We start from the raw sequence: 97,979 nt of genomic DNA, 5'->3' as shown, positions 1-97,979 counted from the left end.
GGACGCTGCTGGACTTCGCGATCTGGAGCGCGGGCGCGATCACCGTGCCGGTGTACGAGACCAGCTCGCCGGAGCAGGTGCAGTGGATCCTCAGCGACTCGGGCGCGACCGCCTGCATCGTGGAGCTGGACAACCACGCGGCCGCCGTGGGGTCGGTGCGCGAGACGCTGCCCGCCCTCAAGAACGTCTGGCAGATCGAGGCCGGCGGGATCGAGGAACTGGGCCGGGCCGGCCAGGACATCAGCGACGCGGCGGTCGAGGAGCGCAGCTCGCTGGCGAAGGCCGACGACCCTGCGACCATCGTCTACACCTCCGGTACGACCGGCCGGCCCAAGGGCTGTGTCCTCACCCACCGCAACTTCTTCGCCGAGTGCGGGAACATCGTGGAGCGGCTGCGTCCGCTCTTCCGCACCGGCGAGTGCTCCGTCCTGCTCTTCCTGCCGCTTGCCCACGTCTTCGGCCGCCTGGTGCAGATCGCGCCGATGATGGCGCCGATCAAGCTGGGCTGCGTCCCGGACATCAAGCAGCTCACCGCCGAACTCGCCGCCTTCCGGCCGACGCTGGTCCTCGGTGTGCCGCGCGTCTTCGAGAAGGTCTACAACACCGCGCGCGCCAAGGCGCAGGCGGACGGCAAGGGCAAGATCTTCGACAAGGCCGCGGACACGGCGATCGCGTACAGCAAGGCGCTGGACACCCCCTCGGGCCCGTCCCTCGGCCTGAAGATCAAGCACAAGACCTTCGACAAGCTCGTCTACAGCAAGCTGCGCGCGGTCCTCGGCGGCCGCGGCGAGTACGCCATCTCCGGCGGCGCCCCGCTCGGCGAGCGTCTGGGGCACTTCTTCCGCGGCATCGGCTTCACGGTCCTGGAGGGCTACGGCCTGACCGAGTCCTGCGCGGCCACCGCCTTCAACCCCTGGGACCGGCAGAAGATCGGCACGGTCGGCCAGCCGCTGCCCGGCTCGGTGATCCGCATCGCGGACGACGGGGAGGTGCTGCTGCACGGCGAGCACCTGTTCAAGGAGTACTGGAACAACCCCGGCGCGACCGCGGAGGCGCTGGCCGACGGCTGGTTCCACACCGGTGACATCGGCACCCTCGACGAGGACGGCTACCTCAGGATCACCGGCCGCAAGAAGGAGATCATCGTCACCGCGGGCGGCAAGAACGTCGCCCCGGCCGTGATCGAGGACCGCATCCGGGCGCACGCGCTGGTCGCGGAGTGCATGGTGGTGGGCGACGGGCGGCCGTTCGTGGGCGCGCTGGTCACCATCGACGAGGAGTTCCTGGGCCGCTGGGCCGCCGAGCACGGCAAGCCCGCGGGTTCCACCGCGGCGTCGCTGCGCGAGGACCCGGATCTGATCGCGGCGATCCAGGCGGCGGTCGACGACGGCAACGCCGCGGTGTCGAAGGCGGAATCGGTACGGAAGTTCCGCATTCTGTCCTCCCAGTTCACGGAGGAGTCCGGCCACCTCACGCCGTCCCTGAAGCTCAAGCGGAACGTGGTGGCGAAGGACTACGCCGACGAGATCGAGGCGATCTACGCGAAGTAGCGGCGCCTCCGACGGAGCGTCATGGCGCGGTGTCCTCGGCGAGGACCCGCGCCATCGTGCGTTCGGCGAGCGCGGTGATCGTCACGAACGGGTTCACCCCGATCGACCCGGGCACGAGCGAGCCGTCGGTGACGTAGAGCCTCGAACAGCCCTTCACCCGGCCGTGGTCGTCGGTCGCCCGGCCCAGCACGCAGCCGCCCAGCGGGTGGTACGTGAAGTCGTCGGCGAAGACCTTGCCGGCGGAGCCGAACAGGTCGTACCGGTAGATCGTGGCGTTGGCCGAGTTGATCCGGTCGAACAGCTTCCTGGCCATGCCGGCCGAGACGGCGCTCTGGGCGGCGGTCCGGCCGAGCTTCACGTCACCGCTCGCAAAGTCGTAGGTGAACGACGCCCGCTCCGGGTTCTTGGTGATCGCCAGAGAGAGGCTGACCCAGTGCTCGAATCCCATGGGCAGCGGGGCGATCTCCGCGAAGACGGGATTGTCGGCGTTGGCCCAGTCGTCGATGCCCAGCACGGGCATGGTGGCCTGGTGGGCGCCGACGGTGTCCCAGACGTGGTTGGCGCGCCCGAGCATCGTGTTGCCGTTGGCGCCCCAGCCGGCGCCCACGTCGGCGTTCAGCGCGGGCAGGGTGCCGGTGTCCCGGGCGCGGACCAGGAGTTCGGTGGTGCCGAGGCTGCCGCCGCCGAGGAAGAGGTACGTACAGCTGTACTGCTTGGTCTCGACGACCGCGCCGGTGGTGTCGATGCGGTCGGCGGTCAGCAGGTACGTCCCGTCGCCGGCCCGGCTGAGGGTCTTCATTTTCTCCAGCGTGTGGATGGTGACGTTGCCGGTGCCGAGCGCGGACGCGAGGTACGTCTTGTCGAGGCTGCGCTTGCCGTGGTTGTTGCCGTAGATGACCTCGCCGGCGAGCGCGGACCTGGTGGCCGTACCGGCCGCCTCGCGCTGCATGTGGCCGAAGTCGTAGACGTTCGGCACGAAGGTGGTTTTCAGGCCGGCATTGGCGGCGGCCTTCCGGGAGGTCCGGGCGAACCGGTATCACTCCGTCGACTCGAACCATGCCGGGTCGACGGTGTTGACGCCGAGCATGGAACGGGCGCGCGGGAAGTACGTGGTGTACATCTCGTTCACGTCCACGGCCGGGAACTGCTCGGCGAAGTACGACGGGAGCGGGGTCACCGCCATGCCGCCGTTGACCAGGGAGCCGCCGCCGACGCCCCGGCCGACGTAGACGGACATGTGGTCGAAGTGCACGCGGTCCAGGACCCCGGGGTAGGGGCTGATGTCCTGGTTGACCACGTCCAGCCACAGGAAGGTGGCCAGCGGCGCCTCGGTGCGCGTCCGGAACCACGTCGAGCGCTCGTCCGGGGCGCTGGTGGAGCAGAAGACCTTGCCGTCGGAGCCGGGGGTGTTCCACAGCCGGCCCATCTCGATCACCAGGGTGCGGATGCCCGCCTGGCCGAGGCGGAGGGCGGCGACGGCACCGCCGTAGCCGGAGCCGACGACGATGGCGGGGGCGGATTCGACGGCCGCGGGCTCGGCGGCCCGGGCCGACTGGAGGCCGACGCGGATGAAGCCGAGCGCGGCGGCGGTCCGGAGGGCGGCCACACCGAGGATCTCGTCAGCTGACGCTGCATCAGTTTTGCTGTCATGCGCGCAGCATGTGCGGATTTTCCCCTTCCGCCTAGAGCCACGGCAGGGTCTGGGGCAACCCCGCGGAGCAACTTCTTACAAAAGATCCTCGAGCCGCTTCGCCAGCAGGTCCCACCGCCACTTCTCCTCGACCCACTGCCGCCCCCGCTCCCCCATCCGGCGGCGCAGCCCGGCGTCGCCGAGGAGCGTGACAATGCGGTCGGCGGCCTCCTCGGGGGAGCCGCCGCGCACGACCCAGCCGGTCTCGCCGTCGAGCACGGCATCGGGCGCGCCGCCCGAGTCGCCCGCGACGACGGGCAGCCCGGTCGCGGAGGCCTCCAGGTAGACGATGCCGAGCCCCTCGACGTCGAGCCCGCCGCGCCGGGTGCGGCAGGGCATGGCGAAGACGTCACCTGCGCCGTAGTGCGCGGGCAGCTCCGCCCAGGGCACCGCGCCGGTGAAGCGCACCGCGTCGGCGACCCCGGTCTCGTGCGCCAGCCTGCGCAGGTCCTTCTCGTACGGCCCGCCGCCCACGATCAGCAGCACCGCGTCCGGCTCGGCGGCCAGAATCCGGGGCATGGCCTGGATCAGGGTGTCCTGCCCCTTGCGCCGCACCAGTCGCGAGACACACACGACGACCGGCCGGTCGGTGAGCCCGAGCCGGGCCCGGACCTCGTCGCCACCGGATGCGGGATGGAAGATCTTCTCGTCGACCCCGGGCGGCAGCTGCACCATCCGCCCGGCCGCCCGAGCCGTCAGCGCCGCGGCGATCCGCGAGCGGGTGTACTCGCCGAGGTAGGTGAGGGTGTCCGTCGACTCCCCTATCCGGCGCAGCAGTTGGCGGGCCGCGGGCAGCTGTGCCCACCCCGCCTCGTGGCCGTGGGTGGTGGCCACCAGCCGCTTCGCGCCCGCCTTCCTGAGGGCCGGCGCCATCAGCCCGAGCGGCGCCGCCGCCCCGAACCACACCGACGTGCAGCCGTGTTCCCGCAGCAGCCCGACCGCACGCCGGGTCGCCCCGGGCGTCGGCAACAGCATCGTCGTACGGTCGCGTACGACCGTGAAGGGCTGCTCCGCGTCGAAGGCGGCCGTGGCCTCGATCCCCTCCCGGCTGCGCTTCCAGGTGGAGGCGTAGACGACCAGCCGCTCCGGGTCCAGCCGCAGCGCCATGTTGTGCAGGAACGCCTGGATGCCGCCCGGCCGGGGCGGGAAGTCGTTGGTCACGATGAGGGTCTTGTGCATCGCCGCCGACCCTACCCAACCTGGACACGCGGTCGTGCTCCCACCTGGACGTGGGCCGGGTACGGTCGTGGTTCACGGCCCGCGCACAGCCCACCGGGAGATCATGTGGCCCTCGGCACGGGAAGCGGACGGACAGGGGCGCAGGTGGACATGGCGGGCACGAGGCGAGGCCTGGCGGGGCTCCTGGGAAGCTGGGGCGCGACCCGGACGGTGCTGCTGCTCTTCGTCTTCAAGGTGTTCGTCTTCCCTGGCCCGGACGTCACGAGCGACGTGTCGGTGATCTACCAGGGCTGGTACGAGGTGCTGCGGCACGGCACCTTCCCGCTGGACGACGCCGCCTGGCAGTACCCGCCCGCCGCCGCGCTCGCGATCCTCTCCCCCGCCGCCCTGCCCTTCCTCGACTACGCCACGGCCTTCTTCGCCCTGGCCGTCCTGGCCGACCTGGCGGTGCTGTGCCTGCTGCTGCACGCCGGCCGGCGTCCCGGCCGGTCGCTGCGCGGCGCCTGGGTGTGGGTGGTGGGCGTCGCGCTGCTCGGCCCCACCGTGTACGCGCGCTACGACGTCATGGTGACCGCGGTGGCGGTGGCCGCGCTGCTCGTGGGGGCCCGGCATCCGCGGGTGATGGGGGCGCTGGCCGGCTTCGGGGTGTTGCTCAAGGTGTGGCCGGTGCTGCTGCTCGCGGGCCCGGTCCGGCGCCGGGCGTGGGCCGCGGCGGCGGTGACCGTGGCCGCGGTGGGCTCGCTGTGCGCGCTCGCCGTGCCCGGTGCCCTGTCCTTCCTCACCTTCCAGCGGAACCGGGGCACCGAGGTGGAGTCGCTGGGCGCGCTCGTCTTCCACGTGGCCCGGCACCTCGGCTGGAGCGGGGAGGTGCTGTTCACCTACGGCTCACTGGAGTTCCTCGGTCCGCATGTCGACATGGTGAGCACGGCCGCGATGGCGCTCACCGGCGCCGCCTTCGGCTGGCTGCTGCTGTGGCGGCTGAGGGCGTGGCGGTTTCTGCCGCACACGCTCGCGGACGCGGCGTTCACGGCGGTGCTGCTGTTCACCACCACGAGCCGGGTGATCAGCCCGCAGTACATCGTGTGGCTGGTCGGCCTCGCGGCCGTCTGCCTGTGCTTCCGGGGCAGCGGGATGCCGCTGCCCGTCGGGCTGGTGCTGGCGGCGGCCCTTGTGACGGTGCTGGAGTTCCCGGTCTTCTTCGCCGACGTCGTCGCCAGCGACCGGCTCGGTGTCATCCTCATGCTCGTCCGCAACGGCCTGCTGGTGGCCGCCACCGTGACCGCGGCCCGCGAGCTGTGGCGCTCCGCGGTCGCTTCGGCGGCCCCGGCACCCCTGCCCGGTCAGGCCGCCCGCACCAATGAGACCTCCGCCTCCTCCTGACTCCCCTGCCGCCGCAACAGCAGCAGCACCGCCGCACACTGCACCGCCATGGCGAGCGCCAGCGCCAGGCACACGCCGGGCAGGCCGAGCCCGGACAGGACGTGGGCGAGCGGCAGTTGGACCGCCGTGCCGAGCACGGTCACCCGCAGCAGCACCGGCGCTCCGCCACTGCCCTCGAAGACCCCGCCGAGCGCGATGAAGCAGGCCATCAGCAGCAGGTAGGGCCCCACGCAGCGCAGGAACAGCACCCCGTCGTGGGCGACGGCGGGTCCCGCGCCGAAGGCGGCCATCACCCAGGGGGCGGTGACGCCCAGCAGGGCCGCCGCGGCCAGGCCCACCGCGCCGGAGACGACCACCGCCTGCCGTCCGATGGCCCACCGTGCGTCGTGGCCGGCGCCGCGGGTGTGTGCGGTGTGGATGGATGCGGCCTGCCGGACGGCGTAGAAGGCCATGGTGGCGACGTACATGACCTTGTACGCGATGGAGTACGCGGCCACCGCCGTCACCCCGAGCCGGGCCACGATCGCCACCAGCACCAGGGCGCCGGTCTGCCGGACGGTGAAGTCGGCGGACATGGGCAGCCCGGTCGTCAGGGTCCGGCGCAGCGCCGCGCCGGTGCCCTCCGCGGGACGGGCCCGCCCGGCCGTCTTCAGCAGCGCGTTCCGGCGCAGGGCGCACAGCCCGGCAGCCAGCGCCGCGCACCGGCACAGCACGGTCGAGGCGGCGGCACCCCGGACGCCGTACAGGTGGATCAGGAACGGGTCGCAGACCAGGATCAGGCCGTTGGCCAAGCGCGAGCCGCATCGGCGTCCTCGTGTCGCCGGTGCCCTTGATAATGTCGTCGACGAGCTGCTGGGCGAAGAAGACGGCGATGCCCGGCAGGGAGATCGCGAAGTAGGGGACCGCGAGCGGCAGCGCGGCGCCCTCGCCGCCGCCGAGCACCAGCCCGGCCAGCGGCTCCCGCAGCAGGAACCCGCCGGTCACCACGACCGGTGTGACCAGCGCGCACAGGGCCCAGCCCCCGCGTACGGCCGACCGCACCGCGCCCGGATCGCGCGCTCCCCCTGGCGTGCGCGACCAGCACGGTCGTACCGGAGGCGAAGACCAGGGCGACGCCCAGCAGCACGTTCTCGGTGTTGGTGGCGACGGCGACGGAGGCCACGGCCGGGCCGCCGAGCCGGGAGACCCAGACGGTGTTGATGATCCCGGCGGCGACGGAGGCAAGCAGGGAGAAGTAGACGGGGTGGGCGAGCGCGACGAGCTGCTTGCGGTGGGCGTTCACGGCACGGGTCTCCCTTGATCCGAGCTACCTCGTTTAGGGGTAGCTCGATGAGAGGTATCATGTGCGGACGACACCCGCAAGGAGGGACCGAGCCGGATGCTGGAGCTGTCGATCCTGGGTTTTCTGGCCGAACAGCCGCTGCACGGCTACGAGTTGAAGGAACGGATCAAGGCGCTGAGCGGCCACGTCCGACCGGTCAGCGACGGGGCGCTCTACCCGGCGATCACCCGGCTGGTGACCGCGGGCAAGCTGAACCAGCACATGGAGGAGGGCGCCGGCGCCGCCCCGCGCCGGGTGCTGTCCCTCACCGACAAGGGGCGTGAGGACCTGCTGGAACGGCTGCGGCACCCCCGGCAGGCCGAGATCACCGACCACGTCCGCTTCAACACGCTGCTCGCGTTCCTGCGGCATCTGCCGGACCGGCGGGAGCAGGCCGCGGTGCTGCGGCGGCGGCTGGAGTTCCTCGAAACCCCGGCGAGCTTCTTCTACCGGGACGGCAGGCCCGTACGCGCCGAGGAGGCCGACGACCTGTTCCGGCAGGGCATGCTGCGGGTCGCGCGAGCGACGGGTGAGGCGGAGCGGGCGTGGCTCACGGAGGCGATCGCGCGGCTCGATCAGCCGAGTTGAGCCCTGAGGTACTCCCGCCACTGCTCGGTGAACTTCTCCGGTGTCGTCCCCAGCACCTTCTTCATCGCGTCCTCGACCGCGCCGGCCCGCTTGTCGTGCGTGCCCACGGCCCGGTAGAACTCGCCCAGCCGGACCTCGCCGAAGTGGTCGGCGATCAGCCGGCAGGCCATCCAGCCGCCCTCGTACGCCTGGGCGAGCCGGGCCGCGTCCGTGGTGAAGCCGAAGTCCCTGTCGGCCGGCAGCGCCGCGGGCACGTGCCCCTCCGACACGGCGCGCTGCAGCTCCGGCGCAGCCTGGGCCGCGGTACGCCCGGTGCCGCGGTAGCCGACCCAGTCGGCGTACCCCTCGGACAGCCACAGGGGCGTGGCAGGGTTGGTGTGGGCGCGGGTGGCGACGTGGGTCGTCTCGTGGGTGAGCACGACCTGTCTGCCGGGGGAGCCGAGCATGCCGTACGCGTCGGGGTTGACGATGATCCGGTCGGCGGGTGCCTGGCCCGAGCCTCCCCCAGCCTCCGGCCGGGGGGACCCCCCTTTCGCTTCGCTCACCTCGCCCATGGTGACGGCGGCGATCCCGCGGTAGTTGGCGGCGGGCGAGCCGAGCAGCCCGGCCATCCCCTCCAGGGACTTCGGGACGAGGACGACGACGTGCCGGCTCCAGTCCGTGCCCCACGCGTCCGACACCGCCGGCACCGCACGGTCCGCGAGGTCCGCGTAGCCGTGCAGCGTCTCGCCGCTCTGCCCGACCCCGAGGACGAGGCTGCGCCGTCCCCGGACCACCGACACCGCGCCCTGGTCCCACAGCTGCTGGGCGGACTGCTTCGCCGGCCGGTCGGAGTCGACGTACCACTTCCCGTCGGCACCGGTGGACAGGGTGAGCGTGCGGCCGACGGTGACGGGCGCCTTGTCGTACCCCGTCACGCGGTAGCGCAGCTCCGCGTCGGCGGTGGCGGTGTCGCCGCTGCGGTGCAGTCGGGTCAGGCGGTAGGACCAGTCCGCGAACGGCACGGCCCGCAGGTTCGCGTACGACGCCCGGGTGCCGGTGGCGGCGTACGCCGGCTCGTCGTGGCGGAGGACCGCCTCCGCCCGCCGGTCGAGCAACCGTTGCACCTCGGCCCCGGCGGTGTCGGTCGCGGAGCGCCCGCCGCACGCCACCAACGACACGAGCAGCAGGCACAGCGCCACGACCGCGGATCCCGATGCGTGCCTACGACCAGCCACTTGCCGATCGTACGGCGCTTCGAAGCCGCCGTCAGACCCTGGTGACCGACGAGACCGGCATCATGTCGACCCGGTCGTAGCGCACGGGCGCGCCGGGGTAGGGGGCGTGGATCACCCGGCCGTTGCCCGCGTACATCGCGACATGGCCGGCGTCGGACCGGTAGACGACGAGGTCGCCGGGCCGGGCCTGGGAGAGCGGGATCCGCCGGCCGACGTACCGCTGCTCCTGCGAGGTGCGCGGCAGATGGACTCCGGCCTGCGCGTACGACCACTGCATCAGGCCCGAACAGTCGAAGCCCAAGGGCCCGTTGGCGCCCCACACGTAGGGGCGGCCGAGGGCGGAGTGGGCGGCTGCGACGGCGGCGGCCGCGCGGGCCGAGGCGGCCGGGCCGCCGCCGAGGAGACCGGGGATGTCGTCGCGGCCGGAGCGGGAGGCCCGGTCGTAGGCCTCGCGCTCGGCGGGGGACAGGGAGTTGAGCAACCGTCGGGCCTTGGCGAGCTTCTGCTCGACGGTGCGCTTGTGGGAGACGACGGCCTTGCGCCTCTTCTCCAGCTCGGCGAGGGTATGGGAGGCCTCGGCGCGCTCCTGGGCGAGTTCGCGCAGGGCCTTCTGCAGATCCTTGAGCTCGCCGGCCTGGTGGGTGGTGATCCGGTCCAGTACGGAGGCCTTGTCGAGGTAGTCGGCCGGGTCGTCGGAGAACAGCAGGGCGAGGGACGGGTCGATGCCGCCGGAGCGGTACTGGGCGCCCGCGAGCGAACCGAGCGACTCCCGCAGGGTGTTGATGCGCTGCTGCTGCCGGGCGATGCGGTCCTGGGAGCCGCGCACCTGCCGGCGCAGCGTGCCGGCCCGCTCGTCGGCCTTGTTGTAGGCCTCGGTCGCCTTCTCGGCCTCCTGGTAGAGCCGGTCCGCCTCGGCCCGGGCGTCGGCGTGCGGTGTGGCGATGGCCGGTACGGCGCCGAGAGCCGCGGCCGCGGCGGACAGAACACAGAGGGCGGCACTGGCGCCCCGGTCGAACCCGGACGGTGCAAGGCGGCGATGAGACCCCACGGGAAGCCGTAGTCCTTCCGCTGGCGGACATGACTGCTCCCCCGGTGCCGGGGCGGACAACCGCCCGTGGTGGGGGAAACGCGCCAGACAGTAGCCGCGTGGACACGCAGCGACCAAAGTCCTCGGCGGCCGCACAACGCGGCGCCCCGCCTCTGACGCAGGTCATCGGCGGGGCGCGGGGTCAGCGTGCGTTCTCGTGATTCGCCCGTTCGGGCGGCACGGTGCGTTGATCTTGGCGTCGGGTCAGACCCGGACGCCGAACTGGAAGGGCATGTTGCCGATCGACTCGTAGCGCACCACGGCACCGGTGTGCGGGGCGTGCAGCACCTGGCCGTTGCCGGCGTAGAGGCCGACGTGGTGCAGGTCGCCGTAGAAGAAGACGAGGTCGCCGACCTGGAGCTGGCTCTGCGAGTAGATGCGGGTGCCTATGTTGGCCTGCGCCTCGGAGGTGCGCGGGATGGAGACGCCGGCCTGCGCGTACGCCCAGGAGGTCAGGCCCGAGCAGTCGAAGGAGGACGGGCCGGAGGCGCCGTAGACGTAAGGGGAGCCGATCTTGCTCTGGGCGGCGGAGTACGCGGCGCCGGCCCGCCCGGAGGCGGCGCTGTTGGCGCCGAGGACGTCGCGCGCGCTGGCGCGGCTGGCCCGGTTCTGCTCCGCGGCGAGCGCCGCCTTCTCCTTCGCCGTCAGGGAGTTGAGGAGCTTCTGCGCCTCGGCGAGCTTGGCCTGGACTTCCTTCTTCTTCTTGCCCAGCTCGGTGCGGGTGGCGGCGAGGTCCTTGAGCTTCGCCGTGGCCTCGGCGCGCTCCTGGGCGAGTTCACGCTGTTTGTCCTGGATCTTCTTGAGCGCCTCGACCTGCTGGCTGCTCAACTGGTCGAGCGTGGAGGCCTTGTCCAGATAGTCGTCCGGGTTGGAGGAGAGGAACAGCTGAACGGACGGGTCGATGCCTCCGGAGCGGTACTGGCCGGCGGCCATCGAACCGAGGCCGTCGCGCAGCTTGTTGAGCTCCTCCTGGCCGCGGGCGACGTTGTCCTGGATCGTGGAGATCTCCTTCTGGAGCTTCTGCTGCTTCTCCTTGGCCCCGTTGTACTTCTCGGTGGCCTGCTCCGCCTCCTGGTAGAGCTTGTCGACCTTGGACTTGACCTCGTCCTTGCTCGGCTTGGCGCTCGGCGCCGCATTGGCGGCCTGCGCACTCAGGGCGACAGCAGCGGCGGCTGCGGTGGTCAGCACGGTCACACGTGCGCGGCTCGGCTGCTTGGGTCGACGGTGGGACGCCACGGGGGCGAGCTCCTTCTTCCTTCAGCCGCCTACCGACACGCCGGTGGGCGGTGCCCCTCCGCCGTCACTCACCCCTTGTGAGTGATCACCCGTGCGGAGGTTCGAGGCCAGACCCTAGTGACCCAGCTGTGATCAGTTCAAATCCTCGGCGGGAAAATCTCCTCACGCAATGCATTCTTTGCACTCAACTCACATGCAGTGATGCAGGGTTGACGCTACGTTGCGTGACGGTTCCGTCAATTCGGGCATACAGCCTCTAGGTTGCGGTTGGGGCGTACGCGACCCATGGGGTGTTACCTCGCAACACCCGGGCCGCGCACGGGAGTCCGTTATGCCCGGGAAAGTCGCTTGAGGAGCACCGCGGACGCCACCGGCCGCGCCCCCGCCCTGGCAACCCCGTCGGCCACCTCACGGTCGGTCGAGGCGACGATGACGGGCCGGCCCGGCGGCTCGGCGCGCACCAGCTGGCGGATCAACTCGTCGGCGGTGACGCCCGGTTTGGAGAACAGCACCCGCACGCCGCGCGGCGGCGCGAGCAGCACCGGCGCCACCAGTTCGGCCCCGTCGAAGACACAGGTGACCTCGGCGCCGGTCTGCGCGGCGAGCTGCGAGAGCTGGCCGAGGAGTCTCAACCGCTGCTTCTCCAGCGGCATCTGCGGATAGCCGGTCTTGGTGACGTTGTAGCCGTCGACCACCAGATGCACCTGCGGCAGCGCGAGCAGCTGGTCGAGGATCGCGGGGTCGTTCTCGGACAGCGCGCGGGCGGCGATGTCCTTCGGGGTCATCCGTCCCGGTTCGACCGCGTCCACCGTCTCCGCGGGACGTACGGACACCGGCGGCAGCGCCAGCTCCCGGCGCAGCCCCTGGGCCGCGTCCAGCACGGTGTCGAGCAGCAGCCGCGCCCGCATGTCCTCGACGCTGCGTCCCTCGCGGGCCGCCCGACGAGCGGCCTCCAGGGCTGCCTCCGTCTCGCCGAGGCGCGCCTTGAGCCGCCGGGTCTCGCTCTCGGCGGCCGACACCTGCGCCTGTCCCTCGGCGCGCACGGCCTCGACCTCGCCCAGCGCCTTGCGCAGCGCGGCCTCGCCGCGCTTGACGTCGCTGAGCGCGGCCCGCAGTTTGCGGTGCAGCGACTCGGCCTCTTTCTTGGCCTGATCCAGTTCGGCGCGCAGCCGCTCGGTCTCGGTCCGGGTCTGCTCGCGGGCCGCCGCCAGCTCGGCGCGCAGACGCTCCAGCTCGGCCCGGTTCTCCTCGTTGGCGCGCTCGGCGTCCGCCCGCTGGACCTCATCGCCCGCGGCGGCCACCAGCTTCACCCAGCCCGCCGGCCGCAGCACGTAGGCCGCGGCCGCCACGTCGAGCGGGTCCGCGGCCAACGGCGGCGAGCCGGAGTCGAGGGCGCCGGACAGCTCCGGCTGGGCCTCTCTGAGCTTCTCGCCGATGCGCTGCCGGAACAGCGGATCGGTCTCCAGCGCCACCGCCATGGCATTGCCCGCGAACTTGGCCCGGCGGTTCGGGGCGAACCGGGCGTACTGCCTCAGCTGCGCGGGCAGCTCTCCGATCGTCAGCCCGCCGAACCCGTCGGACACGATCTGGACGACCCTGCGGCGCACGCCGTCGGGCAGCGGACGGTCGAGCACCTCAGCGGCGCCGTCGTCCGGCCCCCCGCCTTGTGTCTCCACCATCCGTCACCCCAATGCCTGTGCGGGATCCCCCTCAGGGATCACCTGTGCGGGACCGCTCCGCTCAGGAGCCGGCTCCCGGCCTGTCCACGAGTTCCACCTGGTCCACGGCGTTGCACCAGCGGCAACGCACCGACTCGATCGTCTCACTGACCACCTCGCGCTCCTCGACCGCCGGCTCGCCGGCCAGGTCGAGGTGGACGTACTCGACGACCTTCGACGAGCGCGTCACGTCGAAGCGGGTCAGGTTGCCGCAGAGGGTGCAGCGCCACCGCGTCGTGGCGGTCGGCAGGGGAACCGTCATCGTGACTGTTCGCCTTCCTTCTAGTTTCCGTGATGCGCCAGCTTCCCTGGTGCGTGTGGCTCGTAACCCTACGGTGTGGCGGCAACTCGCCGCCCGTCCGTCCACGGCGGCGAGGCGGTCTGCGCGGTTGCATCCCGTTACGCCATGCTCTGTGTCCGTGATCAACAACTGGAATGCGGCGGCCGTCAGGGCGGTCCGGGCGGTGCGGGGCCTGCCGGCGCCGATGACGTACGCCCTGATCGTCCTGTGCTGCCTGGTCTTCCTGATCGGCCCGGCGGCGGGGCTCGACCCGGCGTACGGCTTGGGCGACGGGCTGCTCGTCGCCCAGCGGGCCTACTTCCGGCGCTGGGGCGTGATCCCCGCCGAGCTGTTCGAGGGCTCCCCACGGGCCGCCCTCAGCCCCGCGACGGCCCTGTTCGTACACGGCAGCTGGGTGCATCTGCTCGGCAACATGCTCTTCCTCTACGTCTTCGGGGCGATGACAGAGGAACGGATGGGCCGCGTCCAGTTCACGCTGTTCTACGTCGGCTGCGGCTATCTGGCCCTGCTGGGCTACGCGGCCGCCAACGCCGCCTCGGAACAGACCCTGGTGGGGGCGTCCGGGGCGATCTCGGCGGTCCTCGGCGCGTTTCTGTACCTGTTCCCCCGGGCCCGGGTGACCAGTCTCTTCCCGTTCCTGTTCTTCCTGCCGCTGCGCCTGCCCGCATGGATCGTCCTGCCCTTCTGGGCGGCCCTGCAGTGGCTGGCGGCCGGACGGGCCGCCCAGGGGCCGGGGGTGGCCTATCTGGCCCACCTGGTGGGGTTCGGGCTGGGCTTCGCCTACGCGTGGGTCCGATTCGGCCGGACGACTAGAGTGAAGGCCGTCCCTGCTCCGGCCCCCGAGGGAGAAAACCAGCCGTGATCACCGCGATCGTCCTCATCAAGACCAGCGTCGACCGGATCCCCGAGATCGCGGAGCAGATCGCCGCGCTGGACTCCGTCAGCGAGGTCTTCTCCGTCACCGGGACCTACGACCTGATCGCCATGGTGCGGGTGAAGGAGCACGAGGCGCTCGCGGAGGTCATCCCCGGGCGGATCAGCAAGATTCCGGGCGTGGAGGCGACGGACACGCATGTCGCTTTCCGTACGTACTCGCAGCACGACCTGGAGGCGGCGTTCGCGATCGGGCTGGACTCGTGAGCACCGCCTCCTGGGCCTCCCCGCTCACACCGCCGGCACGCAGCGGCCGTCCTCCGTCCGGTACTGCCACTTCGCGCCGTCCCGGACCAGTTCCCGCACCGCGTTGACGAAGCGGTCGACGTGTTCGTCGGGGGTGCCGGCGCCGAAGCTGACGCGGATGGCGTTGAGGGACTTCTCGCCGGGCGCCACCTCGGGGGCGCCGCACTCGCCCTGGCTCTGCGGGTCGCTGCCGAGCAGCGTGCGGACCAGGGGGTGGGCGCAGAAGAGGCCGTCGCGGACGCCGATGCCGTACTCGGCGGAGAGTGCGGCGGCGAAGTGGGAGCTGTTCCAGCCCTCGACAACGAAGGAGATCACGCCGACGCGGGGCGCGTCGGCGCCGAAGAGGGAGAGGACCCTGACCTCGGGCACCTCGGCGAGACCTGCCCTGACCTTGCGGATCAGGTACTGCTCGCGGGCGACCAGCGTGTCGAAGCCGGTCTCGGTGAGGGCCCTGCAGGCGGAGGCGATGGAGTAGGCGCCGATGACGTTGGGCGAGCCGGCCTCGTGGCGGGCGGCCGTGTCGTGCCACTCCACGTCCACTCCCCCGTCCGTCCGCCGCGTGACCTTGCGGCTGGCGCCGCCGCCGGCGAGGTACGGCTCGGCCTCGCGCAGCCAGTCGGCGCGGCCCGCCAGGACGCCGGAGCCGAAGGGGGCGTACAGCTTGTGGCCGGAGAAGGCGACCCAGTCGACGTCGAGGTCCTCGACCGACACCGGGTGGTGCGGGGCGAGCTGGGCGGCGTCCAGGACGATGCGGGCGCCATGCGCGTGGGCGGCGGCGGCCAGCTCCCGCACCGGCCACAGCTCGCCGGTGACGTTGGAGGCGCCGGTGACGCAGACCAGGGCCGGGCCATGGGGGTCGCGGTCTGCGAGGGCCTGCTCCAGGGTCCGGACGGCCTGCTGCGGCGTGCGCGGGGCGTTGAGGTAGGTGACCTGCGCGTCCTTCCACGGCAGCAGCGAAGCGTGGTGCTCGGTCTCGAAGACGAAGACCTGGCAGTCGGCGGGGATCGCGCGGGCGAGGAGGTTGAGGGAGTCGGTGGTGGACCGGGTGAAGATCACCTGGTCGGACTCACGGCAGTCGAGGAACTGCGCGACGGTCCTCCGGGCGTTCTCGAACAGGTCGGTCGACAGCTGGGAGAGGTAGCCGGCGCCACGGTGGACGCTGCCGTAGTACGGCGCGTACGCCGCCACGTCGTCCCAGACGCGCTGGAGCGCCGGGGCGCTGGCCGCGTAGTCGAGCGCGGCGTAGGTGACCTCGCCACCGGTGACGAGCGGGACAGTGACATCTCGGCCGAGAACGGGCAGCGGGGCACAAACGGACTGGTCGGCGGCGACGGTGAAGACAGACATGGGTGAACTCCCGTGGAGGCAGGCGGAATCGCCGTGCCGGACGCGCGGAGCATGACGAAAAGGGCGTCTACGGCACAGGACAAGGTGAAAGGGGTATGGCGGAGGCGGGGCTCTGCGGCGCTATCGCATTCGCTTGCTCACGGAAGACTCCCTCGAACGACCAGGACCCCTGGTTTTCGCGAGGGGTCCGCGCTTGCCGCAGACCTCGCTGCCTGCGGCCTGGTCCTCACCCGGGGCACCCCGCCACGGACGGAGGGTTGCCGGACAGCCGGCCGGGGCCGAATGGCTGTCGCTCATGACCTGGTTCAACATCCTGCCACACGATCTTCGGTGTGCAAGGCGAAGTCCGGATCGTGGACTGCGCCTTGCGTCACACCGTGCACCGGTCAGGCGTTGCTGGCCGCCACCCAGCGGTCCAGCGTCCGCTTGGCCGCCCCCGAGTCGATCGACTCCGCGGCCTTCTCCATCCCGGCGCGGATCTGCTCGGCCAGCGTCCCGGAGCCCGGCTCCAGGGCCACCAGCGCCGCCGCCGAGTTCAGCAGTACGGCATCCCGCACCGGGCCGGTCTCGCCGTCCAGCAGGCGCCGGGCGACCTCGGCGTTGTACGACGCGTCCGCCCCTCGCAGGGCCTCCACGGGCACGAGCTCGATGCCGACGTCCCGCGGGTCGAAACGCTCCTCGGTCACCTTGCCGTCCCGGACGATCCACACCCGCGAGGTGGAGGTGATCGTCAGCTCGTCGAGACCGTCGTCACCGCGGAAGACCAGGGACGAGTTGCCGCGCTCGGCGAAGACGCCCGCGACGATCGGCGCCACGCGCGGGTCGGCGACGCCCACCGCCTGCGCCTTCACCTTCGCCGGGTTGGTCAGCGGGCCGAGGAAGTTGAACGTGGTGCGGATGCCCAACTGGCTGCGGGCGGCGGCCACATGTCGTAGCGCCGGGTGGAACTTCACCGCGAAGCAGAAGGTGATCCCCGCCTCCTCGGCGACCTCGGCCACCCGCTGCGGCGTCAGCTCCAGATTGACGCCGAGCTTCTCCAGGACATCGGACGCCCCGGACGCCGACGACGCGGCGCGGTTGCCGTGCTTGACCACCTTGACGCCCGTGCCGGCGACGACGATCGACGACATCGTGGAGATGTTCACCGTCTTCGCACCGTCCCCGCCCGTACCGACGATGTCGACGGTGGCGCCCGGCACCTCGATGAGGTTCGCGTGCTCGTACATCGCCCGGACCAGGCCGGTGATCTCCTCCACCGTCTCGCCCTTGGCCCGCAGCGCCACCGCGAACCCGGCGATCTGGGCGTCCGTCGCCTCGCCGCGCATGATCCGGTCCATCGCCCAGGCGGTGTCGTCCGCGCTCTGGTCGCGGCCCTCCAGCAGACCGTTCAGCACCTCGGGCCAGGAGCGGCCCGCCGCGGTGTCGCCTCCAGCGGGGGTCACAGCGCTCATCAGCAGCTCCTGGGTCGATGTCCCGGACTACGGGACGCGGGTCTCGAACAGTTCCACCCTATCCAGCCCGCGGCACGGCGAAGGGCCCCGTCCGGTGTTCGGACGGGGCCCTTCGCCGTGGCGTGGCGTGCGCAGCGATCAGTGGTGGCCGTGGCCGCTCGTGATCTCCTTGTACTCCTCGACAGTCGGCTTCGGGACCTGGGAGTCCTCGCCGTAGAAGGCGTTGCTGAGCTTGGCGCGCAGCTTCTGCGAACCCTTCACCTTGCGCTCGACGCCGTTCTCGTCGACCGTCGGGCCGATCGCGACCGGCTGGTACTGCTCGTGCGCCGTGAGGGTGTACAGCTGCTCCTGGCTGAGCGGCTCGTGGACCTCGATGAACTCACCGTGCGGCAGGCGCTTGATGATGCCCGTCTCGCGGCCGTGCAGCACCTTGTCCCGGTCCCGGCGCTGGAGGCCGAGGCAGATCCGCTTGGTGACGAGGAACGCGATGACCGGGCCGAGGAAGAAGCCGATCCGGACGAACCACGTGACCGCGTTGATCGACAGGTTGAAGTGCGTGGCGATCAGGTCGTTGCCGCCGCCGACCAGGGTGATCATGTAGATGGTGATCCAGGCGACACCGAAGGCGGTACGCGTCGGGGCGTTGCGCGGACGGTCCAGGATGTGGTGTTCGCGCTTGTCGCCGGTGATCCAGGCCTCGATGAACGGGTAGACCGCGATCGCAGCCAGGACCAGCGGGAAGAGCACCAGCGGGATGAACACGCCGAGGACGAGCGTGTGGCCCCAGAAGTTGACCTCCCAGCCCGGCATGTAGCGGATCAGACCCTCGGCGAAGCCCATGTACCAGTCGGGCTGGGCGCCGGTGGACACCTGGTCCGGACGGTAGGGGCCCATGGCCCAGATCGGGTTGATCTGGGTGATCGCCGCGATGGCCGCGATGACACCGAAGACCAGGAAGAAGAAGCCTCCGGCCTTGGCCATGTAGACCGGCAGCAGCGGCATGCCGACGACGTTGTTGTTGGTCCTTCCGGGGCCCGCGAACTGCGTGTGCTTGTGGTAGATGACCAGGATCAGGTGGCCGACGACCAGGCCGAGCATGATGCCCGGCAGCAGCAGGATGTGGATCGAGTAGAACCGCGCCACGAAGTCGTGACCGGGGAACTCGCCGCCGAAGAGGAAGAACGACAGGTACGTGCCGACGATCGGCACGGACAGGATCGCGCCCTCCATGAAGCGGACACCGGTGCCGGAGAGCAGGTCGTCCGGGAGCGAGTAACCGGTGAAGCCGGTGAACATGCCCAGGACGAACAGCAGGAAGCCGAACAGCCAGTTGATCTCACGCGGCTTGCGGAACGCGCCGGTGAAGAACACGCGCATCATGTGCACGAACATGCCGGCGAGGAAGATCAGCGCGGCCCAGTGGTGGATCTGCCGGATGAGCAGACCACCGCGCACGTCGAAGGAGATGTGCAGGGTCGAGTTGAACGCCTCGGACATCAGCTGTCCCTGGAGCGGGACGTAGCTTCCGTGATACTCCACCTCGTTCATCGACGGGTGGAAGAACAGCGTCAGATACACACCCGTGAGGATGATGATCAGGAAGCTGTAGAGGCAGACCTCACCCAACATGAACGACCAGTGGTCGGGGAAGATCTTGCGCATGTTGGCCTTGGCCAGGGAGTAGATCCCGAGCCGGCCGTCGGCCCAGTCGGCGAGGCGCTCGCCGGCCGGTGCCTGCCCGCGAGAGCGGGACTCGTTGCTGGCTGTAGTGCTCATCCGCGCTCCCAGAATGCAGGACCGACGGGTTCCTCGAAGTCGCCGAGCGCCTGGAGGTAACCCTCGCTGTCCACGCCGATGCGCAGCTGCGGCAGGGCGTGACCGGCGGGGCCGAAGATCACTCGGGCACCGTCGGAGAGGTCGAAGGTGGACTGGTGGCACGGGCACAGCACGTGGTGCGTCTGCTGCTCGTACAGGGAGATCGGGCAGCCCACGTGGGTGCAGATCTTGGAGAAGGCGACGATGCCCTCGTGCCCCCAGTCGAGTTCGCGCTTGTCCTTGATGTTCTCCGGCTGGAGCCGGACGATCATCAGGGCCGCCTTGGCGATCTGGTCCTGGAAGTCCTCGTCCGCCTCCTCCAGGCCGTCGGGCTTGGCGAACGTGAGCGAGCCGACGGTGACGTCCTCGGGACGGAGCGGCTCGTTCGTGTTCATGTTGACGAGGCGCTTGCCCTTGGCCCACAGCGTGTGGCGGAGCTTGGACTCGGGCAGCGGGCCCAGGTCGCGCAGCAGCACGACGCTGGACAGCGGCACCAGCGTGAGCGCGCCGAGCATCGTGTTGCGGATCAGCTTGCGGCGGCCGAGCTGCGACTCCTTGGCGCCCTGCTTGAAGTCCGCGTGGACCTTCGCGCGGTCGTCGGGGGCCGCCTCGATCGGGTGACGCTCGTCAGCGATCTCCACGTCGGACATCAGGGTGCGGGCCCAGTGGACCGCGCCCGCGCCGATGGCGAACAGCGCCGTACCCAGGGTCAGGCCCAGCGCGAAGTTGAGCGCGCTGATGTGACCGATCGGGAAGACGAAGATCGATCTGTCGGCCGGGATCGCCACGTACGAGGCGATGAAGCCGATGGTGGCCAGCATCGACACCGTGAACAGCAGGGCGACCACGCGCTCGGACCGCTTGGCGGCCCGCTCGTCGACGTCCTGGATCCGGTGCTCGTGGGGCGGCAGGCCCGGGTCCACGAACGGGTTCTTCTCGTCCGCGACGGAGACCGCGCCGTGGCCGTACTCGTTGGCGGCCTGCTCAGCGGGCAGGTTCTCTTCTGGAATGTCTTGGCTACTCATGACTTCTTGGCCTTTGCGGTCCGAGCGGCGACCCAGACGGCTACCGCGATCAGCGCGCCGAGCCCGAAGATCCAGGCGAACAGACCCTCACTGACCGGCCCGAGGCCGCCCAGCTCCATACCGCCGGGGTTCGTGGTCTCGCTGCTGTCGACCGCGTGCAGGTACGCGATGATGTCCTTCTTGTTCTTCTCCGACATCGTGGTGTCGGGGAAGGAGGGCATGTTCTGCGGGCCCGTCTGCATGGCCTCGTAGATGTGCTTGGGGTCGACGCCCTCGAGGCTCGGCGCGTACTTGCCGTGCGTCAGCGCACCGCCCTTGCCCGTGAAGTTGTGGCACTGGGCGCAGTTGGTGCGGAACAGCTCGCCACCCTTGGCGATGTCCGCGCCCTCCGGGCTGTACTGGTTCTTCGTGGGCACGGCCGGACCGGCACCCAGGGAGGCGATGTACGCCGCGAGCTGGTCGATCTCGGCCTGCGAGTAGATGACCTTCTTGCGCGGGATCTGCGCACCCGGCTGCTGGGCCGGCATGCGGCCGGTTCCGACCTGGAAGTCGACGGCCGCGGCACCCACGCCCACCAGGCTCGGACCGTCAGTGGTGCCCTGGCCACCGGTGCCGTGGCAGCTGGCGCAGCCGACCTCGTAGAGCTTCTTGCCCTCCTCGATGGTGAGGGACTGGGCGGAGTCGTCGGCCTTCGCCTTGCTCGCGGGCGCGAACGCGGTGTACAGCCCCCCAGTGGCCGCCAGCGCGAGGAGTAGGACGACGACCGCCGCCAGCGGATGGCGTCGTCGTGCGGAGAGCTTTTTCACGGATTACCCCGGTGTCAGGATCTTCTGCGTCGATGCTTCTGGGATGGATCGGGTGGCCGTTTCCGGCCCGCCGATTACCTGATCATGTAGATCGTGGCGAAGAGGCCGATCCAGACGACATCGACGAAGTGCCAGTAGTAGGACACGACGATGGCGGCGGTCGCCTGCTCATGGGTGAACCTCCGGGCCGCGTAGGTACGGCCGAGGACCAGCAGGAAGGCGATGAGACCGCCCGTCACGTGCAGGCCGTGGAAGCCGGTGGTCAGGTAGAACACCGAGCCGTAGGGGTCGGAGGAGAGCGAGAGGCCGTCCTTCTTCACCAGCTCGGTGTACTCGAAGATCTGACCGCCGACAAAGATCGCACCCATGATGAAGGTGACGATGAACCAGCCCCGGAGCTTCTTCACGTCACCGCGCTCGGCGGCGAAGACGCCGAGCTGGCAGGTGAGGGAGGAGAGCACCAGGATCGTGGTGTTGGTCGCCGAGAACGGGAAGTTGAGATGGCTCGCCATCTCCTTCCAGTGCGTCGGACCGGTCACCGATCGCAGGGTGAAGTACATCGCGAAGAGGGCCGCGAAGAACATCAGCTCGGAACTCAGCCAGATGATGGTTCCGACGCTGGTGAGGTTCGGCCGGTTGACCGACGGGTGCGCGTGCCCGGTATCTACTGTCGTTGCTGTCGCCACGACCGCCATTATGTCGGTCGCTTATCCCGCCCTCACCCCGGGGGGTGCCGTTCGAGGTGTCCGTGGGGTGTGTCCAGCCCGTATGGCCCACCGAAGGGCTGTTCCAAGCGCTGTTGACCAGGAGTTGAAGGGAGTAGCATCCGCGCCATCGGTACCCGGAAGTTCCCGACCAATGACGCGGAGGAACAATGCAGGCGACCGCCACGGTGCTGGTCTACAGCAACAACGCCAACACCCGGGAACAGGTGCGGCTGGCCTCCGGCCGACGGCCGGCTGCGGACGTTCCCCTCGTGGAGTTCGTGGAGTGCGCTACGCCTGCCGCGGTCCTCAAGGAGCTGGACAGGGGCGGGATCGACGTCTGCGTCCTGGACGGCGAGGCCGTACCCATGGGGGGCATGGGGCTGTGCCGGCAGATCAAGGACGAGATCTTCAACTGCCCGCCGGTGCTGTTGCTGATCGGGCGGCCTCAGGATGCCTGGCTGGCCACGTGGAGCCGGGCGGATGCGGCGGTGACGTTGCCGGTGGATCCCGTGGAGTTCGCGTCCGCGTTGGCTTCTCTGTTGCGGCAGAGGGCGGCTTTGAGCGCCTAGGAACTCGGGACGGCCCGTAGTCGTGCGGCTGCGCGCCGTCCGGGGCTGGTCGCGCCCACGCGGCGGAACCGCATGCCGACACAGCCCCGTGCCCGTGTTCGCTCACGTCCGTTCAAAGGCTCTGGTCAGGTCCGTTCATAGGTTCTGGGGCCGCAAGCGGGCCTGGTCCGTCTGGTTCGTGTCGGCCTGGCCGCCGGAGGTCAGCGCGCTGCCCTTGACCCACTTCTTCCAGGGCACGTTCCAGTCGCCGAAGCCGTTGCCGAAAGGCTCCATCTCGTCGCCGGCGGAGTTGACGACCTTGACGAGGTCGCCCTCGTGGACGATGTTGAAGAACCACTCGGCGTTGCTGGTGCTCATGCCGGTGCAGCCGTGGCTGACGTTGGCGTACCCCTGGGAGCCGACGGACCAGGGCGCGGCGTGTACGTACTCGCCGCTCCAGGTCACGCGGGTGGCGTAGTAGACGGGCAGGTCGTACGACTCCGAGGTGTCGTCGGCGATGCCGACCGTCGAGCTGCGCATCCGTACAAAGTATTGCTTGCCCAGGACGACCTTGACACCGTTGCGGGTGTCGAAGCCGGGCTTGCCGGTGGTGATGGGGATCTGCTTGATCTCCTGCCCGTTCTTGTACACCGTCATCTGGTGCGCGGAGGCGTCCGTGACGGCGGTGATCTGCTCGCCGATGGTGAGCTTCAGCGGCTTGGCGGCGCCGCCCCACAGCCGGTCGCTGATCTTGATGTTCTCCAGGTTGCTGTGCACCTGGATGGTGGCGTGGGCGGGCCAGTACTCCTCGGGGCGGTAGTGGAGCTCCTTGTCGTTCACCCAGTACCAGGAGCCCTTCGCGACGGGCATCGAGTCGACCTTGAGGGCACGCTCCACGACGGCGCGCTGGGCCTTGTCCTTGACGGGCTGGTCCAGCTTGGCCGTGATGGGCTGGCCGACGCCGTACGTGCCCGCGTCCGGCCCGAACGTCATGTTCAGGCGCTTCTTGCTGAGGGGCTTGCTGGTGACGAAGGTGAGGACCTTGCGGCCGGGCGAGCCGTCCTCGTCCTCCGTGCTCACCCGGACCGTGTAGTGGGCGTTGGCGGCCAGCGGTGAGGTGCTGTGCCAGCGGCTGCCGTCGGCGGAGAGTTCGCCCGACACATAGCGGCCCGTGGTGTCCACGGCAGTGACGTCCGTGATGCGCCCGTCCGAGCCCTCGGCGGTGACCTCCAGGGGCTTGTTTGGGTCTGCCTTCTTCCCGGCGTCCGTGGGGCCGCTGAAGGAGACCTGGTCCGCCGCGTCGTACGGGTTGGCGGCCAGCGGGTTGCCGTCCGAGCCGCAGGCGGTGACGCCCGCACCGAGGGCGGCCACCAGCAGCGTGCAGCTGACGACGGTGCGGGTGTGCGGAGTGTTGCTCATGGCCTCACGCTAGGGAGCTCCGTCAACCCCGGCACCCTGGGTCACCCGTACGAGGGAGGAGCGACGTGGCAAAGGCAGGAGCCCGGACCCTCCTGGTGGAGTGTCCGGGCTCCCGGTGCGCTCACTCAGCACGCGCTACTGGGTGCGGTTCTCACCGCGGTAGTACTCGAAGACCCAGCCCCACAGGCCGATCAGGATGATCGGCGCCGCGAAGTACAGCAGCCACCAGCCCACCGCGACACCGAGGAAGGCGATCGCGCCGCCGATGCCCAGCGCGAGCGGCTGCCAGCTGTGCGGGCTGAAGAACCCGAGCTCGCCGGCGTCGTCCGCGACGTCGGCCTCCTTGTTGTCCTGGGCACCCGCGTCGACCCGCCGGGCCGTGAAGCCCAGGTAGAAGCCGATCATGATGCACAGGCCGAAGGCCAGGAAGAGGGCCGTGGTACCGGCCGGCTCCTTCGACCACACGCCATAGACGATCGCCATGACGAGGACGAAGACGCTCAGCCACATGAACATCTTGCCCTGGATCTTCACTTGCCGGCCTCCTTGCCACCAGCGAGGGCAGGACCGTGGCCGAAGTTATCCAACTGGTCCAGCGCTGAGATGTCCGGGTGGTGCAGGTCGAACGCCGGGGATTCACTGCGGATCCGCGGCAGGGTGAGGAAGTTGTGCCGCGGCGGCGGGCAGGAGGTCGCCCACTCCAGCGACCGGCCGTAGCCCCACGGGTCGTCCACGCCGACCGGCTTGCCGTACTTGGCCGTCTTCCAGACGTTGTAGAGGAACGGCAGGATCGACATGCCAAGCAGGAACGAGCAGATCGTCGACACCGTGTTGAGGGCGGTGAAGCCGTCGGCCGCGAGGTAGTCGGCGTACCGGCGCGGCATGCCCTCGGCGCCCAGCCAGTGCTGGACCAGGAAGGTGCCGTGGAAGCCCACGAACAGGGTCCAGAAGCTGATCTTGCCGAGACGTTCGTCGAGCATTTTGCCGGTGAACTTCGGCCACCAGAAGTGGAAGCCGGCGAACATCGCGAACACCACGGTGCCGAAGACGACGTAGTGGAAGTGCGCCACCACGAAGTACGAGTCGGTGACGTGGAAGTCCAACGGTGGAGAGGCCAGGATGACACCCGTCAGACCGCCCAAGAGGAAGGTCACCAGGAACCCGGCGGTCCACAGCATGGGGGTCTCGAAGGAGAGACTGCCGTGCCACATGGTGCCGATCCAGTTGAAGAACTTCACGCCGGTCGGGACGGCGATCAGGAACGTCATGAAGGAGAAGAACGGCAGCAGCACACCACCCGTGGCGAACATGTGGTGCGCCCACACCGTCACCGAGAGACCGGCGATCGCGATGGTCGCGCCGATCAGGCCCATGTAGCCGAAGATCGGCTTGCGGGAGAACACGGGGATGACCTCTGAGGCGATACCGAAGAACGGCAGCGCGATGATGTACACCTCGGGGTGTCCGAAGAACCAGAACAGGTGCTGCCACAGCAACGCTCCGCCGTTGGCGGCGTCGAAGACGTGGGCGCCGAACTTGCGGTCCACCTCCAGGGCGAACAGCGCAGCGGCAAGGACCGGGAAGGCCAGCAGCACCAGCACACCGGTGAGCAGCACGTTCCAGGTGAAGATCGGCATCCGGAACATGGTCATGCCCGGCGCGCGCATACAGATGATCGTGGTGATGAAGTTGACCGAGCCGAGGATGGTGCCGAAGCCGGAGAACACCAGACCCATGATCCACAGGTCACCGCCGAGGCCCGGGGAGTGCACCGCGTCCGACAGCGGCGCGTAGGCGAACCAGCCGAAGTCGGCCGCGCCCTGCGGGGTGAGGAAGCCGCCGAGCGCGATCGTCGAGCCGAACAGGTACAGCCAGTAGGCGAACATGTTCAGCCGCGGGAAGGCCACGTCCGGGGCGCCGATCTGCAGCGGCATGATCCAGTTCGCGAAGCCGGCGAACAGCGGCGTCGCGAACATCAGCAGCATGACCGTGCCGTGCATCGTGAACGCCTGGTTGAACTGCTCGTTCGACATGATCTGCAGGCCCGGGCGGGCCAGCTCGGCGCGCATGAGCAAGGCCATCACGCCACCGATGAGGAAGAACGCGAACGACGTCGTCAGATACAGCGTTCCGATGGTCTTGTGGTCGGTGGTCGTCAGCCACTTCACCACGACGTTGCCGGGCTGCTTGCGCCGGACCGGCAGCTCGCTCTCGTAAGAGCCCCCAGCTGCCGCGGCACCCTGAGGTTCGTTGAGGATGCTCACAGCTTGTTCGTCTCCCGGTTCTTCTCGTGGCTCGTCTGCGCGATGCCGGCGGGAACGTAACCGGTCTGCCCCTTCTTAGCGAGGTCCTTGAGGTGCTGCTCGTAGCGCTCCGGAGAGACGACCTTCACGTTGAACAGCATCCGGGAGTGGTCCTGGCCGCAGAGCTCGGCGCACTTGCCCCGGAAGGTGCCCTCCTTGTTGGGGGTCACCTGGAAGGAGTTGGTGTGGCCCGGGATGACGTCCTGCTTCATCAGGAACGGCAGCACCCAGAAGGAGTGGATGACGTCCCGCGAGGTGAGGATGAAGCGGACCGTCTTGCCCTTGGGCAGCCACAGGGTCGGACCCGGGTTGCCGTTCTGCGGGTTCCGCTCGCCCGGCACGCCGGCGTCGTAGACGCCACCGGCGTTCGCCGGGAAGTCGTTCTTGAACCGGTCCGGGATGGCGACCAGGTTCTTGTCCGTCTTGGCGTCACCGGTGGAGCCGTCGACGGGCGCGATGTAGTTGAAGGCCCAGCTCCACTGGTAGCCGACGACGTTGACGGTGACGTCCGGCTTCTTGGAGAGGTCGAGGAGCTTCGACTCGTCGCGGGCCGTGAAGTAGAAGAGCACCGAGACGATGATCAGCGGAGCGACCGTGTACAGCGCCTCGATCGGCATGTTGTACCGGGTCTGCGGAGGGACCTCGACCTTGGTGCGGCTGCGCCGGTGGAAGATGGCACTCCACAGGATCAGACCCCACACCAGGCAGCCGACGGCGAGCGCGGCCGCCCAGGAACCCTGCCACAGGGAGAGGATCCGCGGAGCCTCTTCCGTGGTCGGGGTGGGCATACCCAGCCGGGGGAAGTCCTTGTATGTGCAACCGGTTGCGGTCGCCAGGACCAGGCCCGCAGTCAGTGCCTGCAGCAGCTTCCGCCGCATCGGGCGCCGCGGCGAGCGGTCGGAGCCGTTGGGACTCACGTAGCGCCTTCCCGAGAGTCTCGCCCGCGCTGTTCGGCTGCGGCCTTCTCACTGGTCGGTCGCCGCCCTGCGTCGGGCAGGGGTTTGGATGTTTATGCGGACCAAACCCTACTGGACGCCATTTGGGGTCGCGCGGGGAGGGTGCCCAACGCGCCGCCCCGCTCCCCGAAGAGGTGGACGCAGGGGTTCCGCCTGCACCGGTGCACGCCCGAATGACCGTTTTGACCTGCCGCCTGACGGGGCTTCGATGTCCGGCAGGCCGACGGCAAGCACTGGCTCCGGTACGGCTACGACGGCCTCGCCACCCCGGCCGACGGCTCCGGCGCGGTACCTCAAGGACCAGATGCAGAACACCACGCCCAACCAGTCGGTGAAGCTGCCATCCCAGGGTTTAGCGTGGCGGCGTGTCCTACTTCGACGCCGCCTCCGCCGCCCCGCTCCACCCGGTCGCCCGCCAGGCCCTCCAGGCCTCCCTCGACGAGGGCTGGGCCGACCCCGCACGCCTGTACCGGGAGGGCAGACGGGCGAGGATGCTGCTGGACGCGGCGCGCGAGGCGACCGCGGAGGCGGTGGGCTGCCGGCCCGACGAGCTGACCTTCACCTCGTCCGGTACGCGTGCCGTGCACACCGGGATCGCGGGCGCGCTGGCGGGGCGCCGTCGTGTCGGACGCCACATGATCGTGTCAGCGGTCGAACACTCCTCGGTGCTCCATTCGGCCGAGGTGCACGAGGCGGACGGCGGGACGGTCACACAGGTCCCGGTCGACCGCGGGGGTGCGGTGGCCGCCGCGTCGTACGAAGCCGCGCTGCGCCCGGACACCGCGCTGGCCTGTCTGCAGTCGGCCAACCACGAGGTGGGCACCGAGCAGCCGGTGGCCGAGGTGGCCGAGGTGTGCCGGGCGGCGGGCGTTCCCCTGCTGGTGGACGCGGCCCAGTCGCTGGGCTGGCGCCGGGTGGAGGGCGAGTGGTCGCTGCTGGCGGCGAGCGCCCACAAGTGGGGCGGGCCGTCGGGGGTGGGACTGCTCGTCGTACGGAAAGGGGTGCGGTTCGCGCCCCAGGGGCCGGTGGACGAGCGGGAGTCGGGCCGGGCGGCCGGGTTCGAGAACATCCCGGCGATCGTGGCCGCGGCGGCATCACTGCGAGCGGTGCGGGCGGAGGCGGCCGCTCAGGCCGTACGGCTGCGGGAGCTGACGGAGCGGATCCGTGTGCGGGTGCCGCAGCTGGTACCGGACGTGGAGGTGGTGGGCGACCCGGTCCGCCGGCTGCCGGGCGTCGTCACCTTCTCCTGTCTCTATGTCGATGGAGAGACCCTCCTGCACGAGCTGGACCGCGAGGGGTTCTCGGTCTCGTCCGGTTCGTCCTGCACGAGCAGCACGCTGACGCCGAGCCATGTGCTGAAGGCGATGGGGGTGCTGAGCGGGGGCAACGTGCGGGTGTCGCTGCCGCTCGGCACGCCGGAGGAGGAGGTCGAGCGGTTTCTGTCGGTCCTGCCGGGGGCGGTGGCCGCGGTCCGGGAGAAGCTGGGGGCGCCGACTCCGGCGGCAGCGGCCGTCCGGGACGCCCTGGTCGTCGACGCCCTCGGCAAGCGCTGCCCGCTGCCGGTGATCGAGCTGGCGAAGGTCATCGGGGACGTTCCCGTGGGCGGCACGGTCCGCGTCCTCGCGGACGACGAGGCGGCGCGGCTGGACATCCCGGCGTGGTGCGAGATGCGGGGGCAGGAGTACGTGGGTGAGGAGCCGGCGGACAAGGGCTCGGCCTACGTGGTCCGCCGGGTCTCCTAGCGCGTCGTACCTGCCCGGGCGAGGCGGGCGCGGACCCGGCCCCAGGCGAGGCGGGCGCGGACCCGGCCCCAGGCGAGGCGGGCGCGGACCCGGCTCAGGCGAGATGGGCGCGGACCTCGTCGGCCGCCTCGTCGCCGTACGCCTTGGTGAAGCGGTCCATGAAATGTGCGCGGCGCAGCTGGTACTCCTGGGTACCGACCGTCTCGATGACCAGCGTGGCGAGCATGCAGCCGACCTGGGCGGCGCGCTCCAGGGAGACGCCCCAGGCCAGGCCGGAGAGGAAACCGGCGCGGAAGGCGTCGCCGACGCCCGTCGGGTCGGCCTTGCGCTCCTCGTCGGGGCAGCCGACCTCGATCGGGTCCTCGCCCGCCCGCTCGATGCGCACGCCCCGCGAGCCGAGGGTGGTGACCCGGTGGCCGACCCGGGAGAGGATCTCGGCGTCGCTCCAGCCCGTCTTGGACTCGATGAGCCCCTTCTCGTACTCGTTGGAGAAGAGGTACGTCGCCCCGTCCAGCAGTATCCGGATCTCGTCGCCGTCCATCCGGGCGATCTGCTGGGAGAAGTCGGCGGCGAACGGGATGGACCGGGAGCGGCACTCCTCGGTGTGCCGGAGCATCGCCTCGGGGTCGTCGGCGCCGATCAGCACCAGGTCCAGGCCGCCGACGCGGTCGGCGACGGTCTTGAGCTCGATGAGGCGGGCCTCGCTCATCGCGCCGGTGTAGAAGGAGCCGATCTGGTTGTGGTCGGCGTCGGTGGTGCACACGAAGCGGGCGGTGTGCAGCGTGTCGGAGATGCGGACGGAGGCGGTGTCGACGCCGTGGCGGTCCAGCCACGCGCGGTACTCGTCGAAGTCCGGGCCCGCCGCGCCGACCAGGATCGGCCGGGTGCCGAGCTGGCCCATGCCGAAGGCGATGTTGGCGCCGACTCCGCCGCGCCGGACGTCCAGCTGGTCGACCAGGAAGGAGAGCGAGACCGTGTGCAGCTGGTCCGCGACGAACTGATCGGCGAAGCGGCCGGGGAAGGTCATGAGGTGGTCGGTGGCGATGGAGCCGGTGACTGCGATGCGCACGGCGTGGACTCTCCTGGAGGGAAGGGGATTGACAGTTCACGCTACCCGGTCGGGGCGGGGCACTGAAGCAGGCAAAACTACCCGATAGTAGATCTTTCTCCTTGAGCCCCGGCGTGCTTACGGTTCCGTCATGACGAACCTCAAGGTGCAAGCTGCCCCCGACCCGGCCGACCTGGACGGCGACCTCGCGTCGCTGCGCGGCGACTGCGCCCGGATGGTCCCCCATTGGGCGGCTCCCGACCGGGCCGCCTCCCTGCCGGTGCCGCCGTCCCACATCCACGGCGTGAGCGTTCCGGCCTCCTCCGCGCGACTGCTGGACGCGATGTCGGACTACGGCGACTGAGCCGGCGCTCTTCGGGAACCGTGCGCTCCCCCGCTGCGTCCCATCGCTGTCCCCCGTCTGGGGGATGCGGGATACGACCCACCGGCCGGCCGCTTTGACAGGGCCGGGTCAGGGTCACAGGGACAGCTGTGCTGCCGAAGGAGCGATGCGGTGAACACCGAGCGACCCGACCACGACGACGCCGCCGAGCCCGGTGCCGCCGACGCCGCCGGCACAGCGCGGGGCACCGATGACACCGCGGGCGAGGTCGAGCAGACGAGCGCGCCCGCCGAGCGGGAGCAGGACGCAACCGACACCGGGGTGCAGGCCGCTCCCCAGGAACCGGACACGTCCGGCACCGAGGCGCGAGCCGCCACGGACGAACCGGACACGTCCGGCACCGCGCAAGCCGCTACGCAGGAACCGGACACGTCCGACACCGAAGCGCGAGCGGCCGCTATGGACGAACTGGACACGTCCGGCACGGACGTGTCGGCCGCTACGGGGGAGAAGGGTGTCGTCGGCGACCGGGAGACCGTTGACGTGCGTCCGGCCCGGCGGCGCTCCCCCCTGGTCGCCGCCTCGGTTGCCGCCGCGGTGCTGCTCGTCGGGGGCGGTGGGGCGTATCTCGCCGCGAGCGCGTCCGGTGGCTCGGGCGGAGGTACGGGCCCGGCGGCGTCCGGCGGCCACGGCACTCCCCCGCCGCTCGCCCTCGACGGCTACTCCTCCGGCGGTACGAACGGTATCGCGCCCGGTGAGCCCAACCCGTACGGCGCGACGTACCGGGTCGGCGGCACGCTGCCCGGCGGACCCGGCTCGGCATCCGTGTACGCGGCGAAGGGCGAGGTCACCCAGGACGAGGTGGCCCGCCTGGCGAAGGCGCTCGGCGTCGACGGGACGCCGGTGGCCGACGCGCAGGCCTGGAGGGTCGGGCCCGGGAAGGACGGTTCGGGTCCGAGTCTGCAGGTGAGCAGGCAGGCACCGGGGACCTGGACGTTCAGCCGGTACGCACCGGGCACCGACGACTGCAAGGGCGTGCTGTGCACGCACGACCCCGCGGCCCCGGCCGTCCACCCGGTGAGCGTGGCGGCCGCGGAGAAGGCCGCGGCGCCGGTGCTGAAGGCGTTGGGTCAGGACGACGCGAAGGTGGACGCGAGCCAGATCATGGGCGCCCAGCGGGTCGTCAACGCCGACCCGGTGGTCGGCGGGTTGCCCACGTACGGCTGGACGACCGGCCTGAGCGTCAGCCGGCAGGGCGAGGTGGTCAGCGGCAGCGGGCAGTTGAAGGCGCCGACTAAGGGCGACACATATCCCGTCCTGAACGCGCGGAAGACGCTGGACCTGATGAACGCGGCCCCCAGGACCGACCACCGCATGGGCATCGGCGGCTGCGCCAGCCCCGAACCGCTGAAGGACCGCCTCGAGGCCCCGTGCGGATCGCCGACCATCGCCCAGGAGGTCCTCACCGTGGACAAGGCCGTCTTCGGTCTGGCGTCGCACTCCTCGAACGGGCGGCAGACGCTGGTGCCGTCCTGGCTGTTCGAGGTGCGGGGGCCGGGCGCGCAGGACCGCTTCACGGTGACGTATCCGGCGGTCGACCCGAAGTACCTGGCCTCGCCGACCACGCCGTCCGGGCAGCCGAGTGCGCAGCCGAGCGGCTCCGGCAGCGCCCCGGCGACGCACGACGTGAAGGTGACGGGCTACAGCACCGAGGGCGACGACCTGACCGTCGGCTTCGAAGGCGGGGTGTGCGCCGACTACAAGACGTCGGCGAAGGAGAGCTCCGGCAAGGTGACCGTCACGGTGACCGAGACCCCGTGGCGGAACAAGGTCTGCATCATGATCGCCAAGATGTACCACCAGACCCTGCACCTGGACCGGCCGCTCGGCGACCGGACCGTGGTCGGGTCGGACGGGCGGGAGATCCCGAAGGAGAAGGGGGCGCGGCTGCCGGAGTCGTCGTCGGCCCGGTGAGCCCTGGTGGAAGCAGGAAGGCGGCGGCCCCGTCGAACGGGGCCGCCGCCTTTTCCGTCATGTCGTGGCCGGCTCAGCTGAAGGAGTCGCCGCAGGCGCAGGAACCCGTCGCGTTCGGGTTGTCGATCGTGAAGCCCTGCTTCTCGATCGTGTCCACGAAGTCGATGGTGGCGCCGCCCAGGTACGGAGCGCTCATCCGGTCGGTGACGACCTTCACCCCGCCGAAGTCCTTCTCCACGTCGCCGTCGAGGGAGCGCTCGTCGAAGAAGAGCTGGTAGCGCAGGCCGGAGCAGCCACCGGGCTGGACGGCGACGCGCAGGGCGAGGTCGTCGCGGCCTTCCTGGTCGAGCAGGGCCTTGACCTTGGACGCGGCGGCGTCGGTCAGGATGATGCCGTCGGTGACGGTGGTGGTCTCGTCCGATACGGACATCTACATCTCTCCCGGGTTGTACGGAGACTGCTTGGCGACGTGTGCAACCGGCAAGGCCGCGGATTCATTCCGGGCCGATGCACATGCTTTTTGTCTTCTTCGTGCTCGTCTTCTTCATGCTCGCACAGGCGCGGTGCGGCGGACAGCGACCTGCGGACGGCGCGACGAACGCGACAGCACCACCTGACGGTGGGGTGTCAGGATTCACGTCACATCGACGCAATGGCCTTCGTCAAAGTGGCGTGAAACGGTTATGATAGATAGCGTCAGTTCGACGAAAAGTAGAAAGGGTGCGTGTCGTGACCACCGCCCAAGCCCAGGAGCTCGACGTACAGCCGACGCCCCTCGCCCTGCTGCTTCTCGGCCGTGAGGCCGACCCGAAGAGCGAGCGGGGTGTCGAGTGTCCCGGCGACCTGCCCTCGCCGTCCGACCCGGACCTGGTGGAGCGCGCCCGCGCGGCCAGGGAGAAGCTCGGCGACAAGGTCTTCGTGCTCGGCCACCACTACCAGCGCGACGAGGTCATCCAGTTCGCCGACGTCACGGGCGACTCCTTCAAGCTGGCCCGGGACGCGGCGGCGCGGCCGGAGGCCGAGTACATCGTGTTCTGCGGCGTGCACTTCATGGCCGAGTCCGCGGACATCCTGACCAGCGACCAGCAGAAGGTGGTCCTGCCGGACCTGGCGGCCGGCTGCTCCATGGCCGACATGGCGACGGCCGAACAGGTCGCCGAGTGCTGGGACGTGCTGAGCGATGCCGGCATCGCCGAGCAGGTCGTGCCGGTGTCGTACATGAACTCGTCCGCCGACATCAAGGCGTTCACGGGCAAGCACGGTGGCACGATCTGCACCTCGTCCAATGCCAGGCGGGCCCTGGAGTGGGCCTTCCAGCAGGGCGAGAAGGTGCTGTTCCTGCCCGACCAGCACCTGGGCCGCAACACGGCGGTGCGGGACATGGGGATGTCGCTGGACGACTGCGTCGTCTACAACCCGCACAAGCCCAACGGCGGACTGACCACCGCGGAGCTGCGCGCCGCGAAGATGATCCTGTGGCGGGGCCACTGCTCCGTGCACGGCCGCTTCAACCTCGACTCGGTGAACGACGTGCGGCAGCGAATGCCCGGCGTGAACGTGCTCGTCCACCCCGAGTGCAAGCACGAGGTCGTGGCCGCGGCGGACTACGTCGGGTCGACCGAGTACATCATCAAGACGCTGGAGGCCGCTCCGGCCGGCTCGAAGTGGGCCATCGGTACGGAGCTGAACCTCGTACGGCGGCTGGCGAACCGTTTCGCGCCCGAGGGCAAGGAGGTCGTGTTCCTGGACCGGACGGTGTGCTTCTGCTCCACGATGAACCGGATCGACCTGCCCCACCTGGTGTGGGCCCTGGAGTCCCTGGCCGAGGACAACCTGGTCAACCGCATCGAGGTGGACAAGGAGACGGAGGCGTTCGCGAAGCTGGCGCTGGAGCGGATGCTCGCCCTGCCCTAGCCTCCCCAGCCCCGGGCCGGGCGGCTGCCCGGCCCGGTCGTCATCAGGGGTGCCCGCAGAAGGGCGCCGAGATGCTGAGCCCGCCGTCGACGACCAGGGCGGACCAGGAAGCCCCGGACGCGAACAACGGCACGGGGCGCCCGTCCCGTGGACGAGCGCCCCGTGCGGCAGGCGGATCAGCCCCGCGTGAGCTGCGGCTCCTCGGCGTCGGCCGCGCGGTCCGTCGGACCGGACGCCGGCGCCCTCTTCGCCGCCCGCTTCTTCGCCCGGCGCTCCTTGCGGAGCTCCAGCATCGCGTACAGCGTCGGGACGAGGAGCAGGGTCAGCAGGGTCGACGTGACCAGGCCGCCGATGACGACCACCGCCAACGGCTGTGCGATGAAGCCGCCCTCGCCCGTGACGCCCAGGGCCATCGGCAGCAGGGCGAAGATCGTGGCCAGGGCCGTCATCAGGATCGGGCGCAGACGGTGGCGGCCGCCTTCCACCACGGCCTCGACGACGCCGTAACCCTGCCTGCGGTACTGGTTGATGAGGTCGATCAGCACGATCGCGTTCGTGACCACGATGCCGATCAGCATCAGCATGCCGATCATCGCAGGGACACCCATCGGCGTACCGGTGGCGATGAGCAGGCCGAGCGCGCCGGTCGCGGCGAAGGGGATGGACACCAGCAGGATCAGCGGCTGGGCCAGCGAGCGGAAGGTCGCGACCAGCAGCATGAAGACGATGGCGATGGCCGCCAGCATGGCCAGGCCGAGGTTCTTGAACGCGTCGCTCTGGTCCTGCGAGACACCGCCGATCTCCGCCGTCGCGCCCGCCGGGAGCTTCAGGGCCTTGATCTTCGACTGGAGGTCGGCGCTGACCGCGCCGGTGTTGTCGCCCGTCGGCTTGGCCGTGATCGTGGCGGCGCGCTGCCCGTCGATGCGGGTCATCGACACGGGGCCGTCCACCAGTTGCACCGTCGCGATGTCGCCCAGCTTCACCGCACCGAGGCGGAGGTTCTTCAACTGGCCCAGCGTCTTTGCCGGCTTCGCCGACCGGATGACGACGTCGCGCTCGGTGTCGTCCAGGATCGCCTTCGCGGCCGTGGTGCCCTTCACCGCCTGGGCGACGGCCATGCCGAGGGTCTGGTCGGTGAAGCCCGCGGCGGCCGCCTTGGCGTTGGCCTTCACCGAGATGCGCGGCACGCTCTGCGACAGGTCGCTCGTGACGTCGGTGACGTCGTCCAGCTGCGCAACCGTCTTGCGGACCTGCTCCGCCGCCCTGCGCAGCACGTCCCCGTCGGCCGCCTTGACGACCACCTTCAGGTCCTGGTCGCCGAAGCCGTCACCGGCCGCGACCGTGGTGGTGCCGATGCCGGAGAGCCGGTGCAGGCCGTCCTCGATACGGCTGCGCACGTCGTCGGCGGACGCCGAGTCCTCCAGCATCACCTGGTACGAGGCCTGGTTGGTGTCCGTGCCGCCGCCGAAGGCGGCCATGAAGCCGGACGAGCCGACCGTCACCTGGTAGTCCTTGACGCCCTTCACCCCGGCGAGCAGCTTCTCGACCTTCTTCGCCTGCGCGTTGGTCGCCGCCAGGCTGGTGCCCGGCTTCAGCGCCTGCTTGACGGTGAGGACCTTCTGGTCGCCCTGGTCGAAGAAGTTCGTCTTCAGCAGCGGGGTCATGCCGAAGGTGCCGACCAGCACGACGACCGCGATCAGCACGCTGGTGAGGCGGCGGCGGGTGGCGAAGCGCAGGACGGGGACGTAGCAGCGCTGGAGCCGGCTCCTCGCCTCCTTCTCCTCGGCCAGGCGGCGGGCCTCCGCCGCCTCCGCGGGCGTGCCCTTCGGGGCGCGCAGGAACCAGTACGACAGGACCGGTACGACCGTCAGCGACACCAGCAGCGAGGCCAGCAGCGCCGCGGTGACCGTGATGCTGAACGGGCCGAACAGCTCGCCCACCATGCCGCCGACCAGGCCGATCGGCAGGAACACGGCGACTGTGGTGAGCGTGGAGGAGGTCACCGCGCCGGCCACCTCGCGGACGGCGTCGAGGATGGCCTCGCGGCGCTCCTCGCCGTAGCCGAGGTGACGCTTGATGTTCTCCAGGACCACGATCGAGTCGTCGACGACGCGGCCGATGGCGATCGTCAGCGCGCCCAGCGTCAGCATGTTCAGCGACAGGTCGCGGGTCCACAGGACGATCAGGGCCAGGACGACGGAGAGCGGGATGCTCACCGCCGTGACCAGCGTCGAGCGGACCGACGCGAGGAAGACCAGGATGACGAGGACCGCGAACAGCAGGCCCAGCGCGCCCTCGGTGGTCAGGCCGTCGATGGACTTGGCCACCGCCGGGCCCTGGTCGCTGACGACGGTGATCGTCGAGCCGGAACCGAGGTTTTTGCGCAGGCCGGGCAGTTTGTCCTTGACCGCGTGGGAGATCGCGACCGCGCTGCCGTCGTGGTCCATGGTGACGGCGACGGCGAGGCTGGGCCTGCCGTCGGTGCGGGTGATGGAGTCGGCCTTGGCCGGCTCCTGCCTGACGGTGGCGACGTCGCCGAGGCGGACCGGCTTCTTCGCGGCGGCGCCCTCCCCGGTGACCATCAGGTCCTCGATCTGCTTGAGCGAGGTGAAGCCGCCGCCGACCTGGACGGTGCGGTTGGCGCCACCCTCGTCGAAGGAGCCCGCGGGGACGGTGGCGCCGCCCGCCTGCAGGGCCTGGCCCAGGGCGGCGGTGGTGAGTCCCGCCCGGGCGAGCTTCCTGTCATCGGGAGTGACGGTGACCTGCAGGTCCCGTACGCCGTCGACGGTGACCCGGCTGACGCCGCCGATGTTCTTCAGCTCCGGTACGACCGTCCTGTTGAGCTGGTCGGCGAGGGCCTGCTGGTCCTTGTCGGAGGTGACGGCGAGGACGACCGTCGGGATGTCGTCCGTGGAACCGGCCACGACCTGCGGGTCGACGTCGTTCGGGAGCTGGGCACGGGCCCGGTTGACGGCCTGCTGGACGTCGGCGACGAGCTGCTTGGTGTCGTTGCCGTAGTCGAAGGAGGCCATGATCACGGCGTTGCCCTCGCTCGCCGTGGAGGTGACGCCGGTGATGCCGTCGACGGCCTGCAGGTTGTCCTCGATCGGTTCGACGACCTGCTTCTCGACCACGTCCGGGGACGCGCCCTGGTAGGGCGCCAGCACGGACACCATGGGAAGTTCGATACTGGGCAGCAGCTGCTGCTTGAGCTGGGGGATCGCGATCGCCCCGAAGACGAGCGCGATGATCGACATCAGCCCTATGAGGGCCCGTTGCGCGAGGCTGAATCTGGACAGCCAGGACATGGGTCAGGGTCTCTCTTCTGTGAGCGGCAGAAGCGGCGAGGGGCACAGGTGAGCGCCCACCCCTACACCCTGAGCCATCCATGGACGGCGATCCGTAGGCCCCTGGTCCATTTCCTTGTCCGGGCCGTACTCCGGGCGCAGTACGCCCGGGCCGAGGGTGCTCCACCCTTGGACGTACCGGCCTGGACCCGGCTCACTCCACCCTGGGACGCACCAGCCCCGACTCGTACGCAATCACCACGAGCTGCGCCCGGTCGCGGGCGCCCAGCTTCGCCATGGCCCGGTTGACGTGCGTCTTCACCGTCAGCGGGCTGACCTCGAGCCGCTCGGCTATCTCGTCGTTGGAGTGCCCGCCTGCGACCTGGACCAGCACCTCGCGCTCCCGCACGGTGAGCGCGGCGAGCCGCTCGGAGCGGGCGGGGTCACGGCCGTCGTCTCCCGCGTCGCCCTGCGCGAGGAAGCGGGCGATCAGGCCCTTGGTGGCCGCGGGGGACAGCAGCGCCTCGCCGCCCGCCGCGACGCGGATGGCGTTGAGCAGTTCCTCGGGTTCGCTGCCCTTGCCGAGGAAACCGGAGGCGCCCGCGCGCAGGGACTGCACGACGTAGTCGTCGACCTCGAAGGTGGTGAGGATGACCACGCGGACGTGCGCGAGGGCGGGGTCGGCGCTGATCATGCGGGTGGCCGCGAGGCCGTCCGTGCCGGGCATCCGGATGTCCATCAGCACGACGTCGGCCCGCTGCTCCTTGGCCAGCCGCACCGCCTCCGCGCCGTCGGACGCCTCGCCGACCACCTCCATGTCGGGCTCGGAGTCGACGAGCACGCGGAAGGCGCTGCGCAGCAGCGCCTGGTCGTCGGCGAGCAGGACACGGATCGTCATGCGGTCTCCCCCGTGGCGGTGGTCATGCGGTCTGCCCCGTGGCGGTGGTCATGCACTCTCCCCCGTGGCGGTGGTCATGCACTCTCCCCCGTGGCGCGTGTGCGGTTCTTGACCGGCAGGATGGCATGGACCCGGAAGCCGCCTCCGTGGCGGGGACCGGTGGTGAGGGTGCCGCCGAGGGCCGTGACCCGCTCGCGCATGCCGAGCAGACCGTGCCCGCCGCCCGTCTCGGGGCCGTCGTCCTCGTCGGCGCCGTCGTCGAGGACGGTGATCTCGACGTTCGGCCCCACGCGTACGACGCTGACCTCCGCCTTCGCCTGGGTACCGGCGTGCTTCTGCACGTTGGTGAGGGCCTCCTGGATCACGCGGTAGGCGGCCAGGTCGACGGCGGCGGGCAGGGTGGTGCCCTGGTCGGCGCGGGCGACCTCGACGTGCAGGCCGGCGCTGCGGAAGGTGCCGGCCAGCTCGTCGAGGCGGTCGAGGCCGGGGGCCGGTTCGGTGGGGGCCTCGGGGTCGCCGGACTGCCTGAGCAGCCCGACGGTGGCGCGCAGTTCGTTCAGCGCGGAGCGGCTGGCCTCACGTACGTGGGCGAGGGCCTCCTTGGCCTGGTCGGGCCGCTTGTCCATCACGTGGGCGGCGACGCCGGCCTGGACGTTGACGAGGGCGATGTGGTGGGCGACGACGTCGTGCAGGTCGCGGGCGATGCGGAGGCGTTCCTCGGCGACACGTCGGCGGGCCTCCTCCTCGCGGGTGCGTTCGGCTCGTTCGGCGCGCTCCCTGATGGCCTGTACGAAGGCGCGGCGGCTGCGGACGGCGTCGCCGACCGCTGCGGCCATGCCGGTCCAGGCGAAGATGCCGAGGTTCTCCTGCGCGTACCAGGGCAGGGGGCCGGCCAGCATGGCGGCGCCGGTCAGCACGGTCATGGTGAGCAGGCCGACGCGCCAGGTGGTGGGGCGGTCGGTGGTGGCGGCGACGGTGTAGAGGGCGACGACGGCCGACATGGCGACCGGGGCGCGGGGGTCGCCGGTGACGCACTCGACGAGGGAGACGGTGCCGGTGACGGCGAGGACCGTCATGGGGGCACGGCGGCGGAAGACGAGCGCAGCGGCGCCGATCACGATGAGGACGAGGCTGAGGGAGTCGGGGGTGCGCACGCCCCAGCTGACACCGTTCTCCCCGTGGGGGTCCACGAAGGACCCGGCCACCATGCATATCAGGACGGCCGCCGCCAACGCCGCGTCCAGCGCCAGGGGGTGCGCTTTGAGTTGGCATCTGGCGCGGTCGAGGGTGGTCACGTCTGTGTACGGTACGGCGTCCCTGCTGGGCTTGGAACGGGGGTCGAGGGTGCGCAGCTGTTCGGGACGGTCGGCGTCGGCGTGGCCGTCAGCCCGGGATCAAGCCGTCGTCGCTCAGCAGGTCCCGTACCTCCTCCAGGGTCGCGTCCGGGGACGGAAGGATCAGTTCCGACGGTTCCAGGAAGTCGTCCGGCAGGGGCTCGCCCAGTTCGCAAACCTTGGACAGGAGCGCCTGGAGGGTGCGGCGGAAGCCGGGACCGTCGCCCCTCTCCATCTCGGCCAGGAGTTCGTCGTCCAGCTTGTTCAGCTCGGTGAGGTGGCTGTCGGCCAGCCTCACCTGCCCCTCCCCCATGATCCGTACGATCATGTCGCCCTCCTCGGCGTGGGCCCCGGCTGTCGTGACGTGACTACTGCTTGTCGAAGCGGGGGGTGTCCTGCGGCTGCTGCTGGGACTGCGACTGGTCCGTGCCGCCCTCGATCGCCTGCTGCGGCGAACCGCCGGCCAGCTCCGCCTTCATGCGCTGCAGCTCCAGCTCTACATCCGTACCACCGGAGAGCCGGTCCAGCTCGGCCTGGATCTCGTCCTTGGCCATGCCGGAGTGGTCGTCCAGGGCGCCGGAGGCGAGGAGCTCGTCGATCGCGCCGGCGCGGGCCTGCAGCTGCGCCGTCTTGTCCTCGGCGCGCTGGATCGCCAGGCCGACGTCGCCCATCTCCTCGGAGATGCCGGAGAAGGCCTCGCCGATCCGGGTCTGCGCCTGCGCCGCCGTGTACGTCGCCTTGATGGTCTCCTTCCTCGTACGGAAGGCGTCGACCTTGGCCTGGAGCCGCTGGGCCGCCAGGGTGAGCTTCTCCTCCTCGCCCTGGAGCGTCGCGTGCTGCGTCTCGAGGTCCGTCACCTGCTGCTGGAGCGCGGCGCGGCGGGAGAGCGCCTCGCGGGCCAGGTCCTCCCGGCCCAGCGCGAGCGCCTTGCGGCCCTGGTCCTCCAGCTTGGTGGACTGCTGCTGCAGCTGGTTCAGCTGGAGTTCGAGGCGCTTGCGGGAGGTCGCGACGTCCGCGACGCCGCGGCGGACCTTCTGCAACAGCTCCAGCTGCTTCTGGTACGAGTAATCGAGGGTCTCGCGCGGGTCCTCGGCCCGGTCAAGGGCCTTGTTCGCCTTCGCGCGGAAGATCATCCCCATACGCTTCATGACACCGCTCATGGGCTTCGCGCGCCCCCTTCTGACGGACTCCAGCTCCAGCTCTGCGTGCAGAACCCACAGTACGGGCCCTGCATCCATTACCGCACTGTCCGGGGACGGATGCGGTCATCCCCAAGGACGACTGCGTACGCTCACGCTCCGGCGTAGGGAGTAGGTGACCCCCGGGGTACCGTCGGGCGGCTGCGTGCACAACGTCCGCTCTGTCCCCTTACAGACGACTGGTGTTGCCGGATCGTTCCCCGCCGGCTGGGGTCCATGCCGGTCAAGCCCTTACCCTTGGGTTTTGTGTTCCGTAGCCGTGCCAAGGAAGAGAAGGCCCCGGCCGCCGACAAGGCGCCGGTGAACCTCTCCAAGCAGCCCCGTGACCCGCAGGCCCCGAAGGGCCGGCCCACTCCCAAGCGGAGTGAGGCCCAGGCCCAGCGCCGCAGCGTCGCCAACACGCCGATGACGCGCAAGGAGGCCGCCAAGCGTCAGCGCGAGGAGCGCCGTGCCGCGCTGGAGCGGCAGCGCCAGGCGCTGGCCAGCGGCGACGAGCGCTACCTTCCGGCGCGCGACAAGGGCCCGGTCCGCAGGTTCGCGCGCGACTTCGTCGACTCGCGCTTCAACGTCGCGGAGTTCTTCCTGCCGATGGCCGTGGTCATCCTCGTGCTGAGCATGGTGCGGGTGGCCTCGCTGCAGAACATCGCGCTGCTGCTGTGGCTCGTGGTGATCGTCCTGATCGTGCTGGACTCGGCCGTCAGCGCCTTCCGGCTGAAGAAGCAGCTGAACGAGCGCTTCCCGGACCAGAACAAGAAGGGCGCGATCGCCTACGCCCTGATGCGCTCCCTCCAGATGCGCCGGCTTCGGCTGCCGAAGCCGCAGGTCAAGCGCGGAGAGCGGCCCTGAGTACGACCGCTTTCTCCGGGGGTGCGGCGGATGCCTGGCTGAACAAGCTGGGCGGCTTGCGTGATGTCGTACGGCAGGAACTGGTCGCCCGGCAGCTCGACGAGCAGATAGCCGGGCGGTTCCCGGTCGGGCAGCGGCTGCGGGTGCTCGACGTGGGGATGGGCCAGGGCACGCAGGCGCTTCGGCTGGCGCGGGCCGGGCACCAGGTGACCGGGCTCGAACAGGACCCCGGGATGATCTCCGTGGCGCGGGAGGCGCTCGCCGCCGAGCCGGAGGGCGTCCGGGAACGGATGCGGATCGTCGAGGGCGACGGCCGGGACACCGGGGTGCACTTCCTGCCGGGCAGTTTCGACGTGGTGCTGTGCCACGGCGTGCTCATGTACGTCGAGGAGCCGGATCCGCTGCTGGCGGGGCTGGCACGGATGCTCGCGCCGGGCGGACTGCTGTCGCTGCTCGTGCGGAACGGGGACGCGCTCGCGATGCGTCCGGGGCTGTCCGGGGACTGGGCCGGGGCACTGGCCGGGTTCGACACGACGGCGTACCGGAACCGGCTGGGGCTCGACGGACGGGCGGACCGTCGTGCCGAGCTGACGGCGACGCTCGCGGGGATCGGGGCGCCGCTGCACGCCTGGTACGGGGTGCGGGTCTTCACGGACACGGCGCCGGACGGCGCGGAGTCCCCGGCCGACCTGGAGACGCTGCTGGCGGTCGAGGAGCGGGCCGGGCGGACGGATCCGTACCGCTCGGTCGCGGCGCTGCTGCACCTGTGCGGCGTGCGCGGCTGAGGCGGAGCCCGTGGCCGCCGCGAAGGGCGCGCCGAGACGGAGCCGCCGGCTCCGGCGTGGCTCGTCGTTCGGGTGAACTGCCCAAGCCAGACATTCACCCCAAAGAGACACTCGGGTCATGGACGTTTCCCGTACCCGTACCCTTCGGCCGACCGGTTTCGTCGCCGCCCTCGCCTGCTGCGTCGCTCTGCTGTCCGGGTGCAACGGCTCGGCTTCCCCGGAGGAGGCCGCCGCCACGAAGGGCGCCTCCGACACCGGGCAGGCCGCCGTCCCGAGGGCGGCCAACGACCTGCAGAGCGACTACCTGAGGGTGATCAAGGACGTTCTGCCGTCGGTGGTGCAGATCCAGGCCAGCCAAGATCTGGGGTCCGGAGTGGTGTACGACGACAAGGGCCACATCGTCACCAACGCGCACGTCGTCGGGAACGAGAAGACCTTCCAGGTGACCACCGCCAACAGCGAGGACGCACTCACCGCCAGCCTCGTCTACTCGTACCCGGAGCAGGACCTCGCCGTCATCAAGCTGGACAAGGTCCCCGGCGGGCTGAAGGCCGCGACCCTCGCCGACTCCGAGAAGGTCGAGGTCGGGCAGATCGTGCTGGCCATGGGCTCGCCGCTGGGGCTGGCGTCGAGCGTGACCCAGGGCATCGTCTCGGCGACCGGACGCACCGTCAGCGAGGGCCGGACCGGCGGCGGTACGGGGGCCACCATCGGCAACATGGTGCAGACGTCGGCCGCGATCAACCCCGGCAACAGCGGGGGCGCGCTGGTGAACCTCGACGGTCAGGTCATCGGCATCCCGACGCTCGCCGCCACCGACCCCGAGCTCGGGGGCGGCGCGGCGCCCGGCATCGGCTTCGCGATCCCCGCCTCGATGGTGAAGACGGTCGCCGACCAGATCGTCAACAAGGGCAAGGTCACCGACTCGGGCCGGGCCGCGCTCGGCATCACGGGCCGTACCTTCGTCGACGCCCACTTCCAGGCCGCCGGGGTCGCCGTCGTCGAGGTCGAGCCGGGCGGCGCGGCCGACAAGGCGGGCCTGCAGTCCGGGGACATCATCACCAAGGTGGACGACACGGACATCACCTCCATGACCACGCTGGCCGAGGCGCTGGCCTCCGACAGGCCGGGGCAGAGGACCACAGTGACGTTCACGCGCAACGGCCGTGAGAAGACGGTGGAGATGACACTGGGTGAGCAGTGAGGAGGGGCGGTCCGACGGCGATCACCCCCTCCCCCGCGCGACGCCTAGGACTCGTCGGCGTGCAGGCTCATCGGCCCGTAGATCTCCGTGGCGTCCTCGAACAGCCGCACCTGGTCCGCGCCGCCGTCCAGCAGGGCCTTCCAGTTCTCCCCGATCCAGGACTCGGCGTCGCCCTGCGTGGTGAACTCCTCGGGCTGCACCGCGGGCTGGACCTCCGTCCCGTCGGCCGTCTCGAACCGCCACGTCCATGCCGCCATGTACGCCTCCCAGGTGTGAGCACACTGCACAGCGGGAGCCGGATCCTGGTCCGGCTTCCGCCCAGAGCCTATGTGCTGAGCGGGGTGTGCCGTCAGGAGGCCCGGGAGTGATCGGCGCAACTGCGGGCCGTCCGGGCCCGTCGGGACCACCGCGGACCGCACGACGTCCGGGCCCGTCGGGACCACCGCGGACCGCACGACGTCCGCGTCCGCGCGCTTCTTGGGACCTCGGACGCGCAAGACCCGCGGCGAGACGGGAAAATCGGGTCCGTGGACGTGACTCTTCTCGGCACCGGTGCCCCCGCGGGACTCCCCCGCCCCGACTGTCCCTGCGCGGCCTGTGCGACGGCGCTCGGCGCCGACGCGCGGGCGGCGACCGCGCTGCTCGTGGACGAGGCGCTGCTGCTGGACCTGACCCCCGGTGCGGCGTTCGCGGCCGCCCGCGCCGGGCATTCGCTGGGCGGCGTACGACAGGTGCTGCTGTCGCACCCGCACAACGGGCCCGCGGTGGAAGTGCCGGCCGGACTGCCGCAGCCCGGGCGGGTGCCGGACGGGCGGGAGTTGGCGCTGCTGACGGGACATCGGGTGCGGGCGGTGGCGATGGACGCGCCGGGCACCGGGTACGCGGTGACCGGGCCGGACGGGCAGCGGCTGCTGTATCTGCCGCCGGGCGGCGCTCCGGCAGGGCTGGAGGAGGGGTCCGCGGAGACGTACGACATGGTCCTCGCGGACGTCGTGGGGCGGCCGGACGCCCTGGCCAAGCTGCGGGCGGTGGGTTCGGTGGGGCCGACCACGGACGTCGTCGCCGTGCACCTCGACCACGACGTGCCGCCGGGGGCGGAGCTGCGCCGGCGGCTCGCGGCGGCGGGGGCGCGGGCCGTGCCGGACGGCACGACGCTGGTGGTCGGGGCGTACGAGGACGTGCCGGACGTGCCGCGGCGGACGCTGGTGCTGGGCGGGGCGCGGTCGGGCAAGTCGGTGGAGGCCGAGCGGCGGCTGGAGTCCTTCCCCGGTGTGCTGTACGTCGCCACGGGCGGATCCCGCAACGGGGACACCGAGTGGGCGGGCCGGGTCGCCGCGCACCGGGAGCGGCGGCCGGGGTCGTGGCGGACGGCGGAGACGTGCGACCTGGTGCCGCTGCTGGAGCAGGACGGGCCGCCGCTGCTGATCGACTGCCTGTCCTTGTGGCTGACAGACGCGATGGACTCCGTCGGCGCCTGGGACGATGCCGAGTGGGCGGACGGCGGGGAGCGGGCGCTGCGGGAGCGGGTGGCGCAGCTGACGGCGGCGGTGCGGGCGACCCGGCGGACGGTGGTCGCGGTGTCCAACGAGGTGGGCTCGGGCATCGTGCCGGCCACCGCGCCGGGACGGCGGTACCGGGACGAACTCGGGCGCCTGAACGCGGCGTTCGCACAGGAGTGCGAGCATGTGCTGCTGGTGGTGGCGGGGCAGGCGGTCGTGCTGCGCGGCTGACGGGCCAGGCGCCCCGGTGGGCGGCTAGGAGTCCCGGCGGGCGACGATGCGGTAGGCGTTCGAGAAGGGGGCGCGGCGGAACAGGGGGGCCGGCGCGTGGTCCGCGACTGCCGCCGCGGCCACGAGCGGACTGGTCGCCGCGGCCAGGACCGCACGCAGCAGGCGCTTCAGGTCGGTCGGAGGGACCTTGCGCCAGGGGGCGTCGGCCGCGGGCAAGACGTGGGTGAGGGCCAGGGCGACCGCCGCCGACAGGTCGTTCGGCGTGTGGGGGGTGCGTCGGTCGGTGACGAGGATCGTGCAGCCCCGGGACTCCAGTTCCGCGCGGAGGTTGCGCAGCGGCATCAGGTGCAGGTGGCGCGGCTGACCGTACGGCAGCCACCACTTGCCCAGCAGCAGGGCGGACACGCAGCGCGGGTCGGGGGCTTCGATGAGCAGGTGGCCGCCGGGGCGCAGGACGGTGAGGGCCCCCCGCAGTTCCGCACGGGGGTCGGGGGCGTGTGCCAGGTGGTGGAACATGCTGACCACGTCGTAGCGGCCGCGCAGGCGGTCCGCGATGCGGGGGTCGGCCAGGTGGCCGATGTGGGCCTCCTCGATCCGCCCGGCCGCGCGGGCCTGCTCCACGCGCGGGGTCGGGTCGAGACCGTCGAAGGAGGTGTACGGGAAGACCTCCTGCGCCGCTTGCGGGAAGTGGGCGTGGCCCGTGCCGACGTCCAGCCAGCTCTCCGGTTCCCCCACGTTCCGCATCAGGTGCGCGACGGCCCGGTGGCGGCGGTGGCTGCGGCGGGCCGCCAGGACGCGTTCGGCGAGGCCCTCCGGTTCCCCCTCGTCGAAGTCCCGGTGGTAGAAGGCCAGGCCCTCCACGGTGAGCCGGGGGTTCTGGAAGGCGTGTCGGCAGTCCCGGCACTGGTCGACCACGAACGTGCCGGGCTTGTGCTGCAGCAAATCGGGGGCGCGCAGCCGGGTGCGCAGGCGTCCAGAACCGCACCAGGGGCAGTCGTCGCGGCGCGGCTCGTGGAAACGGTCGACGCCGTGGGCGAGTTCGGCGGCGTACGCGATGCGGCGCGGGTCGTAGACATGCGGGGCGTACGGCAGGGGCGGCATGGGCGGCTCCCGTGGGGGGCGAGAGGGGCGTACGGCAGGGACGTGCGACAATCCGCTACAAAAGGAACGTATGGGATCGGGATCTTGGGTGCAATCACGTCGTGGGGGTGTGGTGGCGATGTGGCGCGGCTCTGTTCGATCAGGGCCGGTACTGTTCGGCGAATGAGCTCGCTTAATCTCGACGACTTCACCGATCTGATCGAGCGTCCCGACGGCGGTGTGCGCCGTGATGCCGAGGCGCGCCGGGAGCGTCAGATCGTGCCGCCCGGGTCGCTGGGCCGCCTCGACGACCTGGGTGAGTGGCTGGCCGCGGCGCAGGGCGCCGTGCCGGTGCGGCCGGTGGAACGGCCGCGAGCGGTGTTGTTCGCCGGTGACCACGGGGTGGCCGAACTCGGCGTCTCGAAGCGTCCCGCGGGCGGTGCCGAGCAGCTGGTGCGGGCGGTTCTGGAAGGCGGCCGGCCCGTGTCCGTGCTGGCCCGGCGGCTCGGCGTGCCGGTGCGGGTGGTCGACATGGCGCTGGACTGCGCGCCGGACGCGCTGCCCGAGGACGTCGTACGGCACCGGGTGCGGCGCGGCAGCGGGCGCATCGACGTCGAGGACGCGCTGACCCTTCAGGAGGCGGAGGCCGCGTTCAGGGCCGGGGTCGCGGTGGCCGACGAGGAGGCCGACTCCGGTACGGATCTGGTGGTGCTCGGCGATGTGAGCGTGGGCGGAACCACGCCGGCGGCCGTGCTGATCGCCGCGCTGTGCGGGACGGACGCGTCCGTGGTGACCGGGCGCGGGGGTGAGGCGATCGACGACCTGGCGTGGATGCGCAAGTGCGGGGCGATCCGGGACGCGCTGCGGCGGGCCCGGCCCGTGCTCGGGGACCAGTTGCAGCTGCTGGCGACGGTGGGCGGGGCCGACCTCGCCGCGATCACCGGCTTCCTGCTGCAGTGTGCGGTGCGGAAGCTGCCGGTGATCCTGGACGGGGTCGTGTCGGCCGCGTGTGCTCTGGTGGGGCAGCGGGTGGCGTTCCGGGCGCCGGACTGGTGGCTGGCCGGGCAGAACAGCGGCGAGCCGGGGCAGGCGAAGGCGCTGGACCGGATGGCGCTGGAACCGCTGCTCGACCAGGGGGTGACCGTCGGGGAGGGGGCGGGGGCGCTGTTGGCGTTGCCGCTGGTGCAGGCCGCTGCCGCGTTGGCCGCCGAGCTTCCCGAGCGGGCGGAGGATTCGATGGAGCCGGAGGTGAAGGAGCCGGAGGAGCAGGAGGAGGAGTAGGAGGAGGAGCCGGAGGAGTACCGGAGGAGTAGGAGGAGGAGTCGGGGGACGGCCGGTTCGGCACCTCCCCCACTGCCTTCAGGGCGTGGGGGGGACCCCCAGCCGCGCCGTCCCGGTTGCCCGCCGTCGCGGCGGAACCAGCCGACCGGCGGAAAAGTCCGGTCGGCGGACCAGGAAGACAGGTGGAGTAGGCGGGCAGGCGAAAAGAGCGATTCGCCGGGGTGGCGCCCATATGATCCCCTCTTATGAGAGATGCCCGAATTGCCGCGGAACAGGAAGCGCCTCCGGCCCGGCCGGGCAGCACGCGCAGGCGGTGCACCACCGTTTCGCGGCGGGCGGCCACGTTCGCCGTCTGGTATCTGCGGGCCGTCGCGTTCGTCAACTTCCTCAGCGCGGTGTGGGTCTCCCTGGGGCAGGACGTGCGCCGGCACAACCAGGAGAACCTCTTCACGCCGTACCTGCTGACCGCCGGCTTCGCCTCCGGTGTGTTCACGGCGTTCCTGGCCATCACCATGCGGCGCCGCAAGCGGGCGGCGTGGATCCTCAACCTCGGGCTCAGCGGACCGTTCCTGGCGCTGTTCGCCTTCGCGATGACGTTCCCGGAGATCCGCCAGTCCGCGCAGAACTGGATCTCCCTGGTCCTCACCGCCGCCTTCATCGCCGCGCTGCTCCTCGGGCGGCGCGCCTTCTACGCCAAGGGCGACCGGTCCAACCCCAGGCTCGCCGCCGCCGTCGCGGTGGGCGGGCTGCTGGTCTCCTCGCTGCTCGCCGCGCTGCTGGTGACGGTCACCAACCAGGCGCCGGACGCGGCGCGTTCGACATTCGGGGAGCGCTGGCACTACGGCACGCTGCGGCTGGTCTCGGTCGCCGGCGCGGAGTCCCGCTTCCCCGGCGTCGAGACGCCGAACTGGGCCAACGTCGCGATCAACGTGCTCTCCACCGCCCTGGTGCTCGCCGTCGTGTACGCCGCCTTCCGCTCCCGACGCGCCGTCGATGCGCTCACCGAGGACGACGAGAAGCGGCTGCGGGCCCTGCTGGAGCGGCACGGCGAGCGGGACTCGCTCGGCTACTTCGCGCTGCGGCGGGAGAAGAGCGTGTGCTGGTCGCCGACCGGCAAGGCGGCCGTCGCCTATCGCGTGGTGGGCGGGGTGTCCCTGGCCTCCGGGGATCCGATGGGCGACCCCGAGGCCTGGCCCGGCGCCATCGAGCCGTGGCTGGCCGAGGCGCGTGCGCACGGGTGGATTCCGGCCGTGATGGGGGCGGGCGCGGAGGCCGGGACGGTGTACGCGCGGCACGGGCTGGACGCCCTCGAACTCGGCGACGAGGCCCTGGTGGAGGTCGCCGAGTTCACGCTGGAGGGCCGGGCCATGCGGACCGTGCGGCAGGCCTGCAACCGCGTGAAGCGGGCCGGGTACACCGTGCGCATCCGGCGCCACGAGGACATCCCGGCCGACGAGATGGCGTACCTGGTCGAGCGGGCGGACGATTGGCGGGACGGGGCCACCGAGCGCGGGTTCAGCATGGCGCTGGGCCGGCTCGGGGATCCGGAGGACGGCCGGTGCGTGATGCTGGAGTGCCACGACGCGCGGGGCGACCTGCGGGCCCTGCTCTCCTTCGTGCCGTGGGGGCCGCACGGGCTGTCCCTGGACCTGATGCGGCGCGACCGCCACGCCGAGAACGGGCTGGTGGAGTTCATGGTGCTCGAACTCCTGCGCCGTGCCCGAGAGATCGAGATCACCCAGGTTTCCCTCAACTTCGCCATGTTCCGGTCGGTCTTCGAACGTGGCGCACGCCTCGGCGCCGGGCCGGTTCTGAGGCTGTGGCGGTCGCTCCTCAGCTTCTTCTCGCGCTGGTGGCAGATCGAGTCGCTGTACCGCGCCAACGCCAAGTACCGGCCCATCTGGGAACCGAGGTTCCTGCTCTTCGAAAAGAGCGCGGACCTGCTGCGCATCGGCCTCGCGTCGGCGCGCGCGGAGGGGTTCCTGGAGGCTCCGGGACTGCCGAAGTGGCTGCACCGCAAGCACCTGGAGACGCACAGATGACCAGGCTCGCCCGCTGGGCCCGCGCCGAATGGGGGCTTCTGTACGTCACCGTGCGCGAGCCGCTGCTGAAGCTGGGTCCGCGGGCGATCCCGATGACGATCGGGGCGGTGTGTCTGACGGCGGTGCTGCAGTTCGTGCAGAACCAGTCCTGGGGCTATGGGTTCGTGCAGGACATCGGGTCCGTACGGGCCGAGGAACCGCTGTGGCTCGCCCTGCTGCGCACCCCGCTGTCGCTGTTCATGCCGGCGCTGGACCTGCCGGTGTGGGGCGCGCTGGCGCAGATCCTGTTCGTCCTCGGGATCGCCGAGATCTGCCTGGGCTGGTGGCAGACGCTCGCCATCGCCTACGTCGCCACGCTCGCCGGCACGCTCTACGCGCGCATCGGCATCGCACTCGGGCCGCACCACCCGTTGGGGCTGCCCGGCACGGACGCGCAGGTCGTGGACACCGGTCCGTCGGCGGCCGTAGTGGGTCTCGCGGTGTACCTCGGCTGGCGCTACGGGGCGTACGTCACGGCGGGCGCGGTGGTCGCGGCGATGGCGATCGAGGTGGGGGTGAAGGAGAACCTGGCCGGCAAGGAGCACCTGGCGGCGATCGCAGGCGTGGCGCTGGTGTGCCTGCTCTCGGCGGTACGTCACCGGGGGCCGGGCAGACGGGCCCGCTCCGCGTCCGGCTTTCCGCCGATCCAGTCCTGAAACGCGCGGCGGGGCCCCGACCAGCGGCGGTCGTGGTGGTAGGCGCGCAGGCTGGAGCGGGCGCGGGCGCGCGGGCGGCGGCGGTAGAAGCGCTTGGCCCACGGGGAGCCGGGGCGGGCCAGGCGGACGGCGCCGAGGAGGGCGACGACGGGGACGATCACGCCGAAGACCGCGAGGCGGACCTTGCCCTTGCCGAGGGCGACGAGGGAGAAGAGGAAGTTCACGGCGACAATGGCGATGACCGTGCCGCGGTCCTGGAGCTCACCCGTGGACAGGTCGTTGACGCCGAACGGGGAGAACCCGGCGAGGACCAGGCCGACCAGGGCCGCGGTGAGGACGACGACCTCGACGCTCTGCCGGCCCGCCTCGCTCCAGTAGACGTCGTCCAGGTGCAGGATCAGCGCGAACTCGTCCAGGACGAGGCCCGCGCCCATGCCGAAGACGACCGCGAAGGCGGCCGAGCCGAAGCTGTGGTGGCTGCTGGCGACCGCGCCGAAGCCGCCGACGACGGTGAGGACGACGCCGGGGACGACGTGGTGGATGTGCAGGCCGCCTGCCTTGACATTGCCGAAGGGGCCCTTGCCGGCGCGGATGAGGCGGGTGATGGTCCGGGTGATCACGAAGGTGAGGACGAAGGCGGTGAGGGCGAGGAGCAGGGGCAGTTTGCCGGGTTCGATGATGTTCCGCTCCAGCCAGTGCCCCATGCATCTAGTTTGCCGGTTTTATCGGTACGCTGCCTGCCCGCTGCCGACGGGCGGCGGTCCCGTAGTCTGCCCGCGTGTCCAAGATCCCGCCCCTGCACGGTCTCCGGTTCGCCTTCGGCACCCTCACCGTCCTCCCGGTCAAGGTGAGTCGCTGGGACCGTGAGGCCGCGCGCGGGGGAATGCTCTGCGCGCCGGTCGTCGGGCTCGTGGCCGGGGCGGTCGCCGCCGCCGTCGGCCTGCTGCTGCTGTTCCTCGGGGCGAGCCCTCTGCTCGCCGCCGTCGCCACCGCCGCCGTACCCGCCGTGCTGACCCGCGGTCTGCATCTCGACGGGCTCGCCGACACCGCGGACGGGCTCGGCAGCGGCAAGCCCGCCGAGGACGCGTTGCGGATCATGAAGCAGTCGGACATCGGCCCGTTCGGGGTGATCACGCTGGTGTTCGTGCTGCTGGCTCAGGTGGGCGCCCTGACGCAGGCCTACGACGGCTCGTGGGCCCGGGGCGCGCTCGCCGCCGTCGTCTCGGCGACCGCCGCCCGCCTCGCGCTCACCCTGGCCGCGCGCGCCGGGGTGCCGGCCGCCCGGCCGGAGGGGCTGGGGGCCGCCGTCGCGGGGGTGGTTCCGGGGCGCGGGGCGCTGGGCGCGGCCCTGCTGGTCACCGGGGCGGCGGCCGCCGGGGGTGCGTTCTTCGGGGCGTACGGCAGCGTCCGTACCGCAGGGGCCGTCGTCCTCTCCGCCGCCGTCGCCGAGCTCCTGCTCCGCCACTGCACGCGTCGCTTCGGGGGCGTGACCGGTGACGTCTTCGGCGGCCTCGCCGAGACCGCGGCGACCGCGGCGCTGGTCGTTCTGTCACTGGGGTGAAACGAAACGATCCCCCATCGGCCCCTCCGGGCGCCCCCGTCCCGCCGCTACGCTGATCCGCCGAACAGACACAATCATGATCGGGGGACGTCTGTGCCGAAACTGCGCCGTGCCGTGGCCTGGTTCATCGACTTCGCGCTGGTGGTCGCGGCGGCCTCGGCGCTCGCCGTGCTCACCTTCCACCGGATGTCCGCGCTCGTCACCGACGTGCCCGAGCTCGCCACCCGGAGCGGCTTCGACCTGATCACCTCGCGCGGCGACGTGATCAGCGCCTCGGAGCACCTCGGGCTGTCGCTGTGGGACAAGGCGGTGCTGTACGTGGAGGAGGCCTTCGGGCTGCTGACCCTGGTCACCTTCCTCTACCAGTGGGCCTGCCTCGCCCTCGTCGGCCGCACTCTCGGCCAGGGGCTGCTCGGTCTGAAGGTCACCCCGAGTCTCCCGCGCCGGGCCGCCCTGCGGGCCGCGGTCACCACGACGGCCGACGTCGCCGTGTACGCCGTGGCCCGCGTCCTGCTGATCGAGGGCCAGTTCCTGCTGTCGGTGCTGGTGTGGGCGGTGGCCGTGGCCGTCTTCTTCCTCAACGCCCTGCCGGTCCTCTTCCCCGGCCGACGGTCGCTGGCCGACCGGCTGGCGGACACGGCGGTCACCGGGCTCGGGCTCAGCACGCCCGGCGCCACGCCCCCAGTTCGTACTTCTTGAGCAGTGAGCTCAGCTTCAGGCGGCGGGACTGCGGGCAGAAGCGGCTCGTCGGCAGTTCGTACTCGACGTGGAACACCGCCTTGCCGGCCGCGACGAAGGGCTTCAGGGCCGCGCATGCGCCGTACTGGGCGCACTGTTCTTCGACCGCGTCGAAGTCCCGTACCAGCTGCGGGATTTGGCCGAGGTCGTTCTTCAGTCCGACCGACCTGCCCCGGTCGTGCGCCAGTTGGGCGATGAGGCGGTTGTAGCGGAGCTGGTCGGAGGCCGTCAGCGGGAAGCCGGTGCGGTTGCGGTAGCCGTCCACGTTGTCCGGCTCCACCGCGTCGAAGCCCTTCCTGCGGCACATGTCGAGGCGGGCCGCCATCAGCGGCTCCAGTACGTCGGTGCGGCGGATGTCGAGCCAGCGCTCGCCCTTCCAGCCGTTGCCGCGCCCAGGACCGACTTGGGGACTTCTTCGCGTCGGGGGGAACTCCTCCCAGGCGCCGGTCGAGACGTAGCAGATGACCTTGCGGCCCTTGCGGTGCAGCGCGGCGACCGTCGCCCCGGAGTGGTCGAAGCCGTCGATGTCGTACACCGCCGCGTCGACGGAGGTGTCGAGGCCGCTGAGCTGCCACTGCCGGCTGGCCCCGGGACGGACGCGGCCGCCGGCGCTCGGCGCCCGGCTTGCCGTCGGGGTGCCCGGTGCAGCCCGCGAGCAGCAGAAGCGAGGCGCTCAGCAGGAGGGGGCGCAGGATCGGGCGTCTCACCGGGCGGGCTCCAGGATGCGTGTGCGGCGGTGTACCCAAGGATGATCGCCGATGGTCCGGCACGAGCGGGCCGCTCGTCGGAACCCGGCGTAAGTGGCTCGGGTCACCGGGTGCGAGGATCGGGATGTGGCGACGACGCCATCGGTCAGGTGAACGCCCGCGGGACGGACCGCGGACGCACCGCGCGTAGGCTCGTGCCGGGTGTTTACCTGCCCAGGTAAAGACCGCACCGCAGGAGGGATCTAGGGTCGGTTGTCGGGCCCGGTCGACCCACCCGCATTCGGCCACACCATCTTTCATAGGGAAGCGAGATTTCACCACCGTGACTGCTCTCACTCTCAGCACCGCCGCGGCGCCCGGCCTGCGGGCCGACGCGATCGTGATCGGTGTCGCCAAGGGCACCAAGGGCCCGGTCGTCGCACCGGGCGCCGAGGCCGTCGACAAGGCGTACGACGGCAAGCTCGCCGACGTCCTGGAGACCCTCGGTGCCTCCGGTGCCGAGGGCGAGGTGACGAAGCTGCCCGCGCCGTCCGGTTTCAAGGCCCCGCTTGTGGTGGCGGTGGGCCTCGGCGCGCAGCCGGAGAAGGACGCCGAGTACGGCGCCGAGGCACTGCGGCGGGCCGCCGGCGTGGCCGCCCGCACCCTCGTCGGCGCGAAGAAGGCCGCCTTCGCCCTGCCGCTCGCGGACGCCGCCGACGCCGGTGCGATCGCTGAGGGTGCGCTGCTCGGTGCGTACTCCTTCGACGCGTACAAGGTCAACGGCAAGGACCCGAAGGCGAAGAACGGCAAGGCCCCGCTCGCCGAGGTCGCCGTGCTCGGCGGCAAGCCCCGCGACAAGGCGTACAAGGCGGCGGTCGAGCGCGCCAAGGCCGTCTCCGAGGAGCTCAACCGCGCCCGCGACCTGATCAACACCCCGCCGAACGACCTCAACCCGCAGGCGTTCGCCGCGATCGCGCAGGCCGCGGCCAAGGAGCACGGCCTGAAGGTGCAGGTGCTCGACGAGAAGGCGCTCGCCATGGGCGGCTACGGCGGAATCCTCGGCGTCGGCGCCGGCTCGGCGTCGGCGCCGAGGCTGGTGAAGCTGTCGTACACCAACTCCAGGGCGAAGAAGCACCTGGCCCTCGTCGGCAAGGGCATCACCTACGACTCGGGCGGCATCTCGCTCAAGCCGGCCGGCCACAACGAGACGATGAAGTGCGACATGAGCGGCGCGGCCGCCGTGTTCGCCGCCGTCGTCGCGGCCGCCCGCCTCGGCCTGGAGGTCAACATCACCGGCTGGCTGGCGCTGGCCGAGAACATGCCCTCCGGCTCCGCCACCCGTCCGGGCGACGTGCTGCGCATGTACAGCGGCAAGACGGTGGAGGTGCTCAACACCGACGCCGAGGGCCGGCTCGTCCTGGCGGACGCGCTGTGGGCCGCGTCCGAGGAGAAGCCGGACGCGATCGTGGACGTGGCGACCCTGACCGGCGCGATGGTGCTGGCGCTCGGCAACCGCACCTTCGGGATCATGGCGAACGACGACGCGTTCCGCACCGCGATCCACGAGGCCGCCGAGGAGGTCGGCGAGGAGGCCTGGCCGATGCCGCTGCCGGAGCACCTGCGCAAGGGCATGGACTCCCCCACCGCCGACCTCGCCAACATGGGCGAGCGGATGGGCGGCGGCCTGGTCGCCGGTCTGTTCCTGCGCGAGTTCGTCGGCGAGGGCATCACCTGGGCGCACCTCGACATCGCCGGCCCGGCCTTCAACGAGCAGGGTCCCTTCGGCTACACCCCGAAGGGCGGCACGGGCAGCGGAGTGCGCACGCTGGTGCGTCTCGCCGAGCTCACGGCCGCGGGTGACCTGGGCTGAGGTTCATTCCTATGCCGTAACGGCCCCGGGTGCCTTTCGCACCCGGGGCCGTTTTGTCCTGTTGCGATCACTGGGTGGTATGTCTCACACCGCGGCCCCGCGTCTCGTCCACTCCCGACAAGTGCGAAGATGGGTTCTCGGCAGGACAGGGCCCCCACCGAAGGGCCGAAGCAACAGCGGCCGGACACCAGCCGCCTGCCGGTCATCGGAGACCGGCGCACGGCGCACATGCATGGAGGACGTGACGTGGCGAACGACGCCAGCACCGTTTTCGACCTAGTGATCCTCGGCGGTGGTAGCGGTGGTTACGCCGCGGCCCTGCGCGGGGCGCAGCTGGGCCTGGACGTCGCCCTGATCGAGAAGGACAAGGTCGGCGGCACCTGCCTGCACCGGGGATGCATTCCCACCAAGGCCCTGCTGCACGCGGGCGAGATCGCCGACCAGGCCCGCGAGAGCGAGCAGTTCGGCGTCAAGGCCAGCTTCGAGGGCATCGACGTACCGGCCGTGCACAAGTACAAGGACGAGGTCGTCTCGGGCCTGTACAAGGGCCTGCAGGGTCTGATCGCCTCCCGCAAGGTGACCTACATCGAGGGTGAGGGCCGGCTGTCCTCCCCGACCTCCGTGGATGTCAACGGCCAGCGGATCCAGGGCCGTCACATCCTCCTGGCGACCGGCTCCGTGCCGAAGTCGCTGCCGGGCCTGGAGATCGACGGCGACCGCATCATCTCCTCCGACCACGCCCTCGTCCTGGACCGCGTGCCGAAGTCCGCGATCATCCTGGGCGGCGGCGTCATCGGCGTCGAGTTCGCCTCCGCGTGGAAGTCCTTCGGTGCCGACGTCACCATCATCGAGGGCCTGAAGCACCTCCTCCCGGTCGAGGACGAGAACAGCTCGAAGCTTCTTGAGCGCGCCTTCCGCAAGCGCGGCATCAAGTTCAGCCTGGGCACCTTCTTCGAGAAGGCCGAGTACACCCAGGACGGGGTCAAGGTCACCCTCGCCGACGGCAAGCAGTTCGAGGCCGAGGTCCTCCTCGTCGCCGTCGGCCGCGGCCCGGTCTCCCAGGGCCTGGGCTACGAGGAGGCCGGGGTCGCCATGGACCGCGGCTACGTCCTCGTCGACGAGTACATGCGGACCAACGTCCCGACCATCTCCGCCGTCGGTGACCTCGTCCCGACGCTCCAGCTCGCGCACGTCGGCTTCGCCGAGGGCATCCTGGTGGCGGAGCGTCTGGCGGGTCTGAAGGTCGTTCCGATCGACTACGACGGTGTCCCGCGGGTGACCTACTGCCACCCCGAGGTCGCCTCCGTCGGCATCACCGAGGCCAAGGCCAAGGAGATCTACGGCGCGGACAAGGTCGTCACTCTGAAGTACAACCTGGCGGGCAACGGAAAGAGCAAGATCCTCAAGACCGCGGGCGAGATCAAGCTCGTCCGAGTCAAGGACGGTGCCGTCGTCGGCGTCCACATGGTCGGCGACCGCATGGGCGAGCAGGTCGGCGAGGCCCAGCTGATCTACAACTGGGAGGCGCTGCCGGCCGAGGTCGCCCAGCTCATCCACGCCCACCCGACGCAGAACGAGGCGCTCGGCGAGGCCCACCTGGCCCTGGCCGGCAAGCCCCTCCACTCCCACGACTGACGCCTTCAGTCATCGGGCGCGACGACACAGACTTCCGCAATTCGTTAGGAGCAACCGAAACCATGGCGGTTTCCGTAACCCTTCCGGCGCTCGGTGAGAGCGTCACCGAGGGCACTGTCACCCGCTGGCTGAAGGCCGAGGGCGAACGCGTCGAGGCCGATGAGCCGCTGCTCGAGGTATCGACCGACAAGGTCGACACCGAGATCCCCTCGCCCGCGGCCGGTGTGCTGGCCTCCATCAAGGTCGCCGAGGACGAGACCGTCGAGGTCGGCGCCGAGCTGGCCGTCATCGACGACGGCTCCGGCGCCCCCGCGGCTGCCCCGGCCCCCGCCGCCGAGTCCGCTCCGGCCGCCGAGCAGGCGCCGGCCCCGACGGCCGCCCCGGCCGCCCCCGCCGCCGAGCAGGCCGCCCCCGCTCCGGCTCCGACCGCCGAGGCCGCCTTCGGCGGCGGTTCCGCCGAGGGCACGGACGTGGTCCTGCCCGCGCTCGGCGAGTCCGTCACCGAGGGCACCGTCACCCGCTGGCTGAAGTCGGTCGGCGACACCGTCGAGGCCGACGAGCCGCTGCTCGAGGTCTCCACCGACAAGGTCGACACCGAGATCCCGGCGCCCGCCTCCGGCGTGCTGCTCGAGATCGTGGTCGGCGAGGACGAGACCGCCGAGGTCGGCGCCAAGCTCGCCGTCATCGGCCAGCCGGGTGCCGCTCCCGCGGCCGCTCCGGCCCCGGCCGCCCCGGCTCCGGCTCCCGCCGCCGAGGCCCCGGCCCCGGCTGCCGCCCCGGCCCCCGCTGCTCCGGCCGCCCCGGCTCCGGCTCCCGCCGCCCCGGCTCCGCAGGCGCCCACGGCTCCGGCCCCGCAGCAGCAGACCGCCCCGGCCCCCCAGCCGGTGCCGTCCGCTCCGGCGCCCGCCCCCGCCCCGGTCACACCGGCCGCCCCGGTCACACCGGCCGCCCCGGCTGCCCCGGCCGCCGCCCAGGCGACCGACGAGGGCGCGTACGTGACCCCGCTGGTGCGCAAGCTCGCCGCCGAGAACGGCGTCGACCTGTCCACCGTCAAGGGCACCGGCGTTGGCGGCCGCATCCGCAAGCAGGACGTCCTCGCCGCGGCCGAGGCCGCGAAGGCCGCCGCCGCTGCTGCTGCTCCGGCCGCGGCCGCTCCTTCCGCCGCCAGGAAGGCGCCGGTCCTGGAGGCCTCCCCGCTGCGCGGCCAGACCGTCAAAATGCCGCGGATCCGCAAGGTCATCGGCGACAACATGGTCAAGGCCCTGCACGAGCAGGCCCAGCTGTCCTCGGTGGTCGAGGTCGACGTGACCCGCCTGATGCGCCTGCGCGCCCAGGCCAAGGACGCGTTCGCGGCGCGCGAGGGCGTCAAGCTCTCCCCGATGCCGTTCTTCGTCAAGGCCGCCGCCCAGGCGCTGAAGGCCCACCCGGTCATCAACGCCAGGATCAACGAGGCCGAGGGGACCATCACCTACTTCGACACCGAGAACATCGGTATCGCGGTGGACTCCGAGAAGGGCCTGATGACCCCGGTCATCAAGCACGCGGGCGACCTCAACATCGCCGGCATCGCCAAGGCCACGGCCGAGCTGGCGGGCAAGGTCCGGGCCAACAAGATCACCCCGGACGAGCTGTCCGGCGCGACCTTCACCATCAGCAACACCGGTTCGCGCGGCGCGCTGTTCGACACGATCATCGTGCCGCCGGGCCAGGTCGCGATCCTCGGCATCGGCGCCACGGTCAAGCGCCCGGCCGTCATCGAGACGGAGGAGGGCACGGTCATCGGCGTCCGCGACATGGCCTACCTGACTCTCTCCTACGACCACCGCCTGGTGGACGGCGCCGACGCGGCCCGTTACCTGACGGCGGTCAAGGCGATCCTGGAGGCGGGCGAGTTCGAGGTCGAGCTCGGGCTCTGAGCCACCGGCAGGTGACCGGCTTTCACGGCGCCCCCGCCCCGGAGCTTTCCGGGGCGGGGGCGCCGTCCGTCGTGTAAGCCTCGTCTCACCTGCAGGAAAGCGGCCGTATGCGCCCTTCCTCGGGGGGCTACCGGCCGTATTGTCTAATCGTCAAACGCCCCCCGGGGTCCCCGCCCGCCGCCCGACCGCCACCCCTCGACGAGGCCCTTCGGGCCGCTGCACTGGACTCTGAGCCCCTCCCTAAGGAGCCCTCAATGACCGCGCCCGTCGTCCACTCGCTGCGCGAGCAGATCCGCGAGCACATCGTGGAGGGGATCGTCAGCGGGCGCTGGAAGCCGGGTGAGCGGATCGTCGAGCGACGGATCGCGACCGAGCTGGAGGTCAGCCAGACGCCGGTGCGGGAGGCGCTGCGCGAGCTGGAGTCGCTGCGGCTGATCGAGTCGGCGCCGAACAAGGGCGTGCGGGTACGGAATCTGACGGCCGCCGACCTGGAAGAGAGCTACCCCGTCCGGGCCGGCCTGGAGGCCATCGCGGCGGAGCTGGCGGCCGAGAAGCTGGCGGAGGACTGCTCGGCCCTGGAGCCGCATGTCGCCGCGCTGTACGAGGCCGACCGCAGGTCCGACGGCACGGCGCAGGTCCGGCACACGGTGGCCTTCCACCGCGAGCTGGTCCGCGCGGCCGGCAACTCGGTGCTGCTGCACACCTGGGAGGGCCTGGGCATCGAGGTCTTCACGGCGCTGTCGATCCGCTGGCTGGGGACGGTCCAGCAGTCGTACGCCGAGGAGCACGAGGAGCTGGTGGCCGCCTTCAGCAGGCGGGACCCGCGCATCGCGGACATCGTGAAGGCCCACGTCCTCGGCTGCGCCCCACGAGCCTGAACACCTTGCTCCGCCGCAAACAAGGCGCCGAACACCGGAGCACACCGCCGCTCAAGCGCGGCCTCACCTGCGAAAACCCCCGAAACGAGCGGCACCCGGTGTCCCTGTCGGAGGCACCGGGTGCCTACTTTCTCGGGATCAAGAGGTTTTGCCCCTCAACCCTTTGATCGATCATCGATCAGGGGGTTAAAGTCGCCGACGGGCTTCCCCAGAGCCTCACGCCCTGTCCTGCCAAAGACCAAGGGCACCCCCGATCCCTTACCGATGAGGGAACCCCCTTCGACTGAGGAAGGCGGCGACATGACCGACCCCAACGCCATCCAGCCGAGCGAGCTCGACCAGCTCCCGGACCGCGACCCGGAGGAGACCGCCGAATGGCAGGCCTCCCTGGACGCCGTCGCCAAGGCGGCCGGGCCGCACCGTGCCGCGTACCTGATGCGCCGCACGCTGGAGCGCGCCGAGGGCACCGGCGTCGCCCTGCCCAAGCTCCTCGAGACCGACTACGTCAACTCCATCCCCACCGCTGCCGAGCCGGCCGTACCCGGTGACGAGGAGATGGAGCGCCGCATCACCGCGTGGAACCGCTGGAACGCGGCCGCGATGGTGACCCGTGGCTCGAAATACGGCGTCGGCGGCCACATCGCCACCTTCGCCTCCGCGGCCTGGCTGTACGAGACCGGCTTCAACCACTTCTTCAAGGGCAAGGACTCCCCTGACGCCCCCGGCTCGGGCGACCAGCTCTACATCCAGGGCCACGCCTCCCCCGGCATCTACGCCCGTGCCTTCCTCGACGGCCGCCTGAACGAGCAGCACCTCGACAACTTCCGCCGGGAGGCGGGCGGAGGCGGCCTGCCCTCCTACCCGCACCCGCGCCGCCTGCCCTGGCTGTGGGAGTTCCCGACGGTGTCGATGGGCCTCGGCCCGCTCTCCGCGATCTACCAGGCGCGGTTCAACCGCTACCTCACCAACCGCGGCATCAAGGACGTCTCCGCGTCCCACGTCTGGGCCTTCCTCGGCGACGGCGAGATGGACGAGCCGGAGTCGACGGCGGCCCTCGCGCTCGCCGCCCGTGAGGAGCTGGACAACCTCACCTTCGTCATCAACTGCAACCTGCAACGGCTCGACGGCCCGGTCCGCGCCAACTTCAAGATCGTGCAGGAGCTGGAGGCCCAGTTCCGCGGCGCCGGCTGGAACGTCATCAAGACGCTGTGGGGCTCGGCCTGGGACGAGCTGTTCGCCCTCGATACCACGGGCGCGCTGGTACGCCGGCTGCGCGAGGTGCCGGACGCGCAGGTCCAGACGTACCAGACCCGCGACGCCGCCTACATCCGCGAGGACTTCTTCGGCAAGGACCCGGCGCTCGTCGAGATGGCGAAGCTGCTGAGCGACGACAAGATCCTCGAGTGCTTCCACTTCTCGCGCGGCGGTCACGAGCCGCGCAAGGTGTACGCCGCGTACAAGGCCGCCCTGGAGCACAAGGGCGCCCCGACGGTGATCCTGGCCCAGACGGTCAAGGGCCACACCCTCGGCAAGGGCTTCGCGTCGAAGAACGCCAACCACCAGATGAAGAAGCTGTCGGTGGACGAGTTCAAGCAGCTGCGTGACCTGCTGGAGCTGCCCATCTCGGACAGCCAGTTCGTCGACGGCGTGGTGCCCTACGGCCACCCGGGCGCCGACTCCCCCGAGGTCCGCTACCTCCAGGAGCGCCGCGCGGCCCTCGGCGGCCCGGCCCCGGCCCGCCGCGTGCACCCGGTCGCGCCGCTGCCCGCGCCCGCCGAGAAGGCCTTCGCCTCCTTCGACAAGGGCTCCGGCTCGCAGAACGTGGCGACCACCATGGCCTTCGTGCGCCTGGTCAAGGACCTGGTCCGCGACAAGGAGACGGGCAGGCGCTGGGTGCCGATCGTCCCCGACGAGGCGCGCACCTTCGGCATGGAGTCGCTGTTCCCGTCCCTCGGCATCTACTCGCCCAAGGGCCAGACGTACGAGCCGGTCGACCGCGACCAGCTGATGTACTACAAGGAGGCCAGGAACGGCCAGATCCTCAACGAGGGGATCACCGAGGCCGGTTCGATGGCCGACTTCATCGCCGCCTCGACGTCGTACGCGACGCACGGCGAGCCGATGATCCCGTTCTACATCTTCTACTCGATGTTCGGCTGGCAGCGCACCGCCGACCAGATGTGGCAGCTCGGCGACCAGCTCGGCCGCGGCTTCCTCGTCGGCGCCACCGCCGGCCGTACGACACTGACGGGCGAGGGCCTGCAGCACGCGGACGGCCACTCGCCGGTGATCGCGGCGACGAACCCCGCCGCGCTGACGTACGACCCGGCGTTCGCGTACGAGATCGCGGTCATCGTCAAGGACGGTCTGCGCCGCATGTACGGCGAGGCGGCGCCGGGTGAGGACCCGAACGTCTTCTACTACCTGACCGTCTACAACGAGCCGCTGCCGCAGCCCGCGAAGCCGTCGGGCCTCGGCATCGACGAGGGCATCGTCAAGGGCCTGTACCGCTTCAACACGGCCGAGTCGGCGGGGCTTTCGGTCACCGCGAACGCCCCGCGGATCCAGCTGCTGGGCTCCGGGACGGCGATCCACTGGGCGCTTCAGGCCCAGAAGCTGCTCGCCGAGGAATGGGGCGTGGCCGCGGACGTGTGGTCCGCGACGTCCTGGAGCGAGCTGCGCCGGGACGCCATGGAGGCCGACGCGGCGCTGCTGCGGGGCGAGGAGCGCGTGCCGTACGTCCGCCAGGCGCTCCAGGGCGCCGAGGGCCCGGTCCTCGCGGTCTCGGACTACATGCGCCAGGTCCCGGACCAGATCGCGCAGTGGGTCGAGCAGGACTACTCCTCCCTGGGCGCCGACGGCTTCGGCCTGTCGGACACCCGCGAGGCCGCCCGCCGCCACTTCGGCGTCGACGCCCAGTCGATCGTCGTCGCCGCCCTGGCCCAGCTCGCCCGGCGCGGCGAGGTGAAGGCCTCGGCGGTCAAGGAGGCGCGGGAGAAGTACGGCCTGTAAGACACGAGGTCCGGTGAAGGGGTACGGCTGCTGCCGTACCCCTTCGTTGTCGGCGCCTCCCGGCATCATGAACCCATGCGCGCTGCCCGGCTCATCAAGATGGTGCTGCTGCTTCAGTCCCGGCCCTCCATGACCGCCGCCGAACTCGCCCGCGAGCTGGAGGTGTCGGAGCGGACCGTGACACGGGACGCGCAGGCGTTGTCGGATGCGGGGGTGCCGGTGTACGCCGACCGGGGGCGGGCCGGGGGGTACCGGCTCGTCGGCGGGTACCGGACGCGGCTGACCGGGCTCGCCCGCAGCGAGGCCGAGGCGCTGTTCCTCAGCGGCGTACCGGGGGCGCTCAGGGAGATGGGGCTGGAGGACGCCGCCTCCGCCGCCCGGCTGAAGGTGTCCGCGGCGCTGCTGCCCTCCCTGCGCGACGCGTCCCGCACCGCGGCGCAGCGGTTCCATCTGGACGCGCCCAACTGGTTCCGGGAGCCGAAGACGCCCGAGTTGCTGCCGGCGGTCGCGGACGCGGTGTGGGACGACCGGCGGATCACCGCGCGCTACCGGCGCGGGGAGGACGAGGTCGAGCGGCGGCTGGAGCCGTACGGGCTCGTGCTGAAGGCGGGCGTGTGGTACCTGTGCGCCCGGGTCGCGGGGCACGGCTCCTTCCGGGTGTACCGGATCGACCGCTTCACCGCCGTCGACGCCTGCGAAGAACGCTTCGAGCGGGATGGGGAGTTCGACCTGCCCGCCTTCTGGGAGGAGCGGGCCGAGCAGTTCGCGCGGTCCATCCTGCGGGCCGAGGTCGTGGTGCGGCTGTCCGAGGAGGGCGTGCGGAGACTGCCGTACGCCGTCGACGCGCTGTCGGCCGGGGAGGCGCTGAAGACCGCCGGTCCCCCCGACGAGCGGGGGCGGGTGACGGTGACCTTGCCAGTGGAGTCCGAGGAGGTGGCCCACACCCAGCTCACGGCGCTCGGGCCGGAGGTGGAGGTGCTGGCCCCCGAGTCGCTGCGGGCGCGTTTCGCGCGCGACGCGACACGGCTCGCCGCGCTGTACCGCCCATAAGCCGTACCGCCCATAACAATCCGCCTCACTCCACGTGCGCCCCTTGGCCCGAGGCCCGATGCTTGACCCGTGATGGACGAGACGGAGTTCTGGGAGCTGATCGACGCCACCCGCGAGGCCGCCGGGGGCGACCCCGAGGAGCAGGCCGACCTACTCGTCGAGCGGCTGCTCGCGCTGGACCCGGAGCAGGTCCTGGACTTCGCCCGTCACTTCGAGTCCCGCTACAACCGCGCCTACCGCTGGGATCTGTGGGGCGCCGCCTGGGTGCTGCTCGACGGGGCGAGCGACGACGCCTTCGACTTCTTCCGGTGCTGGCTGATCGGCCAGGGCCGGGAGGTCTTCGAGGGCGCCCTGCACGACCCGGACACGCTCGCCGACCTGCTGGACGACTTCGACGAGGAGATCGACGGCGACGGCGAGGAGCTCGGCTACGCGGCGGACGAGGCCTACGAACAGCTCACCGGCACCGTCGCCCCCGACCTCGGCATCCCGCCCGCCCCGGCGGAGCCGGAGGGCACGCCGGTCGACTTCGAGGACGACGGGGTGCTCGCCCAGCGGTACCCCAAGCTGTGGGACCGCTTCCGGGAGTAGGGAGTGGGCCGGAGGCTCACGGGCGCGTCACGCCGCCGCCCGGCGCCGGCCCGTGTCCGACGGGATGTACGCCTGCGTCCGGTCGGCCTTCACCGCCTGGTGGAGCGGTGCCGCGTTGGCCTGGCCGAGGGCGGACGCCGTGACCGCGGCCGGGCCGAGGACGACCGTCGCGACCGCGCGGACCACCGTCCAGGGGCTGCGCACGGCCGCGGTCCATCCGGCCGTCTTCTCCCTGCTCCGGGTACGACTGCTGCTCATCTTCCCCACCTCCAGTCGGCTTGTGCGGTACCCGACCGTAGGGCGCCGGGATCTGAAAACCCTGCGCGACGGCTGTGCCGTTCCTGTGGATCGCTCGGGGCAGGACGTCGTCCGCCGGGCTCACCTCCGCCCCTGCAGCCGCGCCGCGGCCTGTCTGACCGCCGGGAGACGTGCCGTCAGGGCTGCTCCCGGGCAACTGGTCCTGTAGCCGTCCCGGTGGCCGGCGAGGGCGGGGAGCGTCGCCGTGGTGCCGGCCCTGTATCGGCTGAGGTCGCTGGTGGAGACCAGGCGGGCACTGGAGCGCGGGTCGATGTCGGCCAGGCCCAGCTTCCAGGCGGCCAGCGCGGCGATCGCGTCGGTCATGCTCCGCGGCACCGGGGCCCCGGCCGTGAACGTGCCGATGGCCGCGATGCCCACGGTGCGGTGGTTGAAGCCCTGGGTGTGGGCGCCGGTGACGGGACGGTCGACGCCGCCCGCGCGGCCCTCGTAGATCGTGCCGCAGCGGTCGACGAGGAAGTTGTAGCCGATGTCGTCCCACCGCTCGGCGCCGGTCTGGCCCGCGTACAGGTGGCGGATGATGCTCGGGGCGTCGGCGCACGCGTACCCGTTGGGCGATTCGGTGTGGTGGACGAAGACGGCGACGACCTTGTCGTCGTAGTCCGGGGGCGGCTGCGGGTGCGCGCTGGCGCCCAGCCAGGCGGACCGCGGCACGATGCGCGGCTTCGGCGCGCCGTGCTCGGGGGAGCGGACCTCGACCGTCTGCGCGGGCTCGGTCACCGTGAGGTCGTCGCCGCGCGCGTACAGCAGCATCGCGCCGACGGCGGCGGCCGCCGGCAGGCAGCCGAGCAGTACCACGGCGCCGCGGCTCAGCCGTCCCGGACGCCGTGCCCTTGCCTGCCGGGCTCCTCCCACACCACGCATGACCTCACTGTCGGCCCGATCCGGTCCGCCCGCGATGTGTGCTGTGCCACCCGGTGGAACCATCGTCCTGGTCCAGGACGTTTCTGGGGATACACGCACACGTGGCCGGTTCCCGCTCCTGCGCACGTGTGGCTGATCACCGGGCACGTCCCACGCGTACTTAGGGGTCCGAGAGAAAGGCGGCTTGGGTGGACCTGCTCGATGTCCTGCTGATGCTGGTGATCCTCGTCTACGCGGCGTCCGGCTACCGGCGCGGACTGGTGGCCGGCTGCGTCTCGCTGGCCGGGTTCGTGGGCGGCGCGGTCGTCGGCGTGTGGATCCTGCCGTGGGTGATGGACTTCGTGGCCCGCGGGACGACCGCGGCGACGGTGACCGCCGTGCTCACGGTGCTGGTCCCGGCGGTGGTGGGACACGAGCTGGCAGGGCGCCTCGCGGTCAGGCTGCGGCGCGAGCTGGACCGTGCCGGTCGGGGTCCGCTCAGGGCTGCCGACGGGATCGGCGGGGCCGCCGCCAACTCGGTCGCCGTGCTGATCGTGGCGTGGGTGGCCGCGAGCGTCCTGGGCGCCTCCTCCTCCCCACTGGTGACGACGGCGATACGCGACTCGACGCTGCTCGGCGCCGTGCAGAACGCGATGCCGGACACCACGCCCGCCTGGTTCTCGCGGGCCACCTCCGCGCTCACCGAGGCGGGCTTCCCGCAGGTCTTCAACCCGTTCGAGAACGAGCCGACGGCGGGCGTCGCCAAGCCCTCCGGCGACAGCGTGACGGCGAGCGCCACGAACGCCGCCGAGCTCAGCACGGTCAAGATCGAGGGCGCCTCGGGCAGCCAGGGCCGCGAGGGCAGCGGCTTCGTGTACGCGGCGCGGCACGTGATGACCAACGCGCACGTGGTGGCGGGCATCGACCACCCGACCGTGCGGGTCGGGGGCCTCGGGCGGTCGTACCAGGCGCGGGTGGTGCTCTTCGACCCGGACAGGGACGTGGCCGTGCTCTACGTCCCCGGCCTGAACGCCCCCGTCCTGCGCTTCGACGCCGTCGCCGCGCGCGGCGACTCGGCCGTGGTCGCGGGCTATCCGCAGGACGGCGACCTGAACCTCCAGGCGGCGACGGTCGCGAACCGGATGCGGGCGACGGGCCAGAACATCTACAACGACGCCGCGGTCACCCGCGAGATCTACTCGATCCGCTCCACCGTCCGCCCCGGCAACTCCGGCGGACCGCTGCTGACCACCGACGGCCGCGTCTTCGGCGTCGTCTTCGCCCGCTCCACCTCGGACAACGAGACGGGGTACGTCCTGACGGCCGCCGAGGTCGCCCCGGACGCGCAGCGCGCGGCGAGGGCGACGGCGCCGGTGGACACGGGCGAGCTGGTCACGTCCTGACTGTCACAGGGGGCGCCCCATGAGCACGTCGTCGACGTACACGCCGTCCAGGTAGAACTCCTCGGGCTGTACGCCCTCGACGACGAAGCCCTCGGACTCGTAGAGCTTGCGGGCCGCGGTGTTGTGGCCCAGCACCCGCAGGCTGATGCGGCGGGCGCCCTGACGGCGGACCTCCTCGACGGCGGCGCGCAGCAGAGCGCGGCCGACGCCCTTGCCGCGGGCCTCCTCGGCCACGGCCAGTCCGCGGATCTGCCGTACGTGCCGGTTCGACGCCAGCTCGGTGGCGAAGCCGAGACGGATGTAGCCCACGAGGCGGTCGTCGAATTCGGCGACCAGGTGGTCGCGGGGCACGGAACGCTCCCTGAAAAAGGGCTCGTACGGCTGCTGCGGCGGCGGTGTGACCTCGTGCAGGTAGGACCAGGTCGCGCGGTCGAGTCGGCCGAGAGCGTCCTCGTCGTCGAGCGCGGCGTTGCGTATGTACGGAGCCGGCATGGGGGTCACCCTACGTCGGAAATGCGAGCGCCCCGTCGGGTTTTTCGCGCCGTCGCCCGGCAGGATGGTGGCATGCAACGTTTGCGAATCGCGGTGGCCGGCGCATCCGGTCTCATCGGCAGCGCACTGGTGCGGTCCCTGGCCGCGGACGGGCACGAGGTGGTGCGACTGGTGCGCCGCTCGGCCCGGAGCGAGGACGAGGTCTGCTGGGACCCCCGGAGACAGTACGTGGACGCGGCCGGGCTCGCCGGCTGCGCCGCCGTGGTCAATCTCGCGGGCGCCGGGATCGGCGACCACCGCTGGACGGACGCCTACAAGAGAACGATCCGCGACAGCCGGGTGCTCGGCACGGCCGCGCTCGCCGAGGCGATCGCCTCCCTCGATCAGCCGCCGCGGGTCTTCGTCAGCGGCAGCGCGATCGGCTTCTACGGCGACACCGGCGACCGGACCGTCGACGAGGACGCGCCGCCCGGGGAGGGTTTCCTGCCCGCGCTGTGCGTGGAGTGGGAGGAGGCCACGGCCGCCGCGCAGGAGGCGGGCGTGCGGACGGTGTTCGCGCGCACCGGGCTGGTCGTGGCCCGCGAGGGCGGGGCGTGGGGGCGGCTGTTCCCGCTGTTCCGGGCCGGGGTCGGCGGGCGGATGGGCGACGGCCGGCAGTACTGGTCGTTCATCGCGCTGCACGACGAGGTGGCCGCGCTCCGTCACCTCATCGACACCGAGGACCTGTCGGGGCCATTCAACCTGACCGCTCCCACCCCGCTGACGAACCGTGAGATCACCGCGGCGATGGGGCGGGTGCTGCACCGGGCGACACCCTTCACTGTGCCTGCGCCCGCGCTGCGGCTGGCGCTCGGCGAGATGGCCGAGGACGTGCTGGGCAGCCAACGGGTGGTGCCGAAGCGCCTGTTGGAGTCGGGGTTCTCGTTCGCGTTCCCGGAGATCGAGGGGGCGATCCGGGCGGCGCTGTGACGCCTGCGACCTCACTCGCGGCACCTTGCGACCGTATGCGACCGCCGTGCGACCGTGCCCTGTCGATGCGCGACTGCCGTTGACCGATCACAGCCCTAACCTCGACCCGAACTCGGGTATTTCTCAAGCCGGTTGGGGGCATCACTGCTCCACCGGCCGCGCAACCTCGAGGAGGGGCACGTGCTTGAGCCCGCGTACCAGGCGGACGTCGTCGTGGTGGGAGCCGGGGTCGCCGGACTCTCGGCGGCGCATCGGCTGACCAGCGCAGGAGTAACGACCGCAGTCCTGGAGGCCGCCCCTTACGTGGGCGGCCGTATGTCGACGGAGAAGGTCGACGGGTTCCGGCTCGACCGGATCGGACAGTTGCTGTCCACGTCGTATCCCGAACTGGATCTGAGCCCGGGGCTCGACGCGCTCGTGCTGCGCCCCTTCGCGCCGGGGGTCCTGCTGCACAGCGACGGACGGCACCACCGCGCGGGCGCCCCGGCGGGCGCCCGGAGCGCAAGGAGCGCACTCCACGTCGTGCGCGCCCTCGCGAGCGCCCCCCTGCCGTCGGCCCCGCCCAGGGCCCGGGCCCGGGTCCTGCGTGCGGCCCCTGCCGTCAGGATCCGGACGGGCGCCCCGCTGGGCACCGCCGTGGACCAGGCCCGGCTCGGCTCGGCGCTCGCCCGGATCGCCACCACGCCGGTCGAACGGCTCCTGTCCCGCGACGAGTTGCCCGCCGCCCAGGCACTGGCGGCCCGCGGTCTGCCCGCCCGCACCGTCGACGGCTTCCTCCGTCCGCTGCTGGCCGCCCTGCTGTGCGACCCCGACCTCACCACATCCAGCCGCTGCGCGGACCTCGCGCTGCGCGCCTTCGCAAGCGGCCGGCTGTGTCTGCCGGAGGGCGGCGCCGAGGTGCTGCCGGAGCTGCTCGCCCGCGCGCTGCCGTTCGGCACCGTGCACACCGGCGTCCGCGTCACCTCGGTCTCCACCACGTCGGTGACCACCGCCGAGCACGGCGAGATCCGTTGCCGCGCCGTCCTGCTCGCGACCGACGCGCGCGCCGCCGCCGAGCTGCTGCCCGGGCTGCGGGTGCCCGGCTTCCACCCGGTGACGGTGGTGCACCACACGACGGACGAGCCGCCGGCGACCGGCGCGTTCCTGCTGCTCGACGCGGACCGCGGCGGGCCGGTCGCACACACGGCGGTGGTCAGCCGGGTCGACCCATCCCGCGCACCGGCGGGCCGGACCCTCGTGTCGTCCACGGTCCTGGGCGCGCCCCCGGCCGAGGTCGACACCGCCGTACGCATCCACCTCTCCCGCCTCTACGGCACCTCGACCTCGCGGTGGGAGACGCTCGCCGTGCACCAGACCGCCGAGGCCGTGCCCGCGATGCGGCCGCCGCACGACCTGCTGCGGTCGGTGCGGCTGCTGGCGGGCCTGTACGTGTGCGGCGATCATCGGGACACCAGTACGGTCCAGGGGGCGCTGCACTCGGCGCGCCGGGCGTCGGCCGCGATCCTGGCGGATCTGGGGGTCGGCAGGTCGATGCACGTCGCGGACCCGCTGCCGACGGCACGGGCGGCCTGAGCCGTTTCACCGGGGCGGCTTTGCGTCACGGGGGTACGACCGCTCGGGCACTGCCGCACTCGGCCGTCGTGCGGACGCGCCATTGTGCGGACTCGGCCGTCGTGCGGACTCGGCCGTCGTGGGTGCGCACCGGTGCGGCGGTCGGGGGTGACCGCTCACAGGAGCGCTGCGATCTTGTCGCGGTAGCTCCGCACCGGTGCCGCGTCCTTGTACGGCTCCAGGCGGCGCTCGAAGTCCCTGACGTACTCGATCGCCCGGACCGACCGCATCTCGGCCGCCTGTCCCGCCGCCTCGGCGCCCAGCTGGCAGGCCTGGTCCAGGTCGCCGAGGCCGAGCCGGGCGGTGGCGAGCACGACCCGGCACAACAGGCGGCTGCGGGCGTACGCCGGGGCGCGCAGCTGGAGCGAGCGCTCGGCGTGCTGGGCGGCGGCGCGGTACTGCTGCAGGTCCCGGTGGCAGTGCCCGAACTCGTCGGCGAGCTGGGCCTCGTCGAAGCGGCGCGCCCAGAACGGCACCTCGTCGCCGGGCCGGGCGGCCTCGAGGGCGCGCTCGGCCCGTACCAGGGAGGCGGTGCAGGCGCGCACGTCGCCCAGGACCCCGTGCCCGCGCGCCTCGGCGGCGTGCAGCAGTGCCTGGACGGCGGGCGCGGCGGAGCTCCCGAGCCCCTGCTGGGCCACGCGCGCGAGCTGGACGGCCTCCCGCCCGTGCACCAGGTACACGGCCTGCCGGCTCATGGTGATCAGCACGTACGCGCCGTAGGGCCGGTCCCCGGCGGCCTGCGCGAGCCGCAGCGCCTGCACGAAGTAGCGCTGGGCGAGACCGTGCGCGGCGATGTCGTACGACGTCCAGCCCGCGAGCCGGGTCAGCTCGGCGGCCGCCGCGAACAGGCGGCGGCCCGTCTGCTCGCCGTAGGTGCCGCGCAGCATCGGCTCGCACTCGTGCTCCAGGTAGCGCACGAGGGCCTGGCGGGCGTGGCCGCCGCCGTACATGTCGTCGAGGGTGCGGAACAGCTCGCCGACCGAGCTCAGCGCGGCGATGTCGCCGGCGGTGACCCTCTGGCCGGGGCTGCGCTCGGCCTGGCCGCGCTGCCGGGGCATGGCGGGCACCACCTGCTCGGACGGGGCGGGGGGCCTGGCGGGGGGCCTGGCGGGAGGGCGGCCCTGGGCGGGGACCCGGGCGGGCGCCTCCCCGCGGGCGACCTTCTCGTCGGCCCGCCCGATCAGCCAGTCCCGGCTGGGCACGACCAGCCCTGCCGGGGTGAAGGCGATCTTCCGCAGCTCCGCATGGCTGCCGGAGTCCTTGCGCCACAGCCCGCTGACGATGTCCACGGCCTCTTCCGGAGTGGCGGCGAACTCCAGCCCCGCGTACACGGGGGCGCAGGCGTCGAGGCCGAGGTCCTGGGTGGTCAGGCGGCGTCCGAGGCGCCGGGTGAAGACCTCCGCGATGAGCGCGGGCGTGGTGCCCCGGGGCTGCTGTCCGCGCAGCCACCGGGTGACCGATGTCTTGTCGTATCTCAGGTCCAGCCCGTGTTCCAGACCGAGCTGGTCGACGCGACGGGCCAGACCTGCGTTGGAGAATCCCGCTTCTGCGATGAGCGCGGCGAGCTGGCGGTTGGGAGTGCGCTGCGCGGGTCGTTCCGTCATCTGCGGTGCGGTCTCCTGCCTTCCGGGCACCTGAAATGCTCGGATTGCCTGTGAGCAGCCCTTATGGCCTCATGAACGGCGCGAATGTAGCGGAGCGTAAGCAGGCGGTAGCACACTTCGAGGGGCATTCATCCGATCGTGTGAGGATTGCCCGCAGGGCTGACGCGTGACGGCCGGACGTACAGTGGCGTGGGCGCGTCGCGCGCCTTACGACCTTCAGGGAGGCGTTGCCGTGAGTGAGTTGCGGTTCGTCCGCATGGGATTCGGTGCCGAGGCCGTGGAGTACCAGGAGGCCTGGGACGAGCAGCGCCGGGTGCACGCGGCCCGGTTCGCGGACGAGATCCCCGACACCGTGCTGCTCCTCGAACACCCTCCGGTCTACACGGCGGGCCGGCGCACGGAGGACAGCGAGCGTCCGCTCGACGGCACCCCGGTCATCGATGTGGACCGCGGCGGCAAGATCACCTGGCACGGCCCGGGACAGCTGGTCGGCTACCCGATCCAGAAGCTGCCGCGCCCGGTGGACGTGGTGGCGCACGTGAGGCGCCTGGAGGAGGCGCTGATCCGCACCTGCGCGGAGTTCGGCCTCGAGACGACCCGGGTCGAGGGCCGCAGCGGGGTGTGGGTGCTCGGCGACCCGGTGGAGCAGCGGCCCTCGCTCGGCGGGCTGGCCCTGGACTTCGACCCGCGCCTGAACGACGAGGAGTTCGACCCGCGGCTCAACGGCCCGGAGTACGCCCCCTCCAACGCGGGCCAGCGGCGCGAGGACCGCAAGATCGCCGCGATCGGCATCCGGGTGGCCAAGGGCGTCACGATGCACGGCTTCGCGCTGAACGTGAACCCGGACAACGCCTGGTTCGACAAGATCATCCCGTGCGGGATCCGGGACGCGGGCGTCACCTCCCTGGCCAACGAGCTCGGCCGGGACGTGACGATCGACGAGGTGCTGCCGGTCGTCGAGCGGCATCTGAGGGACGTCCTGGAGAACGCGGAGCTGAAGCCGCGCCTCGTCGAGAAGGCGACCGCCTGACCTCGGGAATGCGCCCTTGGGCCCTGAGGTTGGGCTCACCGGTAGGGCCCGACAACCACGGGCGTACCCTGTTGTACGCCGAAGAATCGAAGCTACAGGGAGCCGACGTGTCCGCAGTCGCACCCGACGGACGCAAGTTGCTGCGCCTGGAGGTCCGCAACAGCCAGACCCCCATCGAGCGCAAGCCCGAGTGGATCAAGACCCGGGCGAAAATGGGTCCCGAGTACACGAAGATGCAGAACCTCGTGAAGAGCGAGGGCCTGCACACGGTCTGCCAGGAAGCCGGCTGCCCGAACATCTACGAGTGCTGGGAGGACCGCGAGGCCACCTTCCTCATCGGCGGCGACCAGTGCACCCGGCGCTGCGACTTCTGCCAGATCGACACCGGCAAGCCCGAGGCCCTCGACCGCGACGAGCCGCGCCGCGTGGGCGAGTCCGTGGTCGCCATGGACCTGAACTACGCCACCATCACCGGCGTCGCCCGCGACGACCTGGAGGACGGCGGCGCCTGGCTGTACGCCGAGACCGTGCGCCAGATCCACCAGCAGACCGCCGGCCGCGAGGGCGGCCGCACCAAGGTCGAGCTCCTCGCCCCCGACTTCAACGCGGTCCCGGAGCAGCTCCAGGAAGTCTTCTCCTCGCGCCCCGAGGTCTTCGCGCACAACGTCGAGACGGTTCCCCGGATCTTCAAGCGGATCCGCCCCGGCTTCCGCTACGAGCGCTCGCTGCAGGTCATCACCGCCGCGCGCGACTACGGACTGGTGACCAAGTCCAACCTCATCCTCGGCATGGGCGAGACCCGTGAGGAGGTCAGCGAGGCGCTCAAGCAGCTGCACGACGCGGGCTGCGAGCTGGTCACCATCACGCAGTACCTGCGTCCGTCCGTGCGCCACCACCCGGTGGAGCGCTGGGTCAAGCCGCACGAGTTCGTGGAGCTGAAGGAGGAGGCCGAGCAGATCGGCTTCTCCGGTGTGATGTCGGGCCCGCTGGTGCGCTCGTCGTACCGTGCCGGGCGGCTGTACCAGATGGCGATCGAGAAGCGCGGCGCCTTCGTCGCCGCCCAGGCCGTCTGACACACCGTCACCTGCTGTGCCTCGCACAGGGGAGGGCAGTGTGTGAATTCACGCACAAGAAACTACTGCTCAGTCTGGCCGATACGACGCGGTCCTGACTGTCCCCGCAGATGAGGGCGTCCGTCAGGGCCGCGTCAGCCTTTTGGCCTGCGGCATCAAGGCTTCATTGGTGTTTGACCGGTCGGTCACGCCCTGGTAACACCAATCAGTGACCCTGAACTCACGCCACGTACACCCAGAGCCGTCACGAGGGGGACCTCCACCATGCAGGCCGCGCCCGTTCGCGCCACAGCAATTCCGTCCTTCACCGACGCACTTCGTGCAGTCGAGTCCCTGCTGATGAGCAGCGGCCAGCGCACCGCCCGCCGCAACGCCTGGACCTCCGTCCTGGAGGACCGCCGCCGCGCCAAGGATCGCGTCGAGGCGCAGCGCGTCCTCGACCAGGTCACCGCCACCCGTCCCTGACCGCCCCCCTCCCCGCCCCTCCCCACACTCTCCCCCGGGCACTGCCGTCGTCGGGTGCTTCCGGGGCCACGTAGACTTCGTGACATGGCGAGGAAGGAAACCGCAGCGGAGGCTGCCAACCCCGGGCGACTGCAGCAGATCGCTCTGACCTACAAGATGACCCGCAAGGCCGACCCGAAGATCGGTCTTGTACTCGCGGCTGTCGGCATCATCACCTTCGGTGTCTTCCTTGCGATCGGCTTCTTGATCGGTCACTACTACTATCTCGGCATTCTCGGCCTCCTGCTCGCCTTCCTCGCGACGGCGATCGTCTTCGGACGCCGGGCCGAGCGCGCCGCCTTCGGGCAGATGGAGGGCCAGCCGGGCGCCGCCGCGGCGGTCCTGGACAACATCGGCCGCGGCTGGACCACCACTCCGGCCGTCGCCATGAACCGCAACCAGGACGTGGTGCACCGCGCGGTCGGCAAGGCCGGCATCGTGCTGGTCGGCGAGGGCAACCCGAACCGGGTGAAGGCCCTGCTCGCCGCCGAGAAGAAGAAGATGAACCGCATCGTCGCGGATGTCCCGGTGCACGACGTGATCGTCGGCCAGGGCGAGGGCATGGTCGAGCTGAAGAAGCTGCGGACCACCCTGCTGAAGCTCCCGCGCGTGCTGACCGGCCCGCAGATCACCGCCACCAACGACCGGCTGCGCGCCCTGGGCGACCTGATGAGCAACATGCCACTGCCGAAGGGGCCGATGCCGAAGGGCATGCGACTGCCGAAGGGCGGGCCCAGGGCCCGCTGATTCCCCGCATACGGCGAAGGGGCGCCCGGATCACTCCGGGCGCCCCTTCGCCGTATGCGATGGATGCGCGCTAGATACGCACTTCCACGGTCCCCGCCAGCCGGTCGTGCAGCCCCCGCCCGTCGCGGTCCCAGATCAGGGCCGGGATCGCCAGGCAGAGCAGGACCGTGCGGGACAGGGCACGCAGCGGGTTCACCCGGCCGGTGCCGAGGGCGACCACGCGCAGGCCGAACAGGCGCTTTCCGGGGGTGGAGCCGACCGTGCCGACGGTGAGGGCGCCGAGGACGAAGAAGACAAGCAGCGCCCAGTTGCTGGTGGCAGGGCTGTAGCCGTGGGTGATCAGGCCGTATGCGATCAACACGCACAGCGCCCAGTCGACGGCCAGGGCGCCCAGCCGCCGCCCCGGGCGGGCGATCGAGCCCGGTCCCTGCTCCGGCAGCCCGAGCTGTTCGCCCCGGTAACCGAAGTCGGCACCGGCGTCTTCCATGGCCGCGCGCGGCCCGGAGAGCCACGATCCGAGTGCTTGCCTGTTGTCCACCCGTCCACGGTACTGCGACCCTGAAGGCAGGGGGTCCGCCGGGGTGTCCACGGCCGTGACCGCACTCGGGCCGGTTAACTTCTGCGAAACAAATGGGTCACGCCCGAGAAATCACCCGTCCCTAGGGTCGAGGCAGCGTGTGCCACCCGCACTGGCCGCACGAACGAACTACCACCCCGGCGGGACGGTCGGGAGTAGGAGGAGCTGGATGTTCCAGAACGCCGACGAGGCCAAGAAGTTCATCGCGGACGAGGACGTCAAGTTCATCGACGTCCGCTTCTGCGACCTGCCGGGCGTGATGCAGCACTTCACGGTGCCGGTCGAGGCGTTCGACCCGGACGACGAACTCGCCTTCGACGGGTCCTCGATCCGTGGCTTCCAAGCCATTCACGAGTCCGACATGGCCCTGCGCGCCGATCTCTCCACGGCGCGTGTGGACCCGTTCCGCCGGGACAAGACGCTCAACATCAACTTCTTCATCCACGACCCGATCACGGGCGAGCAGTACTCCCGTGACCCGCGCAACGTGGCGAAGAAGGCCGAGGCCTACCTGGCCTCCACCGGGATCGCCGACACCGCGTACTTCGGTCCCGAGGCCGAGTTCTACGTCTTCGACAGCGTGCGCTTCAAGACCGCGGAGAACGAGTCCTTCTACCACATCGACTCCGAGGCCGGCGCCTGGAACACCGGTGCGCTGGAGGACAACCGCGGTTACAAGGTCCGCTACAAGGGCGGCTACTTCCCGGTCCCGCCGGTCGACCACTTCGCCGACCTGCGCGCCGAGATCTCCCTGGAACTGGAGAAGGCCGGCCTGAAGGTCGAGCGCCAGCACCACGAGGTGGGCACCGCCGGCCAGGCCGAGATCAACTACAAGTTCAACACGCTGCTCGCGGCCGCCGACGACCTGCAGCTGTTCAAGTACATCGTCAAGAACGTCGCCTGGCGCAACGGCAAGACCGCGACCTTCATGCCGAAGCCGATCTTCGGCGACAACGGCTCGGGCATGCACGTCCACCAGTCGCTGTGGAGCAACGGCGAGCCGCTGTTCTACGACGAGGCCGGCTACGCGGGCTTGTCGGACACCGCCCGCTACTACATCGGCGGCATCCTCAAGCACGCCCCGTCGCTGCTGGCCTTCACCAACCCGACGGTGAACTCCTACCACCGCCTGGTGCCGGGCTTCGAGGCCCCGGTCAACCTGGTGTACTCGCAGCGCAACCGCTCCGCGGCCATGCGTATCCCGATCACCGGCTCGAACCCGAAGGCCAAGCGCGTCGAGTTCCGCGCCCCGGACTCCTCCGGCAACCCGTACCTGGCCTTTTCGGCCCTGCTGCTGGCCGGCCTGGACGGCATCAAGAACAAGATCGAGCCGGCCGAGCCGATCGACAAGGACCTGTACGAGCTGGCTCCGGAAGAGCACGCCAACGTCCCGCAGGTCCCGACCTCGCTGTCGGCCGTCCTCGACTCCCTCGAGGCCGACCACGAGTTCCTGCTCCAGGGCGACGTGTTCACGTCCGACCTGATCGAGACGTGGATCGACTTCAAGCGGACGAACGAGATCGCCCCGCTGCAGCTGCGTCCGCACCCGCACGAGTTCGAGCTCTACTTCGACGTCTGAGAAGGTGGGTGGATCGCCCCCCGGTGTCCCCGGGGGGCGATTCCCCGATGGCCGTCGCGGTGAGGGCCGCCACCTGGTAATCCAGGTGGCGGCCCTCAGCCGTGCTTGCCGTGGGCTGCACGCCGGCAGCCCGAGACCGGAAGCTCAGCCCACCACGATCACTACGACGGCACCATTGTTGAAATCGCCACGGTTGCCGAAGCGGAAGTCGCAGTTGTTGTTCCACCAGCCATTGCGACCGAAGTCGGAGCAGCCACGGCCGAAATTCGTGGAGACGTTCGTGGAGACGTTGGCCGGGACGGCTGCCGAGGCGGTACCTGCAGCGCCGATCGCGGCCCCGCCAGCCATCAGAACGCCGATGGCCGACACCGCGAAGAGACGCCTCGCGCGATGTGCTTTCATGGATATACCTTCCTTCCACCCTCCGTGCGGTGGGTCCGAGGCACGAGACGGATGGCCGCGGCCGCAGTGGGAAGAGTCCGGTGCAGTCGTAGATGTTGCCGCCTGAGGACGAGAAGCACGTCCAGCCGACAGGGGATCCAGCCAGCGGCGGGCGTACCCCCGTATTGCGGCTCTCCTGATAAAGGCTAGCCGCCCGTCGACCACTCAGCATCTTGGGCAGAACGAGGTACGGAACGGGTCGTGCGCTCCGCGGCGGCAGGGATGACGGGGCCGTCCGTGCAACCCTCCGCGCTTCACAGCGTCCTACAGACAGGGATCTTCCTTCCCGGCTCCACTGGATGAGAAAGGTGAACGGGGATGTCCGAAGAGGACCACTGGGAGCGCGACTTCGACCACAGGTGGGCGAACGCCGCCGAGCACAAGGAGCCCTCCGCCCGGGCCCGGATGCTCGCCGCCCGCTGGAAGAACAACCTGCCGGGGCCGGTGCCCTTCCGGGCCGACCCCGACCCGGTGACACCCCGCCGGTCGTCGTGGATATCGACGGCCGTGGTGCTCGGCTGTGTGGCCGCGGTGATCCTGCTCCTCGGCTACGCCCAGACGCGCGCCCTCTATTGACACCCGCACCCGCGGCACACGGCCCGCACGCAGCGCACCCACGCCGAGACCCGCGCCCGCGCGCACGCGGATTCACAGGGACCTTTTGCTCCTACTGGGGCCGTTCGGAACCCGTTCATGGGACACGGCGGGTGCACACTGGACAGCGGGACGAGTGCCTGACTGCGGGGTGATGCAGATGCAAAGCCGCTTCCAGAGCGACCGGCGGCTGACCGTGCGCATGGGGGTCACGCTGTTCCTGCTCGGGTTGCTGTACGTGGCGTTCGTCGCCGCGCTGATCGTGTTGCTGAAGTCCTGGGTACTGGTCGTGGTGATCGCGGCGGCCTTCCTCGTCGCCCAGTACTGGTTCTCCGACCGGATCGCGCTGTTCGCGATGCACGGCCGGGTGGTGGAACGGGAGGAGTACCCCGAGCTGCACGCGGTGATCGACCGGCTGTGCGCCATGGCGGACATGCCCAAACCGGTGGTCGCCGTGTCGAGCATGGACATGCCCAACGCGTTCGCGACCGGACGGAATCCCGACCACGCCGTGGTGTGCGTGACCACCGGACTGCTGCGGCGGCTGGAGCCGGCGGAACTGGAGGGCGTGCTCGCGCACGAGCTGTCGCACGTGGCGCACAAGGACGTCGCCGTGATCACGATCGCGTCCTTCCTCGGGGTGATCGCGGGCCTGATCGTACGGTTCGCCTTCTACTCGGAGCTCTTCGGACGGGGCCGCAAGGACCAGAACACCCTGGCCGTTTTCGCCGCCGTGATGGCTGTCTCGGCGGCCGTCTACGCGATCAGCTTCCTGTTGATCCGGGCGCTGTCCCGGTACCGGGAGCTGGCCGCGGACCGGGCGGCGGCCCTGCTGACCGGGCGGCCCTCGGCGCTTGCCTCCGCGCTCACCAAGGTCTCGGGCGACATCGCCCGGATCCCCTCGGAGGATCTGCGCACCGCGCAGGCCTTCAACGCCTTCTACTTCACACCGGCACTGGGCTCCGAACCCGGCATCTCCCGGCTGTTCTCGACCCACCCGAGCCTGGAGCAGCGGCTGGACCAACTCGGGCGGATCTCCGCCGAGTTGGGTGAGGCCGCGGCGCCGGGGAAGGCGGGCTGAGGATGGGGCTCCTGGACATCCTGCTCGGCCGTACGAAGCCGGCCCTGCCCGACCTGGACCAGCTGTTCGCGCTGCCGTCGGCGGCGGTGACACTCCAGGCCGCGATGGGGTTCACACCGACCGGGCACGGTGCGGTGTGCTTCGCCACGGTCGAGGGCGGAGCCTTCGAGCAGACGCACCGGGAGGTCCAGGCGCTCCTCGACGCGGACGCCGACCGCACCGGCCCGCCCGTGGAGCTGTCCCGGGACGCGTACGGCTACTCCTGGCTGGTCTCGCGCCGCACGCCGGACCAGCTGCCGGAGCTCGTCAACGACCTGCACGCCGTGAACAGCGCGATGGAGGTCAACGGCTTCGGCCCGCAGCTGCTGTGCTCGCTGGCCGGATTCGAGAACAAAGGGGACGAGGGCGGGCGGCGGCTCGCCCTCGTCTACCTCTACAAGCGAGCTTCCTTCTACCCGTTCGCGCCGCTGCCCGGCGAGGGACAGCGGCGCGACAGCGCGCTGGAACTGCAGGTGAAGGCGGCCCTGGCGAACGACCTCAGGATCGAGCAGGAACTGAGCCGCTGGTTCCCGGTGTGGGGCGCCCCCGGTCTGTGACCGGGGATCACCAGCGGTCTCACTTGCTCTTCCCGCGCTCCTGACGGCGGGCCTCCAGGGGGCGCTCGCGGCGGTAGCGGCGCTCCCACTTGGCCTGCTGGTCACGGCGGTCGCGGTAGGCCTTGTACGACGCCGGCGCGGCCCCCGACGGCTGTCCCCCGGCGGACGAGGACGTCGAGGACGCGCCTCGCCCGTACTGCAGGTAGAGGAAGAGGACGGCGACGGCGGCGAGCCACCAGACGTGGTTTCCGAATCCTAGAACGATTAGGACGACGGTCCCGGATATGACGATGGTGCCCATGACGGGCCTCCGTGGGCGTGGGTCGTTGAGCGGTGTCGACTGAACGACGGGGCGCTGGGGGTCGGGCGTCCGGCCGTCGGTGCGTAGAAGAGTAGCCCCGGGTCCGCAGGGTGATTCCTGTCCTGCGGAAAGCGGTGGTGGGCACCTCCGCAACGCGTGTCCAGCGTAGGGATGCGGTCACTGGGCGTGCATCTCGTTTTCCGGGCGGCGAAGGCTGAAAGTGGGGCGCCCTCGGCCTGAGCGCCGTGCGAGATCATCCGCAGGCCCGACAGCTGGCGCGCGGCCCCCGCGCTCGAGGTGCTGCGCGCCTACGAGGGCCGGGCGGTGCTCGCCGTGCCCGGCACGGACGCCGTCATCCCACCCGAGGTCACCGAGGCCGTCCAGGACGCCCTCGCCGCCCGCGCCCAGTTCACCCGTCTCGAACTGCCCGACGCCGAACGCAAGCTGGGCCAGTGACTCAACGACCACCCCGACGACCGGCGGGACTTCGTGGACGCGGTGCTGACGGGCCTGGGCGACGGGGGCTGGACGGCGACCCGGGCCTGAGTGGCCAAACAGCTTCCGCAGGGACGGAACGTGTCCCACACCGGCCTGCTGAAGGGCGGCTGGAGCTCCCTCGCGCAGAAGCTACGGCCACTGCTGTTCGACGGCAGCGGCAACGTGGGCCCGACGGTGTCGTGGAACGGCCGGGTGATCGGCGGCTGGGCCCAGCGACCCGACGGCGAGATCCTCTGGCGGCTCCTGGACACGGATGGGGTGGGCCGGGATGCGGAAGCGGCAATCGTGGCGGAGGCGGAGCGGTTGCGGTCCTGGGTGGGCACGACGAAGGTGACACCGCGTTTCCGGACGCCGCTGGAGCGGGAGTTGGCGGGGTAGGGGGACGGGTCGGCCGGGGTAGCCGTCGCCGGCCGGCACATCTCAGCCCGCCCCGTATTTCGAGGACGAGGCCGTTCAGGCCGCAGCGGGGTCCGGGAGCGGAGTCCCCCGGACGGCGGCCACGCCGCACGGCGGTTGAGGGCGGTCCGGCTTCGGAACGCTCGGCTTTGAAGGCTTGCGCCGGGCGCCGTCACGAGAAACGGCGCCCGGCGCTCAGCTCACCGGCTGTACCGCATGAGCGCCCGCACCATGTGACACGTCGTGTCCGAGGGCGGGCGCACACCGATGAGCTCCGCGGCGCTCCGTATCGTCTCGTTGCGGGCCTGGCCCGGCAGGTGGACGCCCGAGTCGAGCAGGGCGATGGCGAGCCGCATCGCCTTCAGGCGGCGGTTGTGCGTGACGTACCACTCGCGCGGACGCCCCGGCGGCAGCGGCCGCTTCTCCACGGGTGCGTACGGCATGTCGAGCTGGACGGGACGCTTCGCGGTGGACTGGGTCAACAGAGGATTCGGCTTCGGTGCGGCAGCGGGCACAGGCATCCTCCTGTCGCGGTGGGGGCGCCGACCGGAGGCCCTGGCGACACCCTCGAACACTGCTTCCAGTCTACTGCCCGCCACTGACAAAAGCCCTGGCCACAAGGGCTTTCGGGGCTGCGGTGACGCAGGCGGAGACGGGTTTTCGCGTACCGTGGGCGGCATGGAAATCTGGATCAACCCGGCCTGCTCGAAGTGCCGCAGCGCCATCAGTCTGCTCGACGCCGAGGGCGCCGACTACACCGTCCGCCGCTACCTGGAGGACGTACCGACCGAGGACGAGATCCGGGAGGTCCTCACCCGCCTCGGACTCGAACCGTGGGACATCACCCGCACCCAGGAGGCCGCCGCCAAGGAGCTCGGCCTGAAGGAGTGGCCGCGGGACGCCACGGCGCGTGACCGCTGGATCAGGGCGCTCGCCGAGCACCCGAAGCTGATCCAGCGCCCGATCATCACGGCCGACGACGGCACCGCGGTGGTGGCCCGCAGCGAGGAGGCAGTACGGGATGCCCTCGGGCGAAGCTGAGCGCTCCTCAACTCGCCTGTGACGTACGTTACTTCACTGACTCCTGTAACCACTGAGTAACTTCGTTCGGTATCTCGTACATAGCGGCGTACGCTCCCCTACCTCTTCAGGAGGCGCGGATGTCGCGCAGGAGAAAGCTCAGCACGAAGAAGAAGGTCGCGCTGCTGGTCAGTGCCGCGGCGGTGGCGGGAGGCGGGGCCTTCGCCATGGCGTCCACCTCGAACGCCGCGCAGACCCCTCGGACCCTGTCCGCCGGGGACTCGACCGTCTGCCAGGGGCTCGCCACCGCGCTCGGCAACAACCAGAAGTTCATCGACGGCCAGCGGGCCAATCCCGACGCGCAGTCCGCGGCGCGGATCGCCAACCGCGAGGCGGTCATCGCGGAGATCAAGCGCAAGCAGGCCGCGTCCGGCTGTGCGGTGGGGGAGTCGGCTCAGGACTCCCAGGCCACGCAGCCGGCGCAGAACGGTCAGCAGAACGGTCAGCAGGCCGGCCAGGAGGCGGGCCAGCAGGCCGGCCAGCAGGCGGGCCAGCAGGCCGGTGGCGCCCAGCAGACCGCGCAGCCCTCGCAGACCGCCGCCGCGGGAAACGCCGGCGGTGGCGCTGCGGCCTCCGGTCAGCAGCTGTGCAAGGGCTCCACCGTCACGCTCTCCGGCGAGGGCGGTGCCCCGGCCGCGTCCAGTAACCAGTTCCCGGCGGGTACGACGCTGAAGGTCACCAACCTGGACAACAACAAGTCCACGACAGTGAAGGTCACGTCAATCTCCGGCAGCTGCATCCTGCTGAACAACGCGGCCTTCGAACAGGTCCGGGAACCCGGCAAGTTCCTGATCCGGCGCGCGCTGATCGAAAAGGTGGGGTGACGCCGACCCCGGCAGCGACGCGGTGAGGCGGTGGCCCCACCGTACGCGTCACGGCCCTGCTGCTCCCGGTCACGAGCAGCAGGACCGGCACGTCCGGAGTCCCGGGAGGGCACGGGCGCGGGCACGGGCCGGCCGGCGGCCGCACGGGGGGCGGTCGCCGGCCGGTGCCGTCCGGTCTCAACCCCATCGCATACGAGCCGCCGTACGACCGCCCGCCCGCGAGCGCCCGCAGGGTCTCCTTGTCGACTTTCCGCGCCGCCTCTCCGCGCCGCCTCTCCGCGCCGCCTCTCCGCGCCGCATCTCCGCGCCGCGGTCGCCCTCACACCGTGAATCGGGACACAGCACCACCAGATAACACGGGGTTCACAGTCGGGCAATGATCGGGAAATCGCCCGTTGACAGGCTGCCGGGCGACAACCGCGGCGCCCCAGTGCCGCAGCGCCGTAGCACCCGCAAGTGCGCCCAGTCCCACCCCCGAAGGATGTGGCCCGTGACCTTCAAGGCTGAGTACATCTGGATCGACGGCACCGAGCCGACGGCCAAGCTGCGTTCCAAGACGAAGATCCTGAGCGACGACGCCAAGGGTGCCGAGCTGCCGATCTGGGGCTTCGACGGGTCCTCCACGAATCAGGCCGAGGGTCACGCCTCTCGTACTCAAGCCGGTGTTCTCGTGTCCCGACCCGATCCGCGGCGGCGACGACCTGCTGGTGCTGTGCGAGGTCCTCAACATCGACATGACCCCGCACCCGTCCAACACGCGGGCCGCGCTGGTCGAGGTCGCCGAGAAGTTCGCCGCCCAGGAGCCGATCTTCGGCATCGAGCAGAAGTACACCTTCTTCGACGGCTCCCGCCCGCTCGGCTTCCCCGAGGGCGGCTTCCCGGCCCCGCAGGGCGGCTACTACTGCGGTGTCGGCGCCGACGAGATCTTCGGCCGTGCGATCGTCGAGAAGCACCTGGACAACTGCCTGAAGGCGGGTCTGGGCATCTCCGGCATCAACGCCGAGGTCATGCCGGGCCAGTGGGAGTTCCAGGTCGGCCCGCTGTCCCCGCTTCAGGTCGCCGACCAGCTGTGGGTGGCCCGCTGGCTGCTCTACCGCACCGCCGAGGACTTCGGTATCTCCGCCACCCTCGACCCCAAGCCGGTCAAGGGCGACTGGAACGGCGCCGGCGCGCACACCAACTTCTCCACCAAGGCGATGCGCGAGACCTACGACGCGATCATCACCGCGTGCGAGGCCCTGGGCGAGGGCTCCAAGCCGCTCGACCACGTCAAGAACTACGGCGCCGGCATCGACGACCGCCTCACCGGCCTGCACGAGACGGCCCCGTGGGACAAGTTCTCCTACGGCGTCTCCAACCGCGGCGCCTCGGTCCGCATCCCGTGGCAGGTCGAGAAGGACGGCAAGGGCTACATCGAGGACCGCCGTCCGAACGCCAACGTCGACCCCTACGTCGTGACGCGCCTGATCGTCGACACCTGCTGCACCGCGCTGGAGAAGGCCGGCCAGGTCTGATCCGCCCACTGCTTCCCCAGGGGCGCCCACCGCTGTGGTGGGCGCCCCTCCGCGTTCGACGGGTCGGCTGGGACCACGACGGCCGTCGGCCACGAGGTCGTGGCGGCGCTCACCACGGCCGGGCTGTCCGCAGTGTGGGACGGCGAACCGGACAAGGTGATCTCGGTCGCGCCTCTGACCTGGCACAAACGCCTGGTGGGGTGACACCCGCAGCGTCAGCTTCACGTCACGGAAGCGTCCAAGCAGTGAGAGGAGGGTCCTGCCCGGGCCCTGTGTCTGCTTCAATGGGGCCATGGCCAGTTTCCAGAAGTACACCGCGACGGGTCGCCATGACCTCGAGCCCTTCTGGCCTTCCCGTCAGCACCACGACTTCGACCGGGTGTGTTGCCGCGCGGTGAACGCGCGGGCCCTCTAAAGCCGTACACCCCGGCCTTCGGCCAGCGCGCAACGACGTACGTCCCTCGACGTCCCCGACCACGAACTCGCGGCCGTCGACCCTCCCGACGAACCTCTCGCGCGAAAGAGCTGACCTCTCATGGCGACCACCCGTTCTGTCTCCACCGCCACCCTCCCCGCCCCCTCCCCCAGCGCCTCGCGGCACCGGCTGCGGGCCGTCGACCGGGACGAGGTCGTGGACGTCACAGACTTCCTGCCGCCGGGCGCCACCTGGCTGCCCGCTCCGCGCCACGCCCTGCCCACCCTGCCGGGCCGGCCGCCGATGATCGGCTACCTGGTGCTCGTCCCGGCCGACCAGCAGCCACCGTTCCTGCCGGTGGCGGTGCCGGACCACCCGGACGCCGACCCGGCCGACGCCACCGCCGAGGGCGGCGACCCGCTCGTCCGCATCGACCCGGTGCAGCGCACCGCCGCGGTGGACGGACGCGAACTCGACCTCACCTACCTGGAGTTCGAGCTGCTCGCGCACCTCGTCGCGCACCCGCACCGGGTGCACACGCGCGACCAGCTGGTCACCACGGTCTGGGGCTACGGCCACGTGGGCGACGGCCGCACCGTCGACGTCCACATCGCGCGCCTGCGCCGCAAGCTGGGCGCCGAGCACCGCCAGGCGATCCAGACGGTGCGCCGCGTGGGCTACAAGTACGCGCCGCCGACGGGACGTTGACGTCCCGGGGGCCGGCGCGCCGGCTCCCGCAGCGGGGCGTCGGACGTCTGCTGTCGGCAGATCCCCGTTCCGTCCCGCGGCTGAGGCGGGCACAGTCACCGGCATGAGACTTCTGGTGCTGGGTGGTACGGAGTTCGCGGGGCGGGCCGTAGTCGAGGCGGCGGCCGGGCGCGGTTGGGATGTGACGGTCCTGAACCGGGGGCGGCACGCGCCCGCCCCCGGGGTGCGGTCGCTGCGCGGCGACCGCACCGCGCCCGACGGACTCGCCGCCCTCGCCGAGGGCGGCGAGTGGGACGCCGTCGTCGACACCTGGGCGGCGGCGCCCCGTGCCGTGCGGGACGCGGCGCGGCTGCTGCGGGACCGCGCCCGGCGGTACGTGTACGTGTCGAGCTGCTCGGTGTACGCCTGGGCCCCGCCCGCCGGGTACAGCGAGGACGCGCCCCTCGTCGAGGGCGCCGAGGCCGGCGCGGAACAGACCGACTACGCGCGGGACAAGCGGGGCGGCGAGCTGGCGGCGGTCGGTTCCTTCGGCCCGGACCGCTCGCTGCTGGTGCGGTCCGGGCTGATCCTCGGGCCGTACGAGAACATCGGCCGCCTGCCCTGGTGGCTGAACCGGATCGCGCGGGGCGGTCCCGTGCTGGCGCCCGGTCCGCGGGACCTGCCCCTGCAGTACGTCGACGTCCGCGACCTCGCCGCGTGGATCCTCGGGGCGGTGGAGCGGGAGCTGAGCGGGCCGTACAACCTGATCAGCCCGCAGGGGCACGCCACCATGGGCACACTTCTGGACGCTTGTGTGCAGGTCACCGGCGCGGAGGCCGAACTGCGCTGGACCGACCCGGACGTCGTTTTGGACGCGGGCGTCGAGCCGTGGACCCAGCTGCCCGTGTGGGTGCCGCCGGGCAGCGACCTGCACGACGCCCTGCACGGCGCGGACGTCTCGCGGGCCGTCGCGACGGGCCTGAGCTGCCGTCCCGTCGCCGAGACGGTCGCCGACACGTGGAGCTGGCTGCAGGCCATCGGCGGCACGGCCCCGCAGCGCCCGGACCGGCCCGCGGTGGGCCTGGACCCGGCGGTGGAGGCGAAGGTGCTGGGACTTTAGCCGTGGTGGGGGTGGTGCCAGCCCCACCCCCACCACGGTGGCCCGGCCCCGTGACCCCTTGACCCCGCTCGGCGAGAGTGACGGCATGGACACGAAGAACGGGGGCACCAGGGACGCCGTCGGCAGGGCACGGACGGTCGCGGTCGCCGGGGTGATCCCGTGCGCGTTGTCCTGGCCGAAGACCTGTTCCTGCTGCGCGACGGGCTGGACCGGCTCCTTCAGGCCCACGACTTCGAGATCGCCGCGGCCGTCGAGTCCGGCCCGGAGCCGCCCCGGGCGCTGGCCGAGCTGGAGCCGGACGTGGCGGTGGTCGACGTGCGCCTGCCGCCGACGCACACCGACGAGGGGCTGCAGTGTGCGCTCCGGGCCCGCCGGGCCACGTCCGGGCTGCCGGTGCTCGTCCTGTCGCAGCACGTGGAGCAGCTCTACGCGCGCGAACTGCTGGCCGACGGCAACGGCGGGGTGGGGTATCTGCTCGAGGACCGGGTGTTCGACGCGGAGCAGTTCGTGGACGCCGTACGCCGGGTCGCGGCGGGCGGTGCGGCCATGGATCCGCAGGTGATCCGGCAGCTGCTGCGGCGGACGGCCGACGACCGGCCGTCGGCACGGCTGACGCCGCGCGAGCTGGAGGTGCTGGAGCTGATGGCGCAGGGGAGGTCGAACGCGGCGATCGCCACGCAGCTCGTCGTCACGGATCGGGCGATCGCCAAGCACACTTCGAACATCTTCGCCAAACCGGGACTCGAGGTCTCGGACGACGACAATCGGCGTGTGCCGGCCGTACTCGCCCATCCGGACCAGGACCGCTGAATCTCCACGAAGTCCCCCCGCCCGTCCGACACCATCCGTGAGATCACCGCAACTCCCGGTGTGCATAGGGCAGTTGAGGATGAATTGCTCCTCGAATCTCTCAGGAATTTGTGAGACGGCTGAACACCCCTGGGACCGGATCCGTATGGAAGGGAGCCGCTTCACTCCTGTCGGGCGCCTCGATGCTGCCCCGCAAGGAAGTCAGAGGAGTTCCATGGGACGCAACACACGAAAACGCCGTACGCCGCTGGCCACCAAGGCCATAGCCGCATCGGCGGCCCTAGCGCTCGGTGGGGGCGGGCTGATCTGGGCAAACTTCTACGCCTCTGCGCACGAGTCGAACAACAACTCGTGGCAGAACCAGACAAAGGCCGCATCCGCGCAGGTGGCGACGATCTCCTGCCCGGACGTCGGTCAGAAGCTGACGAACGTGCCGAACCAGGCCCGTACCGAGGTCGACGGCGAACTGGCCAATCTCGACCGTCAGATCACCGACGCCTACCAGCGTCTGGCGACCACGCGGGACGCCCAGACCAGGGACGCGAGTTTCGTCCAGAACTCCATCCTCCAGCCGCTGAAGGAACGGCGGAAGGTGATCATCGACCGGATCAAGCTGGAGATCAACCGGGCCGGCGGCAGCGCGCCGGACAGCCTGGACAACCTCACCGGCTGCACCGGCAGCAACGCCAACCAGGGCCAGACGACCGCCGGCGGCCAGAACAACGGCGGCCAGCAGAACAACGGTGGCCAGCAGCAGAACGGCGGCCAACAGAACAACAACAGCGGCCAACAGCAGAACGGCGGCCAGCAGCAGGGCAACAACGGCCAGCAGCAGAACAACGGCGGTCAGGCCGGCAACGGCCCGTCCGCGGCCGACTTCGTCGACATCACGAAGGTCCAGCCGAACGTCGCCGCGAAGCCGCAGAAGACCGGCAACGCCTCGACCGGTTCGTTCACCACCAGGTGCGGGGTGAACGCCAACAAGAACCACAACACCGACAACGTGATCGTGGCGCCCGGCGTGACCAACGGCGCGCACCACCTGCACGACTACGTCGGCAACCAGAAGGTCAACGCGTTCTCCAGCAACGACACGTTCCTGCAGGGCGGCACCAGCTGCCAGAACAAGAACGACCTGTCGGCGTACTACTGGCCGGTGGTCCGTGTCCAGGACGGCACGCAGGACTTCGACCAGAACGCCGACGGCGGCGGCAAGGAAGGCAACGTCGGCAAGATCCTGGTCCCCAAGCAGGCCCAGATCAAGTACGTCGGCAGCCCGACCAGCAAGGTCGTCGCGATGCCGCAGTTCCTGCGGATCATCACCGGTGACGCCAAGGCCTTCACCAACGGCACGGCCAACGCCAACGCGCACTGGAGCTGCACCGGCTTCGAGAACAAGGTCCAGCTGACGGACAAGTACCCGATCTGCCCGCAGGGCAGCAACGTGGTCCGTACGTTCGCCTTCCAGAGCTGCTGGGACGGCCAGAACATCGACAGCGCCAACCACCGTACGCACGTGGCCTTCGCCGACGCCAACGGCAACTGCCAGAACGGCTTCAAGGCGATCCCGCAGCTGACGATGCGCCTGGTGTACAGCGTGCCGCAGCCGGTCATCCAGAACGGCCAGGTGAAGAACGCCTACGCCGTGGACGGCTTCCCGGAGCAGCTGCACAAGGCGATCACGGACCACGACGACTTCATCAGCGTCACGACCGGGGGCCTGGCGAACAAGATCGCCGACTGCATCAACTCCGGCCGACGGTGCCAGTGATCCACTGAGCCGGTGAACGGCTGAAAGAAGGCCGGTGGCGGGATTCCGCCACCGGCCTTCGGCATGTGCGTCCCGGCGCGGCTCAGCCGCTGTGGGCGTGGTGGTCGGCCCCGGTCTCCAGGTCGCCGCCGAGCGTGCCGCGCAGCGCCTTGACCACGCCGTCGTCGCCGACGGCCACCCACTTGCGGCCGACGAGGTAGTAGCCGCCGTAGTCCTTGGCATCGTTGATCCACTCCCGCTGGCCGCGGTCGGTGGAGAAGGTGGCGAGGACGAACTTGCCGTCGGAGTTGGTGCAGATCGCCTGGCGGATCTCGTCGGCGTCCGTCTGGATGTTCGGCTTGCACTTCACCTCGGCGGCCAGGCTCTCCAGGCTGCCGGTCGCCGTCGGCGGCACCTTCGCGGCCGCGTCGCCGCCGGAGCCGCAGCCCGCCAGCGCCAGTACCGCCGCGGCGCCGGCCACCGCGAGCATCGGTCGGGTCAACCTCATCTGTTCCTCCGGTCCCTTCCGGCGGCATGGAGCAGAAGCATGCCGCACAGAGCCCCGGCGAGGGGCCCCGCCCTTCGATACGGCTGTGGTGTGCACAGCGCTCAAATCCGCTGTCGCCGCAGGCACGCGTGTGTGAGAGTGTGCCGGTGAACCAGGACTGGGAAGACCGTGCGGCCGCCGCCTGGGCCGCCTTCGACGACTACGCCGAGGACGAGGCAGCCGCGTTCCGGGCGGTGATCGACGCGCTCGTCGCCGAGCTGCCGGAGGACAGCCCGCTCGGCCCGTTCGAGCAGGCCTGCGCCTGGGACTCGACCGGGCACTCGGACAGGGCGGTGCCGCTGTACCGGGAGGCGCTGGCGCGCGGGCTCAGCGGCTACCGGGGCCGCCGGGCCAGGATCCAGCTGGCCAGCTCGCTGCGGAACATCGGGCAGGCGGAGGAGGGCGTCAAGCTGCTCACGCCCGAACTGGACGCCCGTCGGACGAGTTGGACGACGCGGTCCGCGCGTGTCTCGCCCTGTGCCTGTCCAGCCTCGGCCGCGACCGCGAGGGCCTGTCCCTCGTCCTCGGCGCTCTCGCGCCCCATCTGCCTCGCTACCAGCGGTCCATGGCGAACTACGCCCGCCTGCTGGTGGAACCGGAGGGCTGAGTCCGCCGGGCGGCGGTGACCATCCAACGATTCGCTCGTTCTGCTGAACGTGCAGTCACAGGATGTCGCCCCGCGCCCCTCGTCCGCCTCCGAGCCGGTCGTCGACGTCGAGCAGGCCGAGGCCGCGCTCGTCGAGCACTACCCGCGGCTCGTCCGGCTCGCCTATCTGGTGCTGCCGCCGGGCCTCGGCCGCAACCGACGCGTCCTGACCGCGCACGGCCTCACCCAGCGCGCGCTGCCCCGGGGCCGGTCCTCGGCGCCCGTGATCCCGGCCCAGTCGACCGGCCGCGACGCCGACCCCGGCTACGCCTTCGTCCGCCTCCAGGTGGTCCGTACGGCGCTGGAGGCGGGCCTGCCGCTCCGGCGCCGGGCCTGGCCCAAGCGCGCCCAGCTGCCGCCGCTGCTCCCCCAGGTCCGGGGCCTGCGCCTGTTCCCGCGCTCGGGCGGCGCCGACGAACTCGCCCTGGACCAGCGGCTGGCGGCCCTGTCCGGACCGGCGCGCGCCGCCTACGTCCTGCGCGGCCTGGAGAAGCTCTCGGACCGCGCCGTACGCGAGGTGCTGACGGCCGCAGGCGTGGACGACGCGGCCGCCGCGCTGCGTCAAACGGACCGCGTCCCCGCCCAGTACGCGCTGCTCGACTCCCCCGAGTTCGACGCCTGCTCGCTGCAGGCCCGGCCCACCGACCTGATGCGGCGCAGGCAGTACGGCAAGGCGACGCTCGCCGCCGCCGCGGCCCTCGCCGTGTGCGGGGCCCTGGTCGCCCTGCCCGGCGGCGGCTGGGGCCCCGACGGCGCCGCCGCCCCCACGTACGCGCAGAACCCGTCCGCCCGGGCCGCCCTCGACCCGGGCAGGCTGACCAGGATCGCCCCCACCGCCTGGAAGAGCTCCGCGCGCCTGGACTTCTCCGTGTGGCCCGCGCGCGGCGGCCTCACCGCTGACACGGCCCTGCTGCGCCGCGCGCTCGCGGTGTGGGCCCGCCCCGGCGAGACCGTCCGGGTCTCGGCCACCCGCGGCACCCCGTCGGGCGGCCCCGCCGGACCGCCGCAGCTGCTGTACGCGGGCGACGTCGACAACGCGCGCGTGGTGATTCTCTACGACGGACTGCGCATCGCCCGGTACGCAGAGCCGAAGGACTCGACGGCCGGGGCCGCGCTCGACTTCGCCCGGGTCGACGGCGCCACCGGGTCCGAGGCGGCCGCCGTCGTCCTCAACCGCTCCGACGGCAACGTCCGCTATCTGACGGCTCCTTGGGTGAAGAAGGCGGCCCTGCGGGACCTGTTGAAGCCCGCCTCGGGGACGACGGACCTCGGCCTGACGGACGGCGTCACCGCGCCGCTGGCCAGCCCCGCCCAGCAGACCGGCGCCTGCACCGCGTGGAACGCGCTGCAACTGACCGACTTCTCCGGAGCGCACCTGCTGAGCGACCTGGGCGAACTGGTTCCCGCCCGCCTCACCACGGGCCGCCCCGCCGCTCCGCACGAGGCGTCCGGCGCGGAGGGGCTGCGCACCTGGGCGCCGTTCGCCTGCTCGCTGGGCGCCGTGCGCGCGCAGGGCGTGCGGTCGGTCAACGCCTGGCAGTACGCCGAGCAGCCGCTGCCCGACGCAAGCGGCTCGGCCGCGTGGGTGTGCACGCGGGCCGAGACCTGGCGCGGCGGCGGGCCCCGGGTGCTGGCCCAGTTCCGTACCCCGGGCGGCAAGTACGGGGCCGTCGCGGCGAAGGCCGAGGACGTGCCCGCGTGCGGCGCCCGCGATCCGCACGTGCTGGCCGGAGTGGTGTGGAAGTCGGAGGCGGGCACGTGGTATCTGCTCGCGGCGGGCAGCATGGACACCGCGTCGATCAGGGCGACGGGCGGGGTCCGGGCGGCCTCCCAGGGCAACCTGCTCGCCGTACGGACCAAGCAGGGTGCCCAGGCCGGCCTGAAGGGGACGCTGGACGACGGCCGGTCGATCGGCGCGCTGCGCTAGTTGCCTCGAGCGGTTCACGCCACGCGCAGCCGTTGACGCCGACGGCGCCTTCGAGGTCGAACTCCGCCGCGGACGACGGACGTTGACCGTACCGGCCGACTCCACCGTGCCGGGCGCCGTGCGCGGAGTTGCCGGACACCGCGTAATCCTGCGCGCAGTGCTTCTGCGGCCCGTGTGGTCGTCTTGTGATGGATATCTGACGGAATCATGTGAACACCGCGGTCGGCCCGGTCCGTTCGGGGCCGGATTCGATCGGTAAGGTGTTCGCATGACTACCGGGGTTCGCCGCAGAATGGGAGTCGAGGAACGGCGGCAGCAGTTGATCGGCGTCGCCCTCGAACTGTTCAGCCGCCGCTCGCCCGACGAGGTCTCCATCGACGAGATAGCGTCGGCCGCGGGCATCTCGCGCCCGCTGGTCTACCACTACTTCCCCGGCAAACTCAGCCTGTACGAAGCCGCGTTGAAGCGCGCGTCGGAGGATCTGGCGGGGCGGTTCACCGAGCCCCACGAGGGACCGCTGGGGGCGCGGCTGCTGCGCGTGATGCGCCGGTTCTTCGACTTCGTGGACGAGCACGGGCCGGGTTTCTCGGCCCTGATGCGCGGCGGACCGGCGGTCGGCTCGTCGACGACGAACGCCCTCATCGACTCGGTGCGGCAGGCCGCGTATGACCAGATCCTTTCGCATCTGGAGATCAAGGATCCGCCCGCACGACTGGAACTGGTCGTCCGCTCCTGGATCTCGCTCGCGGAGTCGACGGCGCTGATCTGGCTGGACGGTCGGCGCATCCCGCGCGCCGAGCTGGAGACCCAGCTGGTGCACGACTTCGCCGCGCTCGCGGCCGTCAGCGCCGCCTACGACGAAGAGATGGGCACGCTGCTGCGCCGCGTGTTCAAGGACGAGCCCGACGGCCCCTTCGGCGACCTGGTCGCCCGGCTGATCGCCCTCGCGCCCTGACCCGGAATCCTCAGCTGTCGAACTTCCGGTACGACGGGTCGAGTTCGCGCACCTCGGCCGACGCGTGCAGCGCGAGCCCTTCGGCGGGCTTCACGTACTGCCGCAGCAACTCCAGTGCCTCCTCGGTGAGCCGGGCCTTGGTCTCGTCGGTGCGGCCGGCCAGCAGCCCGATGGTGACGTGCACGATCGCGTGCCCGCCCGTGTCCGGGCCGACCGTGGCGTCCTCGGTCCGGCGGAACTGCGTCTTGCACGCCGGGGGCTTCGCGGCCGCGATCTCGGCCGTGGCGGTGTGCAGCGCCTGCGCGAAGCCACGCCGGTCGAAGGCGTCCGCCAGCTGCTCGGAGTAGTCGACGGTGATCTGCGGCATGGGCACTCCTGTTCTACGGCAACAGGGCTCACCCTAGTTCGCCGGGGTGCTCCTCCCCCAGCCGCAGCGCCAGCATCGCGATGTCGTCCTCGCGGTCGTGGCCGAAGCGGTCCAGCAGCATGTCGCACAGGTCGCCGACGCCGGGCGGCGCCCCGGACGCGGCCGTGCGCAGCTGGTCCATGGAGGTCGCGAGGTCGACGCCGCGGGTCTCGATCAGGCCGTCGGTGACCATGAGGAGCCGGTCGGCGGGCGCGAGGTGCAGCTCGGCCGGCGCCGGGCGCTCCAGGCCGAGCCCGAGCAGCGGCCCGCACGCCTTCGCGTACGCGGCGCCGCCGGAGGCACGCACGACCAGCGGCGGGATGTGGCCCGCGTTGGCGACGCGGGCGCGGCCGGTGCCGGGGTCGAGGAGGACCAGGCAGACGGTGGCCGTGACGTCGGGGTGGTAGTGCTGCAGCATCCGGTCCAGCCGTGCGGCCAGGGCGGCCGGGTCGCTCTCCTCGACGCAGTAGGCGCGCAGCGCGTGCCTTATCTCGACCATGACGGTGGCCGCCTCCAGCGAGTGCCCGACGACGTCGCCGACCGCGGTGAGTACCCCGCCGCCGGTGCCGAGGACGGCGTAGAAGTCGCCGCCGATCTCGGTCTCCCGGGACGCGGGCACATAGCGCACCTCGACCTCGACGCCCGGCATGTGCGGCAGCCGGAACGGCTGGGGCAGGAAGCTGTGCTGGAGGGTCAGCGCGATGTGCCGCTCCGCCTGGTACATCAGCAGCGGCTCGGCGGCGAGCGCTGCGGCCTCGGCGAGGCGGGCGACCAGCGCGTCGTCCGCGGGGTCCGGGACGGGAACGCGGCGCACGGGGGTGGCGATGCACACCGGTGTCGTGCCGTCCTGGGCGGGCGCCAGCACCAGCCGTGCGTCCTCCTGGACGCCGGGCCGGAAGCAACCGGCCGGCCACAGCGGCGCGGGTACCACCGTGGCGTGTACGCCCGACTGCCCCTCCGCGATCCGTGCGATCAGCCGCGCCACCGACTCGTGCGCGGCGCCGGGCAGCGTGCGGGAGATGCCGCCGCGGGACCTGCCCCCGTGCAGCTCGCCGTCCGGGCCGACGACGAAGGCGGCGGCGTGCGTTCCGCTGAGCCGGGCCGCGCCCTCCGCGGCCGCGTCGGCGAGCTCCCCCAGGCAGCGGGCGGCCTGCACCCTCACGATCGCCTCGGACAGCAGAGTCAGCCGGTGCACCAGCGTGCCGGCGCCCGAGTGCCGGCGGGCGCCGCGCACCGCGGCCCGTACGACGGCCTGGATCTCCTGCGGCTCGGCCGGCACCGTCAGATAGGCGTCACCGCCCGCGTCCAGCGCCCGGCACCGGTCGCCGGATTCCACGGACACGGCGGAGAAGTGGACCACCGGCAGCGCGGCCGTGCGTGGCTGGGCCCTGAGCCGGCGGCACAGCTCGAAGCCGCTCATGTCCGGCAGGCCCACGTCGACGAGGGCCACGTCGGGCAGGGTGCCCGCGCCCAGCCGTACGTCGAGTTCGACCAGCGCCTCGCTCCCGCTCGCGACCGGCACCACGCGATGGCCCGCGCGGCGCAGTACCGCGCCCATGGCGTACCGGCTGGCCGCCACGTCGTCGACGACCATCACGGTCGTGTCCGTCTGCCAGCCGTTGCCATCCATGTCCGAAGCCCCCCGGGCCGGGGTGGTGGGGCGGGTCCCCGGCCGGGGATCCGCCCCACCAACGTAGTGCGCGGTTCACGCGGCCCGGGAGAACACCGCCACAGTGCGCCCCGGAACGGCGAACGTGCCCGATTTCGCCTCGTAAGAGGAGGACTTGACGATAGGGTCCGCACCGGACGTCTGCACCGGGTGCAGCCGGTAGTGCGTCCCGGCCAGCGCGTCGATGCGCTGCTCCTGCCGCTGGGGCGTCGCGTTGAACACCACGACCAGGTCACCGAGCCGCATGGTGATCACCCCGGGTGTCTCGTCCTTCCCGGACAGCGGGAAGGACAGCTGGGACTGCACCTGCCCGGCGGTGGCTAGGGAGAAGGCCTTCTCCGTCGTACGGATCCTGAGCAGGTCCCGGTATGCCGCCGAGGCGCCGTCGATCTGCGGGCAGCAAACGCCGACGGAGCTCAACAGCGGCTTGGCGTACGGCCACTTGGACTGGTTGTCGGCCGCCATGGGCAGGCCGCGCCCGAAGCCGTTGCCGTCCGCGCAGTTCCAGTGAATGGCGTTGAACCAGTCGCCGCTGTCGAAGGAGTTGCGGTCCAGCGACTTCGAGCGCAGCAGGTCGGTGCCGGCCTGGGAGAGGGCCGGGCCCTGTGAGAGGGCCGCCGTCGCCATCGCCAGGACCTGCATCCGGGCCCGGTCGGACGCGGAGGTGTCCTTCGGCAGCTTGTAGGCGAGCGCGTCGAACAGCGACTCGTTGTCGTGCGCGTCGACGTAGGCGAGGACGTCGCCGGGGGCGTCCGCGTACCCGGCGGGCGCGCCGCCATAGTCGATCTCCGCGCCGGTGACCTCCTTGCCGTCGGTGTCGGTGAAGCGGTACTTGGCGAGGTTGCCGGTCAGGCCGACCTTGATGAGGTCCTGGTAGTGCAGGAGGCGGGCCTTCTGCTCGGCCGGAGTCCCGTTGCCCGTGGACGAGTTGGGGTCGGTGTACAGCCCGGAGGCGAAGCCCTGGACGCCGGGGTCGGAGTCGAAGGGGCTGCCGCCGCGCACGGCGTCACGGGCCCGGTCGGAGAAGGTCGCGATGCCCGTGCCGGCCATGTTCTTCTGCGTGGCCTGCACGAACCGGGCGTCGTCGGCGACCTCGCCGAAGTTCCAGCCCTCGCCGTAGAGGATGATCTTCTTGCCGTCCACGCCGTCCTTCTTCAAGGTCAGCGCGTCGAGTGCCTTGCGGACGGCGAGGATGTTGGCCTTCGGGTGGTGGCCCATGAGGTCGAAGCGGAAGCCGTCGACCTTGTACTCCTTGGCCCAGGTGACGATGGAGTCGACGACCAGCTTGCCCATCATGGCGTTCTCGGGCGCGGTGTTGGCACAGCAGGTGCTGTTCGCCACCGAGCCGTCCGCGAGAAGCCGCTGATAGTAGCCCGGCACGATCCGGTCGAGCACGGACGTGTCCGCCTGACCGCTCGCCGCCGTGTGGTTGTAGACGACGTCCATGACGACGCGCAGGCCGTCCTGGTTGAGCGCCTTGACCATCTTGCGGAACTCGACCGTACGGTCCGTGCCGTCCGGGTCGGTGGCGTACGAGCCCTCGGGGACCGTGTAGTGGTAGGGGTCGTAGCCCCAGTTGTAGGCGTCCTTCGCGGCGGTCTTCGCCACGCACTCCTGCTGCTTGTCGGAGTAGGCCGGGTAGGAGGCCAGGTCGCAGTCGGTGGTCGCCTGGTCGGACTTCCGCTCCGGGATGGTGGCGATGTCGAAGGCGGGCAGGAGGTGGACGTAGGAGGTGCCGGCCTTGGCCAGCTGCCGCAGGTGCTTCGAACCGTCGCTGCCCTTGTCGGTGAAGGCGAGGTAGGTGCCCCGGTGCTGCGCCGGGACGGTCGGGTCCGCGACGGAGAAGTCCCGGATGTGCAACTCCTGGATCTGGGCGTCCCGCAGCGGTACGGCCTTGGGCTTGGCCAGGGTCGACCAGCCGCTCGGCGCGAGCGACCGGTCGTTCAGGTCGACGAGGAGACTGCGCTCGGAGTTGGCGGTCAGGGCGACCGAGTAGGGGTCGGTGACCTTGTTGGTGACGACCTTCCGGACGGTGGGCGCCCAGACCTTCACGACGTAGCGGTAGGGCTTGTTCTTCCAGGAGGCGGGGCCGGTGACGGACCAGACGCCGGTGGTGTCGTTCCGGTGCATCCGCACGGTGGAGCCGTTTAGGTCCAAAGAGACGCTCTGGGCCGTCGGGGCCCATACGGCCGGCGTGGGACGGCCGTCGTGGAAGGCCGGACCGAGCTGCGCCTTCGTCGCGGCGCCGTACAGATCGTCGAGTACGCCGGCGAGCTGGACGCCCGTCGCCGCCAGCACCGCGCCGTTCGCGGCCCGCTGGGAGGCGACGACCTGGCCGCGCAGGGCCTCGCGGACCCGGTCGCGGTCGCGCGGGTCGATCGACCAGGCGGTGTAGTCCTTCAGGTGCGGGAACTTCGTCTTCTGCGCGTCGGTGAGCGTGGTCCTGGTCAGCCGCAGCCAGCGCTCGTCGTCGCTGGTCAGCGTCCCGTCCTTGACGGTGATGGAGCCGTCGTGGGAGTAGACCAGCTGGGTGGAGGCGGCGCCGTCGGCGCCGTTCCACGCGACCGTGCTCCGGTCGATCCAGATCGCCTTTGAGGTGCTCAGGTCGAGGGCGGCCGCGCTGCCCGCGGGCTGCGGCAGCAGGTACTTCTCCTGGCCGCTCAACAGCCACACCTCGTGGCCGCTCGCGGTGAGGTCCAGGGACTGGTCGGCGGAGAGGTCCTTCTCGTCGCCCTTGTGGATGATGTAGCTGAGGCTGGTGGCACCGTCGGTGAGCGGTACCTCGAAGACCGCGCCATAGGCGTCAGTCTTCA

At 71.2% G+C, this 97,979-nt stretch carries 86 protein-coding genes, 5 pseudogenes and 1 riboswitch (1 of these 92 only partly in view); of the genes and pseudogenes, 49 read left to right on the top strand and 42 right to left on the bottom strand.

Features of this window, described 5'->3' with window-relative positions:
• The coding region (locus ABZV31_RS02740) for a long-chain fatty acid--CoA ligase (RefSeq protein ID WP_355887098.1) at positions 1 to 1,550 on the top strand (1,550 nt) is incomplete at its 5' end.
• 19 nt (positions 1,551 to 1,569) lie between these two features.
• Here ABZV31_RS02740 and ABZV31_RS02735 read toward each other — a convergent pair.
• The 3 genes from ABZV31_RS02735 to ABZV31_RS02725 all read right to left on the bottom strand — a co-directional run bounded on the left by ABZV31_RS02735 (position 1,570) and on the right by ABZV31_RS02725 (position 4,419).
• Positions 1,570 to 2,526, bottom strand: a complete 957-nt coding sequence (locus ABZV31_RS02735) for a GMC oxidoreductase (protein ID WP_355887096.1) — start codon at positions 2,524 to 2,526, stop codon at positions 1,570 to 1,572.
• Positions 2,527 to 2,586: 60 nt separating this feature from the next.
• Positions 2,587 to 3,156 carry an FAD-binding protein gene (locus ABZV31_RS02730; RefSeq protein WP_355887093.1) on the bottom strand — a complete coding sequence of 190 codons (570 nt, stop codon included), beginning with the start codon at positions 3,154 to 3,156 and terminating at the stop codon, positions 2,587 to 2,589.
• A gap of 120 nt (positions 3,157 to 3,276) precedes the next feature.
• Positions 3,277 to 4,419 carry a glycosyltransferase family 4 protein gene (locus ABZV31_RS02725; protein WP_355887090.1) on the bottom strand — a complete coding sequence of 381 codons (1,143 nt, stop codon included), beginning with the start codon at positions 4,417 to 4,419 and terminating at the stop codon, positions 3,277 to 3,279.
• 150 nt (positions 4,420 to 4,569) lie between these two features.
• Between ABZV31_RS02725 and ABZV31_RS02720 the strand changes: the two genes are divergently transcribed.
• Positions 4,570 to 5,799 carry a glycosyltransferase 87 family protein gene (locus ABZV31_RS02720; protein WP_355887088.1) on the top strand — a complete coding sequence of 410 codons (1,230 nt, stop codon included), beginning with the start codon at positions 4,570 to 4,572 and terminating at the stop codon, positions 5,797 to 5,799.
• Here ABZV31_RS02720 and ABZV31_RS02715 read toward each other — a convergent pair.
• A pseudogene (locus ABZV31_RS02715) lies at positions 5,760 to 7,081 on the bottom strand (MATE family efflux transporter). The gene ABZV31_RS02720 and the pseudogene ABZV31_RS02715 sit on opposite strands and share 40 nt — an antisense overlap.
• A 96-nt stretch (positions 7,082 to 7,177) precedes the next feature.
• On the opposite strand from ABZV31_RS02715, the gene ABZV31_RS02710 reads away from it, so the two are divergent.
• Positions 7,178 to 7,708, top strand: coding sequence for a PadR family transcriptional regulator (locus tag ABZV31_RS02710; RefSeq protein WP_355887085.1), 531 nt, complete (start codon positions 7,178 to 7,180; stop codon positions 7,706 to 7,708).
• Here the strand turns inward: ABZV31_RS02710 and ABZV31_RS02705 are convergent.
• From ABZV31_RS02705 to ABZV31_RS02685, 5 genes are all read right to left on the bottom strand, one after another.
• The gene (locus ABZV31_RS02705) at positions 7,696 to 8,925 is read right to left on the bottom strand and encodes a hypothetical protein (RefSeq protein ID WP_355887083.1); all 1,230 of its coding nucleotides are present in this window, start codon (positions 8,923 to 8,925) and stop codon (positions 7,696 to 7,698) included. The genes ABZV31_RS02710 and ABZV31_RS02705 overlap by 13 nt on opposite strands.
• A 31-nt stretch (positions 8,926 to 8,956) precedes the next feature.
• Positions 8,957 to 9,973, bottom strand: a complete 1,017-nt coding sequence (locus ABZV31_RS02700; protein WP_355887080.1) for an NlpC/P60 family protein — start codon at positions 9,971 to 9,973, stop codon at positions 8,957 to 8,959.
• 243 nt (positions 9,974 to 10,216) lie between these two features.
• On the bottom strand, positions 10,217 to 11,248 hold the full coding sequence (locus tag ABZV31_RS02695) for an NlpC/P60 family protein (RefSeq protein WP_355887078.1): 1,032 nt from the start codon (positions 11,246 to 11,248) through the stop codon (positions 10,217 to 10,219).
• Between the two features lie 329 nt (positions 11,249 to 11,577).
• Positions 11,578 to 12,927 (bottom strand): NYN domain-containing protein, encoded by a 1,350-nt coding sequence (locus ABZV31_RS02690; RefSeq protein WP_355887075.1) that lies wholly within the window; start codon positions 12,925 to 12,927, stop codon positions 11,578 to 11,580.
• Between the two features lie 61 nt (positions 12,928 to 12,988).
• On the bottom strand, positions 12,989 to 13,228 hold the full coding sequence (locus ABZV31_RS02685) for a hypothetical protein (RefSeq protein ID WP_018545547.1): 240 nt from the start codon (positions 13,226 to 13,228) through the stop codon (positions 12,989 to 12,991).
• 157 nt (positions 13,229 to 13,385) lie between these two features.
• On the opposite strand from ABZV31_RS02685, the gene ABZV31_RS02680 reads away from it, so the two are divergent.
• The gene (locus ABZV31_RS02680) at positions 13,386 to 14,129 is read left to right on the top strand and encodes a rhomboid family intramembrane serine protease (protein WP_355887583.1); all 744 of its coding nucleotides are present in this window, start codon (positions 13,386 to 13,388) and stop codon (positions 14,127 to 14,129) included.
• Entirely contained in the window at positions 14,126 to 14,407 is a 282-nt protein-coding gene (locus tag ABZV31_RS02675) for an Lrp/AsnC ligand binding domain-containing protein (RefSeq protein WP_355887071.1), read from the top strand. The genes ABZV31_RS02680 and ABZV31_RS02675 overlap by 4 nt, the downstream gene beginning before the upstream one ends.
• Positions 14,408 to 14,431: 24 nt before the next feature.
• Here ABZV31_RS02675 and ABZV31_RS02670 read toward each other — a convergent pair whose 3' ends face one another.
• The 6 genes from ABZV31_RS02670 to ABZV31_RS02645 form a co-directional block, all read right to left on the bottom strand.
• Positions 14,432 to 15,793: an aminotransferase class V-fold PLP-dependent enzyme gene (locus ABZV31_RS02670; protein ID WP_355887069.1), complete on the bottom strand. Its 1,362-nt coding sequence runs from the start codon at positions 15,791 to 15,793 to the stop codon at positions 14,432 to 14,434.
• Positions 15,794 to 15,977: 184 nt separating this feature from the next.
• A riboswitch (SAM riboswitch) is annotated at positions 15,978 to 16,094 on the bottom strand.
• A gap of 85 nt (positions 16,095 to 16,179) precedes the next feature.
• A complete protein-coding gene (trpD, locus tag ABZV31_RS02665) occupies positions 16,180 to 17,244 on the bottom strand; it encodes an anthranilate phosphoribosyltransferase (protein ID WP_355887067.1) in 1,065 nt (354 codons plus the stop codon).
• Between the two features lie 138 nt (positions 17,245 to 17,382).
• Positions 17,383 to 19,020: a cytochrome bc complex cytochrome b subunit gene (locus ABZV31_RS02660; RefSeq protein ID WP_355887064.1), complete on the bottom strand. Its 1,638-nt coding sequence runs from the start codon at positions 19,018 to 19,020 to the stop codon at positions 17,383 to 17,385.
• Positions 19,017 to 20,084 carry a Rieske 2Fe-2S domain-containing protein gene (locus ABZV31_RS02655; protein ID WP_355887061.1) on the bottom strand — a complete coding sequence of 356 codons (1,068 nt, stop codon included), beginning with the start codon at positions 20,082 to 20,084 and terminating at the stop codon, positions 19,017 to 19,019. Before ABZV31_RS02655 ends, ABZV31_RS02660 begins: the two co-directional genes overlap by 4 nt.
• A complete protein-coding gene (locus ABZV31_RS02650) occupies positions 20,081 to 20,890 on the bottom strand; it encodes a c-type cytochrome (protein WP_355887058.1) in 810 nt (269 codons plus the stop codon). Before ABZV31_RS02650 ends, ABZV31_RS02655 begins: the two co-directional genes overlap by 4 nt.
• A 74-nt stretch (positions 20,891 to 20,964) precedes the next feature.
• On the bottom strand, positions 20,965 to 21,585 hold the full coding sequence (locus ABZV31_RS02645; protein WP_355887056.1) for a heme-copper oxidase subunit III: 621 nt from the start codon (positions 21,583 to 21,585) through the stop codon (positions 20,965 to 20,967).
• Between the two features lie 179 nt (positions 21,586 to 21,764).
• Here ABZV31_RS02645 and ABZV31_RS02640 point away from each other — a divergent pair, with 179 nt between their 5' ends.
• On the top strand, positions 21,765 to 22,166 hold the full coding sequence (locus tag ABZV31_RS02640; RefSeq protein ID WP_355887054.1) for a hypothetical protein: 402 nt from the start codon (positions 21,765 to 21,767) through the stop codon (positions 22,164 to 22,166).
• A gap of 135 nt (positions 22,167 to 22,301) precedes the next feature.
• Here ABZV31_RS02640 and ABZV31_RS02635 read toward each other — a convergent pair whose 3' ends face one another.
• The 4 genes from ABZV31_RS02635 to coxB all read right to left on the bottom strand — a co-directional run bounded on the left by ABZV31_RS02635 (position 22,302) and on the right by coxB (position 26,784).
• A complete protein-coding gene (locus ABZV31_RS02635; protein WP_355887052.1) occupies positions 22,302 to 23,564 on the bottom strand; it encodes an Ig-like domain-containing protein in 1,263 nt (420 codons plus the stop codon).
• Between the two features lie 135 nt (positions 23,565 to 23,699).
• Positions 23,700 to 24,098: a cytochrome c oxidase subunit 4 gene (locus ABZV31_RS02630; RefSeq protein ID WP_355887050.1), complete on the bottom strand. Its 399-nt coding sequence runs from the start codon at positions 24,096 to 24,098 to the stop codon at positions 23,700 to 23,702.
• Complete coding sequence (ctaD, locus tag ABZV31_RS02625; RefSeq protein WP_355887047.1) at positions 24,095 to 25,828, bottom strand: cytochrome c oxidase subunit I; 1,734 nt, start codon at positions 25,826 to 25,828, stop codon at positions 24,095 to 24,097. The genes ABZV31_RS02630 and ctaD overlap by 4 nt, the downstream gene beginning before the upstream one ends.
• Entirely contained in the window at positions 25,825 to 26,784 is a 960-nt protein-coding gene (coxB, locus tag ABZV31_RS02620; protein WP_355887044.1) for a cytochrome c oxidase subunit II, read from the bottom strand. Before coxB ends, ctaD begins: the two co-directional genes overlap by 4 nt.
• A gap of 404 nt (positions 26,785 to 27,188) precedes the next feature.
• Between coxB and ABZV31_RS02615 the strand changes: the two genes are divergently transcribed.
• Positions 27,189 to 28,565 carry an aminotransferase class V-fold PLP-dependent enzyme gene (locus ABZV31_RS02615; protein WP_355887041.1) on the top strand — a complete coding sequence of 459 codons (1,377 nt, stop codon included), beginning with the start codon at positions 27,189 to 27,191 and terminating at the stop codon, positions 28,563 to 28,565.
• A 94-nt stretch (positions 28,566 to 28,659) separates the two neighbouring features.
• Here the strand turns inward: ABZV31_RS02615 and ABZV31_RS02610 are convergent, their stop codons facing one another.
• Positions 28,660 to 29,634: a carbohydrate kinase family protein gene (locus ABZV31_RS02610; protein WP_355887038.1), complete on the bottom strand. Its 975-nt coding sequence runs from the start codon at positions 29,632 to 29,634 to the stop codon at positions 28,660 to 28,662.
• Between the two features lie 130 nt (positions 29,635 to 29,764).
• On the opposite strand from ABZV31_RS02610, the gene ABZV31_RS02605 reads away from it, so the two are divergent.
• The gene (locus tag ABZV31_RS02605) at positions 29,765 to 29,977 is read left to right on the top strand and encodes a hypothetical protein (protein ID WP_355887036.1); all 213 of its coding nucleotides are present in this window, start codon (positions 29,765 to 29,767) and stop codon (positions 29,975 to 29,977) included.
• A gap of 150 nt (positions 29,978 to 30,127) precedes the next feature.
• Positions 30,128 to 31,930: a hypothetical protein gene (locus tag ABZV31_RS02600; protein ID WP_355887033.1), complete on the top strand. Its 1,803-nt coding sequence runs from the start codon at positions 30,128 to 30,130 to the stop codon at positions 31,928 to 31,930.
• A 73-nt stretch (positions 31,931 to 32,003) separates the two neighbouring features.
• On the opposite strand, the gene ABZV31_RS02595 is transcribed toward ABZV31_RS02600, so the two are convergent.
• Complete coding sequence (locus tag ABZV31_RS02595; protein ID WP_006135694.1) at positions 32,004 to 32,360, bottom strand: iron-sulfur cluster assembly accessory protein; 357 nt, start codon at positions 32,358 to 32,360, stop codon at positions 32,004 to 32,006.
• 299 nt (positions 32,361 to 32,659) lie between these two features.
• On the opposite strand from ABZV31_RS02595, the gene nadA reads away from it, so the two are divergent.
• On the top strand, positions 32,660 to 33,844 hold the full coding sequence (gene nadA / locus ABZV31_RS02590) for a quinolinate synthase NadA (protein ID WP_355887030.1): 1,185 nt from the start codon (positions 32,660 to 32,662) through the stop codon (positions 33,842 to 33,844).
• A 176-nt stretch (positions 33,845 to 34,020) separates the two neighbouring features.
• Here nadA and ABZV31_RS02585 read toward each other — a convergent pair whose 3' ends face one another.
• The 5 genes from ABZV31_RS02585 to ABZV31_RS02565 form a co-directional block, all read right to left on the bottom strand.
• Positions 34,021 to 37,152: an efflux RND transporter permease subunit gene (locus ABZV31_RS02585; RefSeq protein ID WP_355887027.1), complete on the bottom strand. Its 3,132-nt coding sequence runs from the start codon at positions 37,150 to 37,152 to the stop codon at positions 34,021 to 34,023.
• A gap of 193 nt (positions 37,153 to 37,345) precedes the next feature.
• The gene (locus ABZV31_RS02580) at positions 37,346 to 38,029 is read right to left on the bottom strand and encodes a response regulator transcription factor (RefSeq protein WP_355887025.1); all 684 of its coding nucleotides are present in this window, start codon (positions 38,027 to 38,029) and stop codon (positions 37,346 to 37,348) included.
• A 74-nt stretch (positions 38,030 to 38,103) separates the two neighbouring features.
• Positions 38,104 to 39,324 carry a sensor histidine kinase gene (locus ABZV31_RS02575; protein WP_355887022.1) on the bottom strand — a complete coding sequence of 407 codons (1,221 nt, stop codon included), beginning with the start codon at positions 39,322 to 39,324 and terminating at the stop codon, positions 38,104 to 38,106.
• A gap of 88 nt (positions 39,325 to 39,412) precedes the next feature.
• Positions 39,413 to 39,691, bottom strand: a complete 279-nt coding sequence (locus ABZV31_RS02570) for a hypothetical protein (protein ID WP_355887019.1) — start codon at positions 39,689 to 39,691, stop codon at positions 39,413 to 39,415.
• A 40-nt stretch (positions 39,692 to 39,731) separates the two neighbouring features.
• Entirely contained in the window at positions 39,732 to 40,523 is a 792-nt protein-coding gene (locus tag ABZV31_RS02565) for a PspA/IM30 family protein (protein ID WP_355887016.1), read from the bottom strand.
• A 285-nt stretch (positions 40,524 to 40,808) separates the two neighbouring features.
• Here ABZV31_RS02565 and ABZV31_RS02560 point away from each other — a divergent pair, with 285 nt between their 5' ends.
• The 3 genes from ABZV31_RS02560 to ABZV31_RS02550 all read left to right on the top strand — a co-directional run bounded on the left by ABZV31_RS02560 (position 40,809) and on the right by ABZV31_RS02550 (position 43,397).
• Positions 40,809 to 41,408 carry a DUF3043 domain-containing protein gene (locus ABZV31_RS02560; protein ID WP_355887013.1) on the top strand — a complete coding sequence of 200 codons (600 nt, stop codon included), beginning with the start codon at positions 40,809 to 40,811 and terminating at the stop codon, positions 41,406 to 41,408.
• Between the two features lie 80 nt (positions 41,409 to 41,488).
• On the top strand, positions 41,489 to 42,193 hold the full coding sequence (locus tag ABZV31_RS02555; RefSeq protein ID WP_355887580.1) for a methyltransferase domain-containing protein: 705 nt from the start codon (positions 41,489 to 41,491) through the stop codon (positions 42,191 to 42,193).
• 118 nt (positions 42,194 to 42,311) lie between these two features.
• Positions 42,312 to 43,397, top strand: a complete 1,086-nt coding sequence (locus tag ABZV31_RS02550) for a trypsin-like peptidase domain-containing protein (protein WP_355887010.1) — start codon at positions 42,312 to 42,314, stop codon at positions 43,395 to 43,397.
• Between the two features lie 44 nt (positions 43,398 to 43,441).
• On the opposite strand, the gene ABZV31_RS02545 is transcribed toward ABZV31_RS02550, so the two are convergent.
• A complete protein-coding gene (locus ABZV31_RS02545) occupies positions 43,442 to 43,654 on the bottom strand; it encodes a hypothetical protein (RefSeq protein ID WP_355887007.1) in 213 nt (70 codons plus the stop codon).
• Between the two features lie 270 nt (positions 43,655 to 43,924).
• On the opposite strand from ABZV31_RS02545, the gene ABZV31_RS02540 reads away from it, so the two are divergent.
• Positions 43,925 to 45,127: a bifunctional adenosylcobinamide kinase/adenosylcobinamide-phosphate guanylyltransferase gene (locus ABZV31_RS02540; RefSeq protein ID WP_355887004.1), complete on the top strand. Its 1,203-nt coding sequence runs from the start codon at positions 43,925 to 43,927 to the stop codon at positions 45,125 to 45,127.
• A gap of 24 nt (positions 45,128 to 45,151) precedes the next feature.
• Here ABZV31_RS02540 and ABZV31_RS02535 read toward each other — a convergent pair whose 3' ends face one another.
• Complete coding sequence (locus ABZV31_RS02535) at positions 45,152 to 46,228, bottom strand: class I SAM-dependent methyltransferase (protein WP_355887001.1); 1,077 nt, start codon at positions 46,226 to 46,228, stop codon at positions 45,152 to 45,154.
• 162 nt (positions 46,229 to 46,390) lie between these two features.
• On the opposite strand from ABZV31_RS02535, the gene cobT reads away from it, so the two are divergent.
• From cobT to ABZV31_RS02520, 3 genes are all read left to right on the top strand, one after another.
• Positions 46,391 to 47,488 carry a nicotinate-nucleotide--dimethylbenzimidazole phosphoribosyltransferase gene (gene cobT, locus ABZV31_RS02530; protein ID WP_355886999.1) on the top strand — a complete coding sequence of 366 codons (1,098 nt, stop codon included), beginning with the start codon at positions 46,391 to 46,393 and terminating at the stop codon, positions 47,486 to 47,488.
• A gap of 245 nt (positions 47,489 to 47,733) precedes the next feature.
• Entirely contained in the window at positions 47,734 to 49,530 is a 1,797-nt protein-coding gene (locus ABZV31_RS02525) for a phosphatidylglycerol lysyltransferase domain-containing protein (protein WP_355886997.1), read from the top strand.
• Positions 49,527 to 50,225, top strand: coding sequence for a hypothetical protein (locus ABZV31_RS02520; protein WP_355886994.1), 699 nt, complete (start codon positions 49,527 to 49,529; stop codon positions 50,223 to 50,225). The genes ABZV31_RS02525 and ABZV31_RS02520 overlap by 4 nt, the downstream gene beginning before the upstream one ends.
• Here the strand turns inward: ABZV31_RS02520 and ABZV31_RS02515 are convergent.
• Positions 50,165 to 50,929, bottom strand: a complete 765-nt coding sequence (locus ABZV31_RS02515) for a hypothetical protein (RefSeq protein WP_355886991.1) — start codon at positions 50,927 to 50,929, stop codon at positions 50,165 to 50,167. The genes ABZV31_RS02520 and ABZV31_RS02515 overlap by 61 nt on opposite strands.
• Positions 50,930 to 51,003: 74 nt before the next feature.
• Here ABZV31_RS02515 and ABZV31_RS02510 point away from each other — a divergent pair, with 74 nt between their 5' ends.
• Both ABZV31_RS02510 and ABZV31_RS02505 read left to right on the top strand, forming a co-directional pair.
• Positions 51,004 to 51,786 carry an adenosylcobinamide-GDP ribazoletransferase gene (locus tag ABZV31_RS02510; protein ID WP_355886988.1) on the top strand — a complete coding sequence of 261 codons (783 nt, stop codon included), beginning with the start codon at positions 51,004 to 51,006 and terminating at the stop codon, positions 51,784 to 51,786.
• Positions 51,787 to 51,879: 93 nt separating this feature from the next.
• Positions 51,880 to 52,485 carry an RDD family protein gene (locus tag ABZV31_RS02505; RefSeq protein ID WP_355886985.1) on the top strand — a complete coding sequence of 202 codons (606 nt, stop codon included), beginning with the start codon at positions 51,880 to 51,882 and terminating at the stop codon, positions 52,483 to 52,485.
• Here the strand turns inward: ABZV31_RS02505 and ABZV31_RS02500 are convergent.
• Positions 52,445 to 53,231, bottom strand: a pseudogene (locus tag ABZV31_RS02500) (endo alpha-1,4 polygalactosaminidase). The gene ABZV31_RS02505 and the pseudogene ABZV31_RS02500 sit on opposite strands and share 41 nt — an antisense overlap.
• 322 nt (positions 53,232 to 53,553) lie before the next feature.
• On the opposite strand from ABZV31_RS02500, the gene ABZV31_RS02495 reads away from it, so the two are divergent.
• The 7 genes from ABZV31_RS02495 (at position 53,554) to ABZV31_RS02465 (ending at position 64,162) form a co-directional block, all read left to right on the top strand.
• On the top strand, positions 53,554 to 55,080 hold the full coding sequence (locus ABZV31_RS02495) for a leucyl aminopeptidase (RefSeq protein WP_355886983.1): 1,527 nt from the start codon (positions 53,554 to 53,556) through the stop codon (positions 55,078 to 55,080).
• Between the two features lie 246 nt (positions 55,081 to 55,326).
• Positions 55,327 to 56,715, top strand: a complete 1,389-nt coding sequence (gene lpdA, locus ABZV31_RS02490) for a dihydrolipoyl dehydrogenase (RefSeq protein ID WP_355886980.1) — start codon at positions 55,327 to 55,329, stop codon at positions 56,713 to 56,715.
• Positions 56,716 to 56,777: 62 nt separating this feature from the next.
• On the top strand, positions 56,778 to 58,631 hold the full coding sequence (gene sucB, locus ABZV31_RS02485; RefSeq protein WP_355886977.1) for a 2-oxoglutarate dehydrogenase, E2 component, dihydrolipoamide succinyltransferase: 1,854 nt from the start codon (positions 56,778 to 56,780) through the stop codon (positions 58,629 to 58,631).
• Positions 58,632 to 58,885: 254 nt separating this feature from the next.
• On the top strand, positions 58,886 to 59,509 hold the full coding sequence (locus tag ABZV31_RS02480; RefSeq protein ID WP_355886975.1) for a GntR family transcriptional regulator: 624 nt from the start codon (positions 58,886 to 58,888) through the stop codon (positions 59,507 to 59,509).
• Positions 59,510 to 59,809: 300 nt separating this feature from the next.
• A complete protein-coding gene (gene aceE / locus ABZV31_RS02475) occupies positions 59,810 to 62,521 on the top strand; it encodes a pyruvate dehydrogenase (acetyl-transferring), homodimeric type (RefSeq protein ID WP_355886973.1) in 2,712 nt (903 codons plus the stop codon).
• A gap of 75 nt (positions 62,522 to 62,596) precedes the next feature.
• On the top strand, positions 62,597 to 63,571 hold the full coding sequence (locus tag ABZV31_RS02470) for a WYL domain-containing protein (RefSeq protein ID WP_355886971.1): 975 nt from the start codon (positions 62,597 to 62,599) through the stop codon (positions 63,569 to 63,571).
• A 72-nt stretch (positions 63,572 to 63,643) separates the two neighbouring features.
• Positions 63,644 to 64,162 carry a DUF4240 domain-containing protein gene (locus ABZV31_RS02465; protein WP_355887577.1) on the top strand — a complete coding sequence of 173 codons (519 nt, stop codon included), beginning with the start codon at positions 63,644 to 63,646 and terminating at the stop codon, positions 64,160 to 64,162.
• A 27-nt stretch (positions 64,163 to 64,189) separates the two neighbouring features.
• Here the strand turns inward: ABZV31_RS02465 and ABZV31_RS02460 are convergent, their stop codons facing one another.
• Both ABZV31_RS02460 and ABZV31_RS02455 read right to left on the bottom strand, forming a co-directional pair.
• Positions 64,190 to 64,420, bottom strand: coding sequence for a hypothetical protein (locus ABZV31_RS02460; RefSeq protein WP_355886969.1), 231 nt, complete (start codon positions 64,418 to 64,420; stop codon positions 64,190 to 64,192).
• 120 nt (positions 64,421 to 64,540) lie between these two features.
• Positions 64,541 to 65,341: a peptidoglycan recognition protein gene (locus ABZV31_RS02455; RefSeq protein ID WP_355886967.1), complete on the bottom strand. Its 801-nt coding sequence runs from the start codon at positions 65,339 to 65,341 to the stop codon at positions 64,541 to 64,543.
• Positions 65,342 to 65,529: 188 nt separating this feature from the next.
• Here ABZV31_RS02455 and ABZV31_RS02450 point away from each other — a divergent pair, with 188 nt between their 5' ends.
• Entirely contained in the window at positions 65,530 to 66,723 is a 1,194-nt protein-coding gene (locus ABZV31_RS02450) for a MarP family serine protease (RefSeq protein WP_355886966.1), read from the top strand.
• A gap of 3 nt (positions 66,724 to 66,726) precedes the next feature.
• On the opposite strand, the gene ABZV31_RS02445 is transcribed toward ABZV31_RS02450, so the two are convergent.
• Positions 66,727 to 67,215, bottom strand: coding sequence for a GNAT family N-acetyltransferase (locus ABZV31_RS02445; RefSeq protein WP_355886964.1), 489 nt, complete (start codon positions 67,213 to 67,215; stop codon positions 66,727 to 66,729).
• Between the two features lie 72 nt (positions 67,216 to 67,287).
• Here ABZV31_RS02445 and ABZV31_RS02440 point away from each other — a divergent pair, with 72 nt between their 5' ends.
• Entirely contained in the window at positions 67,288 to 68,184 is an 897-nt protein-coding gene (locus tag ABZV31_RS02440; RefSeq protein ID WP_355886961.1) for a TIGR01777 family oxidoreductase, read from the top strand.
• A 180-nt stretch (positions 68,185 to 68,364) separates the two neighbouring features.
• A complete protein-coding gene (locus ABZV31_RS02435; RefSeq protein WP_355886958.1) occupies positions 68,365 to 69,756 on the top strand; it encodes an NAD(P)/FAD-dependent oxidoreductase in 1,392 nt (463 codons plus the stop codon).
• 155 nt (positions 69,757 to 69,911) lie between these two features.
• On the opposite strand, the gene ABZV31_RS02430 is transcribed toward ABZV31_RS02435, so the two are convergent.
• The gene (locus ABZV31_RS02430) at positions 69,912 to 71,399 is read right to left on the bottom strand and encodes a regulator (RefSeq protein WP_355886955.1); all 1,488 of its coding nucleotides are present in this window, start codon (positions 71,397 to 71,399) and stop codon (positions 69,912 to 69,914) included.
• A gap of 232 nt (positions 71,400 to 71,631) precedes the next feature.
• On the opposite strand from ABZV31_RS02430, the gene lipB reads away from it, so the two are divergent.
• The 4 genes from lipB to ABZV31_RS02410 all read left to right on the top strand — a co-directional run bounded on the left by lipB (position 71,632) and on the right by ABZV31_RS02410 (position 74,753).
• Positions 71,632 to 72,429, top strand: coding sequence for a lipoyl(octanoyl) transferase LipB (gene lipB / locus ABZV31_RS02425; RefSeq protein ID WP_355886952.1), 798 nt, complete (start codon positions 71,632 to 71,634; stop codon positions 72,427 to 72,429).
• Between the two features lie 107 nt (positions 72,430 to 72,536).
• Entirely contained in the window at positions 72,537 to 73,502 is a 966-nt protein-coding gene (gene lipA, locus ABZV31_RS02420; RefSeq protein ID WP_355886949.1) for a lipoyl synthase, read from the top strand.
• A 264-nt stretch (positions 73,503 to 73,766) separates the two neighbouring features.
• Complete coding sequence (locus ABZV31_RS02415; protein ID WP_355886947.1) at positions 73,767 to 73,967, top strand: hypothetical protein; 201 nt, start codon at positions 73,767 to 73,769, stop codon at positions 73,965 to 73,967.
• A gap of 84 nt (positions 73,968 to 74,051) precedes the next feature.
• Positions 74,052 to 74,753 (top strand): DUF4191 domain-containing protein, encoded by a 702-nt coding sequence (locus ABZV31_RS02410; RefSeq protein ID WP_355886945.1) that lies wholly within the window; start codon positions 74,052 to 74,054, stop codon positions 74,751 to 74,753.
• A 70-nt stretch (positions 74,754 to 74,823) separates the two neighbouring features.
• Here the strand turns inward: ABZV31_RS02410 and ABZV31_RS02405 are convergent, their stop codons facing one another.
• The gene (locus ABZV31_RS02405; protein ID WP_355886942.1) at positions 74,824 to 75,291 is read right to left on the bottom strand and encodes an RDD family protein; all 468 of its coding nucleotides are present in this window, start codon (positions 75,289 to 75,291) and stop codon (positions 74,824 to 74,826) included.
• A 208-nt stretch (positions 75,292 to 75,499) separates the two neighbouring features.
• Here ABZV31_RS02405 and glnA point away from each other — a divergent pair, with 208 nt between their 5' ends.
• Positions 75,500 to 76,909 (top strand): type I glutamate--ammonia ligase, encoded by a 1,410-nt coding sequence (gene glnA / locus ABZV31_RS02400; RefSeq protein WP_355886940.1) that lies wholly within the window; start codon positions 75,500 to 75,502, stop codon positions 76,907 to 76,909.
• Between the two features lie 144 nt (positions 76,910 to 77,053).
• Here the strand turns inward: glnA and ABZV31_RS02395 are convergent, their stop codons facing one another.
• Positions 77,054 to 77,311 (bottom strand): hypothetical protein, encoded by a 258-nt coding sequence (locus ABZV31_RS02395; RefSeq protein ID WP_355886937.1) that lies wholly within the window; start codon positions 77,309 to 77,311, stop codon positions 77,054 to 77,056.
• A gap of 357 nt (positions 77,312 to 77,668) precedes the next feature.
• On the opposite strand from ABZV31_RS02395, the gene ABZV31_RS02390 reads away from it, so the two are divergent.
• From ABZV31_RS02390 to ABZV31_RS02380, 3 genes are all read left to right on the top strand, one after another.
• Positions 77,669 to 77,926, top strand: a complete 258-nt coding sequence (locus tag ABZV31_RS02390) for a hypothetical protein (RefSeq protein ID WP_355886935.1) — start codon at positions 77,669 to 77,671, stop codon at positions 77,924 to 77,926.
• Between the two features lie 178 nt (positions 77,927 to 78,104).
• The gene (gene htpX / locus ABZV31_RS02385; RefSeq protein WP_355887574.1) at positions 78,105 to 79,025 is read left to right on the top strand and encodes a zinc metalloprotease HtpX; all 921 of its coding nucleotides are present in this window, start codon (positions 78,105 to 78,107) and stop codon (positions 79,023 to 79,025) included.
• Between the two features lie 2 nt (positions 79,026 to 79,027).
• Positions 79,028 to 79,621, top strand: a complete 594-nt coding sequence (locus ABZV31_RS02380; RefSeq protein ID WP_355886932.1) for a hypothetical protein — start codon at positions 79,028 to 79,030, stop codon at positions 79,619 to 79,621.
• Between the two features lie 19 nt (positions 79,622 to 79,640).
• Here ABZV31_RS02380 and ABZV31_RS02375 read toward each other — a convergent pair whose 3' ends face one another.
• A complete protein-coding gene (locus ABZV31_RS02375; RefSeq protein ID WP_355886931.1) occupies positions 79,641 to 79,922 on the bottom strand; it encodes a hypothetical protein in 282 nt (93 codons plus the stop codon).
• Between the two features lie 297 nt (positions 79,923 to 80,219).
• On the opposite strand from ABZV31_RS02375, the gene ABZV31_RS02370 reads away from it, so the two are divergent.
• Positions 80,220 to 80,378, top strand: a complete 159-nt coding sequence (locus ABZV31_RS02370; RefSeq protein WP_355886930.1) for a hypothetical protein — start codon at positions 80,220 to 80,222, stop codon at positions 80,376 to 80,378.
• A 159-nt stretch (positions 80,379 to 80,537) separates the two neighbouring features.
• A pseudogene (locus ABZV31_RS02365) lies at positions 80,538 to 80,798 on the top strand (crosslink repair DNA glycosylase YcaQ family protein); the annotation flags it as partial.
• A 218-nt stretch (positions 80,799 to 81,016) separates the two neighbouring features.
• On the opposite strand, the gene ABZV31_RS02360 reads toward ABZV31_RS02365, so the two are convergent.
• Positions 81,017 to 81,331, bottom strand: a complete 315-nt coding sequence (locus ABZV31_RS02360; RefSeq protein WP_355886928.1) for a hypothetical protein — start codon at positions 81,329 to 81,331, stop codon at positions 81,017 to 81,019.
• A 163-nt stretch (positions 81,332 to 81,494) separates the two neighbouring features.
• Here ABZV31_RS02360 and ABZV31_RS02355 point away from each other — a divergent pair, with 163 nt between their 5' ends.
• From ABZV31_RS02355 to ABZV31_RS02325, 7 genes and pseudogenes are all read left to right on the top strand, one after another.
• On the top strand, positions 81,495 to 81,857 hold the full coding sequence (locus ABZV31_RS02355) for an arsenate reductase family protein (protein WP_355886926.1): 363 nt from the start codon (positions 81,495 to 81,497) through the stop codon (positions 81,855 to 81,857).
• A gap of 119 nt (positions 81,858 to 81,976) precedes the next feature.
• Complete coding sequence (locus ABZV31_RS02350; protein ID WP_355886924.1) at positions 81,977 to 82,720, top strand: hypothetical protein; 744 nt, start codon at positions 81,977 to 81,979, stop codon at positions 82,718 to 82,720.
• A gap of 490 nt (positions 82,721 to 83,210) precedes the next feature.
• Positions 83,211 to 84,234 (top strand): annotated as a pseudogene (glnII, locus tag ABZV31_RS02345) (glutamine synthetase).
• A 535-nt stretch (positions 84,235 to 84,769) separates the two neighbouring features.
• Positions 84,770 to 85,357 (top strand): winged helix-turn-helix domain-containing protein, encoded by a 588-nt coding sequence (locus ABZV31_RS02340; protein WP_355886922.1) that lies wholly within the window; start codon positions 84,770 to 84,772, stop codon positions 85,355 to 85,357.
• A 103-nt stretch (positions 85,358 to 85,460) separates the two neighbouring features.
• A complete protein-coding gene (locus ABZV31_RS02335; RefSeq protein ID WP_355886919.1) occupies positions 85,461 to 86,456 on the top strand; it encodes an NAD-dependent epimerase/dehydratase family protein in 996 nt (331 codons plus the stop codon).
• 159 nt (positions 86,457 to 86,615) lie between these two features.
• Positions 86,616 to 87,266, top strand: coding sequence for a response regulator transcription factor (locus ABZV31_RS02330; RefSeq protein WP_355886916.1), 651 nt, complete (start codon positions 86,616 to 86,618; stop codon positions 87,264 to 87,266).
• A 214-nt stretch (positions 87,267 to 87,480) separates the two neighbouring features.
• Positions 87,481 to 89,037 (top strand): DUF1996 domain-containing protein, encoded by a 1,557-nt coding sequence (locus ABZV31_RS02325; protein ID WP_355886913.1) that lies wholly within the window; start codon positions 87,481 to 87,483, stop codon positions 89,035 to 89,037.
• An 82-nt stretch (positions 89,038 to 89,119) separates the two neighbouring features.
• Here the strand turns inward: ABZV31_RS02325 and ABZV31_RS02320 are convergent, their stop codons facing one another.
• Positions 89,120 to 89,524 carry a hypothetical protein gene (locus ABZV31_RS02320; protein ID WP_355886911.1) on the bottom strand — a complete coding sequence of 135 codons (405 nt, stop codon included), beginning with the start codon at positions 89,522 to 89,524 and terminating at the stop codon, positions 89,120 to 89,122.
• A 146-nt stretch (positions 89,525 to 89,670) separates the two neighbouring features.
• Here ABZV31_RS02320 and ABZV31_RS02315 point away from each other — a divergent pair.
• The 3 genes and pseudogenes from ABZV31_RS02315 (at position 89,671) to ABZV31_RS02305 (ending at position 93,091) form a co-directional block, all read left to right on the top strand.
• A pseudogene (locus ABZV31_RS02315) lies at positions 89,671 to 90,170 on the top strand (tetratricopeptide repeat protein).
• Positions 90,171 to 90,219: 49 nt separating this feature from the next.
• A complete protein-coding gene (locus tag ABZV31_RS02310; RefSeq protein WP_355886909.1) occupies positions 90,220 to 92,136 on the top strand; it encodes a hypothetical protein in 1,917 nt (638 codons plus the stop codon).
• A 268-nt stretch (positions 92,137 to 92,404) separates the two neighbouring features.
• Positions 92,405 to 93,091, top strand: a complete 687-nt coding sequence (locus tag ABZV31_RS02305; protein ID WP_355886906.1) for a TetR/AcrR family transcriptional regulator — start codon at positions 92,405 to 92,407, stop codon at positions 93,089 to 93,091.
• 10 nt (positions 93,092 to 93,101) lie between these two features.
• Here the strand turns inward: ABZV31_RS02305 and ABZV31_RS02300 are convergent, their stop codons facing one another.
• The 3 genes from ABZV31_RS02300 to pulA all read right to left on the bottom strand — a co-directional run.
• Positions 93,102 to 93,458, bottom strand: coding sequence for a 5-carboxymethyl-2-hydroxymuconate Delta-isomerase (locus ABZV31_RS02300; RefSeq protein ID WP_355886903.1), 357 nt, complete (start codon positions 93,456 to 93,458; stop codon positions 93,102 to 93,104).
• Between the two features lie 28 nt (positions 93,459 to 93,486).
• On the bottom strand, positions 93,487 to 95,127 hold the full coding sequence (locus ABZV31_RS02295) for a fused response regulator/phosphatase (protein ID WP_355886901.1): 1,641 nt from the start codon (positions 95,125 to 95,127) through the stop codon (positions 93,487 to 93,489).
• Between the two features lie 75 nt (positions 95,128 to 95,202).
• A protein-coding gene (gene pulA / locus ABZV31_RS02290; RefSeq protein ID WP_355886898.1) for a pullulanase-type alpha-1,6-glucosidase crosses the window boundary here: on the bottom strand, positions 95,203 to 97,979 show its 3' portion. Its footprint extends 2,662 nt past the window's final position; only the last 2,777 of its 5,439 coding nucleotides appear in the window; its start codon lies beyond the right edge, outside the window; the stop codon is at positions 95,203 to 95,205.

Origin of the sequence: Streptomyces sp. NPDC005202 (genome assembly GCF_040608235.1) — a bacterium.
In the GTDB taxonomy this organism is placed as follows: domain Bacteria; phylum Actinomycetota; class Actinomycetes; order Streptomycetales; family Streptomycetaceae; genus Streptomyces.
The sequence above is the reverse complement of the archived record's forward strand: the minus strand, read 5'-3'. Positions and strand labels throughout refer to the sequence as shown.

Bases quoted from the DNA above. Each gene is read 5' to 3' on its own strand.
- ABZV31_RS02725 (WP_355887090.1), bottom strand. From the start codon at position 4,419: ATGCACAAGACCCTCATCGTGACCAACGACTTCCCGCCCCGGCCGGGC.
- ABZV31_RS02720 (WP_355887088.1), top strand. From the start codon at position 4,570: ATGGCGGGCACGAGGCGAGGCCTGGCGGGGCTCCTGGGAAGCTGGGGC.
- ABZV31_RS02710 (WP_355887085.1), top strand. From the start codon at position 7,178: ATGCTGGAGCTGTCGATCCTGGGTTTTCTGGCCGAACAGCCGCTGCAC.
- ABZV31_RS02690 (WP_355887075.1), bottom strand. From the start codon at position 12,927: ATGGTGGAGACACAAGGCGGGGGGCCGGACGACGGCGCCGCTGAGGTG.
- ABZV31_RS02685 (WP_018545547.1), bottom strand. From the start codon at position 13,228: ATGACGGTTCCCCTGCCGACCGCCACGACGCGGTGGCGCTGCACCCTC.
- ABZV31_RS02670 (WP_355887069.1), bottom strand. From the start codon at position 15,793: ATGTCTGTCTTCACCGTCGCCGCCGACCAGTCCGTTTGTGCCCCGCTG.
- trpD (WP_355887067.1), bottom strand. From the start codon at position 17,244: ATGAGCGCTGTGACCCCCGCTGGAGGCGACACCGCGGCGGGCCGCTCC.
- ABZV31_RS02660 (WP_355887064.1), bottom strand. From the start codon at position 19,020: ATGAGCACTACAGCCAGCAACGAGTCCCGCTCTCGCGGGCAGGCACCG.
- ABZV31_RS02655 (WP_355887061.1), bottom strand. From the start codon at position 20,084: ATGAGTAGCCAAGACATTCCAGAAGAGAACCTGCCCGCTGAGCAGGCC.
- ABZV31_RS02645 (WP_355887056.1), bottom strand. From the start codon at position 21,585: ATGGCGGTCGTGGCGACAGCAACGACAGTAGATACCGGGCACGCGCAC.
- ABZV31_RS02640 (WP_355887054.1), top strand. From the start codon at position 21,765: ATGCAGGCGACCGCCACGGTGCTGGTCTACAGCAACAACGCCAACACC.
- ABZV31_RS02635 (WP_355887052.1), bottom strand. From the start codon at position 23,564: ATGAGCAACACTCCGCACACCCGCACCGTCGTCAGCTGCACGCTGCTG.
- ABZV31_RS02605 (WP_355887036.1), top strand. From the start codon at position 29,765: ATGACGAACCTCAAGGTGCAAGCTGCCCCCGACCCGGCCGACCTGGAC.
- ABZV31_RS02595 (WP_006135694.1), bottom strand. From the start codon at position 32,360: ATGTCCGTATCGGACGAGACCACCACCGTCACCGACGGCATCATCCTG.
- ABZV31_RS02585 (WP_355887027.1), bottom strand. From the start codon at position 37,152: ATGTCCTGGCTGTCCAGATTCAGCCTCGCGCAACGGGCCCTCATAGGG.
- ABZV31_RS02580 (WP_355887025.1), bottom strand. From the start codon at position 38,029: ATGACGATCCGTGTCCTGCTCGCCGACGACCAGGCGCTGCTGCGCAGC.
- ABZV31_RS02570 (WP_355887019.1), bottom strand. From the start codon at position 39,691: ATGATCGTACGGATCATGGGGGAGGGGCAGGTGAGGCTGGCCGACAGC.
- ABZV31_RS02565 (WP_355887016.1), bottom strand. From the start codon at position 40,523: ATGAGCGGTGTCATGAAGCGTATGGGGATGATCTTCCGCGCGAAGGCG.
- ABZV31_RS02550 (WP_355887010.1), top strand. From the start codon at position 42,312: ATGGACGTTTCCCGTACCCGTACCCTTCGGCCGACCGGTTTCGTCGCC.
- ABZV31_RS02545 (WP_355887007.1), bottom strand. From the start codon at position 43,654: ATGGCGGCATGGACGTGGCGGTTCGAGACGGCCGACGGGACGGAGGTC.
- ABZV31_RS02535 (WP_355887001.1), bottom strand. From the start codon at position 46,228: ATGCCGCCCCTGCCGTACGCCCCGCATGTCTACGACCCGCGCCGCATC.
- cobT (WP_355886999.1), top strand. From the start codon at position 46,391: ATGAGCTCGCTTAATCTCGACGACTTCACCGATCTGATCGAGCGTCCC.
- ABZV31_RS02525 (WP_355886997.1), top strand. From the start codon at position 47,734: ATGAGAGATGCCCGAATTGCCGCGGAACAGGAAGCGCCTCCGGCCCGG.
- ABZV31_RS02520 (WP_355886994.1), top strand. From the start codon at position 49,527: ATGACCAGGCTCGCCCGCTGGGCCCGCGCCGAATGGGGGCTTCTGTAC.
- ABZV31_RS02515 (WP_355886991.1), bottom strand. From the start codon at position 50,929: ATGGGGCACTGGCTGGAGCGGAACATCATCGAACCCGGCAAACTGCCC.
- sucB (WP_355886977.1), top strand. From the start codon at position 56,778: ATGGCGGTTTCCGTAACCCTTCCGGCGCTCGGTGAGAGCGTCACCGAG.
- ABZV31_RS02480 (WP_355886975.1), top strand. From the start codon at position 58,886: ATGACCGCGCCCGTCGTCCACTCGCTGCGCGAGCAGATCCGCGAGCAC.
- aceE (WP_355886973.1), top strand. From the start codon at position 59,810: ATGACCGACCCCAACGCCATCCAGCCGAGCGAGCTCGACCAGCTCCCG.
- ABZV31_RS02470 (WP_355886971.1), top strand. From the start codon at position 62,597: ATGCGCGCTGCCCGGCTCATCAAGATGGTGCTGCTGCTTCAGTCCCGG.
- ABZV31_RS02465 (WP_355887577.1), top strand. From the start codon at position 63,644: ATGGACGAGACGGAGTTCTGGGAGCTGATCGACGCCACCCGCGAGGCC.
- ABZV31_RS02460 (WP_355886969.1), bottom strand. From the start codon at position 64,420: ATGAGCAGCAGTCGTACCCGGAGCAGGGAGAAGACGGCCGGATGGACC.
- ABZV31_RS02455 (WP_355886967.1), bottom strand. From the start codon at position 65,341: ATGCGTGGTGTGGGAGGAGCCCGGCAGGCAAGGGCACGGCGTCCGGGA.
- ABZV31_RS02445 (WP_355886964.1), bottom strand. From the start codon at position 67,215: ATGCCGGCTCCGTACATACGCAACGCCGCGCTCGACGACGAGGACGCT.
- ABZV31_RS02440 (WP_355886961.1), top strand. From the start codon at position 67,288: ATGCAACGTTTGCGAATCGCGGTGGCCGGCGCATCCGGTCTCATCGGC.
- ABZV31_RS02430 (WP_355886955.1), bottom strand. From the start codon at position 71,399: ATGACGGAACGACCCGCGCAGCGCACTCCCAACCGCCAGCTCGCCGCG.
- ABZV31_RS02415 (WP_355886947.1), top strand. From the start codon at position 73,767: ATGCAGGCCGCGCCCGTTCGCGCCACAGCAATTCCGTCCTTCACCGAC.
- ABZV31_RS02410 (WP_355886945.1), top strand. From the start codon at position 74,052: ATGGCGAGGAAGGAAACCGCAGCGGAGGCTGCCAACCCCGGGCGACTG.
- glnA (WP_355886940.1), top strand. From the start codon at position 75,500: ATGTTCCAGAACGCCGACGAGGCCAAGAAGTTCATCGCGGACGAGGAC.
- ABZV31_RS02395 (WP_355886937.1), bottom strand. From the start codon at position 77,311: ATGAAAGCACATCGCGCGAGGCGTCTCTTCGCGGTGTCGGCCATCGGC.
- ABZV31_RS02390 (WP_355886935.1), top strand. From the start codon at position 77,669: ATGTCCGAAGAGGACCACTGGGAGCGCGACTTCGACCACAGGTGGGCG.
- htpX (WP_355887574.1), top strand. From the start codon at position 78,105: ATGCAAAGCCGCTTCCAGAGCGACCGGCGGCTGACCGTGCGCATGGGG.
- ABZV31_RS02380 (WP_355886932.1), top strand. From the start codon at position 79,028: ATGGGGCTCCTGGACATCCTGCTCGGCCGTACGAAGCCGGCCCTGCCC.
- ABZV31_RS02375 (WP_355886931.1), bottom strand. From the start codon at position 79,922: ATGGGCACCATCGTCATATCCGGGACCGTCGTCCTAATCGTTCTAGGA.
- ABZV31_RS02355 (WP_355886926.1), top strand. From the start codon at position 81,495: ATGGAAATCTGGATCAACCCGGCCTGCTCGAAGTGCCGCAGCGCCATC.
- ABZV31_RS02350 (WP_355886924.1), top strand. From the start codon at position 81,977: ATGTCGCGCAGGAGAAAGCTCAGCACGAAGAAGAAGGTCGCGCTGCTG.
- ABZV31_RS02340 (WP_355886922.1), top strand. From the start codon at position 84,770: ATGGCGACCACCCGTTCTGTCTCCACCGCCACCCTCCCCGCCCCCTCC.
- ABZV31_RS02335 (WP_355886919.1), top strand. From the start codon at position 85,461: ATGAGACTTCTGGTGCTGGGTGGTACGGAGTTCGCGGGGCGGGCCGTA.
- ABZV31_RS02325 (WP_355886913.1), top strand. From the start codon at position 87,481: ATGGGACGCAACACACGAAAACGCCGTACGCCGCTGGCCACCAAGGCC.
- ABZV31_RS02320 (WP_355886911.1), bottom strand. From the start codon at position 89,524: ATGAGGTTGACCCGACCGATGCTCGCGGTGGCCGGCGCCGCGGCGGTA.
- ABZV31_RS02305 (WP_355886906.1), top strand. From the start codon at position 92,405: ATGACTACCGGGGTTCGCCGCAGAATGGGAGTCGAGGAACGGCGGCAG.
- ABZV31_RS02300 (WP_355886903.1), bottom strand. From the start codon at position 93,458: ATGCCGCAGATCACCGTCGACTACTCCGAGCAGCTGGCGGACGCCTTC.
- ABZV31_RS02295 (WP_355886901.1), bottom strand. From the start codon at position 95,127: ATGGATGGCAACGGCTGGCAGACGGACACGACCGTGATGGTCGTCGAC.